General features: G+C 50.3%; 105 protein-coding genes, 1 pseudogene and 1 other annotated feature (2 of these 107 only partly in view). Of the genes and pseudogenes, 40 read left to right on the plus strand and 66 right to left on the minus strand.

Going from position 1 to position 115,343, the window contains the following annotated elements; genetic code table 11:
- From NYE54_RS32250 to NYE54_RS32270, 5 genes and pseudogenes are all read right to left on the minus strand, one after another.
- Positions 1-614, minus strand: partial view of a LytTR family DNA-binding domain-containing protein gene (locus NYE54_RS32250; RefSeq protein WP_083659734.1) — the 5' portion only. The gene continues 184 nt to the left of window position 1, outside the view; 614 of the gene's 798 nt are visible here — the first part of the coding sequence; the start codon lies at positions 612-614; its stop codon lies beyond the left edge, outside the window.
- Positions 601-2,367, minus strand: coding sequence for a LytS/YhcK type 5TM receptor domain-containing protein (locus NYE54_RS32255; protein ID WP_339268703.1), 1,767 nt, complete (start codon positions 2,365-2,367; stop codon positions 601-603). Before NYE54_RS32255 ends, NYE54_RS32250 begins: the two co-directional genes overlap by 14 nt.
- Before the next feature lie 307 nt (positions 2,368-2,674).
- Positions 2,675-3,154, minus strand: coding sequence for a threonine/serine exporter family protein (locus tag NYE54_RS32260; RefSeq protein ID WP_076323830.1), 480 nt, complete (start codon positions 3,152-3,154; stop codon positions 2,675-2,677).
- Between the two features lie 23 nt (positions 3,155-3,177).
- Positions 3,178-3,933, minus strand: coding sequence for a threonine/serine exporter family protein (locus tag NYE54_RS32265; RefSeq protein WP_339268705.1), 756 nt, complete (start codon positions 3,931-3,933; stop codon positions 3,178-3,180).
- 198 nt (positions 3,934-4,131) lie between these two features.
- Positions 4,132-4,485: pseudogene (locus NYE54_RS32270) on the minus strand (aldo/keto reductase); the annotation flags it as partial.
- Between the two features lie 167 nt (positions 4,486-4,652).
- On the opposite strand from NYE54_RS32270, the gene NYE54_RS32275 reads away from it, so the two are divergent.
- The 5 genes from NYE54_RS32275 to NYE54_RS32295 all read left to right on the plus strand — a co-directional run bounded on the left by NYE54_RS32275 (position 4,653) and on the right by NYE54_RS32295 (position 9,760).
- Positions 4,653-5,177 carry a PadR family transcriptional regulator gene (locus tag NYE54_RS32275; protein WP_339268707.1) on the plus strand — a complete coding sequence of 175 codons (525 nt, stop codon included), beginning with the start codon at positions 4,653-4,655 and terminating at the stop codon, positions 5,175-5,177.
- A gap of 86 nt (positions 5,178-5,263) precedes the next feature.
- Complete coding sequence (locus NYE54_RS32280; protein ID WP_339268709.1) at positions 5,264-5,563, plus strand: hypothetical protein; 300 nt, start codon at positions 5,264-5,266, stop codon at positions 5,561-5,563.
- Between the two features lie 330 nt (positions 5,564-5,893).
- Positions 5,894-7,195, plus strand: coding sequence for a serine--tRNA ligase (gene serS / locus NYE54_RS32285; RefSeq protein ID WP_339268711.1), 1,302 nt, complete (start codon positions 5,894-5,896; stop codon positions 7,193-7,195).
- Between the two features lie 379 nt (positions 7,196-7,574).
- A complete protein-coding gene (locus NYE54_RS32290; RefSeq protein ID WP_339268713.1) occupies positions 7,575-8,612 on the plus strand; it encodes an LLM class flavin-dependent oxidoreductase in 1,038 nt (345 codons plus the stop codon).
- A 143-nt stretch (positions 8,613-8,755) separates the two neighbouring features.
- Positions 8,756-9,760 (plus strand): serine hydrolase domain-containing protein, encoded by a 1,005-nt coding sequence (locus NYE54_RS32295; RefSeq protein ID WP_339268715.1) that lies wholly within the window; start codon positions 8,756-8,758, stop codon positions 9,758-9,760.
- A 112-nt stretch (positions 9,761-9,872) separates the two neighbouring features.
- Here the strand turns inward: NYE54_RS32295 and NYE54_RS32300 are convergent, their stop codons facing one another.
- The 8 genes from NYE54_RS32300 to NYE54_RS32335 all read right to left on the minus strand — a co-directional run bounded on the left by NYE54_RS32300 (position 9,873) and on the right by NYE54_RS32335 (position 16,498).
- Positions 9,873-10,631: an SDR family oxidoreductase gene (locus NYE54_RS32300; protein ID WP_339268717.1), complete on the minus strand. Its 759-nt coding sequence runs from the start codon at positions 10,629-10,631 to the stop codon at positions 9,873-9,875.
- Between the two features lie 104 nt (positions 10,632-10,735).
- On the minus strand, positions 10,736-11,488 hold the full coding sequence (locus NYE54_RS32305; RefSeq protein WP_339268718.1) for a glucose 1-dehydrogenase: 753 nt from the start codon (positions 11,486-11,488) through the stop codon (positions 10,736-10,738).
- Between the two features lie 19 nt (positions 11,489-11,507).
- A complete protein-coding gene (locus NYE54_RS32310) occupies positions 11,508-11,924 on the minus strand; it encodes a MarR family transcriptional regulator (protein WP_339268720.1) in 417 nt (138 codons plus the stop codon).
- Between the two features lie 268 nt (positions 11,925-12,192).
- Positions 12,193-12,405 carry a hypothetical protein gene (locus NYE54_RS32315; RefSeq protein ID WP_339268722.1) on the minus strand — a complete coding sequence of 71 codons (213 nt, stop codon included), beginning with the start codon at positions 12,403-12,405 and terminating at the stop codon, positions 12,193-12,195.
- Positions 12,406-12,483: 78 nt separating this feature from the next.
- Positions 12,484-13,125 (minus strand): nitrite reductase, encoded by a 642-nt coding sequence (locus tag NYE54_RS32320; protein WP_339268724.1) that lies wholly within the window; start codon positions 13,123-13,125, stop codon positions 12,484-12,486.
- Between the two features lie 88 nt (positions 13,126-13,213).
- A complete protein-coding gene (locus tag NYE54_RS32325) occupies positions 13,214-15,646 on the minus strand; it encodes a heavy metal translocating P-type ATPase (RefSeq protein ID WP_339268726.1) in 2,433 nt (810 codons plus the stop codon).
- 36 nt (positions 15,647-15,682) lie between these two features.
- A complete protein-coding gene (locus tag NYE54_RS32330) occupies positions 15,683-15,883 on the minus strand; it encodes a cation transporter (RefSeq protein WP_071218723.1) in 201 nt (66 codons plus the stop codon).
- Between the two features lie 291 nt (positions 15,884-16,174).
- Entirely contained in the window at positions 16,175-16,498 is a 324-nt protein-coding gene (locus tag NYE54_RS32335; protein WP_339268728.1) for a metal-sensitive transcriptional regulator, read from the minus strand.
- 211 nt (positions 16,499-16,709) lie between these two features.
- Here NYE54_RS32335 and NYE54_RS32340 point away from each other — a divergent pair, with 211 nt between their 5' ends.
- Entirely contained in the window at positions 16,710-17,408 is a 699-nt protein-coding gene (locus NYE54_RS32340; RefSeq protein ID WP_339268730.1) for a response regulator transcription factor, read from the plus strand.
- A complete protein-coding gene (locus NYE54_RS32345; protein ID WP_339268732.1) occupies positions 17,401-18,507 on the plus strand; it encodes a HAMP domain-containing sensor histidine kinase in 1,107 nt (368 codons plus the stop codon). Before NYE54_RS32340 ends, NYE54_RS32345 begins: the two co-directional genes overlap by 8 nt.
- Before the next feature lie 209 nt (positions 18,508-18,716).
- Here NYE54_RS32345 and NYE54_RS32350 read toward each other — a convergent pair whose 3' ends face one another.
- The 9 genes from NYE54_RS32350 to uxaC form a co-directional block, all read right to left on the minus strand.
- The gene (locus NYE54_RS32350; protein WP_339268734.1) at positions 18,717-19,256 is read right to left on the minus strand and encodes a hypothetical protein; all 540 of its coding nucleotides are present in this window, start codon (positions 19,254-19,256) and stop codon (positions 18,717-18,719) included.
- Between the two features lie 206 nt (positions 19,257-19,462).
- Positions 19,463-21,565 carry an alpha-glucuronidase family glycosyl hydrolase gene (locus NYE54_RS32355; protein ID WP_339268736.1) on the minus strand — a complete coding sequence of 701 codons (2,103 nt, stop codon included), beginning with the start codon at positions 21,563-21,565 and terminating at the stop codon, positions 19,463-19,465.
- A 191-nt stretch (positions 21,566-21,756) separates the two neighbouring features.
- Complete coding sequence (locus NYE54_RS32360; protein ID WP_339268738.1) at positions 21,757-22,773, minus strand: endo-1,4-beta-xylanase; 1,017 nt, start codon at positions 22,771-22,773, stop codon at positions 21,757-21,759.
- A 163-nt stretch (positions 22,774-22,936) separates the two neighbouring features.
- A complete protein-coding gene (locus tag NYE54_RS32365; RefSeq protein ID WP_339268739.1) occupies positions 22,937-23,872 on the minus strand; it encodes a carbohydrate ABC transporter permease in 936 nt (311 codons plus the stop codon).
- Between the two features lie 52 nt (positions 23,873-23,924).
- On the minus strand, positions 23,925-24,788 hold the full coding sequence (locus NYE54_RS32370) for an ABC transporter permease subunit (RefSeq protein WP_256720668.1): 864 nt from the start codon (positions 24,786-24,788) through the stop codon (positions 23,925-23,927).
- Positions 24,789-25,072: 284 nt separating this feature from the next.
- Positions 25,073-26,758: an ABC transporter substrate-binding protein gene (locus tag NYE54_RS32375; RefSeq protein WP_339268741.1), complete on the minus strand. Its 1,686-nt coding sequence runs from the start codon at positions 26,756-26,758 to the stop codon at positions 25,073-25,075.
- 235 nt (positions 26,759-26,993) lie between these two features.
- Positions 26,994-28,736, minus strand: a complete 1,743-nt coding sequence (locus tag NYE54_RS32380) for a sensor histidine kinase (protein ID WP_339268743.1) — start codon at positions 28,734-28,736, stop codon at positions 26,994-26,996.
- The gene (locus tag NYE54_RS32385) at positions 28,733-30,343 is read right to left on the minus strand and encodes a response regulator transcription factor (RefSeq protein ID WP_339268745.1); all 1,611 of its coding nucleotides are present in this window, start codon (positions 30,341-30,343) and stop codon (positions 28,733-28,735) included. The genes NYE54_RS32380 and NYE54_RS32385 overlap by 4 nt, the downstream gene beginning before the upstream one ends.
- Positions 30,344-30,456: 113 nt before the next feature.
- Positions 30,457-31,860 carry a glucuronate isomerase gene (uxaC, locus tag NYE54_RS32390; protein ID WP_339268747.1) on the minus strand — a complete coding sequence of 468 codons (1,404 nt, stop codon included), beginning with the start codon at positions 31,858-31,860 and terminating at the stop codon, positions 30,457-30,459.
- Positions 31,861-31,946: 86 nt separating this feature from the next.
- On the opposite strand from uxaC, the gene NYE54_RS32395 reads away from it, so the two are divergent.
- From NYE54_RS32395 to NYE54_RS32405, 3 genes are all read left to right on the plus strand, one after another.
- Positions 31,947-32,624, plus strand: coding sequence for a GntR family transcriptional regulator (locus NYE54_RS32395; protein WP_098749386.1), 678 nt, complete (start codon positions 31,947-31,949; stop codon positions 32,622-32,624).
- A gap of 123 nt (positions 32,625-32,747) precedes the next feature.
- Entirely contained in the window at positions 32,748-33,845 is a 1,098-nt protein-coding gene (uxuA, locus tag NYE54_RS32400; RefSeq protein WP_339268749.1) for a mannonate dehydratase, read from the plus strand.
- Positions 33,842-34,777 (plus strand): SDR family oxidoreductase, encoded by a 936-nt coding sequence (locus NYE54_RS32405; protein ID WP_339268751.1) that lies wholly within the window; start codon positions 33,842-33,844, stop codon positions 34,775-34,777. Before uxuA ends, NYE54_RS32405 begins: the two co-directional genes overlap by 4 nt.
- An 80-nt stretch (positions 34,778-34,857) precedes the next feature.
- Here NYE54_RS32405 and NYE54_RS32410 read toward each other — a convergent pair whose 3' ends face one another.
- The 6 genes from NYE54_RS32410 to NYE54_RS32435 form a co-directional block, all read right to left on the minus strand.
- Entirely contained in the window at positions 34,858-35,733 is an 876-nt protein-coding gene (locus NYE54_RS32410) for an RNA polymerase sigma-70 factor (protein WP_339268753.1), read from the minus strand.
- The gene (locus NYE54_RS32415; protein ID WP_339268754.1) at positions 35,708-37,009 is read right to left on the minus strand and encodes an FAD-dependent oxidoreductase; all 1,302 of its coding nucleotides are present in this window, start codon (positions 37,007-37,009) and stop codon (positions 35,708-35,710) included. The genes NYE54_RS32410 and NYE54_RS32415 overlap by 26 nt, the downstream gene beginning before the upstream one ends.
- A 192-nt stretch (positions 37,010-37,201) precedes the next feature.
- Positions 37,202-38,518: a 6-phospho-beta-glucosidase gene (locus NYE54_RS32420; RefSeq protein ID WP_339268756.1), complete on the minus strand. Its 1,317-nt coding sequence runs from the start codon at positions 38,516-38,518 to the stop codon at positions 37,202-37,204.
- 66 nt (positions 38,519-38,584) lie between these two features.
- A complete protein-coding gene (locus NYE54_RS32425; RefSeq protein ID WP_339268758.1) occupies positions 38,585-39,568 on the minus strand; it encodes a BadF/BadG/BcrA/BcrD ATPase family protein in 984 nt (327 codons plus the stop codon).
- A gap of 109 nt (positions 39,569-39,677) precedes the next feature.
- Positions 39,678-40,574 (minus strand): AraC family transcriptional regulator, encoded by an 897-nt coding sequence (locus tag NYE54_RS32430; protein WP_339268760.1) that lies wholly within the window; start codon positions 40,572-40,574, stop codon positions 39,678-39,680.
- A 225-nt stretch (positions 40,575-40,799) separates the two neighbouring features.
- Positions 40,800-41,876, minus strand: a complete 1,077-nt coding sequence (locus NYE54_RS32435) for a branched-chain amino acid aminotransferase (protein ID WP_076323799.1) — start codon at positions 41,874-41,876, stop codon at positions 40,800-40,802.
- Between the two features lie 122 nt (positions 41,877-41,998).
- Here NYE54_RS32435 and NYE54_RS32440 point away from each other — a divergent pair, with 122 nt between their 5' ends.
- Positions 41,999-42,889: a LysR family transcriptional regulator gene (locus NYE54_RS32440; protein ID WP_339268763.1), complete on the plus strand. Its 891-nt coding sequence runs from the start codon at positions 41,999-42,001 to the stop codon at positions 42,887-42,889.
- A 61-nt stretch (positions 42,890-42,950) separates the two neighbouring features.
- On the opposite strand, the gene NYE54_RS32445 is transcribed toward NYE54_RS32440, so the two are convergent.
- From NYE54_RS32445 to NYE54_RS32475, 7 genes are all read right to left on the minus strand, one after another.
- Positions 42,951-43,769 carry a GNAT family N-acetyltransferase gene (locus NYE54_RS32445; protein WP_339268765.1) on the minus strand — a complete coding sequence of 273 codons (819 nt, stop codon included), beginning with the start codon at positions 43,767-43,769 and terminating at the stop codon, positions 42,951-42,953.
- A gap of 379 nt (positions 43,770-44,148) precedes the next feature.
- Positions 44,149-44,685 (minus strand): GNAT family N-acetyltransferase, encoded by a 537-nt coding sequence (locus NYE54_RS32450; protein ID WP_339268767.1) that lies wholly within the window; start codon positions 44,683-44,685, stop codon positions 44,149-44,151.
- A gap of 318 nt (positions 44,686-45,003) precedes the next feature.
- On the minus strand, positions 45,004-45,945 hold the full coding sequence (gene mphI, locus NYE54_RS32455; RefSeq protein WP_339268769.1) for a macrolide 2'-phosphotransferase MphI: 942 nt from the start codon (positions 45,943-45,945) through the stop codon (positions 45,004-45,006).
- Positions 45,946-46,450: 505 nt separating this feature from the next.
- Entirely contained in the window at positions 46,451-46,741 is a 291-nt protein-coding gene (locus NYE54_RS32460; protein ID WP_100541128.1) for a DUF6509 family protein, read from the minus strand.
- Positions 46,742-46,843: 102 nt separating this feature from the next.
- Complete coding sequence (locus tag NYE54_RS32465) at positions 46,844-47,314, minus strand: DUF3052 domain-containing protein (RefSeq protein ID WP_339268772.1); 471 nt, start codon at positions 47,312-47,314, stop codon at positions 46,844-46,846.
- 149 nt (positions 47,315-47,463) lie between these two features.
- The gene (gene rlmN / locus NYE54_RS32470) at positions 47,464-48,525 is read right to left on the minus strand and encodes a 23S rRNA (adenine(2503)-C(2))-methyltransferase RlmN (protein WP_339268774.1); all 1,062 of its coding nucleotides are present in this window, start codon (positions 48,523-48,525) and stop codon (positions 47,464-47,466) included.
- Positions 48,526-48,803: 278 nt separating this feature from the next.
- Positions 48,804-49,763, minus strand: a complete 960-nt coding sequence (locus NYE54_RS32475; protein WP_339273733.1) for a metallophosphoesterase family protein — start codon at positions 49,761-49,763, stop codon at positions 48,804-48,806.
- A gap of 191 nt (positions 49,764-49,954) precedes the next feature.
- Here NYE54_RS32475 and NYE54_RS32480 point away from each other — a divergent pair, with 191 nt between their 5' ends.
- The 3 genes from NYE54_RS32480 to NYE54_RS32490 all read left to right on the plus strand — a co-directional run bounded on the left by NYE54_RS32480 (position 49,955) and on the right by NYE54_RS32490 (position 52,487).
- On the plus strand, positions 49,955-50,728 hold the full coding sequence (locus NYE54_RS32480) for a DeoR/GlpR family DNA-binding transcription regulator (protein WP_339268776.1): 774 nt from the start codon (positions 49,955-49,957) through the stop codon (positions 50,726-50,728).
- Entirely contained in the window at positions 50,728-51,579 is an 852-nt protein-coding gene (locus NYE54_RS32485) for a DMT family transporter (protein ID WP_076323788.1), read from the plus strand. The genes NYE54_RS32480 and NYE54_RS32485 overlap by 1 nt, the downstream gene beginning before the upstream one ends.
- A gap of 104 nt (positions 51,580-51,683) precedes the next feature.
- On the plus strand, positions 51,684-52,487 hold the full coding sequence (locus NYE54_RS32490) for an alkaline phosphatase family protein (RefSeq protein WP_339268778.1): 804 nt from the start codon (positions 51,684-51,686) through the stop codon (positions 52,485-52,487).
- Between the two features lie 83 nt (positions 52,488-52,570).
- Here the strand turns inward: NYE54_RS32490 and NYE54_RS32495 are convergent, their stop codons facing one another.
- The 4 genes from NYE54_RS32495 to NYE54_RS32510 form a co-directional block, all read right to left on the minus strand.
- Positions 52,571-53,101: a cysteine hydrolase family protein gene (locus NYE54_RS32495; RefSeq protein ID WP_076323786.1), complete on the minus strand. Its 531-nt coding sequence runs from the start codon at positions 53,099-53,101 to the stop codon at positions 52,571-52,573.
- Between the two features lie 200 nt (positions 53,102-53,301).
- Positions 53,302-54,255: an L-lactate dehydrogenase gene (locus NYE54_RS32500; protein ID WP_339268780.1), complete on the minus strand. Its 954-nt coding sequence runs from the start codon at positions 54,253-54,255 to the stop codon at positions 53,302-53,304.
- An 8-nt stretch (positions 54,256-54,263) separates the two neighbouring features.
- Entirely contained in the window at positions 54,264-55,817 is a 1,554-nt protein-coding gene (locus tag NYE54_RS32505) for a lactate permease LctP family transporter (RefSeq protein ID WP_339268782.1), read from the minus strand.
- A 222-nt stretch (positions 55,818-56,039) separates the two neighbouring features.
- On the minus strand, positions 56,040-56,519 hold the full coding sequence (locus NYE54_RS32510; RefSeq protein WP_076323783.1) for a MarR family transcriptional regulator: 480 nt from the start codon (positions 56,517-56,519) through the stop codon (positions 56,040-56,042).
- 355 nt (positions 56,520-56,874) lie between these two features.
- On the opposite strand from NYE54_RS32510, the gene NYE54_RS32515 reads away from it, so the two are divergent.
- From NYE54_RS32515 to NYE54_RS32535, 5 genes are all read left to right on the plus strand, one after another.
- A complete protein-coding gene (locus tag NYE54_RS32515) occupies positions 56,875-57,969 on the plus strand; it encodes a GntR family transcriptional regulator (RefSeq protein ID WP_339268784.1) in 1,095 nt (364 codons plus the stop codon).
- Positions 57,970-58,003: 34 nt separating this feature from the next.
- Entirely contained in the window at positions 58,004-60,196 is a 2,193-nt protein-coding gene (locus NYE54_RS32520; protein WP_339268786.1) for a GH92 family glycosyl hydrolase, read from the plus strand.
- A 223-nt stretch (positions 60,197-60,419) separates the two neighbouring features.
- Positions 60,420-62,087, plus strand: a complete 1,668-nt coding sequence (locus NYE54_RS32525) for a spore germination protein (protein WP_339268788.1) — start codon at positions 60,420-60,422, stop codon at positions 62,085-62,087.
- 30 nt (positions 62,088-62,117) lie between these two features.
- Positions 62,118-63,227 (plus strand): spore germination protein, encoded by a 1,110-nt coding sequence (locus tag NYE54_RS32530; RefSeq protein WP_339268790.1) that lies wholly within the window; start codon positions 62,118-62,120, stop codon positions 63,225-63,227.
- Entirely contained in the window at positions 63,224-64,429 is a 1,206-nt protein-coding gene (locus tag NYE54_RS32535) for a Ger(x)C family spore germination protein (protein WP_339268792.1), read from the plus strand. Before NYE54_RS32530 ends, NYE54_RS32535 begins: the two co-directional genes overlap by 4 nt.
- Positions 64,430-64,475: 46 nt before the next feature.
- Here NYE54_RS32535 and NYE54_RS32540 read toward each other — a convergent pair whose 3' ends face one another.
- Positions 64,476-65,891 (minus strand): hypothetical protein, encoded by a 1,416-nt coding sequence (locus NYE54_RS32540; RefSeq protein ID WP_339268793.1) that lies wholly within the window; start codon positions 65,889-65,891, stop codon positions 64,476-64,478.
- Positions 65,892-65,979: 88 nt separating this feature from the next.
- On the opposite strand from NYE54_RS32540, the gene NYE54_RS32545 reads away from it, so the two are divergent.
- The 6 genes from NYE54_RS32545 (at position 65,980) to NYE54_RS32570 (ending at position 72,376) form a co-directional block, all read left to right on the plus strand.
- Positions 65,980-66,411, plus strand: a complete 432-nt coding sequence (locus NYE54_RS32545; RefSeq protein ID WP_339268795.1) for a hypothetical protein — start codon at positions 65,980-65,982, stop codon at positions 66,409-66,411.
- A gap of 44 nt (positions 66,412-66,455) precedes the next feature.
- On the plus strand, positions 66,456-67,157 hold the full coding sequence (locus NYE54_RS32550; RefSeq protein WP_339273735.1) for a response regulator transcription factor: 702 nt from the start codon (positions 66,456-66,458) through the stop codon (positions 67,155-67,157).
- Positions 67,154-68,164 carry a sensor histidine kinase gene (locus NYE54_RS32555; protein WP_339268797.1) on the plus strand — a complete coding sequence of 337 codons (1,011 nt, stop codon included), beginning with the start codon at positions 67,154-67,156 and terminating at the stop codon, positions 68,162-68,164. Before NYE54_RS32550 ends, NYE54_RS32555 begins: the two co-directional genes overlap by 4 nt.
- Before the next feature lie 446 nt (positions 68,165-68,610).
- Positions 68,611-69,381, plus strand: a complete 771-nt coding sequence (locus NYE54_RS32560; protein ID WP_339268799.1) for an ABC transporter ATP-binding protein — start codon at positions 68,611-68,613, stop codon at positions 69,379-69,381.
- On the plus strand, positions 69,356-71,287 hold the full coding sequence (locus tag NYE54_RS32565; RefSeq protein ID WP_339268801.1) for an ABC transporter permease: 1,932 nt from the start codon (positions 69,356-69,358) through the stop codon (positions 71,285-71,287). Before NYE54_RS32560 ends, NYE54_RS32565 begins: the two co-directional genes overlap by 26 nt.
- Positions 71,288-72,376, plus strand: a complete 1,089-nt coding sequence (locus NYE54_RS32570) for a DUF418 domain-containing protein (RefSeq protein WP_339268803.1) — start codon at positions 71,288-71,290, stop codon at positions 72,374-72,376.
- Between the two features lie 68 nt (positions 72,377-72,444).
- On the opposite strand, the gene NYE54_RS32575 is transcribed toward NYE54_RS32570, so the two are convergent.
- Positions 72,445-73,797 carry a PLP-dependent aminotransferase family protein gene (locus NYE54_RS32575; RefSeq protein ID WP_339268805.1) on the minus strand — a complete coding sequence of 451 codons (1,353 nt, stop codon included), beginning with the start codon at positions 73,795-73,797 and terminating at the stop codon, positions 72,445-72,447.
- A gap of 130 nt (positions 73,798-73,927) precedes the next feature.
- Here NYE54_RS32575 and NYE54_RS32580 point away from each other — a divergent pair, with 130 nt between their 5' ends.
- Positions 73,928-75,169 (plus strand): MFS transporter, encoded by a 1,242-nt coding sequence (locus NYE54_RS32580; RefSeq protein WP_339268807.1) that lies wholly within the window; start codon positions 73,928-73,930, stop codon positions 75,167-75,169.
- A gap of 25 nt (positions 75,170-75,194) precedes the next feature.
- On the plus strand, positions 75,195-75,800 hold the full coding sequence (locus tag NYE54_RS32585) for a DJ-1/PfpI family protein (protein ID WP_339268809.1): 606 nt from the start codon (positions 75,195-75,197) through the stop codon (positions 75,798-75,800).
- An 81-nt stretch (positions 75,801-75,881) separates the two neighbouring features.
- On the opposite strand, the gene NYE54_RS32590 is transcribed toward NYE54_RS32585, so the two are convergent.
- Positions 75,882-76,688 (minus strand): aminoglycoside phosphotransferase family protein, encoded by an 807-nt coding sequence (locus NYE54_RS32590; protein WP_076323770.1) that lies wholly within the window; start codon positions 76,686-76,688, stop codon positions 75,882-75,884.
- Between the two features lie 22 nt (positions 76,689-76,710).
- Positions 76,711-77,166, minus strand: coding sequence for an SgcJ/EcaC family oxidoreductase (locus NYE54_RS32595; RefSeq protein ID WP_339268811.1), 456 nt, complete (start codon positions 77,164-77,166; stop codon positions 76,711-76,713).
- A 229-nt stretch (positions 77,167-77,395) separates the two neighbouring features.
- Here NYE54_RS32595 and NYE54_RS32600 point away from each other — a divergent pair, with 229 nt between their 5' ends.
- Complete coding sequence (locus NYE54_RS32600; protein WP_339268812.1) at positions 77,396-78,217, plus strand: MerR family transcriptional regulator; 822 nt, start codon at positions 77,396-77,398, stop codon at positions 78,215-78,217.
- Positions 78,218-78,411: 194 nt separating this feature from the next.
- Positions 78,412-79,176 (plus strand): SDR family oxidoreductase, encoded by a 765-nt coding sequence (locus NYE54_RS32605; RefSeq protein WP_339268814.1) that lies wholly within the window; start codon positions 78,412-78,414, stop codon positions 79,174-79,176.
- Positions 79,177-79,405: 229 nt separating this feature from the next.
- Here the strand turns inward: NYE54_RS32605 and NYE54_RS32610 are convergent, their stop codons facing one another.
- Positions 79,406-80,980, minus strand: coding sequence for a sigma-70 family RNA polymerase sigma factor (locus NYE54_RS32610; protein WP_339273737.1), 1,575 nt, complete (start codon positions 80,978-80,980; stop codon positions 79,406-79,408).
- Between the two features lie 276 nt (positions 80,981-81,256).
- Positions 81,257-81,534: a binding site (T-box leader), on the plus strand.
- 48 nt (positions 81,535-81,582) lie between these two features.
- Here NYE54_RS32610 and trpS point away from each other — a divergent pair.
- A complete protein-coding gene (gene trpS / locus NYE54_RS32615; protein WP_339268816.1) occupies positions 81,583-82,566 on the plus strand; it encodes a tryptophan--tRNA ligase in 984 nt (327 codons plus the stop codon).
- 208 nt (positions 82,567-82,774) lie between these two features.
- On the opposite strand, the gene NYE54_RS32620 is transcribed toward trpS, so the two are convergent.
- The 9 genes from NYE54_RS32620 to NYE54_RS32660 all read right to left on the minus strand — a co-directional run bounded on the left by NYE54_RS32620 (position 82,775) and on the right by NYE54_RS32660 (position 93,266).
- Entirely contained in the window at positions 82,775-84,256 is a 1,482-nt protein-coding gene (locus NYE54_RS32620) for a cellulase family glycosylhydrolase (RefSeq protein ID WP_339268818.1), read from the minus strand.
- A 12-nt stretch (positions 84,257-84,268) separates the two neighbouring features.
- Entirely contained in the window at positions 84,269-85,093 is an 825-nt protein-coding gene (locus NYE54_RS32625; protein ID WP_339268820.1) for a MerR family transcriptional regulator, read from the minus strand.
- Positions 85,090-86,502 carry an MFS transporter gene (locus NYE54_RS32630; RefSeq protein ID WP_339268822.1) on the minus strand — a complete coding sequence of 471 codons (1,413 nt, stop codon included), beginning with the start codon at positions 86,500-86,502 and terminating at the stop codon, positions 85,090-85,092. The genes NYE54_RS32625 and NYE54_RS32630 overlap by 4 nt, the downstream gene beginning before the upstream one ends.
- 231 nt (positions 86,503-86,733) lie before the next feature.
- Positions 86,734-87,885 carry an ABC transporter permease gene (locus NYE54_RS32635; RefSeq protein WP_339268824.1) on the minus strand — a complete coding sequence of 384 codons (1,152 nt, stop codon included), beginning with the start codon at positions 87,883-87,885 and terminating at the stop codon, positions 86,734-86,736.
- Positions 87,885-89,003 carry an ABC transporter permease gene (locus tag NYE54_RS32640; RefSeq protein WP_339268826.1) on the minus strand — a complete coding sequence of 373 codons (1,119 nt, stop codon included), beginning with the start codon at positions 89,001-89,003 and terminating at the stop codon, positions 87,885-87,887. Before NYE54_RS32640 ends, NYE54_RS32635 begins: the two co-directional genes overlap by 1 nt.
- Before the next feature lie 29 nt (positions 89,004-89,032).
- On the minus strand, positions 89,033-89,968 hold the full coding sequence (locus tag NYE54_RS32645; RefSeq protein WP_339273739.1) for an ABC transporter ATP-binding protein: 936 nt from the start codon (positions 89,966-89,968) through the stop codon (positions 89,033-89,035).
- 215 nt (positions 89,969-90,183) lie between these two features.
- On the minus strand, positions 90,184-91,308 hold the full coding sequence (locus NYE54_RS32650; RefSeq protein WP_339268827.1) for a histidine kinase: 1,125 nt from the start codon (positions 91,306-91,308) through the stop codon (positions 90,184-90,186).
- The gene (locus NYE54_RS32655; protein WP_339268829.1) at positions 91,305-91,949 is read right to left on the minus strand and encodes a response regulator transcription factor; all 645 of its coding nucleotides are present in this window, start codon (positions 91,947-91,949) and stop codon (positions 91,305-91,307) included. The genes NYE54_RS32650 and NYE54_RS32655 overlap by 4 nt, the downstream gene beginning before the upstream one ends.
- A gap of 267 nt (positions 91,950-92,216) precedes the next feature.
- A complete protein-coding gene (locus tag NYE54_RS32660; RefSeq protein ID WP_339268831.1) occupies positions 92,217-93,266 on the minus strand; it encodes an NAD(P)/FAD-dependent oxidoreductase in 1,050 nt (349 codons plus the stop codon).
- Between the two features lie 324 nt (positions 93,267-93,590).
- Between NYE54_RS32660 and NYE54_RS32665 the strand changes: the two genes are divergently transcribed.
- From NYE54_RS32665 to NYE54_RS32685, 5 genes are all read left to right on the plus strand, one after another.
- Positions 93,591-94,463, plus strand: a complete 873-nt coding sequence (locus tag NYE54_RS32665; protein WP_339273741.1) for an ABC transporter ATP-binding protein — start codon at positions 93,591-93,593, stop codon at positions 94,461-94,463.
- Positions 94,387-95,364, plus strand: coding sequence for an iron-hydroxamate ABC transporter substrate-binding protein (locus NYE54_RS32670; RefSeq protein WP_339268833.1), 978 nt, complete (start codon positions 94,387-94,389; stop codon positions 95,362-95,364). The genes NYE54_RS32665 and NYE54_RS32670 overlap by 77 nt, the downstream gene beginning before the upstream one ends.
- 69 nt (positions 95,365-95,433) lie before the next feature.
- Positions 95,434-96,444, plus strand: coding sequence for an iron ABC transporter permease (locus NYE54_RS32675; protein WP_339268835.1), 1,011 nt, complete (start codon positions 95,434-95,436; stop codon positions 96,442-96,444).
- Positions 96,441-97,451 carry an iron ABC transporter permease gene (locus tag NYE54_RS32680; RefSeq protein ID WP_339268837.1) on the plus strand — a complete coding sequence of 337 codons (1,011 nt, stop codon included), beginning with the start codon at positions 96,441-96,443 and terminating at the stop codon, positions 97,449-97,451. The genes NYE54_RS32675 and NYE54_RS32680 overlap by 4 nt, the downstream gene beginning before the upstream one ends.
- A 162-nt stretch (positions 97,452-97,613) precedes the next feature.
- Positions 97,614-98,096 carry a hypothetical protein gene (locus NYE54_RS32685; RefSeq protein ID WP_339268838.1) on the plus strand — a complete coding sequence of 161 codons (483 nt, stop codon included), beginning with the start codon at positions 97,614-97,616 and terminating at the stop codon, positions 98,094-98,096.
- Positions 98,097-98,168: 72 nt separating this feature from the next.
- On the opposite strand, the gene NYE54_RS32690 is transcribed toward NYE54_RS32685, so the two are convergent.
- Positions 98,169-99,719, minus strand: coding sequence for a BCCT family transporter (locus NYE54_RS32690; RefSeq protein ID WP_339268840.1), 1,551 nt, complete (start codon positions 99,717-99,719; stop codon positions 98,169-98,171).
- A gap of 129 nt (positions 99,720-99,848) precedes the next feature.
- On the minus strand, positions 99,849-100,187 hold the full coding sequence (locus NYE54_RS32695) for a helix-turn-helix domain-containing protein (protein WP_215161194.1): 339 nt from the start codon (positions 100,185-100,187) through the stop codon (positions 99,849-99,851).
- 127 nt (positions 100,188-100,314) lie between these two features.
- Here NYE54_RS32695 and NYE54_RS32700 point away from each other — a divergent pair, with 127 nt between their 5' ends.
- Positions 100,315-100,719: a DUF4440 domain-containing protein gene (locus NYE54_RS32700; RefSeq protein ID WP_339268842.1), complete on the plus strand. Its 405-nt coding sequence runs from the start codon at positions 100,315-100,317 to the stop codon at positions 100,717-100,719.
- Between the two features lie 86 nt (positions 100,720-100,805).
- Here the strand turns inward: NYE54_RS32700 and NYE54_RS32705 are convergent, their stop codons facing one another.
- The 5 genes from NYE54_RS32705 to NYE54_RS32725 all read right to left on the minus strand — a co-directional run bounded on the left by NYE54_RS32705 (position 100,806) and on the right by NYE54_RS32725 (position 105,626).
- Positions 100,806-101,783 carry a ring-cleaving dioxygenase gene (locus NYE54_RS32705; RefSeq protein ID WP_339268844.1) on the minus strand — a complete coding sequence of 326 codons (978 nt, stop codon included), beginning with the start codon at positions 101,781-101,783 and terminating at the stop codon, positions 100,806-100,808.
- 235 nt (positions 101,784-102,018) lie between these two features.
- Positions 102,019-102,537 carry a peptide deformylase gene (gene def, locus NYE54_RS32710; RefSeq protein ID WP_339268846.1) on the minus strand — a complete coding sequence of 173 codons (519 nt, stop codon included), beginning with the start codon at positions 102,535-102,537 and terminating at the stop codon, positions 102,019-102,021.
- Positions 102,538-102,541: 4 nt separating this feature from the next.
- Positions 102,542-102,784, minus strand: a complete 243-nt coding sequence (locus NYE54_RS32715; RefSeq protein ID WP_215161186.1) for a helix-turn-helix transcriptional regulator — start codon at positions 102,782-102,784, stop codon at positions 102,542-102,544.
- Between the two features lie 116 nt (positions 102,785-102,900).
- Positions 102,901-103,854, minus strand: a complete 954-nt coding sequence (locus NYE54_RS32720; RefSeq protein WP_339268848.1) for a DMT family transporter — start codon at positions 103,852-103,854, stop codon at positions 102,901-102,903.
- A 260-nt stretch (positions 103,855-104,114) separates the two neighbouring features.
- The gene (locus NYE54_RS32725; RefSeq protein ID WP_339268850.1) at positions 104,115-105,626 is read right to left on the minus strand and encodes a copper amine oxidase N-terminal domain-containing protein; all 1,512 of its coding nucleotides are present in this window, start codon (positions 105,624-105,626) and stop codon (positions 104,115-104,117) included.
- Between the two features lie 257 nt (positions 105,627-105,883).
- On the opposite strand from NYE54_RS32725, the gene NYE54_RS32730 reads away from it, so the two are divergent.
- The 4 genes from NYE54_RS32730 to NYE54_RS32745 all read left to right on the plus strand — a co-directional run bounded on the left by NYE54_RS32730 (position 105,884) and on the right by NYE54_RS32745 (position 110,374).
- Positions 105,884-106,573 (plus strand): response regulator transcription factor, encoded by a 690-nt coding sequence (locus NYE54_RS32730; protein ID WP_339268852.1) that lies wholly within the window; start codon positions 105,884-105,886, stop codon positions 106,571-106,573.
- The gene (locus NYE54_RS32735; RefSeq protein ID WP_339268854.1) at positions 106,570-107,574 is read left to right on the plus strand and encodes a sensor histidine kinase; all 1,005 of its coding nucleotides are present in this window, start codon (positions 106,570-106,572) and stop codon (positions 107,572-107,574) included. The genes NYE54_RS32730 and NYE54_RS32735 overlap by 4 nt, the downstream gene beginning before the upstream one ends.
- Positions 107,575-107,673: 99 nt before the next feature.
- The gene (locus tag NYE54_RS32740; protein ID WP_339268855.1) at positions 107,674-108,435 is read left to right on the plus strand and encodes an ABC transporter ATP-binding protein; all 762 of its coding nucleotides are present in this window, start codon (positions 107,674-107,676) and stop codon (positions 108,433-108,435) included.
- A complete protein-coding gene (locus NYE54_RS32745; RefSeq protein ID WP_339268857.1) occupies positions 108,425-110,374 on the plus strand; it encodes an ABC transporter permease in 1,950 nt (649 codons plus the stop codon). The genes NYE54_RS32740 and NYE54_RS32745 overlap by 11 nt, the downstream gene beginning before the upstream one ends.
- A 146-nt stretch (positions 110,375-110,520) precedes the next feature.
- Here NYE54_RS32745 and NYE54_RS32750 read toward each other — a convergent pair whose 3' ends face one another.
- The 6 genes from NYE54_RS32750 to NYE54_RS32775 all read right to left on the minus strand — a co-directional run.
- On the minus strand, positions 110,521-111,006 hold the full coding sequence (locus NYE54_RS32750) for a DinB family protein (protein ID WP_339268859.1): 486 nt from the start codon (positions 111,004-111,006) through the stop codon (positions 110,521-110,523).
- A 137-nt stretch (positions 111,007-111,143) separates the two neighbouring features.
- On the minus strand, positions 111,144-111,545 hold the full coding sequence (locus NYE54_RS32755; RefSeq protein ID WP_339268861.1) for a hypothetical protein: 402 nt from the start codon (positions 111,543-111,545) through the stop codon (positions 111,144-111,146).
- 120 nt (positions 111,546-111,665) lie between these two features.
- Positions 111,666-112,898 carry an MFS transporter gene (locus NYE54_RS32760; protein ID WP_339268862.1) on the minus strand — a complete coding sequence of 411 codons (1,233 nt, stop codon included), beginning with the start codon at positions 112,896-112,898 and terminating at the stop codon, positions 111,666-111,668.
- The gene (locus tag NYE54_RS32765) at positions 112,891-113,319 is read right to left on the minus strand and encodes a MarR family transcriptional regulator (RefSeq protein WP_076323737.1); all 429 of its coding nucleotides are present in this window, start codon (positions 113,317-113,319) and stop codon (positions 112,891-112,893) included. The genes NYE54_RS32760 and NYE54_RS32765 overlap by 8 nt, the downstream gene beginning before the upstream one ends.
- Positions 113,320-113,591: 272 nt before the next feature.
- A complete protein-coding gene (locus NYE54_RS32770) occupies positions 113,592-114,926 on the minus strand; it encodes a D-arabinono-1,4-lactone oxidase (RefSeq protein ID WP_339268864.1) in 1,335 nt (444 codons plus the stop codon).
- Positions 114,923-115,343, minus strand: partial view of an amino acid deaminase/aldolase gene (locus NYE54_RS32775; RefSeq protein WP_339268865.1) — the final stretch only. 767 nt of this gene lie beyond the right edge of the window; the window shows 421 of its 1,188 coding nt (coding positions 768-1,188); its start codon lies off the right edge, out of view; the stop codon is at positions 114,923-114,925. Before NYE54_RS32775 ends, NYE54_RS32770 begins: the two co-directional genes overlap by 4 nt.

Raw genomic sequence — 115,343 nt, forward strand, 5'->3', positions numbered from 1 at the left:
TTCTCCTCCAGCTCCTGCAGCGTGCTTTTGCTCGTAATCCGCTGGCCTTCCGCCGTCCATATGCGGATGACCCGCTCCTCGCGCACCGCGTACAGTATCGCCTCGGGATCGACGAGCACATGCTTGTCCCCATCATCGAATAGCAGCTTGCCACGCATACTGCGGGCAGCAGCCTCAGTGGATGGATACGGAGCTATCTGGGGGGCGACATCATAAGCTTCCTGCTTTGGGGAGACTTGCCCTTCATGAACCCTGCTGCGAATTCGCTGCAGGGTTTCCTTTAATCGCATATGGCTGTAAGGCTTCAGCAGATAATCAATCGCATTCAGACCAAACGCCTCGACAGCATACTCGTCATAGGCTGTCGTAAAGACAATCAAGGGCGAGATCGGGGAGGCCTTCAGCATCCGCGCAGCCTGCAATCCTTCCAGCTCCGGCATATGAACGTCGAGAAAGACGACATCCGGCTGCCGTAAGGGAACCAGCTCGAGCAGCTCCCGGCCGTTCGTGGCATAAGGAAGCAGCTCGATATCAGGCTCCTGTTCCAACAGGTAAGCCAGCTCCTCCCTTGCCAATCGTTCGTCTTCCGCTATCATCGTTTTAATTCGCTTCACGGTACCGGCTCCCTTCCGATAGACTGCAGGGGATGCTGAAGGATATGCTGCATCCGCCCTCTGCAAGATTCTCTACGATGAGTCTGGCTTCCTTGCCAAACATGCTGATTAAACGCTGGTTGATATTGTAAATGCCGTTCCCCGTACCCTCGCTGCCGATGATCGGTTGTTCGCCGAGGCTGTCCAGCACCTCAGGGGAGATACCTGCCCCGTTGTCCCGCAGCTGTACAACCGCCATATCGCCCGCCCGCTTTAGGGTCAACTGGATGATGCCCCCGCTCGCTTTATCGCGCAAGCCGTGCTTAATGCTGTTCTCCACCAGCATTTGCAGCGTTGCAGGCGGAATCATAAGCTCGCCCAGCACCGGATCCAGCTGGCATTCAAACGTGAACTGATCCTCAAACCGGATTTGAATAATGTCCAAATAGGCATTCAACAGCTCCATTTCCTCACGAATGGTCGTTCTACGGGAGGCCATGACCTTGACGTTCAAGCGCATGAACGCCCCCAGCTGCATCGTGGCATGTCTTGCCAGCAGCGGATCACTCCGGATCAACGAATGGATCGCATTGAGCGTATTGAACAGAAAATGCGGATTGATCTGCGCCTGCAGAAGCTTAAGCTCCGTCTCTTTCATTAAATGGCTCATCTTCTCGTGGGCCGTGGCCCCGAGCTGGTAAGAAATCAGCTGTCCAAGCCCTTGAGCCATGACCAGCTCAACGCGCCGAATATCCTGCGGTCGCTTGAAATAGAAATGAATGACGCCTACAATCTCGTGACCCTCGATCATCGGGACAAGAATGGCGGCGCCGAGCGCCGAATGACGGGGCTGAATATCTTCCGCATTCTCTATGATCCGAAGCTCGCCGGTCGCAATGACATTCTTGGTCAAATCGGATGTGATCTCTTCTCCGGGATCAATGGTACGGCTGGCGGCACCGGCATGGGCCAGGAACCGCTCCGTATCCGTAATGGCGACTGCCGTTGTTTTCAGCTCGCGCAGCAGCAAGGTGGCCACGGCCTGTGCCGTACGGTACGTCAAGCCCTGCTTCAGATGCGGCAGCGCCGCTTCCGCGATATGGAATGCCTTCTCCGTCTCGTAAGCGGCTGCCCGCTCTTCCTCGGTGAGCGCAACCCGCAGCATCGTCGTGAAGATCGCAATGGAAATGCTGTTGGTCAGCACCATCGGCAGACCGATCAGGTTGACCAGCTCAACCGCGCGGTCCGGCTCATCTGAACAGATCAAAATAACCCCCATGTGCAAGATCGGGGCGAACATCCCCACGAATAACGCTTTTGCCGGCGAGATAACCCGCTCCTGCGAGAAGAATCGGGCCACGCCCCCGGCCAGGGCACCCGTAAGCGGTACGGCAATAGCTCCTGCCAGCCCCGTGTAGCCCCCGATATACAGCAGATGGGCTCCCGCCAAAAGCCCGCCCCCGATGCCAACGCGGGGCCCGCCGATCAGCCCGCCAATGACAACGCCGACCAGAGCGGAATGGGCCAGGGCCTGCTCCTCCGTCAGCTGCATCAGCCAGAAGGAGGAGCTCGACTCGCCATTCTCCACCACAACGCCTGCATACACCCCGAGGATACCGAAGAGGCCAAACAGACAGGAATAGATGAACATTCGCGTGCCGGACATCTCTTTGCGGTCCAGCAATTGGCGGAACAACGGAATTCTCGTCAGTATAAACGTCAGGATGAGCAGCATGCCCATCCGTTCGAACAGATGCAGCGTCAACTCCTGCATGGACATCCCTCTTCTTTGGTAGACTAGGAATCTTCAACTGTCGTCAGTAGACGGTATCAACAGATAGGATAGATGTGAATGCGGTTTCATTTCATGCAGTAAAGATTATATAGTACAGCGAGGATTTGGACAATAAAAAGGAATAATATGAAACTTATGTAAAAATATTCACGCAGGGGATATACCCTTCAGTGCACTCAAAAAAACCGTATCCCCCGCAGTTAAGCGAAAGATACGGCCAGTAAGCAGCTGCAAGGCCAAAATATCCGAACTTGTTCCTCGTCCTGATCTGTTAGGTCGCGAGAGCTTACGAGCCGGTCGAATTGGGTTTTCCAGCTCTTCTCCGGGATATCGACCACTTCCGAATGATCTGATTGGTCACCTCCGATAGCAGCAAACCCAGCGCGATGGCGCCTGAAATCATGAAGGCCTGCGCTCCCAACTGAACAGCCTGATCAAATTGATTCTGGGCGACATGCCGAAGGGCATTGTAGGCGACTCCGCCCGGTACGAGCGGAATAATCCCCGACACGCTGAACACGATAATGGGCGTCTTGTATTTTTTGGCGAAAAAATGGCTGATGATCGTCACGCAAAAAGCCGCAAACACAGTGGCCGTCACCGGCTCAACCATCATGTTCTGCAGCATAATGTAGAGCAGCCAGCCCACCATGCCGGCAAACCCGCACTGCAGCAGTGCTTTTTTGGGTACGTTGAATATGATCCCGAAGGCCGCCGAAGCAACAAAACTCGTGATGAGCTGCTGTATATAAAAGGTTGCCACCATCTTCACCTCCACTCACACATCTCTTAGAATGACAACGTAAACGCAATTCCCGCTCCGATGGCAAAGGACGTAACAAAAGCCTCCGCGCCTTTGGACAAGCCGGATATCAGATGCCCCGCCATTAAATCGCGGATGGCATTCGTGATCAGCAAGCCCGGTACCAGCGGCATCACGGAACTGATAATGATCGTATCCAGCTGATGGCCGAATCCGTATTTGACCATCCATACGGAGGTTATGCCGATGACCAGCGCTCCCGAGAATTCGGCGAAGAATCGCACCGGTATGACCCGATGCATGAATAGAAAGCAGGAGAAGCCAAGACCGCCCGCAATGGCCGCCGGTACGAAATCCGGCCAGACGCCGCGAAACATAATGAGGAAGCAGCCGCTTGCGATCGCTGACAGGAGAATCAGCAGCCATGTCGGATATATCGCCTGCTCATGTTCGATTTTCTCAAGCGCCCTATGAGCCTCTTCAATCGTCAGCTCACCGAGGCTTATGCTCCGAGACACGCTGTTGACCTGATCGATCTTATCGAGATTGGTTGTCCGATCCGAAATACGAATAAGCCGCGTAATATGCTGAGGCTCCTCCATCGAGAAGATAATCCCGGTCGGAGTCATATAGCTGTGGCTGTTCTCCACGCCGAAAGCCGCGGCGATCCGCATCATCGTATCCTCGACCCGATAGGTCTCGGCACCGCTTTGCAACATGATTTTTCCTGCTAACAAGCAGACCTTGATAATGTCATGCTCCCGCTTCAACAAGTCATTCAAAACGACAATCCTCCTGCTGAACACATTCCGATTCAGAATCTTTGCCTATATTATAGTATCATTACCATGATTAAGCATAGGATATGCTTTAAAGCAGCACTGCAGCAGCTGCAATCGTTCTGAACAAAGTCATCCTCCTACACAAAAAGCCCCCCGAATGATCGGGAGGCTTCTTACTATTTATCCTCGGAATGCAGCCTAATAGGCACCGCGGATGTGCTCCGCTACCCGCTCCTGATAGAAGCGGGCCAGGCGTACCTTTTCCTCCATGGTGAATGAGGGCACTTCCAGCGTGCCCAGATTATCTTCAATCTGACGGACGCTGCGGAAGCCGGGAATGACAGCGCTGACCTCGGGGCAGTCCAGGATCCAGCGCATGGATGCACGAGCCATGTCGCCTCGGCCCTCGGCAATCCAAGCGAGCTCTCTGGCGAGCTCAACTCCTTTTTCGAACCGGAGGCCGGCAAAGGTCTCACCCACGTTAAACTGCTCCCCGTTCGCATTGAAATTCCGGTGATCCCCTTCGCTGAAGGTGGTGTTCTCCGTAAATTTAACGTTAAATCGCTTTCATTCAATCCATATATGACATTTACCTATTTTCCGCAGGTTGTTGACAAATCATTCCATCGTACTTATAATTACAATCATTAGATATCCAACGTTGGATATCCAGTTATGAAATTATTCTTCACCTACACATCCTAAGGAAGTGACCCAACATGACCAACCTCATCCTGCTCTCATTCCTGCGCCAGCGCCCGATGCACGGCTATGAAATTCAGCAGCTTATTCAGGCCAGCCGCATGGACCTATGGACGAATATTCTGTCCGGCTCCATCTATTATGCACTTAACAAGATGGAAAGCGACGGTCTGATTGCAGCCACCGCTGAAGAGCGGACCGGTGCGAGACTTCGCAAAATTTACAGTATTACGGATGAAGGCGAGAAATTATTCCAGAAGATGATCCGCGAAACCTTGACGCTTCCTCCCCATACCGTCAAATCCGACTTCTCTCTTGGATTGGTCTGGATCGAGAGCATTCCCAAGCAGGAAGCGGTGGAATTGCTGCAGCAAAACCTCAAGCAAGTGGAAGAATCGCTGGCACAATGGCGTTCAGGTAAACAAATCAAGGGACAGTACGGCTTATCGAAGATCGCTCTTGCTACCTTCGATAATGCGATCTCAAGCCTGGAACAAGACATCGCCTTTCTCAACAAGATCATAACACTCGTTCAAGAATAAGCCTCAGCATCAGCTGCGGCTTTCATTTCCGGTCAATATCCAATATTGGATATATAACATTGGTTAATAAGGAGCGTGAATACGAGATGATGTTACCTACTCTCATTCAAGCGAAAGGTTTAAGAAAAACCTATGGTCAGCGAACGGTCGTACATGATGTGGCTCTAGATATACGAGAAGGTGAAGTGCTTGCGATCATCGGGCCGAACGGCATGTCCATTGCCGTTTCTCCGCAAGCCGATATCTCTGGCATCTGGATGCCCCTCATGATTCTTGCGGGCTTCACGGTCCTTATCCTCGGCGCAGCCGCATGGACCTTCCGCTGGGATGCGGAGCAGCCTGCCGGATGGAAGCGGGCAGCTGCGAAGAAAGCGGCGTCGATGTAACAGCGTACAAAAATCCAATGAGCCCCTTGTATAAAAGACACCTCATGCGGTATACTGAACAACAATATTAACATCAGGCCGATGAAGAGCTTCCAACTCCGAGGCGTTCTCGTCAAGGCGATCTGATCCTATAATCGATCAGACATCTCCCTAAGTTAACCGGACCCGCCCGTTACCGCGGAATCAAAGTGGATTGAACACGGACCAACCTGTTTCGTGATTAGGTTACGGTTCAATCAATTTGGGTGGCACCGCGAGCGCATAAGCGTCCCTCGTCCCATATGGACTAGGACGCTTTTTTATTTTTTCAGAAGAAGGAGCGCGGTGATTATGCTAGATATGAAATGGATCAGAGAGAGCACAGAAAATCAGGAAGAACTGCAGCGAGTGGCTGACCAGAAAGGCATCGCCCTGTCGGTTGCCGAACTTGTCCGGCTGGATGACCAGCGCCGGACACTGCTGCTGGCCGTGGAGAGATTGCGGCAGCAGCGCAATGCCATCTCGCAGGAGATCAGCACGCTCGTGCGACAAGGTAAACAGGAAGAAGCCGAGCGGACGAAACAACAGGTCAAGGACATCAACGATCAGTTGGGCAAGCAGGAAGCGTTATACCGAGAGGTTGACGACGCCTACAACAAGCTGCTCATCCTTGTACCGAATATCGTTTCGCCGGATACGCCAGTCGGAGCTTCGGATGAGGACAATGTAGAGATCAGACGGGTTGGCGAGCCCCCCGTGTTTGATTATGAATACAGGGATCATGTCACGCTCGGCGAGCTGCACCGGATGATCGACATTCCCCGCGGCGTCAAAACCGCCGGCACACGCAGCTACTACCTGACCGGCATCGGCGCCATGCTGCATCGGGCCGTCCAGCAGCTTGCAGTGGATATGCTGGTCGCCAAGGGTTTTACCCTTATGGACGTACCGTTAACCGTTAGGACGGAGGCCATGGAGAACACAGCCTTCTTCCCGCTTGGTCAAGATCAGGCTTTTCAAATTATGGAGCAGGATAAGTGGCTCGTCGGTACGTCGGAAGTGCCGTTGGTATCGTTCTATAGCGGTGAAATCGTCGATGTGACGCAGCCGATTCGCCTGGCAGCAGCATCGCTGTGCTTCCGGAGCGAGGTCGGCTCGGGCGGCCGGGACGTCCAAGGCCTGTATCGGGTGCATCAGTTCGCGAAGGTGGAACAGGTCGTTCTTTGCGAGGCCAGCGCGGAAGCCTCGGAGCTGCTTCTACAAGAGATCACAGCCAATGCCGAGGAGCTGCTACAGAAGCTCGAACTGCCTTACCGTGTCGTTGCCGTCTGTACCGGGGATATGTCGCAGAAAACGTACAAGCAATACGACATCGAGACATGGATGCCAAGCCGCGGGGCTTATGGTGAGACTCACTCGTCGTCGAATCTGCTCGACTTTCAGGCGCGTCGCTCGAACATCCGCTATCGGGACGCAGAAGGCAAGCTGCGCTACTGCCACACCCTGAACAACACAGCCGTCGCTTCGCCGCGAATTCTCATCCCGCTGCTGGAGAACCATCAGCAGGCCGACGGTTCGATCCTCATTCCCAAGGCGCTCAGACCTTACATGAACGGGATGGAGCGGATTGAGCCTCCAAGTGAAACAAAATGAACAAAACCAACATAATCTGAACATCCCACAGCGCAGCCGTCAAGGCTGCGTTGTTTTGCTATTGTTACCTTCTTAACAAAAAGCTTGCCAAAGCTCCGTCATAAATACACCGAATGGGATTCACCGATAATTAGATCAGAATAAAAGCATATATTATATGGAGCAGTTATATAACACATGAAAAGGTTCCTCTTTATGCGGTCTGGCTTGAAGGTTCTTCGAAGTACATTTTTCTTATGGATTAAGTAGGTATATAATGTTCGTTATATAGGGATATCAACTATCGATAATAGATTTCATATTTTCCAGCATCCAGACGGATGTCTTCTCCCTATATAAAAACTTACCGTGCCGCGCACGAATAAGGAGGTCAACCCATATGACAGAACCCCATCTTGATCATACAGCGCCCAAAACGCTTCGCGATATCCCTATTTCCATCCTGGATCTCGCCCCGATTACAGCGGGCAGCACCGCTGCACAGTCGCTGCGGAATACACTCGATCTGGCCCAGCATGCCGAGAAGTGGGGGTATAACCGCTACTGGCTTGCCGAACACCACAATATGCCGGGGATCGCCAGCTCGGCCACTTCGGTCGTCATTGGCCATGTCGCCGGGGGCACGAGCAAGATCCGCGTCGGATCCGGCGGCATTATGCTGCCGAACCACGCTCCCCTGGTCATAGCCGAGCAGTTTGGGACCCTCGAATCGTTGTATCCCGGCCGGATTGATCTCGGTCTTGGCCGTGCGCCGGGATCGGATCAGCTCACATCCCGGGCACTCCGCCGCGGTCCGGGCAGCGACGGGCAGGATTTCCCGGATCGCCTCGGCGAGCTGCGGAATTACTTCCAGCCCACCTCAGGCTCGTCCATGCGTATCCGGGCGATTCCCGGTGAAGGCCTGCATGTACCGATCTGGCTGCTCGGCTCCAGCGGTTTCAGTGCGCAGCTGGCAGGCCAGCTGGGGCTTCCGTTCTCTTTTGCAAGCCACTTTGCTCCGGATTATCTGATGGCCGCGCTCGATCTGTACCGTACCAGCTTCCGCCCTTCATCCGAGCTGAGCAAGCCGTATGCCATGATCGGCGTGAACGTAATCTGTGCCGACACGGACGAGGAAGCGGAGCGTCTGGCTACCTCGCCGTATCAGCAGTTCCTGAACATCATCCGCGGCCGTACCGGCCAGCTGAGCCCGCCGGTGGACAGCATGGATGATCTGTGGAACCTGCAGGAGCAGGCCATCGTGAAGCGCCAGCTCAGCTTCTCCGCCATCGGCAGCCCTGCAACCGTACGTGCGCAGTTGGAGGAGTTCCAGCAGTCGACGAACGCAGACGAGATTATTGTCGCAGCCGCCATCTACGATCATGAGGCACGCCTGCGTTCATATGAGCTGCTGGCGGATGTCGTCGGTATCAAATAAGAGAATCCGTTATAATACTTGTTAACAAGCAAAAAAAAAGACCTATCCGCCGATGTTGGAGCAGATAGGTCTTTTTCCATATCTTGCTGAGTCCCATAATTATCCTTATGATGAAGGTATACTAACAGTGGAGGGATAAGGATTTGAGTGATATACAGGAACAGATTGATACCTATTTGAATTCACTTGCCCAAGATCGTAAATTCAGCGGTTCCGTTTTGGCTTCAAAGAAAGACTCTATTTTGTTCAAAAGCGGCTATGGCAAAGCCAATATTGAGCTCGATGTAGACAACACGCCTGAAACCGCCTTTCGAATCGGATCTATAACAAAGACCATTACCGCACTAGGCGTTGTACAGCTCATTGAACAGGGTAAGCTATCTTTTGACGATTACATAGGCAAGTATTTTCCGTGCCAAAAGGACGGGGACCGTATTACAATCCATCACCTGTTAACTCATACATCCGGCATTACCAACTATACCGAGAATGCTAATTTATTTGACTGGGCCTCATTACCATCCAATACGAAGGAATTATTGAATCGATTTTCTAACATAGATTTAAATTACGAACCCGGTGAAAAGTATCAGTATTCCAATTCCGGTTATGCCCTTCTCGGAGCTCTGATTGAACAAGCATCAGACCAAAGTTATGGCTCCTACATTGAGGATCATATATTCAACCCTCTGGGCATGGTCAATACAAGGTTAGATGACCCACAAGAAATTATCCCACTGCGAGCATCTGGCTACGAGATCGATACTAATGAAAAATTGATAAATAGCTATAACATTCACCCCTCCAATGCCTATGCTGCTGGAGGAGTCATCTCCACAGTTGAGGATTTATATCTGTGGGACCAAGCCTTGTACACCAACAAGCTGCTCCCTCAGCATCTTATTAATTATATGCTCACACCTCATAAAGGCGATCATGATTATTCATATGGCTGCGGCTGGATCATTCAGGATACTCCCTACGGAACGATGACAGGCCATACGGGAGGCATTCCGGGATTTACTTCCATTCTTATGAGATTCCCATCAACCAAGGTCACTGTCATTGTGCTCAGTAATATGTTTCAGGACGTGGCGCATGTTGGGCAGCATATTGCGGGGATCTTGCATCCAAACACCGCTGTCTAATCTGTATAGAACGTGTCAGCGCCGCTGTTGCACAGCAATATATTATGCTATACCAAAAAGACCAGCCAAACCCGGTATTCCGGTGCTTAACTGGTCTTTTTTTCTTTATATATTACAGCGTCAATCCGCCATCAATCGTAACCAGCGAACCTGTCATATAGCTGGAGCCCGGGGAAGCCAGGAAGGCAACCACGTTCGCGATTTCATCCGCCTCAGCCGGACGTCCCATCCGCATGTTGCCCACTTCCTCAGGCACGTAGCCGCCTTCCATGAAGGACTTGGCCACCGCTGCCGTAAGCGGCGTCTGAACGCCGCCCGGACAAATCGCGTTCACGCGAATGCCCTGCTTCACGTATTCCAGCGCTGCCCCCTTCGTCAAGCCCACCACCGCATGCTTGCTTGCCGAATAAGCGGCCGCGCTGTGCTCGCTGCGGATACCCGCCGTGGAAGCGGTATTAACGATATGTCCGCTGCCCTGCTCTTTCATGACTTTCAGTACATACTTCATGCCGAGGAAAGCACCCTTGACGTTCACGGACATTTGACGGTCAAATTCGTTCTCGTCGATGTCGTCCAGCATGGAGAACTTCTGCACGATGCCTGCATTGTTGAAGAAGAAATCGATTCTGCCGTAAGCTTCAACCGCCTTGTTCACATAGTTCTGAACATCCTCGGTTTTTGTTACATCCGCTTGCACGAAGATTCCCTCTCCGCCCTGTTCCTTGATCAAACGCAGCGTTTCTTCGCCGGCTTCCTTGTTGAAGTCAACGAGCACTACCTTTGCACCGTTCTCTGCCAATTTCAAGCTGCTGGCTCTGCCGATCCCGCTGGCTGCCCCTGTAATGACAGCGATCTGTTTGTTATCGGACATGAAATAACACTCCCCTTGATGATAAGATAAATTAGGTCTGACCGAGTAGTATCACGAACATTTCTGCCGTCTATTGCCTATAGACAAGCCAATGGAAGAATGACTTACTTCGCAAAATATCCGCCATCAATCGGCAGCTCAACACCTGTAATATAAGAAGACTCATCCGAAGCAAGGAACAATACGCCGCGAGCGATATCTTCCGCTTTGCCCAAGCGTGGAAGCGGAGTCTGGGATTGGAACCATTGCATCATTTGCTCATCCTTGAACAAGTCCACGGTCATTGGCGTTTCAATGTAGCCAGGGTGAACCGAATTACAGCGGATGTTATGCTTCGCAAAGTCAACGGCTGTGGCTTTAGTCAGCATGCGCACCGCGCCTTTGCTTGCCGTGTAGGGGCCAGCGCCGCTGCCGCCTGTCAGACCGGCAATGGAGGAGATGTTGACGATGGAACCGCCCCCGGCTTCGATCATGTGCGGAATGACATATTTCTGACCGAGGAATATGCTCGTAACGTTAATCGACATCGTCTTCTCCCAGCCTTCCACCGTCAAATCCATGAACGGCGTTGCATTGGAGACACCGGCATTGTTCACCAGAATGTCGACTTTGCCGAATTTTTGAACCGTCTCGTCTACAACACTAACCCAATCTTCCTCAGAAGCTACGTTGTGCTTGAATCCGATCGCTTTGCCGCCAAGCGCTTCAATCTCGGCTACGACGTCTTTGATCTTGTCTTCCTGAAGGTCCGTAATCGCAACCTTAGCTCCCTCTTGCGCAAACAAAAGAGCGTCAGCTTTACCCATACCACCTGCTGCACCCGTAATGATTGCTACTTTATTGTCTAATCTCCCCATGAGAATACCTCCTGATATATTAGTCGTTAGTTTGGCTATCTTCATTGGACTGCCCGATCTTAAGCTGCAGATGTTCAATCATCTTCTCATATGAAGCGATCAACACATCCATCTCCTGATTCGAGAAATCCGACCATAAGCCTTCATTCAAATCACGGTACTTCGCAATCATCCGGGCTTCAACTTCACGGCCCTGCTCCGTAATCTTAAGATAGACCTGACGCCTGTCCTCGATTGACGCCACCCGTTCAATATAACCCTTGCTGACCAGCTTGTTGCTCAAGTTGGTCACAGCCGACAGCGTAACATTCAAGGCATTGGCAAAATACGAGCTGGTCTGCTGCCCCTCATACGCCAAAGTCTGAAGCACGTAGTACTGGGGGCCGGTCAAATCATTGTCCAGAATCTTGGCATAGTTCGCCACAAGCGTCATCATCTGACGAGCCACCATGTTAGATAATTGTTCCCTCTTATCCAGTTTCATCACCTCGATGCACAACAAAGTACTTACAAATATATTACAAATTTAAATAGTTAAAAGCTTTTAACAATCTAAATTGTATACCCTTTCATATCGCTCGTCAACCACGATAAAATGCCCAATCTGGTTGTTTTTCCCATCGTCGCAAGTAGAGAAGACGAAATGCGCCCAAAGTGAATCTCGCTTGATCGAACCAAGCAAGGATTTTAGTGGATATCGCGTTCTAATCTATAGAAAAAAAGAGCACCCTCAGGTGCTCTTGAGAGTATATCCATCCTCGTTTCGGCGTATCCGTTACGAGAAATAGCCGGTATTCATAGTAGGCGCGAGCCGCGCTTTCTCTGCCATTCCCAGTGGCGAAGAGTGAGATCACCGCTTCGGTAAATCCGCCATTCCGATCCGACGAGACAAGGGCAGCTAATTGATGAAGTCGCACGAAATAGGAGATCCCTAATACGCGGCGTCCGCTAACAAAAAAGGCACCACCCTAAGGTGATGCCTTCCAAGCCTTTTGTTACCCTGCCGTATCCATCCGCGCATCCAGCGTGAGTTGACGCAGCTGATCGAGTGTCATGCGATCTACGAAGCGCGAGAACTTCTCTTTCTTCTTGCCGTTCTCCTGATAGACGACGATCAGCTTCAGGATGATCGGGGCCAGCTGCTCCGGCGCTAAATCCTTATGCAGTGGCTTTGCCAGAGCAGCCTTCAACCCTTTCGGCTCTCCACCTACATAGATATCATAGGTATTTCTCATCTTAATAACGGCAATATCCTTCAGCAGCGGTTCACTGGTGCCGAGCGCGCAGCCGGCGTAACCGATCTTTAGCGGATTAGGTACAGGATGATCGGCGATCGCTTCATCCAGCACCTTCGCAACATCCAGTCCCGAATCCTCCGCCCCCCGGCAGAAGTTGCAGGTGATCAGGCTCTTGGAGACAAAACCGGCAGGATGAACCTGAAGTCCGGCGGCTTCCAGCTTAGCCTTTGCTTCTTCCACCCGCTCTACGTCCATCTCCACGTAGAGCTGTTTAAAGGTAGTCATCTCAATGCGGGCATCCTCACCCACGATGGAGCCCAATACGGACAGCTGATCCGGGCGGAACAGCGTTCCGCCCACTTCAAAGCCGGGTGTCACTGCGAATTTTTGCGTTGCCAATGTCTACACCCCCATCAAGTTGCCCTAATAATCATATCCTTGTTAGGTTGCTTCATACACTATATATGAACGGTCAGTCTGCTTTTCGTTATACCTTCATTCGCTGCAGGCGAAGGGCATTCAGCACGACCGATACAGAGCTCAGTGCCATGGCGGCCCCGGCCACCCAAGGTGCCAAAAGCCCGATGGCGGCAATCGGAATGCCAAGCGAGTTATAGCCCAGCGCCCAGAACAGGTTCTGACGGATGTTGCTCATCGTCTTGCGGCTCATGTAGATGGCATCCGGAATGCTGTTCAGGTCGCCTTTCATCAGCGTCACGTCAGCAGCTTCCATCGCCACATCCGTACCTGTTCCGATAGCCATTCCAATGTCGGCAACCGCAAGTGCCGGCGCATCGTTAATGCCGTCGCCAACCATGGCGACCTTCTTACCTTGCTGCTGGAGCTTCTTCACTTCATCTGCCTTGCCTTCGGGCAGTACCTCAGCACGCACATGGTCGATGCCAACCTGCTTCGCGATGGCCTGTGCCGTGCGTTCATTGTCACCGGTAATCATGATGACCTCGATGCCCATTTCTTTCAATCTCGCTACGGCAGCACGGGACGTCTCCTTGATCGTATCCGCCACAGCCACAAGACCCGCATATTGGCCGTCTACCGCTGTCAGCATGGCAGTCTTACCCTCGGTTTCAAGCTCTGACATTCTGCCGAGGATCGAATCAATCGGTACGTTATGCTGTGCCATTAGCTTGCGTGTGCCTACCAGTACCTCATGCCCTTCCACGCTGGCACGGATACCGTAACCTGGAATGGCTTCAAAATGCTCGGCAGCCGGAAGCTGCGTACCTTTTTCCTCAATCCCGGCCACAATCGCTTCAGCAAGCGGATGCTCGGAGCTCTTCTCAGCAGATCCGACCAGACGAAGGAACAGCTCTTGATCTAAGTTATTCACTTCCACATCGGTCAACTCGGGTTTACCTTTCGTGACTGTTCCTGTTTTATCCAGAATAATCGTATTGATTTTATGGGTAGACTCCAAATGCTCCCCGCCCTTGAAAAGGACGCCCAGTTCTGCAGCACGGCCCGAACCCGCCATGATCGAGGTCGGTGTAGCCAGACCCAGCGCACACGGACAAGCAATAACCAGAATCGCAATGGCAATTTCTAACGATTGCGCGAAATTACCAGGCGCTATCCAGAAGTACCATACGAGGAAGGCAACAATCGCTATGCCGACCACGATCGGAACGAAGATGCCGGAGATGACATCAGCGACCCGCTGAATCGGAGCTTTGGAGCCTTGTGCTTCCTCAACCACCTTGATAATTTGGGCTAGAGCGGTCTCTTTACCCACTTTCGTCGCTTCAAGCGTCAAGCGCCCGTTCTTGTTTATGGTGGCGCCGATGACGGCGTCGCCCGCTTTTTTCTCAACCGGAATGCTTTCACCTGTCAGCATCGACTCATCTACCGCCGACGTGCCCTCCACGACTTTACCGTCCACCGGGATTTTCTCACCCGGCTTCACTAATACAAGATCACCCACCAGGACCTGTTCCACCGGGATGGTCATCTCCTGACCGTCACGAACGACCAGCGCTGTTTTGGCTTGAAGGCCCATCAGGGTTTTGATAGCCTCCGATGTACGGCCTTTGGCCAGGGATTCGAACAGTTTCCCCATAATGACCAGCGTGATCAGAACCGCACTCGTTTCATAGTACATTTCGGGCCCATGGTGTACATTGGCTCCGGCAGCGGCCCAATCGATCGTTAAATACAGACTGTAGAAATAGGCTGCCGAGGTACCGAGTGCGACCAGAACGTCCATATTGGCGCTTTTGTTGCGAAGAGCCTTATAGGCTCCCACATAGAACTGTTTTCCGATAAAAAACTGTACCGGCGTTGCCAGGATCAGCTGGAACCAAGGGTTCATGAACAGATCCGGCATCCAGATCCAGGAGGTGAAGGAGAAATGGCTCACCATGGCCCAGAGCAGCGGCAGCGACAGTATCGCCGACAGGAGTAGCTTCCGCTTTTGCTTGGTGATGGCCTCCTTGCGGTGACCTTCCTGATCAAGCGTCTCCTGTTTGGAAACCGCCTGATACCCGAGCTTCTCCACACGCTGTTGAATATCGCTAAGGCTTACCTCTGCGGGATTGAATTCCACCCGGGCCGTCTCCAGTGCAAAATTGACGTTGGCCTGATTAACACCTGGCATCTTGCTTACCACTTTCTCGATTTTCGAAGCACAAGCGGCGCAGTACATGCCAATCAGCTGCAGGTCCACTGTTTCCTTTGCTGTTCCGTAGCCCAGCTTTTCAATTTTCTCTTCCATCTGCTGGACGGTAACCACATTCGGATCAAATGTAACCGACGCTTTTTCCAGCGCAAAATTCACATTCGCTTCCTGGACGCCTTCCATTTTATTTAGGCCCTTCTCAATCCGATTCGCACAGGCGGCACATGTCATACCCGTTAACTGCAGCGACGTTTTCTTCTGTTCCAATGCTGTTCCTGCTCCCATCTTCTCCTCACCCCTCTTCATCCTCGTGCCGTTTGGTTAAACTACGTTATATCCTTGTTCCTCGATAATTTCTTTGATTTTATCCAAATTGACTTTGCCTGCGTCATATTTGACGGAGACCGTGCCTGCCTTCAAATCCACATGTCCCTCGATGTTCTCATTCTTTAAAGCTCCCTCAATGGAATTCACGCAATGCATGCAAGACATACCTTCTACTTTTATTGTTACCTGTTCCATGTTCAATCTCTCCTTTGGGTTATGAATTTATTTTGAGCAGCCCTTCTAAAAGCGTGCCCGGAATAAGTTTTGAACTGGTTGTTCTCGTTTCTTGATGTTAGTATACCCCCCTACCCTATATATAGTCAATGGGGTTTTCTCATTTTTTTTTAAAAAATATGTCCTCGCTATGAATTAACCGCATAACCATGCGCTATTCTTCACCCTGAATAAACAATTACTGCCACCTTTAGAAGGTGGCAGCTCCATGGAAACTCATCATAACCAGACCGTCTCCAGCCAGGAATTCCATTATTTCATTAACTTGTTCATGGTTGTTAACAGCTCGGTAATAACATCGTCGTCACCTTCCTGCAGGCGTTCCACCACACAGCTCTTCATATGATGCTCAAGCAGCAATTTGCTGACGCCGTTCAAGGCCGACTGGATCGAGGAGATCTGGTTTAATACATCATCACAGTACGTATCCTTCTCAATTAAGCCCTTTACACCGCGAATCTGTCCTTCAATCCGGTTCAACCGGCTGACGAGGTTGCTTTTCGTTTTGTCGGAATGATGGCTCTTCCGTTCACTGGTTACTGCGCATGCATCATGTACATGGTTCTCGGCTGTCATACCCATTCCCCCCTTGATCACATTACTTCATCTTATTCTAACCCTATTCTCAGTATATCATATAGCCCCCCACCCTATAAAGCCCAGCTTATGGAATAAAGATTGAAGCCATAGCCGGATGTACATCGGGATCGATTCAATTATTGAGATTTTAGAACGATTCATATAACATGGTCAAAAGGTTAATCATCATTTTACGGGAGTGAACAAAATGAGCCGTATCACCATATTAATCGCGGATGATGAGTCCGAGATTGCCGACCTGATCGAGCTGCATTTAAAAAAAGAGGGTTACCACTGCATTAAGGCACGCAATGGCCAGGATGCCATTCATGCGGTTCAAACGTATCCGATTGATCTGGCTATTTTGGATATTATGATGCCCAAGCTCGACGGCTATGAAGTAACAAGGCAAATTCGCGAAAAGTTTTTACTGCCTATTATTTTTCTCAGTGCCAAAATTTCGGACCTCGATAAAATCGAGGGATTGGTGCGAGGGGCGGATGATTATATGACCAAGCCGTTCAACCCCATGGAGTTGGTAGCTCGCGTGAACGCCCATCTCAGGCGTACCAAGCAGTTGAGTCAGTCGGCAGCAGAAGTGAATAAACCTATCGTGGAGATCGGGGGCGCCGTCATTTATCCGGATCAGCGAGTGGTCGAGCTCTACGGTAAGCCCATTGAATTGACGCCCAAAGAATTTGATATCTTGTATCTGCTCGCCAGGCATCCCAAAAAAGTCCATAGTGCCGAACATATATTTCAGCAGGTATGGGGCGAAGACTACTATGAAGGCAGAAACACGGTGATGGTACATATTCGTACACTGCGAAAAAAGCTCGGGGAAGATACCAACAAGCATAAACTGATCAAGACGGTATGGGGAGTAGGTTATACCATCCATGTCTAACATGATATTTAGCTTTCGGACTAAAATGATTCTGCTGCTCATGGCTAGTATGCTTGCATCCGGCGTTATTACCTTTGGGATCTATAAAGCTCTCCAACTGTACTATCGTTCTGAAGTTTTGTTTGAGAATCCGTTAACTCGAATTCGATATTTCATGAGGTACGAAATTGGAGATGTGAACTCGTTTTTAATTATTTTTGTACCGCTTGCCATCATGTTTTTCTTCTTGTTCACCAAGCCTTATGCTAAATACTTCAAAGAAATCTCCAAGGGGATCCATCAGCTCGCAGCCGGCAATTTCATCGATCGGGTCCATATTACGTCCAAAGATGAGTTCGGTGCGATTGGGCGAGATATAAATTTAGCCATGGATAACCTGCGGGAAGCCGTAGAACGGGGCGACTCTGCTGAGAGCAGCAAGGATCAGCTGGTTCTAAACCTGGCCCATGACTTGCGCACACCGCTGACCTCCGTTATCGGGTATCTGGATTTCATTCTTAAAGACAATCAGCTGACTCCGGAGCAATCCAGGCACTATGCCCATATCGCTTACACCAAGTCTCAACGCTTGGAGAAACTTATCGATGAGTTATTTGAAATCACCCGAATGAACTACGGCAAGGTCCAGCTTGAGAAGAACATGATCGATCTCGATGAGCTGCTTAACCAACTGAACGAAGAATTATATCCTATATTTGAAAAAAACGGCCTTACCTCCAGAATGAACATTGCGGAGCAGTTGATTATAGGCGGAGATGGAGATTTACTGGCTCGCGTATTTGAGAATCTCCTCACCAATGCGATCCGGTATGGGAATGATGGCCAATTCATAGACATTCACGCATATGTGGATGCCGATGAGGTTGTCGTTCAAATCATCAACTATGGCGATTGTATTGAACCTGAGGAGCTTCCGCATATCTTCGATATGTTTTACACCGGCGATCGGGCACGAAGCCATCAAACGGGAAGCACGGGACTCGGGCTCTTCATTACCAAAAACATCGTGGAGCAGCATGGTGGAACCATTTCCGCACAGAGCAGCATGATCCGCACACTCTTCGAGGTGCGTTTGCCCAAGGGCGATTCATTTATTTAAGAAAAATTTTAGAAATAGCCTGCTTCTTTTTTAAATATTTTTCCCTAACCTTAAGAACATAGGACTGGGGACCAAAGAATAGGAAGCAGGCTATTTAACATAACGAATTCGTTCTTTTTACTCAAACCATTTTATCCCATTGTACAAACCCGAACCTCCAGATCGGTGCGTACCGTATCTCCAGAATCCTAGCATCACCAAGTCCTGAATCATTTGCCGGAGGACGCATATTGAATATCTAGAAACAAAAGGGTGTCCGCGTGCCCATCGGAATTATACATGGATGAAAAGATAAAAATATCCGCCGATTCTGTTTTAGGCGGACTCTTCTCGAGGAACTTCCCCTTCTTATTGTCATAGAAATACTCCAGGATGTCATCGGATGGTGATGGATCGTATTCTCCATATCGTTTCTTGATCTCGCCAATTTGCATTCCTATTTCAGCACCGCGCGTTGTTTGATAATGACCTTTCGATTCTTCCTCCATCCTGATCGCAACAACGGCATCATCTCTGTAGAACACCGCGATCCCGAAATCGTAGTCAAATACACCTCTGGCATGCTCTTGTCCCGTGCCAAGCACTTTTTCAGCATCCGCACGATTCATGCCGTAGTGTACCTTTTGGCCATTATCTATGCGCACGATCCCCATGTCTTCTTTGGTAAACTTCTCCGTTGGCTCACCGCCGCCGCTACAGCCTCCTAAGACCAGGATCAATACTATCAACAAGCAGAAGTATCTAACCATGTAATCCTCCTCCTCTAGAGTTTTTTCCAAGATTTTACCATATAATGCTTTACAAAGGGCACTATTTCTACCTGGGCGTGCATCAAAAGTACATGCTCACAAAAAGGTTCGGCATTCGAAAAGTATCCAGCCATAAAAAAAGATGCCCCACCAGATCCAGCATCTGATGGGGGCACCCTAATTTCCACGTCCAGTTATAAATGATCTTAATAAATCGTCCGCCCCTGCTCATCCGGCACGCCGGATTTACGGAAGAAATATGTGTTGATTACATCCCGCCAATGCTTCGCATGCTCGGCTTGATCAGTCAGCCGGTCAGTAACCTGAGCGAAACGCTCCGGATCGACCATTCCTTCCAGCGAGGTCCATGCCTCAAGCAATCCAGCCGCTGCTTGCGCCCCGTCAAAATGCGCATCATAGATATGCTGAATCACCGATTTACCGGATTTCAACACATGTGAATACGGCACATGATGGAAGAACAGCAGCAGCTCGTCAGGACAATCCGCCAGCGAATCATATCGAGCCTTATTCGGCTCGAAATACTGTGCGGTATAACCCGTTCCCGTCGCCACCGTGCGATCGACGCCTATCCCGTCCCGATCGGCAAAATGGTACGTACCCCACCTTGAATATTCATAGCCGTCCACATCCGGGCCATAATGCGTATGCGGCGTAATCATCCAGCCCACCCCGAGCGGGGAAGTGTAGCTTTCATAGATCGGCCACGATTGCATAAGCATGTCGCATACCGTGTTGACCACCATGTCGTCATTACCGAAGGTTAACCTCGTCCATTCTTCCGCGCTCTCCTCGGAGGACAATTCCGGATCCCAGACCAGACGTCCAAAGCCATACAGATTGGCCTGTGCCAAGGTGTGCCCCGTCCAGTTCTCATCATTTCCAATGTTGGAAACGGCAGCGATTCCGCTGTATTTCATGCCGTGCAGGGAACCATTCACGATCTTCTTCACCTCGGACCCCGCCCCATTCGCATAGGTATCGAAATCCAGCACCTCTTTCCATTGCGGCACCAGATAGCATACGTGACGCTGCTGTCCGGTATATTCCTGGGCGGCCTGGAACTCGAGCACTTGATTGGTCTCTTTCAAGCTGCCAAACAGCGGCGATACCGGTTCCCGCACTTGAAAGTCCATGGGCCCGTTCTTAATCTGCAGCAGCACATTGTCCTTAAACCTGCCGTCCAGCGGGGTAAAATGATCATAGGCCGCCCGTGCGCGGTCTGTGCTGCGGTCGCGCCAATCCTGCATGCAGTTGTAGACGAAGCAGCGCCAGATGACGAGCCCGCCATGCGGCTCCAAGACTTCAGCCAGCATATTGGCGCCATCGGCATGGTCCCTGCCATAGGCAAACGGGCCGGGGCGATGCTCCGAATCCGCCTTCACCAGGAAGCCGCCAAAGTCCGGAATATGATCGTAAATCTCATTCGCCGTGTCCTTCCACCACTGCTGAACCTCTTCGTTCAGCGGATCGGAGGTCGATACGCCGCCGATATGCAGCGGAGCCGCAAAGTTAATGCTCAAGTACAATGTAATCCCATATACCCGGAAGATATCCGCAATCTTCGCAATCGTCGGCAAATATTCCGCGGTAATGAATTTTGTCTCGATCTCGTGCACATTGACGTTATTAATGGAGATGGCATTCATACCCACGGAAGCCAACAGACGAGCGTAATCTCTCACGCGATCCAGATTTTCGGCAAACCGTCCGTTTTCGTAAAAAATCGAGCTGCCCGAGTACCCGCGTTCCACCGAGCCGTCGGCATTATCCCATTGATTGATCATCCGCAGTCCGTTCGCTGGCTGCTCGGTTACGTTCAGTCCAGTTAACGGTTGGTCAGAGGCCAGCAATCTCAATAAATGAAACACCCCATATAATACGCCTTTACCGGATCCACCGATCAATACCAACTTCTCCTGCTGCCCTTGGATTGAATGCTCCAGCTGAAAACCTTCTGCGCCTAGCTGGGCTGCCATCCGGCCCCTATCTCGACCTGAGCTGTCCCCGCCTGAGCCGACCCCCTCCATTTCTCCCATGTCTGCATCAGCTGCCGCAAGAATGCGTACCTCGAGATAAGATGAAGCCGGGGCCTCGACCGTGATGACCGGTACAATCCCCAGCATGGATTGGCATGCCCGCTTCAGTTCCTCAATGGCAGCGTTCGCAACCCGCGACTGCTGCAGGTCCGCTACAATCGTGCCGAGCAGCCTGCTGTATCCGGAGGCAAGCTCCCGGTCCTTGATGGGCGCATACTGCAGCCACGCTTTATATAAAGTGCTGTTCAATGTAAACTCCCCCTTTTTGTACAAGGTCAACGTTTCTCCCCAGCATCTCACTGTTTTCAACGCCTGCTTCCTTAAGCTCGAACATGCAGACGCCGGCCACAAGGACCGGCATCATGACAAACTGATGGCGTCTTCAGCCGCCTGTATTATCGCTATTGTTATATAAAATGATAGCTTAAGCCCCAGTATCCTTACACCTTAATCGTATGCTCCACCAATCGGTGAAACGCCGGTTTCGGCTGATGCCGCTCATCAAACAGGAAGGGCCAATTCTTTCGCCCCCGTACCGGGAAATCGTCCAGCCAAGTGTAATCGTCGGCTGCGCCCCAGAAGGTAACGGACGTAATATGATCCCGGTACTCCTTCAGAATGCCGAACATTGCCTCGTACCGCTTGGCTTGAGCCTCCAGAAGCTCTTCTGGCGCTTCGGTCAGATCCTTCCGCTTGTCGTCAAACCGGAACATCGACACATCGAGCTCCGTGAGCTGAAGCTGCAGGCCGAGCGACGCATACTTCTCGATCGCGGCGCGGATATCGTCAAGACCCGGATCGTACAGATTCCAGTGTGCCTGCAATCCTATGCCATGGATCGGCGTTCCTTGATCCAGCAAAGACTTGACCAGTGTATGGATTTTGTCCCGCTTGTTCGGATGGGACTCATTGTAATCGTTATAGAACAACAGCGCCGACGGATCGGCTTCATGAGCATACTCAAATGCCTTGGAGATAAACTCCGGACCGGCAATGTCCAGCCACTTGGATGGACGAAGCAGCTCGGCGCCTTCATCGGCAATTACCTCGTTGACGACGTCCCAGGCGTAAATATCATCCTTGTACCGCTTTACGACCGTATCGGTATGCGATTTCAACCGTTCAAAAAGCGTGGCTTTATCCACCAAGTCCCCGTTTTTGTCTACGAACAGCCAGTCGGTTGTTTGGTTATGCCACACCAGCGTATGGCCGCGCATCTTCATCCCATGCTTGCGGGCGAAGGTGACGAGCTGGTCCGCATCCTTGAACGTATATCTATCCTCCGCCGGATGCACGCTGACAAACTTCATTTCATTTTCCGCTGTGATGCTGTTGAAATGATAGGATAGCAATTCCTCTTGCGTTTCGATCGTCCGCGGGCTCACGGCCGCTCCAATGAGAAAGTCATTCGCGAACCATTCCTTAAGCCTCGGTTCATTTCGCTGCGTGTTGGACACATCCAGTCCCTCCTTAAATTATAGATAATAGCAAGATTGATGGTTATGATCGTGATGCCACAGGCATCGGTTGGTCGACAGCCATCCATTCATGCCCCGGACCACGCACCGTGCGCACAGGGAGTAGTTCGCACGATGTACTTAAATTAGCGGCTCCCGGAGCTCAGCCTTTCACGCCGCCCAGAGTCATCCCTTGTACGAAGTATTTTTGCAGGAACGGATATACCAGAATGATCGGCACGCTGGCCACAATGGTCATCGTTGCCCGAATGGAGGTCGGCGTAACCTGATTCGCACCGCTCTCGGAGCTTGCAAACTGGCTTGCATAATCGTTGCCCGAATTCAGCGATGAGTTCGAATTCTGGAGTATTTTCATCAGTTCATACTGCAGGGTGCTAAGCTCACTGTATGAAGAGTTGTACAAGAATACGTCAAACCAGGAATTCCACTGGGATACCGCCGTAAACAGCGATACCGTAGCAAGCACGGGCACGCATAACGGAAGCACGATTTTCATGAAAGTCGTGAATTCGCCGGCGCCGTCGATCCGGGCCGATTCCAGAATTCCCTCTGGTAGTCCTTCAATAAAGGAACGGATGACAATCACGTTAAACACGCCGATCAGGCCTGGAATGATGTACACCGAGAAGGTGCCCAGCATGCCCAATTCGCGAATCAGCAGGAAGTTCGGAATCAAACCGCCGCTGAAATACATCGTTAAGATGAAAGCAATCGATACGAATTTACGCAGCACATATTCCGGACGGCTGATCGTATAGGCGACCATGGCACAGCAGAATACCGAGGTAATCGTTCCGATCACCGTACGCAGAACCGAGATGAAGGTAGCGTGAAATATCGTTGCTTCGTTAAATACATATTTATAATTCTCCCACGTGAAATCCCGCGGCCATAAATAAATGCCGCCTTTCACCGAATCCGTCGCATTGTTGAAGGATACCGCGAGCGTATTGATGAACGGGTATAACGTGATAATCATGAGACAGATCATAAACACCATGTTAAAGGTATCGAATAACCGGTCCGCAGGAGACTTGAACCGGGCATGAGCTCGTGGTAAATCTGACATCTTCGCCATATGAATCCTCCTGTACGTTTTCTGATAGAGAACGGTCCTCGCAAGCTTTCGCTTAGAACAATCGATCTTCGCCCAGTCTCTTCGCGATATGGTTGGCCGTGAACAAGAGTATGAAGCTGACGACCGTCTTGAACATACCGGCTGCAATCGAGAGCGAGAAGTTGCCCATCTGAATACCGTATTTCAGCACGAAAATATCCAGGTTCTCGGAATAATCCACGTTCATGCCATTGCCAAGCAAATATTGCGGTTCAAAACCGGATTCGAGCAGGTTGCCGATATTCATAATCAACAGGATGATGAATACTGGTTTCAGACCCGGCAAGGTGATGTTCCAGATCCGTTGAAAGCGTCCGGCGCCATCGATTTCCGCCGCCTCGTACTGCGAGGGATCGATCATCGTCATGGCAGCCAAATATATAATGGTGTTCCAGCCGACATTCTTCCATACTTCCGAAACACCGAGTATTCCCCAGAAATATTCCCCTTCCCCAAGCCATAGGATCGGTTCCTTAATCATCCCGAACCACATGAGGAGTTCATTGATAATCCCGCCGTCTGCGGACAGGGCCGTCGAAATAATGCTCGCAGCCACAACCCAAGAGATGAAATGGGGCAAATAACTGATCGTCTGCACGACTCGTTTGAACATCAAATTACGCAGCTCATTGAGCAGAATCGCTAACACAATTGCCGTCACAAAACCTAAGACGAGGTTGATAAAACTCATGGCAAGCGTGTTGCGCATGACCCGGAGGAAGTGTTCGTCCTGAAACAGGAAGGTAAAATGCTGCAAGCCTACCCATTGCTGATCGAAAATCTTCTTGGCCGGTTTAAAATCCTGAAACGCGATTGTCCAGCCCCATAAAGGCATGTACTTAAAGACAAACAACCATATCAAAAAAGGAATCGACATGAAGACCAGCGCCTTCTGTTGCAGCAGCTTCTGGAAAAAGCCTTTTTCGCCTGTTGGCGGTTTATTGTTTAATTCAGTATCGTTTTTCCGTTGTTTATTGAAGAAACCTTTCGATACCGCCGGCGTTTCGCGCAACGCCGTCGTCTCTGCAGGTCCAATCGGGTTCGCCTTATCCACGGTTTCTTCTCCTTCCTATCCAGCCTATCAATTATGCTGTTATAGAAGAGGAGGGACGGATACAACCATTTTGTGTGGTCCGCCCCTGATCACCTCTCCTTCATCTATTATTGTCCCTGGACATTTGCGATTTTCTTAGCTACTTCCTCGGTGATCAGATCCTCGTATCCCTTCACATCCAGCTTGCTGAACTCGCCCACGTATTCATTCCAGATGCCGTCAAACTGGGCAGGGTTTGCAAGAACCAGTTTCGGGAAGTATTTACGCTGTAAATCGCTTTTCTTCTGCGTGAAGATTTGGGCCGGTGAGCCCTGGTCAATCGGAATGCTCCAAGCCGGGTACCATGGACGGTCGTCCGGTGCGGCAAACAATTGCGAGAAGGAATCGATGTCGTATGCTTCCAGCAATTTCTTGTCCGGTTCGGAGTAGGACATTTTGGCAACCTCAGGCTGGCGTCCTGCACCCACGGAATTACCGTCAGGAAGCGTAGAACCGTTGCCGTAACGAGGCCAGTTGTATTCAAAGTACTTGAAGCCGAACGACTCGCGGAAGGCTTCCGTATTGGTCTGTGCAATCTGCTCTTCCGTACGGTAGAAGCGTCCATTCTCATCGACGGAATACGTCTCGTCCTTAATGCCCCAGTTCGACAGAATCTGGTTCTCGTCCGTAAGCAGGTTGTTGAAATACTTCACAATGCGCTCGGGATCCTTCGCGCTGACGGAGATCCCTACACCGCGGTTGTTAACAAAGGATGGTGGATCCAGATATTGATCCTTGGTATTCTCATCGTATACAATCGGCAACGCCATATATTCGAGATCGTCGTCACCCGATTTATTGGCTGTTTCGCGCAGGTTGTTCATCGCTTGGCCTACCTGCCATCTATAGTCGAAGAAGCCGAGAACCTTACCGGAAGTCAGTTTGGCAAGGTATTGATCATAGTTGTCCACGAAAGAGGATTTATCGAACAGGCCTTCCGCATTCAGTTTGTTCAGCTCCTGCAGGTAACGCTTCGTAATGTCATCGTCCGCGTAATCGTTCGCTACATGGGTTTCCATGTCAATGATGATCCCGCCATCGTTCGGATAGCCGGCCAAGTGCATTGGGGCATTGGTCAAGGCAAAAAATTTATCCTGCGTCGTCAGTGCCAGATATCCGGTCAAGCCTTCCTCCGGATGTTTCTTCACGTAGTCGCGAATCAGGCCCAGGTACTCGTCGAACGTCTTGATCTTCGGATAACCCGCTTCCTTCAGGACGCGGCGTTGAATCCAGAATGCTCCTTGCTCGATATTGGGAGCCGACGTGTACTCGCCTACAACCGCGCTTAGCGGCAGGAAGTAAATGTTGCCGTCCTCGGCCTTCATGAGGTTGTAATACGGCTCGTACACGCGCTTGATGTTGGGGCCGTACTTATCGATCAGGTCATTGAGCGGAATGAAGGCGCCAGCCCCGACCAGCTTGTCGATCGAGCTCCCCGGTACAATCACATCGGGATAATCGTTACTGGCAATGAAGGTTCCCACCTTGGTGTTCTCGTCCCCTACCAGATGTTCCATTTTAAAATTCACGCCGGTTTGGTCCTCAAAAATTTTACCGATGGTGGTCTCGTTCGTATTTTTGTCTTTACCTGCTGCTGAGTTAAAGTAGGTGAAGGTGACCTTCTCTTCTTTCTTCTCGCCTTCGCCGCCGGCTGCCGGTGTGTCATCCGCTGCCTCTTTACCGCCGCCGCAAGCTGCCAGAAGCGATACCATCATAACCACGGTCAGACAGCTCAGCCAAAATTTCTTGTTCATGCTCTTGACCTACCCCTTTCGGTCTCGTTTATTTGTAAGCACTTTCATTATAAGAGAGCTCTGGAGCGATTTTCACCCGTCAATCTTTAGGTGATACTTAGAAAACTATAGAACCGTATCTTTTGTCGTGAAAAATGGCAGATCGGTAGCCTTCTCAACTGCACCCCTGCCGATTAACGAACAAATCCTGCTTATAGTCACTCCGAACCGGAGTGCCAAGCAGGATTTGCTAACGTTATGTTTCGATGGGGATAGACAGTCTTACCCGGGTACCTTGTCCAAGCGAGCTGTCGATTTCAAACTGGAACCGGCTTCCGTAGTACAGCTTCAGCCGGTAGATCACGTTCTGAATGCCGATCCGCTCGCCCATCTCGTCCTCCGTATCCAGGTAGCGATAGATGCGTTCTACTTGCTCTGCGGACATGCCCGCCCCGTTATCCTGAATGTTGCAGATAAGAGTTTGTCCCTCGCGTGCAATATGAACCTCAATGCGCCCCCCGTGCTTGAGCGGCTCAATGCCATGAATGCTGGCATTCTCCACAAAAGTAACGATGGCCATCTTCGGTATTTGCAGGTGTCCCTCTTCGGCTGGCGCATGGACCGAATAATCGATTTTGTCGCCAAATCGGTATTTCTGGATCTCAAGGAAACAATGGATAAACTCAACTTCTTCCTTGAGCGTCACCATGTCTTTTTTCCAAACTAAAGAATTGCGGAAGATCTTGGCCATATTATGAATGATTTTTGCCGTCTCATCCTCATCCTTCATCAGGCTGCGCATGCGGATGGTCTCCAGGGCGTTAAAGAGAAAGTGCGGATTAATCTGGCTCTGAAGGGCGATCAATTGCGCGTGCCGCCGCTGCAGCTCCAAATTCTTCTTCTGGATATCCGCCACATACACGTCGTTAATCAAGCTCTTGAGCTGCAAGGTCATCCGGTTGAATTCACCCGTCAGCTGACCGATCTCGTCACGTGCCTCAGCCTCTTGGATCGTGTCGTAATGCTGGTTCTTGACCTTCTTCATATGCTTGAGTATCCGTACCAGACGTACGTTCAGAGAACGACTAATCCAGACAATCACGAGGGTCGGGAGCAGAAAATTCAGGCAGGTCAGCACAATGACGAACCGCAGGGACTGATGCACGTCGCGCAGCACCACATCCTCCGGCGTCACGGCCATGATCGTCCAAGAGTTCAGATTGTTGGTCATGAACGTATCGGTATGAAACTCCATAAAGTTGTCGCCATGCACGATGCCGCTGTACGGTACGGAACCCTGTATGACATCGACTTGCGGATCCGTGGTGTATTCAATATTTCCGTCGCTGCTCAGCAAGTACACTTTGCCCTGTACATTCAGATTGCTCATGATCTGCCGGATCGAGGGCATCCGCATATCGATCTTGAGATACTTGGCATGGTCATCCTGGGAGCTAAAATAATTCATGCTCCGGATGATGCTGAAGCTGTCCAATTGACCGTTCTTTCCCGTACGCATCGCGATCGGCTGGGTTACGTTCTTGCCCGCAATCGCCTTGTACCAAGCTTCTTCCTTCACCTGGTCATCGATATAATTAATGCCCCCGGAATACAGCAAGGTTGGATTATCCACATAAACCGTAATCTCGCTCACCGAATTGTACACAGCACTGCCTGAATTCAAAATGCGGCGGAGATAGGTATCATAGGCCTCGATATAATCAGCCGGATGATCGTATACCGTCTCCACGATCTCGTTCAATTGAATGTCCGTGTAGAAGACGGAGGATATCTCCAGCGCGTCCTCGACTTCACGACGGAACTCATTCTTCATCTGCTCAAGCGCCACCGTTATATCCTGGATCCGCTGCTCCCTCACGCTGCCGGATGTCACGTTGTAGAAGATGAGATTGGTGACCAGGATGGGCAAAAATACGGCCAGAAAATACATTAGCAGCATCTTGTCCCGCAGACGGACGTTATTGAGGCTTGGTTTCATCGATCCGTCCCTTCGGACGCAGCCTCCTTCATCAAGCGGCTCCGGTACTCGCTTGGCGTCATTCGCTCCAATTTCTCGAATTGCGTAACGAAATAGTCCGGGTTGCCGAAGCCGACCCGTTCCGCCACCTCATAGATGCGCAGATCCGTCTGGCGCAGCAATCGCTTCGCTTCGTTCACGCGCAGCTGCAGCAGGAAATCATTAAAGTACATGCCATATGCTTTTTTGAAGAGCTGTCCCAGATAAACAGGGTTCATATAGAACTTCCCTGCGATGCCTTTCAGGCTGATATTCTCATGATAATGGGTTTCGATATACGCCTTAATCTTCTGAATTCCGCCCTTGTGCTGCTCCTTGCGAAGACGAGCAATATAGTTTGCGCTCTCAATCGCAAAATCCGTAAACAGCCGCATCAGCCCCTGAAGCGACAGGTTACGGTCATGCCACTCGGTCATCGGTTCTAGGCTGGATATTTGATTCTGATCCCCATCCATACTGCTAAGCACCCGGACCACGCCTAGCACGCATTGGTTGATTGCCGTCTTCACCGCTTCGGGAGCGTACAGCTTCTCCCGGAAGGATTCGAACAGCAAACGAATCGTCACTTCCAGCTTCTCGAAGTGCAGCTCCTCGATCTGCTCCAGAAGCTGCTGATAAAGCCCCTCTTCCAGCCCGATGTAGTGAAGGGCATGCTGGGAGGCCTCCTCATGGATCACAATGCCACTCTCATCATAAATGTACTTGTACAGGAGTGATTCTTTGGCTGTTTCGTAAGCCTTCTGAATGTGGGACAGTTGCATAACCGGTTGTCCAAAGTAAACAAAGACTCGTTCGTCGCCCGAGTTGGCAAGCGATTGCTGAATGCGTCTGGCAAATCCCCGCTGACACCCTTGGAACGAGTGCAGGATGCTGCCCGGGACGATGATGCCGATTCGACTGCGGTGCTCATGCAGGTAGAAGGGCTGTTCTCCACTCGAGATCGCTAGGAGAGCCGCTTCCACCCTGTCCTTGAATTCTGCTCTGCCACCGTCATTGTCGTTCGCCCTCGAAGCCAGCGGGTGGTCATTCCGCTCGACAAAGACGTAGAACAGATGACCCTCTGGCTGGAGCTCAAGGCGTTGCTCCCATTCCTGCAGCAGCGCCTCATCGGCTTCCCCTATAATGAGTGATTCCATCAAGGCTCCGGACATCAGCCTCTCTTCTCTCATGCGGGCCTCGCGGTCTAACTCCAGCCGTTCGCTGAGCCGAACCAGCGCATGGCTGAACTCCGTCTCATCAATCGGTTTCAGAATGAAATCATGCACGCCATAGCGGACAGCCTGCTGTGCATAGTTGAAATCATCGTATCCGCTTACAATAATGAAATACGGCTTCACGATGTCCTTCATGACGACATGCCTGATCAGCTCGAGTCCATCCAGCACCGGCATGCGGATATCGGTGATGACCACATCCGGCTGTAGCCGCTCAATCAGTTCCAGCGCATCTTCCCCGTTGTCCGCCTCATCCACAATTTGGAAGCCGCAGGCCTCCCAATCAATCAGCTTCAGAAACCCTTTGCGCGTAAACACCTCGTCATCCACCAATATCGCCCGGTTCCATTGCACGGTATGTCCCCCCTCACCTGTTCATGCACATCTTCCTGTTACATATCTTCTATCCGACTAACAGCAAACGCTTTCATATAGTAAGTCCATTGTTCATGCTCCGCACGGAATTGTCAATGGATTTGAAAATAGCGCTCAGCATTGCGGTAGCAAATATCCTGGATAATGGCACCGATATATTCATAATCGGCGGGCAATTCCCCTTCCCTGATCCAGTCCCCGAACAGGCGGCACAGCACTCTGCGGAAATATTCATGCCTCGGGAACGACATAAAGCTCCTGGAATCGGTCAGCATGCCCACAAAGGTGCTGATCAGCCCCATGGAAGACAACGCGGTGAGCTGCTTCAGCATCCCTTCCTTCTGATCGTGGAACCACCAAGCGGAACCAAGCTGAAGCTTGCCCTCAACGCCAGCCGACTGGAAATTCCCGATCGTGGTGGCAATCATTTCGTAGTGAGAAGAATATAAGCTGTACACAATGGTTTTCGGCAGCTGATCGTTCCTGTCGAGCCTGCTCAGAAATCCGTTCAGGTTTTCCGCCAGATGGAAATCAAGAATCGAGTCATACCCGCTGTCCTTGCCGATCTTCGCGAACATGCGCGCATTATTGTTCCGAATCGCCCCAATGTGCAGCTGCATGGTCCAGCCCTTGGCGTGATACGTTTCCCCAAGCTTGAGCAGGGTGTAGGTGCGATATTTCCGTTCCTCAAGCGGTGTGATGCTGCCCCCACTAATCGCTTTGCTGTAAATGTCCGCAACCTCTTGTTCATCGACTTGTTCACAAGGAAACGCGCCGAAGCCGTGATCCGACAGGCGGCAGCCATGATCGTGGAAATATTGAATCCGTTCTTGCAGTGCATCCAGCAACCCTTGATAAGTATCCACAGCTAAACTGGCCGTCGTTCCTATAGTCTCGACATAGGAAGTGAAGTCGGGGTGCGTGAGATCCAGGACCCGATCCGGACGGAATGCAGGGGCAACGACGGTGGACAGCTCCCCATGATTGCGAATGGCGCGATGAAACTCCAACGAATCGACGGGATCATCTGTCGTGCAGGCCACTTTGACCTTGAATTCCTCCAGAATTCCGCCTGCCCGCAAGGCAGGGGCCTTCAACTGCTCATTGCAAGCTCCCCAGATCTCCTTGGCATTATCCGCAGTCAACCGCTCTTGAATCCCGAAATAACGAGTCAGTTCCAGATGGGTCCAGTGATAGAGCGGATTGCCCACCAATCGCGGAACACATTCCGCCCAAGCCATAAACTTCGCTTCGGCGCTTGCGCTGCCGGTAATCAGCTCTTCGTCGACGCCGAGCCAGCGCATCGCCCTCCACTTGTAATGATCCCCATCCAGCCATAGCTCCGTCAGGTTATCAAACTGCCGGTTGATGGCAATATCCTTCGGACTTAAATGGTTGTGGTAATCGAATATCGGCATCCCTTCCGCATAATCATAAAAGAGTTTCTTCGCGCTGTTGCTGTTTAGGAGCAGATTTTCCGTGTCCAAACGGCTCATGTGATCGCCTCCGATTCTTATTTCGATTTTCAGTTCCATACTACCATACAAGTATGGTAGTATGGAATACATTAGGAGGTGATGCAGTGGTAGAATCTTTGCGATTACAGCCAGGATCGGCCGGAAATATCGTGTACTCCCGGCTTAAACAGCAGATTGTCAGTCTAGAGCTGCCGCCGGGAACCGCTCTATCCGAGAAGGAGGTTTCCCTTTCCTTCGAGGTCAGCCGGACGCCAGTTCGGGAAAGCTTTGTCCGTTTGGCCCAGGAGGACCTTGTGGTTGTGCTTCCCCAGCGTGGCACACGCGTTTCGCTCATCGATTCGGAGCTGGTCGAGGAAGCGCGTTTCATGCGCGAACAGCTGGAGAAAGCCGTGGTCCGGCTTGCCTGCGAAAGCTTTCCCGAGGATAAACTCGCCGAGTTGGAGCAAAATCTGTCCGAGCAAAGCGAGAGCATCGAGAAGCATGACGGCAAGCACATGTTTGAGCTGGATGAGGCCTTTCATCGTATTTTGTTCGAAGGCTGCCGTAAGGTCGGCACATGGAACGTGCTGCAGCAGATGAACGCTCATCTAAACCGGAGCCGGATGTTATGGCTGTCCGCCGATCCGAATTGGACCAACCTGTACGAGCAGCATCGGGAGATCGCGGACGCGATTGCACGCCATGACGCCGATCATGCCGAACGAGAAATGCAGGCGCATCTGAGCCTGATCATCTCCAATCTGGCCGTGCTGAAAGAGAAGCATCCCGATTATTTTAAATAAGCCCATGCCAGTGGATAGACTTTAACCGACTCGCAGGCTTCCATCTTGGCAGTGCACTCGTAACTTGCAAAATTCCCAGCAGCTTTGCGTTAACTCCTTAAACTTGTAAAGGCGGTGAAGAAAATGCGCATGGTATTCAGGTGGTTTGGTGAGGGCAACGATACGGTCTCACTGGATCAGATTAGACAAATCCCCGGCGTGGAGGGCATCGTATGGGCACTTCACGATATTCCTGTCGGCGAGGAATGGCCGATGGAGCGGATTGAAGAAGTCGTGGGCCAGGCGAAAGCGTACGGCCTTCATATTGACGTCGTGGAAAGCGTGAATGTGCATGAAGATATCAAGCTTGGGCTCCCCTCACGGGATCAGTACATAGCCAACTACATCCGGACGATTGAGAAATTGGGCCAGGTCGGCGTCAAAGTCATCTGCTACAATTTCATGCCGGTATTTGACTGGGCTAGAACCGATCTTCATAAGCAGTCTGCCGATGGATCGACGGCTCTCTTCTTTGAGAAAGCCAAAATCCACGGCACTGATCCGATGGAGCTGGTTCAGACGATCAACCGAAACAGCACGCTTACGATGCCTGGCTGGGAGCCGGAACGTTTGGCCCATCTAACCTCCCTGTTCGAAGCATACCGCGGCGTTACCGAGGACGATCTGTGGCGCAACCTCGAATATTTCTTAAGCGCCGTTCTCCCGGCTGCCGAGAAGAACGGTATTCGAATGGCCATTCACCCGGATGATCCGCCTTGGCCGATCTTCGGTCTGCCGCGGGTCATTACCAGCCAGGACAATCTGCGGAGATTCCTCAAGCTATATGATAGCCCGGCAAACAGCTTGACCCTGTGCAGTGGATCGCTCGGCGCCAATCCTGACAATGACATCGTCTCCATGATCCATGAGTTCCACGACCGGATTCCTTTCGCACACATCCGGAATGTGCGCGTCTATGAGAATGGCGATTTCATCGAAACGTCCCACCGCACCGAAGACGGTACCGTCGATATTTCCGGCATCGTGCAGGCTTATCATGATAACGGTTTCACTGGATATGTAAGGCCCGATCACGGGCGGCATATTTGGGGTGAGCAGTGCCGTCCGGGTTACGGTCTATATGACCGCGCCTTGGGCATTATGTATCTCTGGGGGCTGTGGGACGCTTACAGCCGGGAGTGCGCAGGCAGCGCAGCTCAGCTGAAGGAGGCCGTTCAATGAGTGAGGTAAATAAGCATACAACAGATACCTCTGAATCCGGATCAAGCGGCGCTTCCTATGCATCCACGCCGCAAGTGACGCCAGCCCTTCCTATCCATCCATCATTAAACGGGAAGACGGTTGTCATTACGGGCGGCTCCGGGGTGCTGTGCCGAGCAATGGCTCTGGAGCTGGGCCGGCAAGGCGCCAAGGTCGCCGTCTTGAATCGTACGGCCGAGAAAGGGCAGCATGTAGCGGACGAAATTACGGCTGCCGGCGGTACAGCGATTGCCGTTCCCTGCGATGTAACGGACGTGGAAAGCGTCCGGCAAGCCGAGAAGGCTGTGCGCGAGTCTTTCGGACCCTGCGATATCCTTATTAACGGAGCCGGGGGCAACCGGAAAGACGCGAATACAACCAACGAGATACTCCGTCCGGAGGATGTGGGGCAGCCGGATCTGACAACCTTCTTCGGGCTAAGTGTGCCTGGCTTCCGCAGCGTATTCGATTTGAACTTCATCGGCACGCTCATACCGACGCAAATTTTTGCGGAAGGGATGCTGGGGCGTCCCGGGGCCGTCGTGCTGAATATCTCGTCCATGAGCGCACCGAGCCCGATGACCAAGGTTCCGGCGTATAGCGCAGCCAAAGCGGCCATTAACAACTTTACGCAGTGGCTGTCCGTTCATCTCGCGGAATCCGGCATTCGCGTGAACGCGATTGCGCCAGGCTTCTTCCTGACCGAGCAGAACCGCAATCTGCTGACCCATAGTGACGGTTCATTAACCGAGCGCTCTCATAAAATCATCTCCCATACCCCCATGAGACGGTTTGGCGTGCCGGAGGATCTGCTCGGCACCCTGCTCTGGCTTGTGGATGATCAGACCTCCGGGTTCATCACCGGAACGGTGATTCCCGTAGACGGCGGCTTCATGGCTTATTCCGGGGTATAACAGATTATATCCTTAACCTGATACAGCAGGCAGGGCCGGTTAAAGATCCTATGATCTTAAAACCGGCCCTGTTTTTTATATCACGGCAACTGTATATGCCTGAGTTTATCTGGATTTGCCACGGTATATATCGCTTCGATCCGATTATTTTTAAAAGCAAAAGAATAAATAAATTGGACTCCGTTATCCAACTGGATCCGCATTCCCGGCAGACCATTGACGGTAAGATAAGAGTATGCATATTTCCCTTCATACATTTTAAGCAGGTTCAAATGCAATTGGATCACTTTATGGACTCCAACCACAGGAATTTGCGCCGCTCTGACTTTACCGCCACCATCCGAGTAGAACACAACATTCTCGTTTAACAGCAACAGCAGCTTATTCGTGTTCCCCTGTAAAAGGGAGTCTACAAATTCCTTGATTTGCTCCTCCGCCACCGAGATCGATGGACTCTGATCAGGAACAAAATGAATGCTGCTCTTAGCACGGCGGAAGATTTGACGACAATTGGTGCTGCTTTTTCCCAGAATTTCAGCTATTTCATCATAGGAATAATGGAAAATCTCACGAAGAAGGAACACGGCTCTTTCCACCGCGTTGAGCTGCTGAAGGAGCAGCAGGTACGCTGTAGAGATGGACTCTTGCTGCTCTACGATATGAGATGGGTCCGTCTCTGACGCCATATTCTCGATCAGGGGTTCTGGCAGCCAAGGGCCGACGTACAGTTCACGTTTTTTGGCAGAAGAGCGCAGCAGATCCAAACAACGATTCGTTACGATTTTGTACAGAAACGCTCTCTCATTGCGAATATCCTCCGGGTGGGGCAATTGGTTATAACTGATGAAAGCCTCCTGCACGATATCTTCCGCATCCATCACACTTCCCAGCATTCGGTAAGCTAACGAGAAAAGAGCGGATCGATAGGTTTTATACAATGACTCTGTGCTTATCATTCGGGATCCTTGCCTCACTTTCAAGCGAGAGTATATGCTGTACAGCCCGTTTGGCGCTTGCGGTTGCAGCATCAACCAAGAGTTCGCCATGCGCTGCCCATTCTCCCGCTACATATAACCCGATGATTTCCGGGACCGCTGGACCCGGGTTCTCTTGGCGGTTCACATGCATAAAATCGTGGCAGACCGTGATGTTAGGAAGGTATTGTTTCTCAACGAGCTCGTTGCGCCAACCCGGCTGCACCAAGTCTAAGGTTTCTTCTAATTCCTGCAAATCCCTTCTTGCATCCTTCTCCTTGCCCTGATACTTCAGCAAGGTTATGACTTGTGCGCCATCTTCACTGAGGTAAGCCGCTCGGGATTGATTCGAGAGAAAGACGGTTTGATCGAGGCCGTACACAAACTGCTGCTTCGGTTCCGGAAGATGACGCAGGGCTACATCCAAGCAAGCCGCTGTCACTTCGACCGCCTGCTCCTTCCAAGTATGAAGGGCAGTTTCTTCTGCATGAGGCACCAGTTCGTGAGCAACAGCTGGCGGTGTGGTAAGAATAATATGGTTTGCTTCTATTTTCATGCCATCCCCGCATAGGACATGCCGTACCCTTCCCTCATGATGATCAACTGAAATCACTTTATTCTTCGTTACGATTTGAACTCCCTGCTCGAGAGCCTTTTGTTTTAATTCATCGACCATGGCTCCCCAGCCCCGATCCAGATACAGCACCCCCTTCAGCGCGTGCTTAAGCTGCTGCAGTACGGGACCGGCAGCCTGCAGGTCAGGGGCTACCACATAACTCGCTGTACGCAATAGCGAATAAAATAAATTTCGTACCATGGGATCCTGCACGTTACCTTCAATCCATTCGCGCAAACTCATGTTGTCGTACAGCTGCGTATCCAGTTTACCTAATTTCGCAAGCCAGGCACCGAGCTCCATCTTGCCCTTCCAGGTTAATAGTGGGGTAGTGAATAGGGATTTCACGCCCATGGGTAACGGACTTAGTTTCCCTTTCCATATCCCGTACCCGTCAATCGAAGGTTGACCTCCCCGCAATTGAAGCCCTAATTCGCGAAAGGTTGAAAGGGCATCTCCATGGTATAAGGCATGCCCGCCCAGATTGAAGTAGGCTCCCTTCTTCTTATGGGTCATGGCCCGACCACCTAGACGTTCCTGCTTTTCAACGAGTATCGTTTGCTTCCCGGCTCTTGCCGCATAGATTGCGGCTGTTAAACCGGCTACACCTCCACCTACAATGGCTACATCATATTTTAGCATCCGTCATCACCCTTTCGGTTTTATACGGGTATGACGGGCGAGGATACCCAGATGTGACAGGAATGAAGATCTAATCCGAAAATTTATATCAGTTCATGATTTCAGCAACTCATATCCATAAAGCCCCTCTTCAATACGAAGAGGGGCTGCATGGCTCTATATCATAACCTCACGTTTGAGATTCATTTCGGTTTACTGCACGGTCTCCGGCTTAAAAAAAGCAGGCAAGTACTTTTTGTTCGCCTCCAGCATTTCACCCAGCAGCTGCTTCGCTACACTTACGGAAGGCACCAGCGGATGGTGAACCAGCGCTTGCAGCGCAATTCCGCGATCACCGGTAATGGCCGCTTCAATCGTCAATTGTTCATATACTTTCACCGCATGCATCAGTCCTTTAACATGGGAAGGCACGTTCTGCGGTGTAAGTGGAATCGGCCCTTGGCCCGTTACCACGCAGTTGATCTCGATGCTGGCATCCGCAGGCAGGAAGTCATAGATATTGCCGTTTGCGACATTCAATGTCTGGATATCATGGCGGTCATTGTAGATGGACGTCATCAGGTTGACTGCCGCTTCGGAGTAATAAGCGCCGCCCCGCTGCTCCAACTGCTTCGGTTTCACGGCCAAATTCTCATCCTTGTAGAGCTCAAACAGCTCCTGCTCTACCCGGCTGACAACATCCGCTCGGGTTCCGTCCTTCTCCAGCGATGCCTTCATATCCGCGAACATGGTATCGGTCATGTAGAAATATTTAAGATAATATGTCGGAATCGCTCCAAGCGAACGGATAAAGTCTGCATCCCATCCGAAGGTCGGCACGTTCTTCGCCGTATACGATTTGCCGCCGTCCAGCAGCTCCGGCATCTTCTCTTCCCCGTTAACGATAGCCGACGTCACCCAGTGAAGATGGTTGATCCCGACAAACTCGGCCAGAACGTCCTTCTCCGACACACCGTACTCGGCCGCCAGGAACTTCTGAAAGTTAATTGGCGAGTTGCACAGACCAACGGATTTCACCTTACTGTGCTTTGCAACCGCCTCGGTAACAATGCCCGCCGGATTCGTGAAGTTCAGCATCCATGCATTCGGTGCCAGTTCCTCGATATCACGGCAAATGTCCAGAATCACCGGAACCGTGCGCAGCGCCTTCAGCATGCCGCCAGGACCCGTCGTCTCCTGACCGATAACGCCGTGCATAATCGGAATATGCTCATCCTGTTTACGTGCCGCAAGCAAGCCGACACGCATCTGGGTCGTCACAAAATCGGCATCTGCAATCGCTTGTCTGCGATCCAGTGTCAGGTGAACCTCTATAGGCAGGCCGGACTCTTTTACCATGCGTTTCGCTAGATTGCCTACAATCTCCAGCTTATGCTTGCCCTCTTCAATATCAACGAACCATAATTCGCGAATCGGCATTTGCTCATAATTGCGAATGAAACCTTCAACAATTTCCGGGGTATAGGAGGAACCTCCCCCGATGACCGCTATCTTCAATCCTGCTGCCACATTAATCGCCTCCAAGGTATGATATCAATCCGTATTTATCAGGTTCTATTCAAAACGATAAACTGATCAGGCTGTGGTTACCTGCTCAAACGTAAATGCTTTTAGTTTGGCCTCCGCCTGTGCATCAATGGCATGACCGTCGGCATCCATCGCGCAGAGAAGCGCGCCGGAAACCGGATCGGATGTCAGTCTTACACAGCTCGCATGTGGTGCCCGGACCGCAACAATCCGTTCGATCGCATCCGTCAGGATCGAGCAATTCGGCCTGTTCAGCACACTGCCGATATAAACAATGTCAAAGGCTTCATCCGTCATGTCCAGCCGCCGGATCAGCGTACATACCGCATTAGCCAGCTCTTCGCCTTCATTCTCAAGAATTCGGGTTGCCACCTCGTCACCTGCTTCAGCTGCCTGGAACAGGGTTTTCACGAGGCTTGGCGGAACCTTCGTCTTACCGTAGAGGACATCCTCATACATCGGTTCTACGGACGTGTATCCCATCTGCTCTAGCACGAGCGATGTCAATAAGGTTGCCGGTCCCCGCTCATCCCATGCCCGAATGACTGCCCGGAAAGCCAGCGTGGCAAATCCGGAACCGCCCGCGTATCCGTCTCCATACAAGAAGCCAAAACCTCCATACTGAAGCTCTTCTCCCGCACGATTTCGGGCCGCGCTGTTGAAGCCCGTACCGCAGATCAGTGCGGCGCCATACGGACGGCTCGTTCCAGCCCTCATCCCGATAATGGTATCGCATGCGATATCGTGCTTAGGATAACCGAGAGCCCCGATCATCGGACGCAGGATCTCGTAATCGGCTTCCCGATCTGCTCCGGCCAAGCCAAAATAAGCATAACTGATATTTTCTTTGGCAACTCCAGCCTCTTGAAGAGCCGCATTACAGGCTTCCTCAATGTTACGGGCCGCATGTTCACGGTGAATCTGGTGATTGCCGTTCCCAGACGCTCCCTTGCCAAGAATGTTCCCTTGCTCATCGCAGATCACGGCGTGTGTCTTACTACCGCCGCCATCTACACCCAGATACAAACTCATGCACTTCACTCCTACCCGCCATACAGCGGCGTCATGTGGTGGTATATATTTAAGATACCGCTTCCACTGACATCCATCTACTGTTATACGATCAAGGAGTGATACTATCTTACTGTTTCTTGGTTTTTGTAGTGGAAGGGATCACGGGACTGCCTGCATAAGCACGCTCCCGAATTTCGCTTGGCGATGCACCGACATGCTGCTTGAACAGACGATTGAAATTAGACAGATTCCGAAACCCGCAGGATTCCGCAATCTCGATAATCTTCTGGTCCGTCGTCTCTAGCAAGTGCACGGCATGCGTCAAGCGCAGCTGAATCAGATAATGGTGCGGTGAAGTGCCGACCGCCTGCTGGAACAGAGCGCTGAACCGGGAAGGGCTCAGATGCGTTAAATCCGACAGCTCCTGCAGCGTCCAGCTGTAGTCCAGATCAAGCTCCATCGTACGCAGGACTTCTTTTAACGCATGCATTCCCCTACCCTTGATCGGCCTGTTCGCTTGAATCGGAGTCGACAGATGGCGGTTCGCCAAACTCAGGAAACGAATGAGATCCGAACGAATCAGGCTCATATAAGCGGTACCTCGGGATTGATACTCTTCCATCATGCGCCCCAGCAGGTGAGCCAATTCATCGTGTACGGGAGACTGCCTGTCCATGTTTCCGAGCGAACGGAAAGGAGCCATCAGATCCGGATCGAACTTGAGGTCGATGGATAGCAGCGAAGGCTCGAACATAATGACATCCATCACCAGGTTCTCGGTCTCATACGCCCGGTGAAGATCATTGCTGTTGATGAAAATAATATCTCCCTGCTGAAACGGGAGTTTCATCCCGTTGATCAGAATAAATCCGGTCCCGCTTTGAATATAGTTGAGCTCCAAAGCATGATGCCAATGCAGGCGCTGGGCTCCGGCAAATATGCCGTGCGTGGTCGACGCGGTAAAAGGAAAGGCCGCGTTCGTAAAATCTATGGCATCAGGAACGACACTCTGCGGACGATTCACTAAAAAAGCACCTCCATGCGTTCGTACGTCAACGTGTCAACAATTTACCCTCATCGTAACATGGCGCTTATCATAAGAAAAACGTTTATCGACGTATCTTCTCAGAAGACAAACCGCATATAACGAAGAGCCCGAAGGCCAATTAAGAGTTGGATCACAGAGAGAGCTGTGATGAACAAAAAAAGGACCCTGCCTCAGTATGCCTGCGGCAGGGTCCTTAGTTCATTAAGATAACGTAAGCTCAACCGTCCAGCCGAACGGATCCTCAACCGTTCCGAGCTGGATGCCTGTGATGGCATCATATACGCGTTTAGAGAGTTCGCCCGTTGCTCCCTCACCAATCTTCAATTGCTCATCCTGCCATTCCAGGGATCCAATCGGTGAAATTACCGCTGCCGTACCGGTACCAAAAGCTTCGGTCAACAAGCCGCTGCGGTGGGCCTCCACGATTTCATCAATGGAGATGGCCCGTTCTTCTACCGGGATATTCCAATGCTGAAGCAGTTGGATGACCGAGTTCCGGGTAACGCCATCCAGGATGCTGCCATTCAGCGCCGGGGTTACGACCGTATCGCCCAGCTTGAAGAACACGTTCATGCTGCCGACTTCCTCGATATATTTGCGATGTACGCCATCGAGCCACAGCACCTGCGAGTATCCCTTAAGCGTTGCTTCATCCTGCGCCTTCAAACCTGCCGCGTAGTTGCCAGCCGTCTTGGCATTGCCCACGCCGCCGGCTACGGCACGCACGTATTTCGGCTCCACATAAATGCTGACCGGATTGATGCCTTCCGCATAATACGAACCGACCACCGACAGGATAATCATGAACTTGTATTGCAGTGATGGCGCTACGCCAAGCACGGGCTCGGTTGCGATCACAAACGGACGGATATAGAGCGATGTGCCCGGCTCTGAAGGAATCCAGTCGCGGTCCACGAGCACCAGCTGCTTGAGCGCTTCCATAACAAGTTCCTCGTCCAATGCCGGAATGCTCAGGCGCTGGTTGGACAGGTTCAGCCGCTGAATATTTTTGCTCGGGCGGAACATGAGAATTCGCTCATCTTCCGTCAAGTAAGCCTTCAGGCCTTCAAATACGGTCTGCCCGTAGTGAAATACCTTGGCGGCAGGGTCCAGTTCGATCGGCTGATACGGAACGACGCGCGGATCGTGCCAGCCTTGACTAGCATCATAATCGAGAATAAACATGTGGTCCGTAAATACCGTGCCGAAAGCCTGTTTGTAGTGGCTCGGCTTTGTCTTCGGGGTGGTCGTTAACTCCACGGGTATCGCGTAAGTCATGTGCACACATCTCCTTATTTTGTAAACGTTATTAGTTGAATCATATCAATCAATACCCTATATTAAAAATATCTGATTTATAGGGATACCATACCTTAAAGGTATGGAGAGGGGGTATGAAGATGGACATTCGACAGCTACGATATTTCCTGACGATTGCGCAGGAAGGACAGATCACGCGTGCAGCAAAACAGCTCAATATGGAGCAGCCTCCATTAAGCCGTCAGCTGAAACTGATGGAGGAAGAGCTCGGCGTTCTGCTGTTTGAACGCAGCGGCAAGCAGCTTCAGCTCACACACGCAGGCGAGCTGCTACAGAACCGAGCCGCATCCCTGCTGAACCAGTTCAATGAAACCCTAACCGAGGTGAAGGAGATCCACGCTGGAATCCGCGGCATGCTCTCCATCGGCGCCGTCGTCTCCTGTATTTCGCTCTTGCCCCAGCGCATCCAGATCTTCCGGCAGCAATATCCCGAGGTCACCTTCAAGATTCGGGAAGGCGATCACTCCCTGCTGGCGGATCAACTCGACAAGCGTAATATTGAGCTGGCAGTGACCCGGCTCCCTTTCGAATCCAGCTTCGGGCCTGAGCGTTATGCCGTTCGGCCTCTGCCCTCCGACCCGTTCGTCGCGGTCCTTCCAAGCAGCTGGGAAAGTGTATCCTCCCATTCGGAAATCTCGATGCGCGAGCTGGCGGAATATCCGTTCTTGTCCTTAAAAACCGATCTGACGATCGGGATGCATGAGCGGGTCATCCAAGAATTTAAGCGCGGCGAACTTGAACCGCATGTCATTTGCGAATGCTCCAGCGTTGCCATTATCGTTGCTCTGGTAGCTGAAGGCATCGGTGCCACCATTTTACCCGAGTCGGTGATGTCCTCATTTGCGATTCCCAACATCCGGACACTGTCCATTACGAGCGCTGATTTCCAGTCCGACGTGGGCATTGTCTGGCTGAGGGATCATGTACTATCCAATCGGGCCCGGCATTTCTTAGCTACCTTTATAGAATAACATTTGTTGATGCCCCTCGTCTTCCCCGGCTTTGTCCAAGCCGTGCCACTTTATGGATTCACTATTCATTGTTAACAAACTTGAAGTCGCGAATCGTTCCGCACCGGATAAACCCGATATTTTGGTACAATCGATTGGAGTCCGGGTTGACCTGATCGGCATACAGCATGGGTACCAAACCGTCCTGCAGCAGACGAAGTCCAAGGTCTGCAACCAGGGCGCTGGCATACCCTTTTTTCCGTTCAGCCCTCGGCGTGTATACTGCGTTTATGCGACCGTGCCTTGGCGAACGGTGTGCAAGATTAGCCATCGAGACCGCTTTGTCGCCAGATATCCATAAATACAACCCGCCCTGCTGAATGAGTCGCTGCGCTGTCTCGACTTGGCTTGCCGCATTCGCGCGGACCCCATAAGCATCCTCCGAAAATCCAACCAGAAACCGGGCCACCTGCTGCGTATCTTCTTCAGCGGCCTGCCTGATCGCGCCCTCGACAAAATGAGGAGGCTCCACAGCGGGGGCATGATAAGACTCCATCGTCATATGATGACGGTAGGTCCCTTGACGCTCCTCTACATAACAACGTGCAAACTGCTCTGCCACACCCGGCTCCCCGGTCACCCCAGGCAGGGTCACCGCTTCAAGCTCGCTTACCAGCTCTTGGAGCAGGTGCTGCCGCTTATCCCCGGAAACCTCCCGGGAAATCCATAACCACGCGTTCCCCCGGGGAGACTGCGCAAAGATCATCCGTCCATCCGGCGATTTCAGCCCCATGTTCTGCGGTGACCCAGCAAGGAGATGAATCAGATTGTATGACACCTCATCCTGAATAAAATCTTCCTGGTACAGCACCTCGTCCTGAGGCATCAATTTCGCAAGCATACGCACACTCCTCTCTTTTCCATGGTCTAAAGGAACACAAAAAAGCCCCGTCCCTTGTAGGGACGGAGCCTTGTCTCCGCGTTACCACCCTGATTCGCACCGGTCAAGCCGGTACGCACTCTCGTCATCATCCATCAATGATGCCCCATGGTAACGGCAGGGAATACCGGATACGCCTCAAGTTATAAACGATCGGCGGATCTGCTCCGAGGTGATGGCCATACATCGCCGCTGACTGCTTCGCACCACCCAGCAGTTCTCTGATTCAGCTTCCACTTGCGACCCTGGCGTCCTCATCCTAGCATTTCCGAAAAATTTAACTCAGTTTACTCCCAGCAGCATCCAGCTGTCAAGCCCGATTCCACATATGAAGAAATGCTTATTTGTTATTAAAACGGAAGACCAGCATATCCCCTTTTTCCGGATGGACGCCTTCATGCTCCGTATATCTTCCGCCCGTGTACGTGTTCAACGTCTTGCGCCAAAAAATCTGGGTACTCATATTGCGCTCGGTCGGATTCGTTTGCAGCTCCCATGCACCTTGGAACTGATCGAACACAAGCTCAGCCGCTCGTTGGGCTACACCTTGTCTTCGAAAAGTCCGAAGCACAAAAAAATCATTCAAGTAGTACTGAATATTCGGCGATGGAATGTACGGGGTGGTCGCCACCAGGGCCAACCCTGCCGCGATACCATCTACAGAGATCAGATAAGGAAAAAGAACCGATGGCTGCTCCCACCACATATCGAGCTGCTTGCTCTGTTCGCTTAAGGTCGGCACATCCTCTTTTTCAAATACACCGAACTGGTTAGGACGGACCCCCCATATCTCAGCAATGTCATGCAAGTACAGTGGATAGATGTTATGCAGAATAAATGACTGTTCCTTCGGGCATAAACGTACCTCAATATTCACGGTCAATCCCCTCCCTAAATGAATGATGTATGTTAAGTTTAGTATGTCTAGGATAACATATTTACTCTTCCAAGAGGTTTACAGGTATGTAAATTGCGTTACGAATGTAGTAAAAATCTGTTAACCTTACTTCTTATTTCACCATGATTTCATTATATGTCCTACAGCTCATCCAAAATAATGTTGAATTCTGTTAATTTATATCATGCAAAGAGCCAACCGAATGTATGCATCGGTTGGCTTGTAGTTTTCTAGAGAGCTGTATTCAGTGGGTTTGCCGTCTCACCAAACAGCATAAAATTCCTGGCCGACAATCTCCTAGTTCGAGGAGGCTTCCTCCGTCAATCCTAGGGCATTCCGCGCCATCGTCAGATACTCTTCCTGACCCGTCAGGAGAGCGAACTGGGCAATCAGCACGGGATAGGCGGCATGCTGCTCGACAATATGATCAAACATGCGCGGCCACACCTTTCCTCCGGCTTGTTCATACCGGTCCAACAGGACGCGGAGATTATGCTCGCCATAAATGGCGTAGTATAACACGAAGTCTTTGGCGGGACTTGCTACCTCCGACTCCGTCCAATCCAAGAGCCCGGTAACCTGCACGCGCTCATTAATCAGGATATGCGGGGGATGAAGATCGCCATGGATGAGGGCAGAATGCGTTGGCCAATAGGAATCCTCTTCCAGCCATTTCTGCCATCTTTCCCACAGCGCATCGGAGACGCCCAGACGGTTCTTGATGTCTTCCATATTTCGCGCCGTCTCTTCACGAACCTCTTGGGGACTCTTCACCCGCAGACCTGCGGCTCTCGCCTCATCATGATCGACGCCATGCAAGGAAACCAGCGCCTCAGCTAATGAGCGGACAAATCCGTCACTCGGATTCTCATGATCCATATTCCATGCATAGCCTTCGGAGCTGACGGAAGCGGCCGGCTCCCCACTAAGCAGCGGGTAGGCGATGAGCTCCGGCGTATAAATCCGCCAATCTGGTACATCAACCGGAAGGTAGGATGGGATCAGCTTCAGGACCCGGGCTTCGTTATCAGCCCTTTCCAGCACATCCGATCGTCTCGGTTTGCGCAGAATCCACCGTTCTCCGGTCCCTGCTTCCTCTGCGAATCCAACAAGGAAATCCATGCCGGATTCATTCATTTCAATTCCCTCCGGATTCAAATTCACCCCGTGTTTCCTGGCAATCTCCAGCATCTCTTGTATCACTTGTATATAATCATCATTTGGTTTTGCTATTGTCATAAGGAATCAATCCCCTTCCATATTTCATTGCATCCTAGCCGTCATAACAACAAAAAAAGCACAGGCATCGAGCTGCCTGTGCTGGGTAACCGGAACGGGTTCTATAGCTGTCCACCGTTCCTGGAATGCCTAATCTAAATACACATCCAAATAAAACAGGAAGGTGAAAACACCGTTATCCCACAAATGAATAGACGTGTATTTCTATAGACATATCATAAAAATGGGTTACGTAAAAAAGACGGACCCATCCCGATTACCCTGCATCTGTGCAGGTCTCTTTAGCGCTATTTCATTAGCCGCGAAAAGATCTCAATCGGGAATAATCCAACATACGTAACCCTCCGTTCATCATAAGTTGTGTTTAACTTTACCAAAACCATCAATAGTCTGCAAGACCTGTTACGGCAATATTTCCACTTTCCATGGAAGAAGCTCCGTAATGATTCAGCACAGCATGACCAAGTCAACCCGCAAGTGCTTGTTTCTCATCTTCCGGCTCTATTTACGCTTCCTGCAAATGCTCTTTGCAAAAAGTCATGAGTTCTTCCTCTTCCTCGGGCTCCATATCGAAGTCCAGGTACTGGTCCGTTGTCCGCTCATAGAAGTCGTACTTTACAATGCGCGAACGCTCCTCATCATCCAGGTAAATCACTCTCAAATAGACGCCATGCTCCGAATAAAGCTCATCGTCCTCCGGCACGTCCAAATCACATACAAACTCAAAGCGTTTGCCTGTCAGGATTCCAAAGGGATCCTTCACCAATTCAACGCTGTATTCTTTGATTGTCAGCATATTCCCATCCTTTCTATCACTCTATTCATTATACACAACAGCGCATTTTTGGGCCGGGCAGCCAATATCAATATACCCGAGCTACCGTATGCAAGCCGACCTTCATTTATCGTCCTCTTGACCCGTCCGTTCTTTCCCCTTCGCGGTTGCTGCAAACGATCTGGTCATGGACTTGATCAACTCCACTTTACGGTAGCGCATGGCCGACCAATCCTCATCGATAGCGATTTGCCGAACAGGCTCATAGCCTTCGTCAGCAAGAATGCCCGTAATGCTCTCCCGGCTGCAATCGGAGTTCCTGTAGGTCTTGGATGATTTCTTGGGATAACACAGCCACAGCAGGCCGTTGTCAGTCACGGAGCTAGCTGCGATCTGGGCTAACCGCTGCAATTCCTCATTGCTTGTCCCGAAAGCTTGCACAAAATCGTAAGGTACTTGCTCAGGCTCCTTATGGACTTCCCCTTGCAGGGAATTGATGACCTCATGATAAGCCTGTGGCGCGTTTAGCATCAGAACCGGCTGGCCGAGGTCTTTGAATTGCAGCTTTTTGACGGTTGGATGTGTCTCCAGCATGTTTAAGTTTCATTCCTCTCGATTCGATTGTAATATAAAGCACTTCGGACACCTTATTAAGAAGAGCATACCCATATGAGTGGGTACGCCCTTTCAACTGGCCAATCCATATGGCGGAAAAATCCACCTGAGATTGCACGTTATTCTTGTTACTGCGCTTTCTTAATCTGCTTGCTTCGCAGCTGCCCGCAGGCCGCATCGATGTCGGTTCCATGCTCCAGGCGAACGCTGCAGCTAATGCCTTGTTTTTTTAAGGTATCATAAAAAGAGGTGATCGATTCTTTCGTGCTGCGCTGATACTGGCTGTGCTCATCTACCGGGTTGTACGGAATGAGGTTCACATTCGCCAGATTGCGTCGCTTGCCAACAAGCTCTGCCAGCTCGAGCGCATGCTCAGGCTGATCGTTTACATCCTTCAACAGAATGTACTCCAGCGTGATGCGACGATTCGTTTTTTCCAGATAATAATCAATCGCTGCCATCAGCTTCTCGATCGGAATCGCCTTGTTAATCTTCATAATGCGGGTCCGGATCTCGTCATTCGGCGCATGCAGGGAGATGGCCAGATTTACGCCCAGATCGCTGTCCGCGAACTCGATGATTTTGTTAGCCAGTCCGCTGGTCGATACCGTAATATGACGGGGACCGATGGCAAGCCCCTTATGTTCCTTGATCACGCGAATGAAATCCGACATGTTCTCATAATTATCAAACGGCTCCCCGATCCCCATCACTACGAGATGGCTGACCCGCTCGCTTTTGCCTTTTTGATCCAAGTGAAGCTGAACCTGCATGACCTGTTCCACAATTTCCGCTGCGGATAAATCTCGGCTTTTCTTCAGCAGACCGCTGGCGCAGAAGCTGCAGCCGATGTTGCAGCCGACCTGGGTGGTCACACAGACCGATAAACCGAATTTATGCCGCATCAATACAGTCTCAATCAGGTTGCCGTCCACCAGCTTGAACAGGAACTTAACCGTTCCGTCCAGAGATTCCTGCTTGGTATGCTCCTCCAAGGTCAGAATCGTATAATGCTCCGCAAGCAGTTGCAAGCACTCCGGATGCACATCCGTCATATCGGAAAAAGCGGTGACCCGCTTCCGATACAGCCACTCCCATACCTGTGTTGCCCGAAACTTTTTATGTCCACGCTCGCCAAGCCAAGCTGTCAACTGATCTAATGTTAATCCATAAATGGATGGTTTGTTCATTGATTGGTCCTCTTTCTATTCATAGTCCACTCCTTATTGTCCCAAAATTCCGAAGCGAACACAAGGGGAGTTATAGGCAATTCACGCTTCTTGTACGTAAATAGGATTGACATATCCAATAAATACCTTTAACACAAACCAAACACACCTCCCATGAAACCACCCGGATTATTTCCGTACATTTCATAAGAGGTGTGTTTTTACTATTGGTGTGTGTTCAAAAAGGTCGATTTTCAGCACCGAAGCTTATGCTTTTTTGAACAACCTCTATTGTCGTATTAGAGGGGCGCCCCGGGTTCATGCTTCTCCTGCTCCCGTATTTGCGAGCCGTCGCTCAGCGTAATCCAAGTGTCGAACTGCCGCTGTCCTTCATGCAGGCAAATAACCCTCGCACCACGGAGCATGCCTTCCCGGCCATATGTACCATAACCGGTAGCTCTGCCGTAACAGAGACGGATGCCGTGCAATTCCCCCCAGTAATCATTGATATGATCATGTCCGGCAAACGTGCCCATCACATCGCCCCGCTCCAGCATGGCCGCGAACAGACCGGTATTCACTTCGGGACAGCACACTCTCTCGAACTTGCTCCCGTAGCACGTTTTCCGCTCCCAGACTTCATGATACTCCGGTAGAGGGATATGGAAAAAAGCCAATGCGGGCAGCGGATTTCCTTGATGCTTGGCGCTGTAAGCCAAGGACGCCATCTCATACCAGCGGATCTGATCGCGCCGAATCCAATCGTACCCCGGAACAGCAGGATGTTCAGACTCTCTCCCTGAATCGAAGAAATACAGAACGGCCGCCGTGTCTTTCCCATGACTGTCGTACAACGGAATCGTATAATTACCAACGCCGTGAACTTCTGGCGAGCCATGCTCTGCACAGTTGTAGGTGTGCTGCAGAGCTGCATTCATAAGTTCTTCACGCGTGACATCCCCCTCCGTATCATGATTCCCGAATACGAAAGCCCAGCGGATTCCGCGTGACTCCACCGTCTTGACAACATCCTTGAAGGCCTGCACCGGATCCTGGCACTTTTTCCAGCCGGGATCGGCTTCTCCGGAATAAATGAGATCGCCCGTAAATACCACCAGATCCGGCTGCTCCAGGTCCAGTACCGTTTCCATACAGCGCCGGCTCATCTGATCCTCAGGTTCCCCATTCTTCCAATGAATATCTGTGAACTGCACAATCTTGAAGGTATGATCGTCTCCGAATCGAAGAGTTGGCTTCAACATAACCGTCTCCTTTACATGGACATGTGGTTTTTTAATGAATTCTTGTGGTTTTATGTGTATTTTAGTGGAGGTAACGACGAAAAGTCAATGATTTTTCGTTGACAATCTCGTTTTACCAGCCTAATATAAGATCGAATCCACATCTTCGGTCAACATCAGTCACATACAATATTGAGGTGAATGAATTTATGTCTGTAACCTATGAGGAACGCAGGGGGAAGATCTTAAATCAATTGGAGCTTGAGGGCAAGGTGAAAGTCCACGCCCTTGCGGAGCAGCTGGAGGTATCCGCAGAAACGATCCGAAGGGATTTGGATCGGTTAGAGAAGGAAGGCCAGCTGCGCAAAGTTTACGGCGGCGCCGTCAAATCCCGTTCCGGGCATATTGAGCCTTCCTTCACGAGTCGTTCCCAAACATGCGCAGAGGAAAAGGCCGCGATTGGTAGACTCGCAGCTTCCCTAATTAAGGAAGGGGAGACCGTTCTGCTCGATAACGGAACAACCACGATTGAAGTCATGCGTTATCTTAAGGACCGGTCTGATGTCACGGTCATCACCCACTCGCTGCCAGTCCTGAATCTGGCGATGGAGATTTTCCAGGGAAAGATTATTTATATCGGCGGGGATATGGACCGGACTAAACAGGCGGCAACAGGTCCTCTGACCGAAATGCTGCTGGAACAGTTCAAGGTCAATAAAGCGTTTATCTCGGCCGGCGGCATCTCATTAACCGATGGCATTACCGATTATGATCTGGATGAAGCCTACATATCACGAAAAATGCTGGAGCGTTCCGAGGAAGGCATCGTCCTTGCCGATCATACGAAACTCGGGGTAACCACGTTCTCGAAGCTCGCCAAACTGGAGGACATCTCCATGGTTATCACGGATCCAGGCTGTTCACAGGAATGGGTGGATAACCTGTCCGCTCGCAGCATTGAAGTCCTTATCGGACATTTCTGATGGAACTGCTATCACTGCTGCTGGTGCTGTCTTCCGGTTTAACCCATGCCCTTTGGAATCTGTTCACGAAGCGAAGCATTCATAAATCGGTGTTTCTGTGGTGCATCCATTCTGTCACCTTAATCCTCCTGATGCCTTCTTTTCTCATGGAGATGTCAGGGCTGAAGCTGGAACCGCACATTTACGGACTTATGCTTCTGTCCATGACCATTCAAGGCTTCTATATCACGCTGCTCTCCAAAGCCTATACTCATGGCGATATGTCCCAGGTATACCCGTTTATGCGAGGGCTTGGCGCTATGCTGACTTCGCTGTGCAGCCTCGTGTTGTTCCATGAGCATCTAAGCGCAGCGGGTTATATGGGCCTGAGTATCATCATCTTTTCGCTGTTTGCTTTATCGGGTTTGAGATTCAAAGGCCCTTCCAGCCTGAACCCCAAAGCCTTAAGCTATGCTTGCCTGGTCGGGCTTTGCATTTCAGGGTATACCCTGACCGACAAGGCCGTTCTGGATGCGGGGGTCTCCCCTATCGCGCTAATCCAGTTATCCAATATCAGTTATTTCATCGCTCTGATCGTTCCCGTGATGCTGTCAAGAGGGCTAAAACAGGAATGGTCGGTGAACTGGCGCACGATCCTGCTGGGCTCCATCCTGGCACCGGGATCTTACCTGCTGTTCCTGTTCGCCATGCGGCTCACCCCGCTTGCACACATCGCGCCGGTCCGTGAAATGAGCACGGTATTTGGCACCATACTCGGCATCATCGTTCTGCGTGAGCAGCAAGGCTGGCGGCGAATCATTACGTCCGTGCTCATCACGCTAGGTATCGTGACCATTGCCTTATGGGGGTAGCAATCGTCATCGCAAGTTAGCAATCCTTTACACATTTTGCATAATGTCTTATTCAACTTCAATGCTTAAAGATCAAATTGTTCTTACCGAGGAGGAGTTTATCGATGGCTAAACGTGTCGTTATTCTTGGAATTGATGGAGCAGGCAGGTTCGTTCAAGAAGCGGACGCACCGCATCTTCACGCCCTGCTGCAAGCAGGAGCATACTCGTACGATGCTCAGACCGTATTTCCCAGCATCAGTGCTGAGTGTTGGGGCTCGCTGTTATATGGCGTAGGACCGGACCAACATGGTCTTGATAATGACCGGGCAATTCACCAGCAAATTCCGGAGAGTTTCCCCTATGCTTCACTATTCAAGCTGGCCCGCCAGCAATGGCCGGATGCTCCTCTGTCTGCATTCAGCTGCTGGGAACCGATCAATACAGGAATCATTGAGAATACGATCAACGTTCATATGGAATCCAAACCGGACCCCGAGCTGACGGAAGCCATCGTCGATTATATTCATCAGAAGCCCAATTTCAAACTGATGTTCATTCAGTTGGATCACCCCGACGGTGCGGGCCACAAGTACGGATTCGGTACCGATAAGCAGCTGGAGCAGATTGCCGTTACGGATAAGTACGTAGACATGATTGTCAAGGCACTGGATGATCAGCAGCTGCTGGAAGACACCTGGATCATCACGGTCACGGATCACGGCGGCGGAGGCGCTCATCCTAATGACCACGGCAGTGATCACCCGATGGATATGACCATCACCTGGGGGATTACAGGTCCGGGCATTAAACCCGGCCTTCTCGATGCACCGATCAGCATCATGGACACGGCCGCCGTCATCGGTCATGTGCTGGGGCTGCACGCACCGGATTGCTGGGAAGGAAAGGTACCTGAAGGAATATTCTAATCCGGAAATTCGAGTTAGGGGGAAGCACGTTCCAATTGATGAATCACTTTCTCTTACCTATTCAATATGAAAAAAGCCGGCGATTACACGCCGGCTTCTGTCGTTAAGACGATCTCTTCTGTTGTTTTTAGGTCCGCAAACCATTTCAGGGTAGCGTTCACATGATCTATGATCTGCTGCGCGGTTAACACCGAATTGTTCCAGGTGCTGTGAGCATCTGATACCAGCGTGACATCATAGCCCAAACTGAATGCTCTCCTGCATGTGGTATCTACACATAACTCACTCTGCATACCCGCAAGAATGACATGTTGGACACCCTTTCGTTTCAGTTCTTCCTCAAGCGTTGTGTTATAGAATGAATCCGGTCTGGTCTTCTGAATGATCGTATCCGACATCGCAGGCGCAATCTCAGGGTTAACCTTCCACGCCTCCGACCCTGCCTTCAAACTTTCGTCATTATGTTGTATGTAAAAGACAGGAATGCCGCCGCTTCTAGCTATTGCGATCAGCTGCTTGAGATTGTGGAGCAATCGATCTCCTTCAAACACCGGATCATTCACTTGAAACATCTCATTCTGCACATCAATGACCAATAGCGCACTCTTCTTCAACTATAACACCCTCCTGTACGATCCATTTACTCCTCGACTTTATTATAGAACGAACGTTCCTGCTATGTATATGAGCATTTTGCAGTAACCTGAGTCCTTGATACACAAGGAGTTCCAAGCATAAAAAAGGACTTCACCCTAACTTAGAATAGAGGAAGTCACCGTGAAGCAGGACGGGGCCATCGTGGATAAAGAAATGCTCATTTATTAAGTCCATGGATAGTTTCTCTCATAACAGCTGCTGATTTTTCAAGCATCTGTCTTTCGGTTTCATTCAAATCAATTTCAATAACTTCCTTAATTCCAGTACGATTTACTACAGCAGGTGTACTTAAATACAAATCGCTTTGCCCATATTGTCCTTCCATCAAACATGACACCGGAAGAATACTATTTTCATCTGCGAATATTGCTTTAGTGATCCGTACCAAACACATACCAATGCCATAATAGGTAGCACCTTTTCGATCAATGATGTGGTACGCGGCATCTCGTGTATTTTCGAAAATACTCAGTAATGCAGCTTTATCTCCTGAGTTGTTACGTCTAGCCAATACTTTCTCTAAACCTTCAATCCCAATAGCTGCTTGAGACCAAACCGGAACTTCGCTATCTCCATGCTCCCCAATAATTGCAGCATGAACATTACGTGGATCGACTCCAAGATATTCACCCAACATGAAACGAAAGCGAGCACTATCCAAAGTCGTTCCTGATCCGATTACACGCTCTTTTGATAAACCACTCTCTTTCCAAGCAACATAAGTCATAATATCAACAGGGTTACTTGCAACTAAGATGATACCATTAAATCCGCTCGCCATAATATCTCTGGTAATACTTCGAATAATCTTCGCATTCTTACCAACCAACTCAAGACGTGTTTCATTTTTGTCCTTTTGGGGAGCACCTGCGGTAATAACCACGAGATCGGCTTTCTCGCAGGCGGCATACGTACCAGAAGTTACACGAGTAGTGGTTGAAGCAAATGCCATACCGTGTTGTAAATCCATTGCTTCACCTTCTGCTCGCTTTTCATTAATGTCAATTAGTGTTAACTCTTCAACAACACCTTGATTGATCAAGGCGTAGGCATAACTACAACCTACCGCTCCTGTACCCACTAATACCACTCGGCTAATTTTGTTCTTCATAAATCCTCCTAGTATAGTAATAGGTTTATTATCCCAATGGCAACAAGGAATATTAGACTTATTTTGATTGTAAATTTAAACAATAGATTTTCCTGTCCACTTAAACCTACTGATGCTGCCGCTACGGCTATCGATTGTGGGCTGATCATTTTAGCCATGTCGCCACCAATCACGTTGGCTGCAACCATTGACCCGGGATCAATTCCGATTTGGCTAGACGTTACGGCTTGAAGTGGTGCAAATAATGACCCACTGTTGACCACTGATCCAGTTAGGAATACACCTATCCAACCCAACACTGGAGAGAATAATGGAAATAACCCTCCAGTCGAAGCGAATGCTAACCCTAACGTAGACGACATTCCGGAATAATTACAAATATAAGCAAAGGCTAAAACACTGCATATCGTTATGATGGGGAATAGCAGTTCTTTAAAAGTATCTTTTATCGAACTTTTTACTGTTGACCATTTAATACGGTAAATCAAAATAGTCAACAATCCTGCTAGTACGATCGCGGTAACGGTTGAAGATAACAGATCCACGTTGAAAATCGCCGCATACGGACTAGGTTCGGTTGTTATTGGTGGATGCTTGATAATTTCGTTATGAACACCTTGGATTGGTATCTTTAACATGAGATCGTCAAATGTGACTTGTGAAAACAAAATTACAAATACGGTGAGCATGATGAATGGTAGCCATGCGACTGTAACTTGTCTAAAATCACTTTTGTATTTGGTTTTTTCACGCCACAAAGTAAATATCGTGAGAGCGATCAAACTCAAACTTGCAGCCAAAATATCAACGAGAACTGCACCAATCGTATTGAGTACTGCAAATTGTACTAAGGCGAAGGCTCCTCCACAAACAACGATCGATAACCAAGTCTCACGAATGCCTTTCATTCCATCAACCAGAAATACAACTAAGAATGCAACAATGAAGCTGACAATCGGAATAATATAAGATGTATAGCTTGCCACATCTAATGGAGATAAATCGGTCAATTGGGCCGGAGTAGTTACTGGTATGCCCATTGCACCGTATGACCCTCCTGCAATATTAGCAACTAAGCATATACCGGCGGCATTGATTGGTTTGAAACCCAATCCAACGAGGATTATCGCTGTTATTGCGACCGGGGCTCCAAACCCGGCAGCACCTTCTAAAAATGCCCCAAAGCAATAGGCAATCAGTAACACTTGGATGCGTTTGTCCGGAGTTATTGAGGTTATACTTTCTTTGATGATTTCAAATTTTCCGGTTTTAACCGTTAACTTATAAAGAAATATTGCAGCTAATACAATTGCTGCCACTGGCCAAACTCCTGTTAATGCCCCGTATATTCCAGTTCCCAATACTTTAGAAAAAGGCATTCCGTAAGCAACCATTGCAGTCAACGCCGCAATAACAACACTCCAAACTCCTGCTATGTAGCCTTTAACTTTGAATACTGACAAAACGATAACAAAAAATAATATGGGTATTGTAGCAACAATTGCCGATAACCAGATATTATTTAATGGGTCATAATGTTGGTTCCATTCCACTAAACACACCTCACCATATAGAAGCCGTACCCAAAGATTGAGTACGGCATTAGTATGATGGAGTCATATAGTTTTTATTCATCGGATGTCTACGGTCGTAGGCCTCCTGTAAAACTCTAAAAATTTACGTCCACCCACGCAAACAAAGGAATCCCTCTCTTAGGACTCCTTTTTCCTCTTCTTCAGCTCCCCATCGTAAAGCCGATAAAAAGCAGCCAAGGCAACTTTTAGCTACTCCTCCTCGACGATAACCCCCGGGGTTGCCGACTTTTTCTTTACATTATACTGATGAAGCTTCCTCATGGTCTTGTAAAGCTGCTGCAACTCCTGTTCATCCAGAATGTCGAACATAGAAGTTTGGAAATCTGACAGCAGCGGGATAATCTCTTCTAGTAGGGCCTGTCCCTTATCCGTTAGCGAGATATACTTTACCTTCCAATCCTGCTTGCGGACAATCAGGCCCAGCTTCTCCAGTCGTTTCACCATATGCGAAACACCGCCGCCGCTAATGGAAAGATATTCGGCCAGCTCCTGCTGTGATAAAGGTTGGTGTGCAAAGACCTGAATCAAAACGTCGAATTGGGCAACCGTGATGCAAAACGGCTGTAAGAACTCATTCGAGAGGTGGTTGCCAATCTGTTGAAAACGGGTAATCCGAATCCAAGACAGCATGGCTAATCGGTTCTCCTGATGAAATCCCAATTGTTTCATTGACTCCTACACCTCCCCTCCCTTAATCACAGTCAATTTATCACTCAAGTGAAAAACTGTCAAATCAACGCCCGCCGCCTCTTGAATATTTGATATATCAACTAGTAGTATTATTCGTTTATTATATATACCAATTAATTCTCTCCAATTTATCGGTGCTGAGAGCGCCTAATCTTGAAATATAAACGCGGAAACGATATTATGGACATAGAATCTTTGAACTACATGCACAATGAGCAGTGTATTCATTTAGTACATTCAAACATAACAACTGTAACTTTTTATCAAAAGTATCAATTAGACTTTGACATAAACGCCATAAAATGATATATCAAATTTAGGGAGGAGATCCGCTTTGGAACAAATTCCACTATACCAACATATCGTAAATGCTCTAACAGCCCAGATTGAATCCGGGGAGCTCCAGGCTGGAGATCAGCTACCGACCGAAGCTGAGATTTCGAAAGAATACAACGTCAGCCGGATCACCTCGAAGAGGGCACTGACCGAGCTGGAGAATGCCAAGCTGATCTACCGGATCCAAGGTAAGGGAAGTTTCGTGAGCACAGACAGGGCCCCACACAGGCCCCTGGGCAAGACGAACAAGGAGATTCTGCTGATTCTACCGTTCACTCATAACCCGGGGCTTGGAGATTATGAAAAAGGCATCAACGAATTTCTCGCAACGACCGACTATACCCTGAACATTCAGTCCAATACGATTGTCGGACAGCGGAAGCTGCTGGAGGCCGCGCTACAAAGCGCCAATTCGGGATTGATTCTCTACCCGATAAGCAGCATCTCGGATCTTGGCATTCTGTATCAGTATCACCTGGCAAAGTACCCGCTTGTGACGATGGATAAATGCATTGAAGGCATTCCATTTCAGTCCGTTGTCTCCGACAACTTCGACGGCGGATACCTGGCCTCCAAACATCTGATCGAGAATAATCATAAGAAAATCGCCTTTATCTCCTCCTTGAAGGTAGAGAACTCTTCCTCGATCCGAGAGCGGTATTTCGGTTATTTGAAGGCTCTGTATGATTACAGCCTGATCGATTACAGCGTCAGTGACTTGACCGACCGGTACTTGACCCACGACAACGACAACGGCAGAGAATACTATATTCAGTTTATCCAATCCGTTGTGACACAGGGAATTACGGGGATTGTTGCCGAGAATGACCTGATTGCGATCGAGATCATTCAGATTGCCAAAGAGCTGGGTCTGTCGGTACCGGAAGATTTCTCCATCGTGGGCTTTGACAACATTCATCTCGCAAGCTTCATTGAACCCAAGCTGACCACCATATTCCAGGACTTTGGACAGATGGGATATCAAGCTGCACAAAGCCTTATCACCCTGATCGAGAATTCCCTGGATCAACCGAATGAGAATGTCGTAGTTCCCGTTCGTCTCATTGAACGTCAGACCGTAAAGAAGCTGTAACACGCCTATTTCTAAAATCAAAGGAGACTTTTACATGCTAAACTATATCGATACAAGGCAAGGCACCAACAATCAGTACACTTATTCCAACGGGAATGCGCTCCCTTATACGGGTGTACCTTTCGGTATGAACCACTTTGTTGTCCAAACCAAAAATGAAGGAAGCTGGTTCTTCAACCCCAATGACCGCGTCTTCCAAGGCATACGCCTGACGCACCAGCCAAGTCCATGGATGGGCGACTTCGCCCACTTCCTGATGACGCCGATTGCGGACGACAAAATCAGAGGGTCCGTCTTCACCTGTCAAAGTTCCTACCGGCCCGAAGAAGCGATATTCAAGCCCCACTATCTCAAAGTGAAGCAGCAGCGTTATAACATCACCACGGAGCTGGTTCCCAGCACCTACGGTGCGGCAATGCGCATGAAATACAATTCCGGGCAGCAGGCAGGCTTTGTCCTAAACGTTAATAACATAAGCGAATTCCGACTGGATGCAGCCCAGCGCAGACTAACGGGCTATGTCAGCAACTTCGCAGGCTGTCACGATGACGGGTTCCGTATGTACGTAGCCATGAGCTTTAGCAAGGACATAGATCTCGCAACAACAGGTTATTACAAAGAGGAAGGCCAGTTCTTCCCTGAGATTGCTTTTGGCGGTGTCGACCAGCATGCCGTCATTCGTTTCAAAGACTGTGAAAGGGACGTGCTGGAGGTTAAACTGGCAACGTCGTTTATTAGCCTGGAGCAAGCAGAGCTTAACCTTGCGCGCGAGCTGAACACATCCCTGGATGAGCGGAAGGAATTGGCTGCGCAAGCTTGGAATCATTACCTGAACAAAATCCGGGTCACTCACCCGAACGAAGAATATATGCGGACCTTCTATACTTGTCTTTACCGCATGTTCCTGTTCCCGCAGAAGTTCTATGAGCTGGATGCCAACATGGAGCCGGTACATTACGATACAACGGCCCGATCCGTCAAGAAAGGGATTCTCTATACCAACAACGGCTTCTGGGATACTTACAGAACCGTATATCCGCTCTATTCCATCATCGCACCGAAAGAATATGAAGAAATGCTGGAAGGTTTCCTGAATTCCTACCGCGAAACCGGCTTCCTGCCGAAATGGCTGTCTCCCGATGAGCGCGGACTGATGCCAGGTACGCTTATTGATGCCGTCATTGCGGATGCCGCGGCTAAAGGATTGGCTCCGCACCTGATGCCGGAGCTGCTGGAAGCCATGCTGACTGCCGCTACCACGCAGAGCGGAAAGGACTGTTATGGACGTCAGGGAACGATGGACTACATACAGTACGGTTACGTGCCAAACACCTATCACGAGAGCGTGAACCACACGCTGGATTACGCATACAGCGACTACTGCATCAGCCGCGTGGCCGATGTCTTGGGCCGATCAGATGTAGCGGATCAATATAGACAGAGCGCGCTCAACTACAAAAATATCTTCGATACGGAAACCGGGTTCATGCGGGCAAAGGATCCGAACGGCCAGTTCCGACCGGATTTCAGTGATACGAGCTGGGGGCTCGATTATGCCGAAGGAAGCGCCTGGCAGACCAGCTTTGCAGTGTTCCAGGATTTCCAGGGTTTGATTGAGGAATACGGTTCGAAGGAACGATTTTTCGACAAAATCACCGAATTGTGTAACAAAGCACCGGACTTCGACGTGCGGGGCTACGGCTTTGAAATTCATGAGATGAGTGAGATGGCTGCCATCGACTATGGCCAGCTGGCCATTTCCAACCAGCCAAGCTTCCATATTCCTTATCTCTTCAACTATGTAGGGCAGCCGGCTTCTTCCCAGGTTGTCATTAAGCAGCTGATGTCGAACCTGTTCAACAGCGGCTTTAACGGCTTCCCGGGTGATGAGGACAATGGAAGCATGTCCGGATGGTATGTATTCAGCTCCATGGGCTTCTACCCGGTATGTCCAGGCAGCAATGAATACGTCCTCGGTATCCCGTTATTCGACAGCGTGAGCATTGAGCTGCCAAACGGGAAACAGATGTTGATTCATACAGACAACAATAATCCGCAGTCCAATTTCGTTGCGAACGTTCAATTAGAGGGACAGGATTACACCAAGCTGTACATTACGCATGAGGATATACTGGCAGGCAAGTCCCTCAATTTCCGTCTCGGACTGGCTCCAAGCTACCGTTCTTACAGCTCCGATGAGCTGCCGTTCTCGATATCGAAGAAGTAACTGTTACAGCTTTGCTCATATAAGTAAGGGGCATCCCATCAGGACAGCGGCCTGGGGATGCCCCTTTTTGTTATCCCGTTTTTCAGCAATTGATTATATAAGTTCAACGGGCAGGGTCTTCTTCCTGATATTGAAATAACAGGAATTTTCAAGATCACCTCGGGTAACAATACACTTGATTCACATTATGATCTATTGCTAAGAAATTGCGGGGTGATTTTCATTGTGGTCAGTCATTGTATCCTATATTCCGAAGTGGACGATTTGGGTTCAAGCTTTACTACTCGTACTGGTACCCATCCTCATGCTGGCATTAACCAATTGGTTTCGGAAATCTATTAATTCGAGTTACTCCCTCAAACCGAACAAGCCCTCTCCCCCCGAGAGGGAGGACAGTGTTTCGCCGCAGGCTCTCATGACAGGGCTTTACGATGCGGATTTAACATCCGTCCGTAAAGCAATCGGTAACAATGGGGACGTGGAATTCAGAGAATTTACGATCCGGGGAACGGGAACGCGGGCAGCCATCGTTTTTGTCGACGGATTGATGGACAACGATCTTATGGACACTCATCTCATAAGGCCCCTCATGTTGGTGGGAATTCCGGAAGCGGAGCAGGAACACTTCAATCGTTCAAGCGATACGATCAAAGCCTATATCAGCAGCCAGATGCTTCCTGTAAGCGAAATTAAACATACCGATAGATTATTGGAACTCGTACAATCTGTTCTTGCGGGCACAACCAGTTTATTGGTAGATGGAATGCAAGGCGCCTTCCTGGTTGGTTCTGCCAAGGGGAAGAGCCGAAATATAGAAGAACCTTTATCCGAAGCACTTCTTCGGGGCCCGCGTGTCGGGTTTACTGAGAGATTGGCAGACAATACAGGATTGCTGCGGCTTCACGGAAAAAACGAAAGCCTCCTGCTCACCAGATTTGAAGTTGGGAACCGTGTGAAAAAAGATCTGGTCATCGCCTATATGAAAGATATTGCCGACCCGAAGCTGGTCGATGAGGTCGTTACGCGAATTCAGAAAATCGAAATCGATGACCCTCTTGAATCGGGATACATCGAGCAGTTGATTGAGGAAAATGTCATGAGTCCTTTTCAGCAAGTGCAAAACACGGAAAGACCCGATAGGGTGATCGGGGCTTTACTCGAAGGGCGGGTAGCTATCCTGCTTGACGGCACACCGTATGCTCTAATCGTGCCTGTCACGTTCAGTATGCTGCTGCAGTCGCCGGAGGATTATTACGAGAGATGGATCTCGGGATCCTTTGTCCGCTTATTGCGTGTTCTCTCCGCCCTGCTGGCACTTCTGGCTCCGGCACTGTACATTTCGTTTATTTCGTTTCACCCCGGTCTAATTCCGACCAAGCTAGCGTTAACAATTATTGAATCCAGGCAAGGTGTGCCTTTTCCCTCGCTTATTGAAGCGCTCATCATGGAAGTTGCCATAGAAATATTACGGGAGGCCGGTATTAGATTACCTAAACCAATCGGACCTGCCATGGGTATCGTAGGCGGTCTGATTATTGGCGATGCTGCCGTAAATGCCGGAATTGTCAGTCCGTTTCTCGTTATTGTCGTGGCCGTGACCGCCATCTCTTCCTTCACGATCCCGGTCTACAGTGCCGGCATTACACTGCGCGTTCTCCGGTTTACCGCGATGTTCTTTGCCGCCGTACTTGGACTGTTTGGAGTCGTTATGTTTTTTCTGCTTCTCTGCAGTCATTTGGTCATACTGAAGAGCTTCGGCGTACCTTATGCAAGTCCAATGGTGCCTTACGGCATCAGTGACTTGAAGGACTTCCTCATTCGGTTCCCGCTGAAAGTGATGAAGAAAAGACCTCAAATGTTAAACCCGAAGGACCCTGACCGCAGAAATTAATCATCCTATGCACGAAATGAGGCTAAGACCATGAGCAGCACAAATAACAGCACCCATGACCAGATTACCACATCTCAAGCTGCCGTCATGATCATTAACTACATGCTGGGTGCCGGTATCCTGACGCTCCCCAGAACGACGGTGGAGGCCGCCAAAACGCCGGATGTGTGGATCTCGATTCTCATCTCCGGGTTGATCATCCTGTTGTCAGGAATGATCGTCGTGTCGTTATGCCGAAGATTTCAAGGGAAAACGTGGTTTCAATTTGTACCTGAGATCACCGGGAAATGGCTGGCTTTTGTTTTAAGTCTGCTGTTTATTGGTTATTTCATTACCATTTCCGCTTTTGAGATCCGGATAATGGCGGAGGTAACGGGGTTATATCTGTTGGAAGGCACGCCCGTTTGGGCCATCGTGATGACCTTTATGTGGATCGGTCTGTATTTGACCACCGGGGGGATCAACAGTATCGCCAGAATCTGCGAGATCATTCTGCCGATTACGCTGGTTTTTTTCCTCGTAGCGATCCTATTGAGCAGCAATATTTTTGATATCAAAAATTTAAGGCCGGTACTCGGCTCAGGGTTTATGCCTGTGATTCGGGGGTTAAAACCATCTTTGCTATCTTTAACGGGTTACGAGATCATGTTCGTTGCCATGGCGTTTATGAAGTCTCCCAAAAAAGGCACCAAAGCCATGCTCGTTGGCATTACGGTTCCCCTGGTCATCTATTTAATCACCGTCATTATGGTTATTGGCGGGCTCTCCATAAACGGAGTTGAGACAAGAACATGGCCAACACTGGACTTAATGCGGAGTTTTGAAATGCAGGGACTGATATTCGAGCGTTTTGAGTCCCTACTGCTTGTCATCTGGATCATGCAAATATTCTCGACCTTTACGATTACGCATTACGCAGCTTCTCTCGGCTGGTCCCAACTGCTTAAGAAGAACATACGCCCCTTTCTCTTTATTCTGCTTCCTGTCATCTTCCTCATCGCGATGATTCCGAAGGACGTATCGGAAACATTCAAGCTGGGAGATACGGTTGGCAACATGTCAATCTATTTATTCGGTGGGCTTCCGCTCATTCTATTACTGATCAGCATCGCCCGCAAGAAAGGTGTGAAGCCTAAATGAACAGATACATAAGATATGCGTCCGTATTGTCGGCAAGTTTGCTGCTTTTTCTGACTACCGGCTGCTGGAGCAGCAACGAGATCGAGGATGTCAGCGTCATTGTAGGTTTGGGACTGGATATAGCGAATGAGTCCAGGTTTGAACGGGACATTAATCAACAGGGAGCATCCTACCCCAAAAAGAAAGTGTTGACGGCAACGGTTCAGATTGTACCCCCGATTACAGGAAAAAATGAGAAAAAAAGCGGGGGCAGTTCGTCATCGCCAAGCAAGGCCTACCTGAATGAACAATTAACGGGAGATTCCGTCTTCCAAATCTTCCGTCAATTTTCTTTACGCAGAGACCGTCCGCTTGTTGCCCACCATCTGAAGGTCATCGTGGTTTCAAGCGAATTAGCCAGAAGGTATAGCTTGGAACAGATATTTGACTTTATTCTCCGCGATAACGATATCCGCCCCAGCTGCCTGGTGGTGGTAAGCCACCGCAGTGCACTTGAAGCGTTGAGCTCCAATGAACCCGGTGAGATCCCCGCTCTCTACTTAATGGGACTCGTGGATAACCGCTATCGTTCCAACAAAATCATCCCTCCCATGAGCCTTATTAAACTCGACAGCACCATGCAATCGGGGGAAAGCTTCCTGTTACAGAATGTCGTTACCGCCCAAGGCGAGCATAAATTTTCGGGAGCTGCCATTTTTAAAGGCAGCACCAAGAAATGGATCGGAGAGTTAAGCCAATATGACCTGGAAGGCTTGTTATGGGTCATGGAAGATGTGAAGGGAGGGTCACTGAAGACATATGCGCCAAAAACCGGGCATACCGTAACCTACGAACCCAAGAATTCCCATAGCACCATCATTCCTAAAGTTCAAGGAGACGAGATTTCATTTCATATCAAGATCGAATCAGAAGGCAGATTAATTGAAGACTGGAGTTTCCCGGAAATCCCCTCATCCGGGCAATACATCAACGAGTTGGAGCAACAGTTTGAAGAAGAAGCACGCAAACAGATCGAGCAGGTGCTGAACAAAATGCAGCATGTCTATCATGTGGACGTTGGGGGCTTTGGTGATCAGGTCCGCATCAAACATCCAAAATTGTGGAAGAAGGTGAAGGAGAATTGGGATGAAACCTTTAGCCATGCCCCTATTACGTATGAAGTCAAGATGAACATAACAGACTTCGGTTCCTCAACAGACTAAACGAGCGCTGACGAATACTGTCAGCGCTATTTATGTTTGCCATGGCTTACACCAGAAACATCGCCACGACGGTAGTCACGGTCAGACCTAGCAGCACCGGCTTCAAATTTCGTCTGGCAAGCTCGAACGGGCTGACTCCGCAGATGGCTGCAGCCGGGATCAACGCCCAGGGAATGAGCGTACCGCCACCTACCCAGATTGCGGCAACCTGCCCAAGCGCCGTCAGGGTAGCCGCGCCCGAGCCAATGGCCGTAGCGAACAGCTGCGCGATCGAGCCGGCAAGCGATATACCCGAGAAGCCCGAACCGTCAAGCCCTGTAATCGCGCCGGTGATCGTCAATGTTACCGAACCCACCGCACCGTTCAGCGGCACCGCATTCGCGAGGGCAACCCCCAGATCGTTCACGATCCCATGAGATGCTTCCGGGAGCACTTTACCGAACAATTCGGTAAATGCTGCATCCCCCAGATAGAAGAACGCCGCAATAGGAATGACGGGACCGAATACTTTGAATCCAAACATGAATCCCTCGATCAAATACGAGGTGACCTTCTCTAATCCCCGGTTGCGGTGAGCCAGCAAGGCAATGACACTGAGGATAAGGACGGCTGTGCCGCCGACCAAGGCCGTTGCATCTCCGCCCTGCAGCTTTAGGATGAACATGGTGACAACGTCTGCCGCGAACAACAGCAGAATGATGATAGCCAACCATTTTTTCATAACCGGCGATATCGCCGAAACAGCATCATCCTCTTCGGTACGCGTGGTAAGCGCGTCTCCCGTGCTTTTAATGGTTACCAGTCCATCTCTCCAGCTGCCGTTCCGCTGATCTCTGCGCATCATCCAGAATGCCGTTACGGTTGTCACAAGTCCCATGACGATCACGAGCGGCACACTGGCAGCCATAACGCTGGATACAGGCAAACCGGCTGCATCCGCGGTTAATTTAGGCGCACCCTGGATAATATAATCTCCCGATAGCGCAATGCCGTGACCGAACAGATTCATCGCCACCGCCGCACCGAGGGCCGGCAAACCCACACGGATGGCCACAGGCAGCAGGACCGCACCAATTAACGCAACTGCCGGTGACGGCCAGAAGAAGAAGGACGTGACCATCATAATGATTCCGATGCCCCAGTAAGCCATCGCGGGAGTACGTAGAAACCGGGTTAGCGGGGCCACCATCGTCTCGTTGATCCCCGTCTTGATCAAGACTCGGCTCATCGCCACGATGATGGATATAATCATGATGGTGCCCATCAGCTCTTTGGTCGCATAGATGAATGAATGAAAAACGCCGGAGACCGAGCCGCTTAGCGTTTCCGTAGCCAGAAGGCCAAGCGCAAATATTCCGGTAATACAAATAAGCGACGTATCGCGCCGCCGAATCAACAGCGTCATGATCAAGACGATAAACGCCAGGTACACCCAGTGAATCGCGGTTAAATAGATCCCCATATGAAGTCACGCCCTTTCTCAGGCAGCAGGTTTGATGTGACTACATCTTATGCATGGGCCTGGGCAAAGGTTAATTCGGGATCGCGCCATGATTCACAACTCGATTGGGCAGTCTCAAGGGGCCTACATTCTATTATCTCTCGTTATATTTCTCCTGTTCATTGCCGCTTCGTTAGGGGCATGGGCACAAAAGACATGGGGATGGTCGGCAACAGTGGGACTATATGTTACATTCATATTTTCCATCTTCATGTCAACAGGTGTTGCCATGCGAGTGTCCGACATTGATATCAACGCGCAATTCTTTTGGAAACCTATACTCTTGATTATCATCTCTATTGCTGCGTTATGGTTTTGGTTTCGAGCGGCCATCCGCAGCAGATTCCATCTACAGCTGAAAGCGATACTGCTTACTTTGGTTGCCAGCATCGGGTTCATTCTCCTCGCAGTTCTCATAGATTACCTCCAATTCAGAATCATGGACCACTGGATTTCCAACGTCATCTCCAATTCGGTATAGTAGTACATGATGTAGTTTGGAGTTAAAAGGAGTTGGAAGGATCAGTGTATACCATCCTGATTGTGGAAGACGATGAACGAATCGCGGATAAATTAAGATCGGCTATTTCCAAATATGATTTTAACGTACGGATCACCGAAGACTTCAGCCGCGTCATGGACATTTTTACGGATACGAAGCCGGATCTGGTTCTGCTGGACGTCAATCTGCCGAAATTCGACGGTTTCTATTGGTGCAGGCAAATCCGTACCCAATCGCACTGCCCGATCATCTTCATCTCGGCGCGCGACAGCGGCATGGATCAGATTATGGCACTGGAAAACGGGGCGGATGATTATATAACGAAGCCGTTTGACATGGAGCTTGTTCTGGCGAAGATCCGCAGCCACCTGCGCCGTGCAGTCGGTGCCTATGCCTCCGGTCAGGAGGATGAGCATACCGTCGAAAGCGCCGGTCTCATCATCTATCCGGAGCGATTCGTCGTGACTTATGGAGATGAGTCAGCTGAGCTTACCCAGAAGGAAGCCGCCCTGCTTACGATGCTGATGGAAAAAGACGGCCGTGTGGTCAGCCGTGAGCGGCTGCTGGACCTGATGTGGGAAGATCAGCATTTCATTGATGACAACACGTTAAATGTTTATATTACAAGGGTTCGCCGCAAGCTTCGTGAGCTGGGCGCCGGAGATCTTATCGAAACAGTCCGGGGAGCAGGCTACCGGTTCATGACAGGCAGGGAGCCTCAATGAGACTCTTCCTGCGGGAGCATCTCCCGCTCATATTGTTTTTTACCGTTCAAATGCTGCTCATCCCCCTGCTGTACTGGCTTACCGGTGAAGGCAGACCTTTTACTGTCGTGCTATATGGGGTGCTGTTGAGCAGTGTCGTGCTGCTCCTCTATCTTGCATACCGGTATCTTTCCCATCGCACAATGTATCAAGAGCTTTCTTCCGAGGAGCTTTCGGAGAAGGAATTCTTAAGCCCTCCCCTGGGTGAAGCGCCTCTGCCGGAAGCGATACACGAGCGGATCAGCCATTATGAACGCTTATACCGCGAACAGCTGCATCGACATCAGAGTCAAACCGACCAACATCTGGCTTTCGTCAACCGCTGGGTACATCAGATGAAGACCCCGCTGTCGGTGATTCAGCTAACGCTCGATGAAGTCGAAGAAGCACCCGCCGAACATATTCGGGAAGAGCTTGAGCGCATTCGCAAAGGCCTCGAAATGGTGCTGTATACCGCACGCCTGGACCGGTTCGAGCAGGATTTCGCGGTAGAAGCCATCGGCCTTCGTGCCGCGGTAAGCGAATCCGTCGTCGAGAACCGGAAGCTGTTCATTCGTAAGGGCATTACGCCGGTGTTCCAAATCGATGATCAGATCTCCGTCTATACGGATGCCAAGTGGTTTCGATTTATGCTGGGTCAGATTCTGACGAACGCTGTGAACTACTCCGGCAGCCCCGGCAAGAAGATTCAATTAACCGCAGAAGAAGCGGGGAAACACATCAAACTTCATATACGCGATGAGGGTATCGGCATTGCGCCCGAGGACATCAATCGGGTGTTCCATCCCTACTTCACCGGAGAGCGCGGTCGGCAATATCATGAATCCACCGGTATGGGCCTGTATCTTGTCCGTGAAATTGCCCATAAGCTGAATCACACCGTCCAACTGGAATCCACGCTGGGTGAAGGAACCACCGTTACCTTGACGCTGCAGAAAGCAGTAAAAGAAGACACATCTCATTCTTAGGTGGGTCTTCTTTGCATTGGACAGAGGCTAATTTCATATCGATCATCTCAGAATACGAACAAAAAATACGAACATAACCTTATGGGAGATGTAAGCTCCGTTTCACCTAAATCCATAGCAGGGTCAGGTCAGTATACGATAGAGTTAGGTTACACTAAGAGGTTGTTCAAAAAGTCGTCTTTTGATCACGAAGGGAGTCAAGAAGTAACTCGGCATCGAATCTTGAATTCAGCTGGGCCTAGGTAGAAGCTTCCGAAGCATGTTTCCTGCGGAAACATTCAGGTGCTCACGTACCCAAAACGTACGCTCCGCTCCTCACTCCCTAGCTTCATCTAACCTAAAGCGTTTTGAAAAAACGCACTTCGGAAGCATAAGCTTCGGTGCTGAAAATCCGACTTTTTGAACTCGCACACTAATGAGGTATACAGAAAGGAGCTTCTGGGTTTATGGATATTCTTGAAGTAAAAGCATTAAACAAAGAATATGCGGGCAAAGTGGCGACACAAGCTCTTACCGATATTCATCTCACCATCCAAGAAGGGGAATTCGTCGGCATCATGGGCCCTTCTGGCAGCGGCAAAACCACCCTGCTGAACATGGTGTCCACCATCGATCGTCCAAGCTCGGGCGAGGTCAAGATCGGGGGCAAAAATCCTTATACTATGAAAAAAAGTGAACTTGCCCACTTCCGTCGCAAACAGCTCGGCTTTGTGTTTCAAGATTTCAATCTGCTTGATACGTTAACGGTTGCCGAGAATATCGTGCTTCCGCTTACGCTGGACCGTCGTCCGCTCAAGGACATGGAGTCGCTGCTGCAGCAAACCGCTTCACGGCTTGGCATCCGCGAAATTCTGAATAAACGCGTGTACGAAATTTCGGGAGGGCAACGACAGCGCACCGCGATTGCCAGGGCTATCATCGGCGCACCTCTGTTATTGCTTGCGGATGAGCCTACAGGAGCGCTCGATTCCAACTCCTCACGCATCGTGATGGAGTCGTTAGCTGAAATTAACGAGCGGGATCGTACCACATTGATGCTAGTTACGCATGATCCTTTGGCCGCAAGCTATTGCAACCGCATCGTCTTTATTAAAGACGGCAAGCTTGCCGCCGAAATTCACCGCGGAGAGAACCGGCAGGCCTTTTTCCAAAAAATCATCGATACGCTATCGTTCTGGGGAGGGAATACAAGTGAGCTTTCCTCAATTCGCGTTTAACAACGTCCGGCGTAACGGGCGTCAGTATTTCGCTTACCTGCTTAGCAGCTCGTTCATGGTCATGATCTTCTTTACGTATGCGGTATTCATCTATCATCCGGCTATCGAGAATTCGCCTATGGGTACCATGACACGTACGGGAATGACGATTGCCACGGTCATCGTCTACGTGTTTGCGTTCTTATTCGTGCTATATTCGATCAGCGTCTTCCTGAAGTCGCGGAACCGGGAGTTCGGCATTCTTACGATCCTCGGAGCCGAAGCCAAACAGATCAATTGGCTGATCTTCCTGGAGAACATTCTGATCGGTGCCATTGCCATCGTAACGGGCATCGCCAGCGGAATGCTGTTATCCAAGGTATTCCTGCTCATCAGCACCAAAGTAATTGATATGGACGAGCTGCCGTTCTATTGGCCGGTCAAAGCGATGCTGCTGACCGCCGGTGCGTTCGCCGCGCTGTTTCTCGTCATTTCGCTCTTTACCTTGTTATTTATCCGGAAGAATCAGGTCCTGGAGCTTCTCAAAGGCACCAGCAAACCGAAAACCGAACCAAAAGCCAATCTGTTCCTGGCCCTCTTGGGCGTGGTGCTGCTTACCATCGGCTTTACGGTCCTTCGCGTCAAAGAGTTAGATCCTACGGGATTGATGATCGCCGCGGTAACCGGCATTATGGGCACGTATTTCTTCTACTCCCAATTATCTGTATGGGTTGTCCGCATGCTGCAGCGAAATCGCGCGACTACCTGGAAAGGTACAAACCTGCTGTGGATTTCCGAAATGAGTTACAAGATTAAGGATAATGCCCGCATGCTGTTTCTGGTCACGGTTGTGGTTGCGCTGGCTTCCATGAGCACCGGTTTCGTACTGGCCATGCAGCAATCGATCAAATCAGTGTATTTGGATAACCCGTACGCGCTTAGCTACACCTACTATAGCGATGCCGACGAGACTAAGGTGCAGGATGAGCTGGCCCTGATTGAAAAGCGACTCCAGTCAGAAGGGCTTGAGTATAAACGGGCGGAGGTCGAGACCATCTACTATCGCTTGTCAGCGAATGGAGAGGACTCCTTGCACATCATGCCGCAATCCCAATACGACCGTTTGGCTGCCATGATGAATACCAAGCCGGCTGGGACACTCGGCGAGAATGAAGCCTTATTGACGGAAACCCCGAATGCAGCGAAGAAGAGTAAGGGGAAACTAACGGAAGCGGATATCGATTTATCCGGTCAGCCCTACTCTTTCAGCTTGGAGAACCGGACAGACCGGATTGCGGCTGTGGTATATAGCGGCAGATTGCTGGTCGTTACGGACACCATGTTTGAAGAGCTAAGGGGAGAGAACAAAGCAGATGGAATCAGTGTGAGTCATACGTATCCGTATATTCTTCCCGATTCCCAAGGGCTCCCTCAAAAGGATGACCCTGAAACCAAGCTCGGCCTTGAGCTGTCGGAATGGAACCGGGATGCCATTCATGAAGGGTATGTTCAATCCAGGGCGGAGAACTATTACACCAATAAACAAGGATTTTCGTTATTCAGCTTTATCGGGGTGTTTGTTGCCTTGATATTCTCAATCTCATCGGCAAGTTTCTTGTATTTCAAACTGCATACGGAGCTTTCAGCTGATCAAGCGATGTATCGTTCTCTGTCCAAGATTGGACTCAGTGCGCGGGAGATGAACATCTCCGCAACGATTCAGATTGCCGTACTATTCTTTATCCCCATCCTGGTTGCAGCCCTGCAGTCCCTGGTTGTGCTCGGTCCGATTCTCGGATATCTGGATGTTCCGTATGTAAGCGGTCCTGTGTTGGTTGCCTCATCGGCATTCCTGGTCGCCCAAACGATCTATTTCTTGATCGCCAGAGCCCGTTATATTAAATCCGTGAATGGAATGATGGTGTGAATGCATATAGAACAAAAAGACACAGTGACTCAGCATCGGCCTGCTACCGGAAAGGGGCGATTACATTTTTTAGACCAGTTCAGGGGGTTTGCCCTCCTTGGTCTGCCGTTTGTTAACGTATTGGCACTCTGGCTCATCGCCACGCCGGAAACCTCAGCGGATTTTTGGCTGCAGCGAGGGCTTAACTTTTTCGTAGAAGCCCGATTCTACACCATCTTCACGTTCCTGTTCGGACTTGGGTTCTACATGTTTCTATCCCGAAGCGCTTCATCGGGAGGTAAGCCGAGACTCCGGCTGTATATTCGCCGGTTAGCGATTCTGGTGCTGATCGGGTTCATACATCAGCAGTATCAATCCGGGGAGGCCTTGTTTCATTATGCGATTGTCGGTCTGCTTGCGGTTCCACTCTATTGGGCACCGCGGAGGGTTAATCTTGGCATTGGCTTGGCGGGGTTTACATTTGCGGCGATCATGGGTATCAAACTGCTGACCATCCCGTTCCTGATCCTGTTAGGTCTGGCCGCAGGCCAATATCGATTAATGGACATCATCAGCGAGGGATTACGGTTAAGCAAGCTGCGCATGGTTTGGCTGCTGTCGTTATTTGGAACCGTCATTGCCATCGGGGCTATGTGGTGGGCAGCACCTCCCGAATCGATGTCACCGTTTCTATTCAAGATAGAAGGCGAATCACCATCTCCAACCATGGAAGCGGCCTTCACTTTGGCACATATCGGGATAGCGACGGGCCCTCTCGTGTCCGTATTTTATCTAAGCTCACTCTTAATGCTTCAGCGTGCCCGCATAGGTGCGAAGATGCTGTATCCGTTGCAAGCATATGGGCGAATGGCGCTTACCAACTACATTGGACAGACCGTCTTTCTGGTAGGGATTCAGCGTTTGATCCTAGACGCCTCGCCCACCACGTATGTTGTATCGACACTCGTTTCCCTAGGGATTGTGGCCTTCCAGATCATAGCCAGCAATCTGTGGATGCGTTGGTTCCAATTCGGACCTCTCGAATGGTTGTGGCGATGTGGTACCTATGGGTCCATCGTGCCAATTCGCAAAAAAACAGGAGCCCTATAGGTTCCTGTTTTTTTGGGTTTGTTATTGCCGAGTGGCCAGATAAACTCCCCATATCAGTGTCCCTCCCGCTATCTCATCCTCCGCTCCAGGCGCCTGATCTCCTGCTCGATGACCGTCAATCCCGCCTCAATCCGGGGTTTCTCCACCCCGATTATACATAACCGAATCCGGTCATTTTGCTGATTCTCAGGCAGCAGGTGCAAATCCACGTTCGTAACCGAAACCCCTCTTTGCATCAGGCGCTCCTGCAGTACAGATGCCTTTACGTATTTCGGGAGGCGGAGGGTGATGAACACGCCGGAGGAAGGGCAAGTATAGGAAATGCCGCTGCCGAAGACACGGGCACACACCTCGGTGGCATATCGCATCTTCTCCCGGTAATGCGCCCGAATTCTGGCGGCATGGCGCCTGTACATTCCACTCTTGATATAAATTTCAAGGGCGCCTTGAGAGAGAATCGGAGATGAAACGTCCGCAGCGTTCTTATACGTTATGAACAAATCCAGCAAGAGCTCGGGAAGAATAACGGCACCCATTCGAATGCCCGGCAGAATCGTTTTCGAGAAGCTTTTGACATAGATGACATGGTTTGACTGATCCAGTGCGTACAAGGGGTCTGCCTTCGCATCCTCCTCCAGATCCGCCAGATAATCGTCTTCCACGATATAGACATCATACTGCCGGGCAAGCTCTGCGATACGCAGCTTCTGCTCCAGCGAATACGAGGTGCCTAGCGGGTTAAGGAATCTCGGTACCGTATAGAAGAATTTGATCTGTCCACTGCGAAAATGAGACTCCAACACCTCCATGTCGATACCCCGCTCATCGCGCTGGATTCCGATCACCGGACATCCTGCAACGCGCGCTGCCGCAAAGAAACCGAAATACGTCGGCTGTTCTACCAGCACCGCCTGCCCCTCACCCGGAAAAGGCAAACGCGTCAGGATCGAGAAGGCTTGCTGCGCTCCAGTGACCACAGCGATGTGATCGGGTTTCGCAAAGATCTGCTGCCCATAGAAGTACCTGCTCAGCTCGTTCCTTAAAGAGAAGATCCCCTGCGGATCGGTGTAACCGAACAGCTCCTCCTTATACACGGAAATCGCCTTCCGTAAGCAGTGCTCCATCTCCTGGAACGGCAAAAAATCGCCCCGGGGTGTCGTTGAGGCGAAATCAATCGGCTCGCTTTCCGTTCGCGCCGAGGTGCGGTTCTTCCCTTCTACAAGGTAGTATCCGCTCTTGGCTACCGGGTAGATGACATCATCGCGCTCCAAGGTCTGATATGCACGAACGACCGTGTTGGGACTACAGGAGAACATTTTGGCCACGGCCCGGACCGAAGGCAGCTTATGGCCTGACCGGATATGCCCCCCTTCCACTTCCCGGATCATATACGCAACAATTTGCTCGTGCTTCGTGTCCATCCCAATCATCCCCCTGTATTGATACAGTTGATCTAAATTGTCCTGTTCATTTTCTGCTCCATGATTAGAATTAGCTTATTCCATGACATAGCGGAAGTAAAGACATAGGAAAGGAGCTGACGGGTCAGCGATGAAAAAAGATCGGGGTTATGCGTGGATCATACTACTGTATCTATGGACACTTGGTTTTGCAGCGGCAATCAGCCGGTTTGTTATGTCTTATTACCAGCACGAAATGGCACGGGATTTGGACGTGGACCTGACCTTTATTAGCTTCACATGGTCCTTCAACATTGCCGTCGCCGCTATCTGTTCTCCCCTCGGCGGATGGTTAACCGATAAATACGGCCCAAAAAAAATGATGCTCCTGAACGCCCTGTTTGGTGTACTGTCCATGCTGACCGTGCTTACGCTTCATCATCCGGCGGGATTTTTCATAGGACTCGGACTGCTCTCCGGCCTCTCCGGCATGGCCGCGAGTACAGGATATGTCGTGGTTACAAGCTGGTTCAGCCGGCATAAGGCGAAAGCGCTCATGATCATGACCAGCGCAAGCTCCCTCGGCCTGGCCATACTGACGCCTCTATTTGTCAGCAATCGGGATTGGCTTGACTGGACAACGGCATTCACCATCACCTTGTGGATTACGCTCATTTCCATACCGCTCACTTTCCTTATCATGAAGGAACGCCAACCGGGTCAGCACAGAGAGAAACCCGCTGTTTCGGATTCACCCCCATCAACGGGACGACTGCCGTCCCTCTCGATCGCCAGGGAGATGGTAACCAACCGGACGGTACTCCTGGTGGTCTTTGCCTTGTTCACTTGCGGCTTCAGCATGGGAACGGTTGAAATGCACCTTATGGCCATCCACCGGCATGATCATGTCGGCTCGGTAATGTTCACATCCTCACTGAGCATTCTCGGTCTGCTTGAGTTGGCAGGCGGGCTGCTGTTTGCCTTGCTCCTGGATCGGATGTCCAGAAGTTTGGCACTGTCCTTCCTGTATGCATTCCGAATTCTGGCCTTTACGATGCTGTTTCTGCACTTCAGCATTTCTCCGATCGTCTTCTCGGTCATCTTCGGAGCCAGTTATTTAGGGGCCATCCCCGGTGGCATATTGGTGGCTAGCGAAGCTATGGGCAATCGCTCTGTTGGATTGCAGACAGGAACGCTGCTTATTTTCCATCAAGCGGGAGCTGTTCTCGGTTCTTTTTCCGGCGGATTCCTGTTTGACCTCACGAACAGCTACCAATGGTTGATCGGCCTCAACCTGATGTTCAGCGCCTTGTCGGCTATGGGCTACTATCATCTTCATCGTACGTCGAATCGAAGACGTTCCGTCCCGGGTCAGTCGTCGGCCGAGGCTTAATAAACCCTATAGGCAGGTGTTCTTAATGAAAATGGCTTTTATTCTGTTCCATGGGATGACATCCCTGGACCTTATCGGCTTCACCGAAGTGATGACCAGGCTCTCCCGCATCCGTCCCGACTCGGAAATCTCCTGGGATTACTGCGCGATGAGCCAGCAAATTACGGATGATCGCGGACTGGAGTATGTCATATCCAAGGTAAGACCGAATCTGTCGAAATATGACCTGGTCTTCGTGCCTGGCGGCTTTACTACGCGGGAGTTGAGGTTCGACCCCGATGTACTGAATTGGCTGCGGACAGCCCGGGAAGCACAACATCTCGTATCCGTGTGCACCGGATCGCTGCTGCTTGGCGCGGCCGGGTTGCTGGAGGGCAAGCGGGCTACCTCCAATGGTTCGGCTTACGAGCTTTTGGCACCCTACTGCAAGGAGGTCGTTCATGCACGCATTGTACAGGATAACCGCCTCTTTACGGGCAGCGGGGTTTCTTCATCCATCGATCTTGGCCTGTACGTGCTGGAGAGGTTAACCGATGCAGCCACCGCGGAACGGGTGAAATCGGATATGAGCTACCCGTATTACCAGACGGGAAACTCATCCTCGGTCTATCATGCCAAGACAGGCGTATAAATTCCGAAAAAGGCTCCCCGAAATGGGCCCACTTTTCCCCATTCCGAGAAGCCTGGCGGGTTCATAGAAGCCTAATCTCCATTAAGCATAAACACGCAGCCGATCATCAATTAGACCCAGCAGCCATGCTCTTTCTCCAGGGACATCCTCTCTCAGCCTGGCTGCCGCTACCGGCAGCATCCAGCGGTCGATCTCCTCCATCTTTGCATGAGATAATCGACGATATTCATTCAGGTATATTTTATTCCACAGGATTCGGGCCATCCGAAGCGGAATCACCATAAGGCTCGACTGTTCGAGCGGATGAAAAGGAGATTGAAACATCAGGGATGTCCTGGCAATGTCGCATAGAGGGTCACCAATCGTGGCGTTATTCCAATCGATCGCCCGGTATCCGCTCTCCGCCACGATCACATTGTCCGGGTGGAAGTCGCCATGACAGATGGAGTCCCCCTCAGGAAAAGAGTCCAGTACCTTGCATATGGCCTGCGCCTTTCCCTGCAGGATGCCGCTTGCATCAAGAATTGCATGCTCCAGCCTTTCTTTTTGAGGCGGCAGCAAGGTTGTCGTGCAGCCATGCATCGCATGTTGGAGCCGTGCCATCTCACGGGCGCACTTCATGAGCTTGCGCGGTGACGATTGAACCTGATGCAGCATCGACGGTCCTGTCACCCGTTCATACACCAGCCCCGTTCGTCCCTCGATATCCACCATGTCAAAGACGGCAGGGGCAGGCACGCCCGCTTCCGCAACGATGCGGCCCATCTCCGCCTCATATGTCACCCATTCCGGGGGGTACCCTTCATAATACAGCTTTAAAGCCTGAGACTCTCCCCATTCATACACCTCTGCGCTCCTGCCTCTTCCAATCTGTGTACCCTTCTTCAAAGCATTTCCTCCGCTTCCTACGTCAGCTGGATTTTGATTTCAAACGCATCATCAACCGCTGAATCCAGCCTGGCTTCTGAATCCGGCAGTTGTGAAATGCGGATATCTTCCATTCCCCGTTCTGTTTGATGAGCACGTTGGTATTAATCGAGAATCGGCTGGTGGGCGGCTTCTTATGAAATCTTAGCTGTACCGCTCCTGTTGCGTGGGCTATCGCAAGCTCCGGGGTCAGGAAACGCAGTTCAGTTGGGGTGGGTCCCGCCACCAGCTTGGAATCTCGCAGAACCCCGTTCCACAACTCCTGATGGACCTCATCAATCGCCCTGCGCCCCTTCAAGTGCTGTCCGTTAAATGTCACGTAGTCCGCTTCTTCTGTAAAGCATTCCGCATAAGCTCGGCCGCTACCTTCTCCCCATGCCTTGGACAGCGAAGCCAATAATGTTTGGATCGCTTGGCGATCCTCCTGGATACCGATCATCAGCCCTATCTCCTTTCTTGCTCTTAAGCGGGATCGCTGAATCTTCTTTGAACCCATTGTATGATAATCCGGCCGGTTTTGAATTCCCACTCCAGGATGAAAACCGACTCGGTCTTAGGACCGAGTTGTTCCTTCAGAACCGGCGAGCTAAGTTCTTTACGTACGCAGGAGCGCGAGATATGATATCGTTATCCACGCAGACCGAATCGTAAAGGAGGTTGCCATCGGCATGATGAAGATCAGCGCTTTTGCCAAGGTCAGCGGCATTTCCATCAAGACATTGCGATATTATGATGAGCTGGGCCTATTGAAGCCGGCCCATGTTGATGAACAAAGCGGATACCGTTACTATTCCGAGGAGCAGCTTCTGACCGTCAAGCGAATTGCCTCTTACAAGGAACAGGGGTTTACATTGGAACAGCTCATGCCTTTTTTTGAAGAGGATCTAGAAACCGATGTCGTAAAGCACAAACTTGCGGATAAAATGACGGAGCTTCAGCATGCGATGCAGACCCTCCAGCAGCAGCTGGAGGGAGTGAACAGCAGGATGTCGCGCTTGGAACCATCCGAAGCCGGTGATCCGGCAGGCTCCATCCGTATCCGGGAAGTCCCATCCCAGCTCGCCGCTTCCATTCGCGACCAAGTCCCCCGTAGCCAGCTATGTCTCTTGCTTGATGAGATTACGAAATACGCTATCTTATATGGAGAAGAGGAAGCTAGCCAACTAACCATCCTTTGGCATAATCACGACAGCGAGAATGCCGACATCGAAGTCGCAGTCCCCATAACTAGGGACATACCTGCTAATGGTCGGGTGCGTGTAGACTTCCTACCGGAGTTGCAATCTGCCGCATCTCTTGTCCATCGTTGTGATCCGTACGGCTATAGCTGTCTCGCCTTACCCGAGCTCAAGGCATGGATTTCGTCCCAAGGCTTCGTTCAATCGGACCGGGAGCCGATCCGCGAGATCTATCTCACCTCGGATAAAGATATCTACGGCAAGAAGCGTCCTGCGGAATTGCTTATCCCCTTACAAGGTAACATGGAGTAACCCTTCCTTTGCACTAATAGGCTACCGAAAACGAACCTCGACCCATCCTAAATCCGTACTAACAGCAGCAGTAATCTGGCATGACTTTTATGTTCATGAAAAAACTCTAGAAAAATTCTAAACCACCCTCTTGACTCTCCCCTTAACAGGAGAGTGTACAGTAACGTTAAATCGAACAAGAGGAGTGGGGTTTCATGAAACGATTGGAAGGCAAAATTGCATTGGTTACAGGCGGAAGCCGAGGAATCGGCAAAGGAATCGCGCTTCGGCTGGCGGAAGAAGGCGCGCTGGTCGCTGTTCATTACGGAACTCGCCGAGATGCGGCGGATGAGGTTGTTCAGACTATTCAAAAACAGGGTGGGCGAGCTATCGCCCTGGGTGCCAAACTGGAATCGGTAGCCGGAGCAACAAGGCTTATTCATTCATTGGAGGAGGAACTTCTTCGCATAACGGAGGACAACCGTTTCGATATTCTGGTGAATAACGCAGGTATCGGAACCTCCAACACCTTTGAAGAGACGACCGAGGAAAGCTTCGATGAGCTGCTTGCCGTCAATGTAAAAGCACTGTTCTTCCTGGTCCAACAGGCGCTGCCGCTCCTTCGTGACGGCGGACGCATCGTCAACATCTCCTCCGGTGTTACGCGTATCGCCTATCCGCATATTATGGCTTACAACATAACCAAGGGAGCCATCAACACGTTCACCTTGCATCTCGCCAAGCTGCTGGGTCCACGTGGGATCACGGTGAATGCGGTTCTACCAGGCATCGTGGATACGGATGTGAATGCTGCATGGCTGCATACACCGGAAGGGCAGTTGCATGCCGCGGAGATGTCCGCGCTTGGCCGAATCGGCCAGCCGTCCGATATTGCAGATGTCGTCGCGTTTCTCGCATCCAGCGACGGACGCTGGGTAACAGGACAAATGGTTGACGCAACCGGCGGTTCACATCTGTAACTATGATAACAACGTCTATCGACGCACTCTCAAAGAAGACAGACCGCGTTTAGCGGTAGTTTTTCTTGCGATATCAGGCAGCAGCCCCTCCGAAGTTTATACTTTCTGATATCTTAAAAAGAGCTATCCTTGCTTGGCATTAACGCTAAGCAAGGATAGCTCTTATACTATATTCTGCTGGTAATCGGATCCGCAATCTACTCAAGATCGCTTTTTCCTGTACCTGTTGTTAATCAGATTCGCCCATCCGCACAATCGACTTCCGCTCCGGGTTCCAGCGCCATATCGGAGCCTTACCCCTTACCTGCAAGCCTCCTACCCATTTATCGATCGTTCCGGTGCAGGCATAGTCGGTCTTACCCGCTAGCACCTCATGCCCCAGACTCGTCACTTGCAGCACCCGATCTTGGAAATGGGGTACAGCTAGTTTAAAGTCGGGAAAAGGTGCTGTACCATCGATAACGAGCAAGGAATCCGGTCCCTCTGTCAGCTTCGCCAGGTAATACCAGAACTCCAGATCTCCCATTCCCAGTGTATGGAGCTGGTCACCTACCTTTCGGAATAACTCATGAGGCTTATGGATTCCGCCCGCTACAGCCTCTAACGTGGTCTGCTCAATGATCCCAAGTCCATTAATCACGGAGGGCAGCCGTGCCAGATGGGCCGCAAATGCAGCCCTAGCAAAAGGCAGTGCCGAGGAATCAACCTCCAGCATGCGCTGATGTTTCTCCGGCAGATCCGAAGTATAGGCTTCCCACAACATACTGCCCAGCATGAGCTCTTGTTCTCCAATCGTGTGCCATGTGCCCGATAAAGTCTCGAGCTGCTCCGTGCTGAGCTGCCCCAACCCACGAAAAAGCTCGATGCCCGGGTATGCGCCAATGCACAGCAGACTCAGCTTCGTATTTCCCAGTGACTGCTCCTTAAACCAATGCAGCAAATAAGACAGCATCGTCTGGTCAAACAGATCATGCTCAAACCAGAGCACGATTTCATCATATTGCTGAAAATCCTGAAGCTTCCTCTCCTGCGCCTCGCAGGTCCCGATATATTCCTTCTGCGGAATCCCCAGCGTTTGCTCCAGATACTGAGCTCTGGTTCTCCGATGATTCGGCACGTCCATCTTCGTGAAGACCGGACCAAAAGAATAAAGCTCTCGCCACACCAGAATGTCCCCTTGAATGTTCCCTTGCTTCAGCTTATCTCCTACCGAATCTCCATTAACGATGTGCAGCATACGTTTTCCTCCCTCATACAGATCGGTGAACACCGATACAAAGTCGGCTACGTGCAGCGTGTTCTTCAGCTTCCGCCGGGCATCAAAGAGTCGCTTCTTCAAAGCCGGCAGGGATATATCCAAATATTGCGAGATCTCCCGCAGGCTGTAGCCTTGAAAATAATAGAGCTGGACCGCAATCCGCATGCCGGGTGGCAAATCTGCGATCGTGGCATGCAGCTGACCGACCAGCTCTCTCTTTTCCACAACCGACTCCAAGCTTCGCTGATCTCCTACCGGCAATTCCATCTCATGCAGCGGTAACGTCTGAAACTGCTTGCGGCGAAAGTCCCTGTAACACTGCCGCTCAACGATCACTTTGAACCATCCGGGAAAACGCTGGGGATCCTGCAGCTTATGCAGATTCGCAAAAGCCTCCGTAAATGCCTCCTGCACGGCATCTTCCGCTAAATGTTGATCCTGCAATTTATCGTAGTTCACGGCCAGCGCCATGCCGGTAAAATGCTGAACCAAGCTTTCCTGGGCCTCCGCACTGCCCCGCCGGGCTGCCTCAATCCACTGGAACACGTTCACTTAAACCTCCCTTCCCGGTGTCTCTAACACTTAAGTGCCGATTCGTATAAAAAAGGTTACCTCACATTAAAATATTTTCAGTTCTTGTATGAAGAAAAACTGATCGTGGAAGCTCTTCATTGCCTTCCCCAACGCCGCGTGGTGGCCGTTTATCCGACGATAATCCCTCTTGACATTCACCTAACACCTGTGTAATGATTCTCATCATATTCATCTTGCTCTCTTTTCTTATCCGAAAGAGCAGCGCTGATGAATTTAAGAACAACATACCACACGGCTATGAGAAGAAATAGTAGCTTATCTCTCGAGGTCCAAGCGAACCGGCGAATGGTGCGAGGCCCGGTACCCCGAAATAAGTGAATGGATCTTCTCGCTTCAACCCGAACCTCCGATCTGTGCCGGAGCAGTAGGCCTTGACGGCTCTCCACCGTTATTTTGGGAGATATGACAGGCATAATGGTGCATTTTCCCCATTTCCACGTCATGCTTAAGAGCGACCGTACAGTCGAATTTGGGTGGTACCGCGAAAGTTACACTTCGTCCCATGGAGGGATGAGGTGTTTTTGTGTTGTTCGCAAACAATCAGGAGGTGTGTTATGAAACGATTATTGTCAGGAATTAAGCCGAGTGGAGATTTGAATATTGGCGGATACGGGGGTGCTCTCCGTCAGTATGTGAAGCTGCAGCATGAGTATGAGTCCTATTTCTTCGTGCCGGATCTGCATGCGATCACGGTCTATCAGGATCCCATGGAGCTGCACCAGCGCACGCGGGACATTGCCGCGCTGTACATTGCGTCGGGCATTGACCCCGATAAAGCGACGATCTTTCTGCAATCGCAGGTCCCCGCACATGTAGAGCTCGGGTGGTTGCTGGAGACGCAGGCGCATTTTGGTGAATTAAAGCGCATGACCCAATTCAAGGAGAAATCGGACGGAAAAGATACCGTGAGCTCCGCGTTGTTTACGTATCCGGTCCTGATGGCTGCCGATGTACTGCTCTACCAGGCAACGCATGTGCCTGTCGGTGACGATCAGAAGCAGCATCTGGAGCTGACCCGTGATGTAGCCGAGCGCTTCAATAACCGGTATAAACACACATTTACGCTTCCCGAGCCGATCATTCAGGATATTGGCTCCCGCATCATGGGCCTTGACGATCCGTCCAAAAAGATGAGCAAGAGCAATCCGAATAAAAATAGCTGCGTCCACATGATGGATACGCCGGAGGATATCCGCAAGAAATTCTCCAAAGCCGTTACCGACTCCGATGGCCAGGTCCGGCATGACTGGGAGCAAAAACCGGCGGTCAGCAATCTGATCGAGATTTACTCCGTATTCTCCGAGGAAGCCATCTCCGTCATCGAGAAACGGTATGAGGGCCAAGGATACGGCACGTTCAAGAAAGAATTGGCCGAGGTGGTCATCGAGAAACTTCAGCCGATCCAGGAGAAGTTCCATCAAATCGTGAATTCCTCCGAGCTTGATCGCATTTTGATGGACGGAGCGAAGCGGGCTTCCGAAACCGCAGGCCCAACACTGCTTGCCGCCAAGAAAGCGGTGGGATTGGTCACGTTCTGAAAGAACCGAGGGCGTCCCCTTGATGACTGTTTCCTTATCGGGAATCAGAACAAGGGACGCCCTGCTTATTTTGTTGGCATGCCTTTTTACATTGTACACAAGTATCTACGCCGCTTTAGTCTGTCCCGCCTCGCTTTAACCCCATGGTTCTTCTTATTCTCGCCTTATTTATTGAAATGCCTGCTATGTCGTTCCAGCCCCCTTGACATCATCTCCCTATCGTAACCGTAATCTTGTTCCCTTCATCAAGAACAGTGATCGCCAAGATGCCACTCTTCGAATCCAGGAAAGGGCGCAGCTCGAGTTGATAGGCGTCCGTACCGGCAACCGCCACGTCGCTCCTGGATATCGATTCCAGATGGGGATGGTAAATCAACGTCTCTCCAACGGATGAAACGAAATCTATACTTAAACTGCCGTTATCATGATCATAACGGTATGCTGAGAGCACGCCGGCTGTCGCTTGCGGATACGCGCGATTCAACGCTTTGACATATGGGGCTTCCTTGAAGCCGTCACACCAACACCAGTATGTGTTACTCCAAAGATACCGCTCAAATATCGCAATGATCTGCTTGGAAAGCTGAAAGGTTGCCGGATGTTGGGAGAAGGCCCCCCATTCCCCGACCAGGACCGGCACGTTCAATCGTTCCTGCACCTTGCGATGGGTAGCAAAAATCAGCTGGACGCGATCCTGATTGTAAATGTCATAATGCTCCGTATCGACCACCAGATCATAGCCGTGCGGTGCAAACACCTGATGGTGTAAGGTTTGACCGGCCGGATCCTGCACAAGCTGCAAGCCGGACTCGATCCCCATGTTCGAGAAATAGCTCGTTTCCAGCATCAAAAATCCGTCCGGGGAAACGGAGCGAATTGCTGCCGCTGTCTTGTTGAAAAAGGGCGCGAGAACTTCCCGTTCGAAGATTTGCGAGACTTCTCTGGCGCTGTCGACGAGTATGCGGTACGTATCCATCTCCGCCATCCCGGCAAGAACCTCTAGCCTCTTTTCCTCGTCAAACCAGAGTCCGGCAAGCTGTTCCATGTTCGGGTCGGCTATTCCCATCACATGCCCCGCATATGCGGCAATGATGGTGCCAAGCACCTCCTGTCCGCTTGTTCCGGGGTACGGCTCGTTCATCATGTCATAACCGATGATATTCGGACAATCAGCCATAAACTGTGCCGCATGCTTCCACATCGCTGCATAGTGATCCTGCAGGCCGATCCCGTCGGAAGCGGACGTATTCCGCCAGAAGTGATCCAGAGCGCGGTTCACAGCCGGACTTTCCAGGTAGGCGTCACTCCAAATATGTCCGGTAACATGAGGAAGATCATCGGAGAGGGTGGCCCATGCGGGAGCCCCGTCGCCGTAGAGCAAGCTGTACAAATCCTGATGCATATCCAGAAAAACATAGAGATCATTCTGCTCAGCCCATACAACTTGCTGCTTGATTCTGCTCAGATACGCATCGTCGTAGACCCCAGGCTCCGGCTCGACGCCATCCCATATTAAACCTAGACGGACAACGTTAAATCCTTGTTCGCGGAACCAGGCGAACAGAGCTGCATCACAGGGCTCAACATATCCTTTTGCCTTGTCCTTGCATACGAGATTGATGCCGTTCAGGATCACTTGAGCGCCGTCTTCATTCAAGAATCGTTGTCCGTCGATCACTAATTTTTTCATGTCCGCTTCCCCCTATCGTTCTTCTACCGGAATGTAAATTTCAATGTAATGATTGTCGTACTGGTTATAGAGATTGACTTCGAGAGAATGACCCGCGATCTTTAGTCCGCGATTGCGAATGAAAGCTTTCATCTGATCGTAGTGATCGTCCATCTTGGCATAGTCGTCCCTGCCGATAACCACGCATTTTCTGGCACAGTAGCGAGGCTCAAGTTTCTGAAAGACGGAAGAGTCACCCTCCATCGGGAAGGTGGACAGAATGCCATTGTACAGGTAATTGTGATAACGGCCTGCGTTAAGGTTATCTTGCGACACAATCGATATGGTATGGCAGAATGCAAGCCATTCTCTGGCATGGATTCTTCGTACCTGTTGCTGCACTTTGCTCCCGAGTCCATGATCTCCGCTCTCCATGATGGAATCGGTAAGCAGCACCCAGCTCGGGTGGCTTAGTACAAGCTCAATGACCTCCGTATTATCGAACCGTTGAAGCTGAACATCCAACACGTCCAGCTTGTGAGACAAATGTTTCAAATAAGTCCGCTGGCGGTCAATGTCTTGCCGCTTGTCAGAGAGCAGCATGCGAATAGCGTCTAGGCTGTTGTCCCGAAGCAGTGCTTGGATTCGCTCGATCGACACATCCATGGCCCGCAGCATTCGAATCGTGATGAGTGAATCGAACTGCTCAAGATCATAATAGCGGTACTTGTTCGCGTCCCGAGTGCGGGAATGAAGCAGTCCGATCTTATCGTAATAACGCAAGGTATCGATCGGGATATCCAGAATTTTGGACACTTCGCCAATCGTAAAATTCAAATTTAACGCCGATTCCTTCACATCTTCACCCCCCCTCTTCTGGCGCTATTGCTGAACGCGGAGATGTCATCCTCTTTTTTCTTATCAAAAGGGTACAACGCCAGCGGAATTAATCCGAGGAGAAAAGCAGCCAGCGGAATCAAGCCGGTTGCTACCCGAATGCCGAGCATGGCGGACTCGGACTGTTCCGCAGTAAGACCGTCATATCCGTATGCCCCGATGACATTAATGAAGATAACCGTTTGCAGGCTGGAGAAGGCGACCGTGAATAACGAGAACAATCCGTTAAACAGCCCGGTTTTCCGCACGCCGGTCGTGCGCTCATTCTCGTCGATGAGCAGCGCCGAGGCCGGAGATATTGCCGTTCGAAGATAGTTCACAGCAAAGACGATCAGAACGTAGGATGCCGCCGCGGTCCATATGCCGTCAGCAAGAAAGATCCCCCCGTATCCGAGCACCACAAAGATTGTCCCCAGGTATACACTCTTCTTCGTTCCGTTTTTCTTGACGATAGATCCCATGACCGGCAAGAATAGGAGCGCGATCACATGCGTACTCACATCGATGACGGTAGCTTCGATACCCGTTGACTGCACGACGCTGTCCATGTAGTAAAGAAACGGCGTAAAGTAGAAGAACACGGGGCCAGTGACGATGGTAAATATAATAAAGGTGAGGAAAGGCTTTGATTTGATGATCTGCCAGGCTTCTTTGTAAACCTCTTTTGTATCGATATGCTGCTTATCCAGTGATTCGTACATTTGCGCATCTTCTCTCAGTCCCCTCAGGGCCCAAGTGAAGAATATCGCTTCTGCCACGATTACGGCAGAGAAGATCGGGATGATAACCTCCTGTTTTCCGTCCCCAACGAGCAGCAGCGTCGGAATCAAGGTGATCAGAAATGACATCGCTTGGGATAAGTAGTTCTGGATCACACCAACATCGATGCGTTCCTCCTTGGTTGGAGCTGCGATCAGCATAAACGATTGATAGGCTATACTGTAAGCGGTTGCAGCTGTGTCGTAAATAAATAACAACCCGGTATACAGCAGAAAGATCAACCACTGATCCCATGCCGGATTAGACAGCATCATGAGGAAGGAGGAAACGATCATGAACGGCACCGTCACTCTCATGATATAGACGTATTTCCCACGCTGCACGCGATGCCTCATTCTGTCGATCCATACGCCAAGCACCGGGTCGTTAATCGCGTTCCAGATGTTATAGATAATGTACACCCAAGCGACATACTTCGGACTGAGACCGATGATATCCGTGTAATACTTCAAGAACACATTGTGGATGAGCACTCCTCCGACTGACAGGATCGGACCAGGAAGAGCCAGACGCCATTTCTCCCCTAGAGTCAGTCCGGTAGCAGTGAAGCGAAAGGCTTGCCGCAAGGCACTTCGCGCTTTACTCAACATTTACCATCCCCCGATCGTTCAACGTTTCAACCAGATCCTGTATCCTGAACTCATTGTAAACCATGGAGTAACTCCAGATGAAATAGCTTTGTTCATTTTTTTCCAATAGATTTTTCGCCGGAAGAACGGGTTTTAGACTAATGAAAAAGGGAGCTGTGCTGGTTAAGCAAGCCCCTAATCGCTTATAGTCGGTCATCCTATGTGCAGTACAAGGTGACCCCACCATTAAATTTAAATATAGCTCTGTGTATCTCTATTTCTCCCAAACTTGTAGGTAGCAATCAGCGATAAGGCCAAGGCAAAAGCCAGCAGAATCGCCACATTTAGCATGATGTCATTCAGCTTGCTTCCTTGCTGAAGCTTGCCAAACGTATCGAGCAGCCAATACTGCGGCAGGAAATCGGCGATTCGCTGAATCGCTTCCGGCATCACGGAGAGCGGGAATACGCACCCTGCCAGCAGCGAAGTCGGCATGATCACCATCGTCTGGATTCCGTTAGCCATCATGGTGCTGTCAGAGAACGCGACAATGACCTGCGATAAACTGACCGCGACCAGAGCGAACAGCGACAGAATCAGGAACATCTGCCATAACGGAATGCCTGGCTCGATGTGAAAGAATCGGGTCATAACAAACAAGGTGGCGGCAATCTGGATCATCATCAGAACGATGTTCACGATAGCATTCGAGAAGACGTAACTGCGGGCAGTAATAGGCGACGATAAGAGTCTATAGTACGTACGGTTCTCACGATCCCGGATTGTCAATGCCGATAGATTCACGGCAGAGAATAACATGAACACAACCAAGTAACCGATCGTCCGGTTGGTCATATCATGATTAGCCGATTGATCCGCAACCGTAGTCGTGGACAATTGAAACGTTGAACTCCGATAACCGCTGTATAATTCGTTAAACGCAGCGGCATCGCCATCCGCTATAACCCCCATGGATGAAATATTCTGGACGTACGCGTTCAGATACGATTTGACATAACCGGTAACCTGAGCTCCCTTAATCGATTCGATCCGGACCGGCTCGGGTGTCCCCTGAATTACGCCTTTCGCAAACCCCTCGGGGAAGATCAGCACCGCATCCAGCTCACCCGACACAACCAAGTCATCCGCTTCCGATTCCCTAATGACCGATGCCTCGGTATGCTCCAATTGAGCAACAAAATCGATCGTATCTTGCGTGACTTTCTGTTCGATATCGTGATTCACGATGCCAATGGTAACGGAAGTCTCTCCGGCACCCTTGTAGATTAAGGTGGATAGCAGAATACCGACAATGGGAAGCGCAATAACGAGTAGCAGATTTTTATAATCCTTCAACGAGGTCAATACCGTCTTTCGAATGAGCCAGAGCATATCCTTCAACATTATAGTCCCTCCCTTCTTCGCATCGAACTCATGGCTACGGCCAGCAGCAGGATGGAAAACCCAATATTCAGCATCATCGCATGCATGGCTGCCGACCCGCTGCCTGAATAAATCAGCTGCAGCAGAGCTTCATTGGACCAATGCAGGGGAGAATACGTTGCGGCCTCCCTCATGAATCCCGTTGTGCTTGCAACCGGCGTATACCCTCCCCCAAAGAACGCAGCCAGTTGAATAATGACCATGATGACAGCTCCGGCTGCATTACCCTTCAGCACGTAACTGATGCCGAGCCCGAGGCTGAGCGCAAACAGGATCTCGGTGAACAATACCAGGAACACCATGATGGGGTTCTCCCCCCAATAGGCATTGAACATATATTTGCTGATCAGCACAACGATGATGACAAATACGGCATTGATCGCGAGCGTGCCCGTTATTTTTCCGGCAAAAATCTCGGCTTTCGTCACCGGTGAGGCCAATAGGCGCTGCGCGGTATTTCGCTTTCGCTCACTATCGATTAATCCGCCTGCCGTCAAGGCGCTATACAGAATGATCATCGTAGTCACCGCAATCGCAAAATAATCAAGTGAACCCGGCTGCCTCGCCCCCTGAATGGAAGACTCAACCACATAGCTCTCTCCATCATTAACAAGCAGCTTGTTCTCATATTCCGGATCGATCTTCGAGGCTTCGGCTGACAGCCGGTACCGGTCGGTAAATGCGGACAGCATCCCCTGCACAATCCCGTTCTCCATACTGTTGCGGCTGTTTCCATCATATCGGATCCCTTGGCCGTCTATTTCCACGTAACCGGTGTACCGGTTGTTTCTCACTTCCTGCTGTCCATTCATGCCTTCCTTGGCCTGCTCAAAGAGCATGCCCGATGAACGCTCCGCCTCCTGCATAAATGCCTGCCATTGCTCCGTAAGCGCGGGTTCCGTTCCGCTGTCATGGTATAACACCCGGATGTCTCCAATCGCAGTACTGCCGTTAAAAGCGCTCGACAGCGCCGTCCCTAGGATCAGAATGAGCAGCACGGGCGTTGCCAGCATGAATACCAGCATCCGCGGCTCCCGGACGATCTTCATCTCCTTCAGCGCGATTCTTAGTACGTTCATGTACTTCCACCTCCCTCTTCCTAGGTCCGCTAATCCCGAAGGCTCCGGCCGGTCAACGTCAGGAACACCGTTTCCAAATTCGGCTCGGAGGCTTGAATGGAACGAATCTCGATGCCTTGCGTCGTGAATTGTTGAATGATTTTATTCAAGTTATTGACCTCTGCATCGGAGCTGATATGCACGATATTTTCCTTCACTTCAACCGCTTTGACGCCTGCAATCTCCTCCAACTTGCTCACTTCGAGATGGGCGGCCGATTGTACTTCAATTCCGATATCCTTCTGATCCGTGATGATGGCCTTCAGCTGTGCCTTCGTGCCCTCCGCTATGATCTTGCCGTGGTCGATAATGGCAATCCGGGTGCAGAGCTCCTCCACTTCCTCCATATAATGGCTCGTGTACAGGATCGTGCTGCCCATCTCGTTCAGCTTCCTGACCGAATTCAGGATATAATTCCTCGATTGGGGATCGATGCCGACGGTCGGCTCATCCATGATGATCAGCTTTGGTCTGTGAGCAATGGCGCAGGCGATATTCAGTCGTCTCTTCATGCCCCCCGAGAAACTCTTCGGGTATATCTTATGTTTGTCGCTAAGTCCGACGAAGGCGAGGGCCTCCTCTGCCCTGCTCTTCAGCTCCGATCCTCTCAATCCATACAATCCGGCAAAAAAATGAACATTCTCATAGGCGGTCAGATCCTCATAAATCGCAACCTCTTGCGGAACCATGCCGATCTGCTGCTTCGCGAACTTTCGATGCCTCACCAGATTCTTGCCCAGGATATGAACCTCTCCCTTGGTCATGGGCATGAGCGACGATATGATGTTGATGGTTGTGCTCTTGCCAGCTCCGTTCGCGCCCAGGAAGCCGAAGATCTCGCCTTCCCGTATGTTCAACGACAACTGATCTACCGCTATGAAATCCCCAAACTTTTTCGTGAGCCCTTTGATCTCCAGCACGTTCATACGCGTTTCGCCTCCATATTCCATCCACGCATCAACCGGTGGACTTGATCTGTATGTATCGTACGAAAAAAGGATGCCCTTGCGATAGTGCACAAGTTCATCCTTACCCATGAGAATCTTCATGTTGTTGACGATCCAAATCTTCACCCTTGTGGGGGAAGGGAAATGCCCTCGTCCCCGATGCTCCTCATCCGTCAAATCGCGCTTACCGGGTTTTAGCTATAAGGAATCAAGGTGGTCACCGAGAAGCCATTGGAGCCATCCACGATCACGGTTCCATTCACGACCGCGGCGCGCTCCTCCATGCCTACGATCCCAAGACCCTTGATGACCTTCTGCATACCCTTGCCATTGTCGCTGACCTTGGCCTTGATCATGGTGCCCAGAACCTCAATATGTAACGAGACTGCCGTTGCGTTGGCATACTTCATCGTGTTGGTTAACGCTTCCTGGGTGTTATCCTGAATAATTTTCCATTGCAGCGGCGTGATCCGGTCCACATTGCCCTCATGCGTCAATACGGTCTTGATTGGATGCTGAGCCGAGAACTCCTCCAGAAATAAACGCATCCGGTTGATGCCGAGCTGTTCCGTAGGCGGCTTCACATTCTTCAGAACCAGTCTGATGCTCTCAATGCCTTCTTTGGAGATCGAGATGGCATTCTGCAGCAGCTCGGCGGACTTGTCCGGATTCGCTGCCATCAAGCGCTTGGCCGCTTCCATCTGAATCAATGCACCCGTCATGGAATGCCCGATTTTATCATGAATCTCCTGAGACAGCCGGTTTCGCTCTTCCAGCTTGAACATGTATTCAAACTGCCGGATGTACTCATTATTTTCGCTCAGCCGCTCGGTCAGCCGATCCAGTTCAAGATGCATGTGCTCATTCTGCTCCTGATAGGATGCGACTCGGCTTACAAAAGTTCTTAGCATCGTGAGATAGATATAGGATAGAACGGATATAAAAACATAGGTAATGACAAGTTCGTGAGGCACCATAAGCGCTGGAACCAACAGGGGGACCAGGATCATCCAGCTCCTGCGAAGGCATAAAGACAGCAGCTCGTACAAGTTCGCGGGAAGCAGCATGAACAACAGCGGATGGATGTAGAATGAGGAAGCCGCGACAACAAGAACAGCCAGTACCATGAAGAACGGCTGTACATTCCGGCTCTTGAAAATATAGACGGATACATTCACGGACAGGTAGAGCAGAATGACAAGGATATACCACGGTGTTATCGCAAGATCAGAGGCATAAGATTGGCCGATCACATACAGGAATAGAATCGTTTTAAAGCCGATGATCCACGATTCGGCATAATTTCGGCGTTCGCTCACTTATTCACTTCCCCCGTCAGATAAAAAATCGCAATCTGGGTTCGATGCTCAAGACCTGTCTTGCTGAGAATCGAAGTGATGTGATTGGCAATGGTGCCTTCGGAAATAAACAGCTTCTTCGAGATTTCCTTGTTGGCCAGCCCTTTGGCGATAAGCGCCATAATATCCAGTTCCCGTTCGGTGAACAGACTCCGGTCGAACTTGGTACCGCTGTCTTCCTTGTCCGGCTTCAGCCCGGATTTGATTTTATCCAACACGACGTCCTGCAGCACATGATGGCCGTGGTACACGGTTTTGATCGCATCGCGAATCCGTTCCGGGTCGTTATTCTTTAGCAGATAACCCTTGGCGCCGTTCAGCATCGCGTCGGTAATATATTCATCGTCGTCGAAGGTCGTCAAGATCAGCGTCCTGGTTTTGGTGCGCTCCGTAAGCTGTTTCGTGGCCTCAACCCCATTCAGATTCGGCATCCGGACGTCCATCAGTGCCACATCCACTTCATGCGCTTCGCAATAGGCGACCGCTTCCTGGCCGTCTTCAACCGTCGCTACCACGTCGAACTCATCAAACGTAGCCAGAATGATTTTCATGCCTTCCCTAATAAAAGAGTTATCGTCCGCTATGATCACTTTAATCTTCAACTTACGCTCACACTCCCTTATTCAGGATTATACAGGCTGCCATCTTGAAGAACGATAGTATTTTATTCACCTGAATAAAGGTTGATCGTTACGATGCTAAACACTTTTGCCATGATCACCCGACCGATATAGACCAACCTGCTTAAGCAAAGTAAAAAAGCAGCGCGGGTACACACCCCACACTGCCCATTCGCCAGCCTATTCTATTAAGAAGCGGTCATCGACTTTCTTTTGTCGGAAAGGCTCCCCTTCTCCAGCACCGAGGTTCTAATTGATCAATTGCTTCACTAATTCGCGATTGCGCTCCTTGAACATCTCGTTGTGCGAAGAGACCATCGCGAATTTTTTGGCATCCGGCTCAATGAACTGCTTCGCGCTGTTCACCGCGTTCGCGGCATCCTGGAAGGCACCGGCAATGAGGTGCAGCTTCCCGTCAAAATGCAGGATGTCGCCGGCAGCATACAGCCCCGGAATGGAAGAGTTACAGCTTGCGTTGCCCGCGATATAGTAATCATCCACCCGATGAATATCGAGCTTGCTGTTCTCCAGCAGCGACATATCCCGTTCATAGCCATGGTTAATAATAACTTCATCTACCGCCAGATAGGAAACTTCTCCCGTCGCATTGTTGGTCAATTCTACCCGTTCAATCACCTCATGATTATCTGAAGCAATGAGCTTCGTAATCGATGTATTGAGATGGCAAGTGGCCCTGCTGTTCATCAACTGCTCGACCTGCGCTTCATGGCCTGACAATTCGTCCTTGCGGTAGGCCAAGTACACCTTCTTCGCTACAGGCTCCAGCTCATTCGCCCAATCCACGGCTGAATTCCCTCCACCGGACACAATGACGGTTTTGCCTTTAAAATGCTGCAGGGACTTCACCGTATAGTTCAGATTCGAAACCTCAAACCGCTCGGCTCCTTCAATCTCCAGCTTCTGCGGATTCAGGATGCCTCCTCCGACCGCCACGATAACCGTTTTAGACAAATGCACGCCGGAGTTCGCCGTATGTAATTCGAACAGCCCTTCCTCATTGCGGGCGATCGATTCAACTTTCTCGTTCAACAGCACTTCGGGATTAAACGTCAAGCCTTGCTGAACCATCTGTTCGATCAGCTTCGCGCCCGGAACGGGCGTCAGTCCGCCGACATCCCATATCATTTTCTCCGGATAGACGTGAACCTTCCCGCCAAGCATGGGTTGATATTCTATAATCTTGGTCTTCATGCCGCGCAGTCCACTATAAAAAGCAGAATATAATCCTGCTGGTCCTCCACCAATAACCGTTACATCAAATATCTCTTTCCCACTCATGCATTTCACTCCCGGTCTATAGATTAAAAGGCTGTTTGTGATCACCTTGTAACGTAAATGATTATCATTATCAATTAGTATACGTTGCCTTTCACCGTTTTACAATCAATCATTTAGAAAAAATTCATATTGTCACAATTTCGCCTATATATAGGTATGTAACACCCTGCCAATCTATATATGGATATTATTCAGATGAAACATGAATATTATTTAAAATTTCCATTAAGATATTTATTGACAACGACGCGGCCCCACATTATATTTATGGATGAAATTGAGAATCATTATCGTTTGTTAGCTAACTATTCTGGAGGTGAAATGATGATTCGCCTAAGTACAGATCGAATAAGCGTCGGTTACGGCGAGAATCTGATATTGAATCGTCTTAATGTAGATATTCCCGATAAAAGAATCACAACCATTATTGGGCCTAACGGCTGCGGCAAATCCACTCTTTTGAAGGCTGTTACCCGCATTATTCCTTACCAGTCCGGCGCTGCCATTCTGGATGGAGAAGAAATCGCTAAGATGAACACCAAGCTGCTGGCGAAAAAGCTGGCCATTCTGCCCCAAACGCCGGAAGGACCCGGCGGTTTGACGGTTGGCGAGCTTGTCTCCTATGGCCGATATCCTCATCAACGCGGTTTTGGCCGCTTGACCAAGCAGGATATGGAAGTGATTGACTGGGCGCTGGAGGTTACCGGAACCCAGGATTACAAATATCGCTCGGTGGATGCTCTGTCCGGCGGACAAAGGCAGCGGGTGTGGATTGCGATGGCACTTGCTCAGGAGACCGAAATGATCTTCCTCGACGAACCAACCACGTACCTGGACATGGCGCATCAGCTTGAGATCCTGGAACTGCTGGAGAAGCTTAATATCGAGCAGGAGCGTACCATTGTTATGGTTCTGCATGATTTAAACCAAGCCGCCAGATTCGCGGATTACATTATCGCGATGAAGGATGGAGATATCATTCAGGCCGGAGATCCGGAAGCCGTCATCTCACATGACGTATTAAAGAAAGTATTCCATATCGATGCAGAGATCGGCCGCGATCCACGCACGGCAAAACCGATCTGTATCACATACAATCTTTTAAAAGGGGAAAAAGAGGATGTACTCAAAACACAGCAAAACGACACCTACGAAGAAACTACTCATCCCGTTTATAGCGCTGCTGCTCATTCTTAGTGCTTGCAGCAGCAAGCCTGCGGAGACAAGCAGCAACCATACAGGAACGGCCGAAACACCTAAAACGGAACAAAGCGAAGCCCCATCCGGGACCATTACATACGGGTCCGAGAACGGACCCGTTGAGGTGCCTGCCAATCCGCAGCGCGTCATTGTGTTGTCCTCCTACGTAGGCGACCTGCTTGCACTCGGCGTCAACATGGTGGGCGTGGATTCCTGGTCCAAGGCCAATCCCGCATTTGCGGACAAAATCAAGGATGCCGAAGAAGTGACGGATGAAAGCCTGGAAAAAATCATCGAACTGGATCCCGACCTCATCATCGGCCTGTCCAATATCAAGAACGTGGATAAGCTGAAAGAGATTGCCCCAACCGTTACCTTCACCTACGGTAAAGTTGATTATCTGACGCAGCATCTTGAAATCGGCAAGCTGGTGAACAAAGAAAAAGAAGCCCAGGCCTGGATCGACGATTTCAAGCAGCGGGCGCAAAAAGCCGGCGATGAAATTCGCGCGAAGATCGGCGAAGACGCAACCGTGTCCGTGATCGAGAGCTTTGATAAGCAGCTTTATGTATATGGCGATAATTGGGGCCGCGGTACCGAAATCCTGTATCAGGAAATGAAGCTGAAAATGCCGGAAAAAGTGAAAGAAATGGCATTAAAGGACGGCTATTATGCTATTTCCGCAGAAGTGCTGCCGGAGTATGCCGGTGACTATGTTATTCTGAGCAAATTTGCCGATGCCGAAACGTCCTTCCAGCAAACCGAGACGTATAAGCAAATCCCGGCGGTGAAGAATGGCCACGTATTCGAAGCGGACGGAAACCGGATTTATTTTAATGATGCCACCACGCTGGAGTACCAGCTGGAGTTCATTACGGAACATTTTCTGGGCAAATAGGATATAGGCTGCCCTTGCTCAGACTTATTTAGATTGAATATTCCAACTTTAAGATGAAAAGATGATTCCATGACAAAGCCTACGAAACGGTCCATTCCTTTTTCAATCCAATTGATGGCGGGTTTCATCGTATTTATCGGCACGTTTGTCGTTGCGATGGTGTTCGGCGCAGCTGAAACCAGCATCAAGGATGTATGGTTTGCCCTCACCACCTCGATGGAGGGCGAGAAATTATCCCTCCTTCGCGAAATTCGGCTGCCCCGTGAGGTTGCCGCCATTCTGGTCGGAGCCGCGCTGGCGGTCTCCGGTGCCATCATGCAGGGCATTACCCGCAATCCGCTGGCGGATCCCGGCCTGCTCGGCCTTACCAGCGGGGCGAATGCGGCGCTGGCCTTCACACTGGCTTTCCTGCCGTCTGCCAATTATTTTGGCATTATGGTGGCCTGCTTCATCGGAGCAGCAGTCGGTGCCGTGATGGTCTTCGGCATTGGAGCCATGCGAAAAGGCGGCTTCTCTCCCTTACAGATGGTGCTGGCTGGATCAGCCGTATCCGCATTCCTGTATGCCATCGCTGAAGGAATCGGGATTTATTTCAAAATCTCCAAGGATGTGTCCATGTGGACGGCAGGCGGCGTGATCGGTACATCATGGGGGCAGCTGCAGACGATATTTCCGTTTATTCTCATTGGAATTATGATTGCCATCGTGCTATCAAGACTGCTGACCATCCTTAGCCTGAGTGAAGAAGTCGCCGTCGGTTTGGGACAAAACATTGCTGTTATCAAAGGCGTCCTGTTTGTCGTGATTGTCCTCCTGGCAGGAACCTCTGTGGCATTGGTGGGGAATTTGGCCTTCCTCGGCCTGATGATTCCCCATATCGTCCGCGGGATCGTCGGAACCGACTACCGCCATGTCATCCCGATGTCTGCCCTGGTGGGAGCTATCTTCATGCTGTTTGCCGACACAGTCGGACGAACGCTGCATGCTCCTTACGAAACACCCGTAGCGGCTCTGATCGCCATCATGGGATTGCCCTTCTTCCTGTTTATCGTACGCAAAGGAGGGCGGGGAATGTCATGATTCATCCATCGTTATTAAGAAAACAAAGAATTACGTTTCTAGTATTGTTGATCCTTACAGTGGTTACTGTCCTCGTTGGTTTGGGTCTCGGTTATTCGTCCGTTAGCTATGACCGGATTATTCCAACCCTGCTGGGCCAAGGCAGCTTCAAAGAGAAATTCATTATATTCGATGTACGCCTGCCGCGCATGCTCATTACTTTGCTGGCCGGAATGGCGCTCGCCTTATCGGGTGCCATTCTGCAGAGCATCACCCGAAATGATCTCGCGGATCCAGGCATTATCGGAATAAACTCGGGGGCCGGGGTCGGCGTGGCCGTATTTTTCCTGTTCTTCCCGATCGAAGCCGGCTCCTTTATCTACATGCTGCCCTTGGCGGCATTTATCGGGGCTGTGCTAACGGCCGTGGGCATCTACCTGTTCTCATTCCGGAAAGGCGAAGGTCTGCAGCCCGTTAAATTGGTGCTTACCGGTGTCGGGTTCTCCATGGCACTCTCGGGCGTCATGATTGTGCTCACGTCGTCTGCCGAGCGGACCAAGGTCGATTTTATCGCCAAGTGGCTGGCGGGCGGGATATGGGGCACCGATTGGCCCTTCATTGTGGCGCTGCTGCCCTGGCTGATCATCCTGATTCCGTTCACCCTGTACAAAGCGCAGCGCATGAATCTGCTGGGATTAAGCGATCCTGTAGGGATCGGTGTCGGCGTCTCGATTGAGAAGGAACGCATTGTGCTGCTTCTGGCCGCCGTCGCGCTTGCAGCATCCGCGGTGTCGGTTACGGGCGGCATTACGTTCATCGGACTCATGGGCCCTCATATTGCCAAAGCGCTGGTTGGCCCGCGGAATCAGATGTACATTCCGATTGCTATATTGATCGGGGGCTGGCTGCTGCTGCTCGCAGATACGATCGGACGCAACATTGTGGATCCCGACGGTATCGCTGCAGGCATTATGGTTGCTATCATCGGCGCGCCGTATTTTGTGTATTTGCTGCTTAAGAAAAAATAATGGTTATTCTCTTTTCAACTGAACACCTAATAGCCCCTATTGCACTCTTTCAGAGGTGTAATAAGGGCTATTTTGTATGCGGTGAATCGCTTCATTCATACATAGAGTTCATAAATAAGGTAATATAAGGATAATTATCTCGGTAAACAAAAAGGAGGTATTATGGCAAAATCAAAGGAAGCGGTCGATTCAGCTGCAAAGCGACGGATGTCAACATTTCCTCTATGGATCATCGTGACGATCAGTTCACTATGCATGTTCTGGATATTTGACCTCTTGATGAACCTCGGGCTGCCTCGACAGGATGCAAGCTGGATCAACATCGCTATCGTTGGAATGTACCTCACAGGTTATTTTGTCGGTGAGCTGTATGTCTATCTGGATCGAACGTATGTAGATAGAAAGCAATCCTATACCCCGGGTGACGACATGAAGTCCGGATCCTTCAAGAAACGAATCCTCCTTCAGTTCCCCGTATACCTCTTTGTGATCCTAAACATCCTATGTTTTAATTGGATTCATGGATTATTTCGATCCCTTGGGCTGTCTTCCTGGTATGCCTACTACTTACACATGTCATTACTATGCTTGTATTGGTTTGGCTATGGTAGCCGTCATTTCCGAGCTTATCTCCTCACAAAATAAAGAGGGGCCCCGCATGGATGCCCTCTTTATCGCGCAGGTAATATAAAACCTCGTTCCGCCAAACATTTGCCTTTACTTCTTCCCCCGGTTGGCCGCCTCCTCCAGACGGCGGAACCGTTTCAGATCAGCCTTCCGAATTGGAATCGGCTCGCGGCGCAGCAGCTTCACCACGGCAATGATCAACAACAACAGCAGCACCGTGAACGGCAATGCCGCAATCAATGAAGCCGTCTGCAAGGCTTCCAGTCCGCCCGCATACAGCAGGACGCCGGCAATGGCTGCCATGAGCGTGCCCCACACGATTTTTGCCATTTGAGGAGGGTTCAGGCTGCCGTAGGTGGTCATACTGGCCAATATATAGGTTGCTGAGTCGGCTGATGTCACCAGGAACGTCAGAATGAGTAAAATCGCCAGCACATTCATGACCATGGAGAGAGGCAATTGGTTAAAGAGCTGAAACAGGGCCGATGTCACATCCGCATTAACGGCTGCGGCAATCCCGGTGCTCTCGTGCAGATCAAACCAGATCGCCGTCCCGCCGAATACCGCGATCCACAGACAGGCAATGACCGGCGGCACGACCATCACACCCACAATGAATTCACGAATCGTTCTTCCCTTGGACACCCTAGCCACGAAAGCTCCGACATACGGGGACCAAGCAATCGCCCAAGCCCAGTAAAAGATCGTCCATTCCCGTACCCACGTGCCCTCTGCGTAGGGTTGAAGCCGCAGGCTGTACGATACGAAATTCGTAATATAATCTCCCAGCGCCAAGGTAAAGGTCTCCAAGATGAACACCGTGGGACCACTAACAAACACAAACAATAAAAAAATGAGCGCCAACGCGAGGTTCAGGTTGCTTAGGTATTTAATCCCTTTATCCAATCCCGTTGTGGACGAGATCATATAAGCGACAAAAATAAGCCCCAACATCATTAGCTGCAACCCGACACCATTGTTCACTCCCATAATCGTGTTCAAACCACCGCTCATCTGCAGAACGCCAAGTCCAATGGAAGTCGCGATGCCCATGACCGTTGCAATCACCGCGAGGATATCAATCGTATTCTTCACACCACGCTTTGAGCCGGTGACAGGCTCCAGCGCTGTAGATACCAGCCCATCCTTCTGCTTACGGTACTGAAGAAACGCGATCACAAGTCCGACAAGAGCAAACACGGACCATTGGCTAACCCCCCAATGAAAAAAAGAATAGCCCATAGCCACACGTGCCGCGTCTACACCTTGTGCTTCAACACCGCCGAAGGGTGTCTTAAAAAAATGGCTCATGGGTTCAGCCACACCCCAAAACACCAGCCCTACACCAAATCCCGCAGAGAACAGCATTCCGATCCAGGTGAAGAACGGATACTCGGGCTTCTCCTTATCTCCACCAAGACGAATCGTGCCGTATTTACTGGTTGCCACCCAGATCAGAAATATAATAATTACAAAGATCGAGAGCAGATAGAACCAGCCGAACGTATTCGTCGTAAATCTGTACAAATACCCTGCCACTTCCCCGAAAGCTCCAGGCATGGCAGCCCCGAGAATAGCAAGAATAGCAATGATGACGGCCGAAACCGTAAACACGATGTTCTTGAATAAACTCCCTTTCATATGCTCCACCTCAGGCTATTAAGTCATCCATTCCTATACAGTATTTGTATTTAAACCAGAATTGATGTACTTAATCGGTGAATGTGTGCATCAAAGGATATTTCTTCTGATCGAGGCTATCTTGAAGTGCTATTCGTTAGGGACCTCTTGAGAATCGATATACAATTGACCCAAAATAACCATCTGCTCAAGCAACGCTTCAAATTTCCGGCCAAATTCCGTTACCGAGTACTCCACCTTGGGAGGCACCTCTTGATACACCGTCCGTTTCACGATTCCGCTCTCCTCTAACTCCCGCAATTGCACGGTAAGCACATGCCTTGATACTTCAGGTATTCTCCGATGCAGCTCACCAAAACGCAGGGTTTCCTGAAACAGCTCATACAGGACTCGGGGCTTCCACTTCCCACTAATCATGTGCAAGCCCACTTCAGCCGGGCACCCATATTTCTCATCCTGATATGGCATATGTATTACTGAGCCCCCTTGGTCATTGGTCATAAATAGATGACTATGTCATAAAATTGTGCGTACTTATCACAGCTTTCATTTTCAGATAGGCTATTGCTATCATCATACAGAAAGAGGAGATTCAATGAAACCATTTACTCCCGCAAGCCGAGTTTGGAAGCCCGAGGATATGAATGCTGCATTTGCTGACGCGTATAACTCAGGGGATATCGATCAGGTGCTGGCATTGTATGAACCGAACAGTATTCATGTCCACCGCAATGGAAGCTTGGAGATCGGAATTCATTCTTTCCACCATACGCTGGAGGAACTGCTGCTGCTTCAAGGCAAGATGGTCTCCACCAATCTATACTGCATTCCATTTGAAAATATTGCTATGCTGCGTGCCCATTTTACCTTGCGTACCTCGGACCGGGATGGCCAACCTCTTCTGCTTCAAGGTTATACCTCCGAAATCGTGAGACAGCAACCTGACGGAAGCTGGCTGTACATCGTGGACCATCCGTTTGGTTCGGATGAAGTGGAATGAATAGTAAGATCCATTATTTCAGCGATACAAAAAAAGCAATCCGCCCTTGTCGTAAATAAGCGGATTGCTTCTTAAGATTCATTACATTATTCCTTTACGAATTCCTTCGTGCTGCGCACCGTATCGATTGGACGAACCATACCCTCGATCTGCTCGCGCTTTGGCTCCAGGAATGGAGGCAGGGACAACTTCTCGCCCAGCGTTTCATATGGCTCATCGCCCATGAAGCCTGGACCGTCGGTTGCGAACTCAAACAGAATTTGCGGTGCAACACGCGCATACAGGGACTGGAAGAAATAGCGGTCTACAAAGCCCGATGTATGGAACTGGAAGTCGTCCAGACGCTTGATCCAATGTTCCAGCACTGAGCGGTCCTCGACCCGGAAGGCCGCGTGGTGTACGGTGCCGAAGCCTTGCTGAGCTCTTGGAAGCACGGCGTTGTACTCAACAACCACCTGTGCGCCATTACCGCCTTCACCAACCTCAAACAGATGAAGTGAACCTTCCTTGTCGATTTCCTTGAATTGGAGCACTTTCTCCATCATTTCCTTGAAATTATCGAAGTTGGATACCCGTACAAACACCGGGCCGAGTCCTGTAATCGCATGCTCCAGCGGAATTGGTCCCTTCTGCCAAGGAGTTCCTGAAGCCACACCCTCGTTGTTCTCATCGGAGATGAGCTGATACTGCTGATCGTCAAAATCAACAAAGGCGAGTGTCTTTTTGCCAAACAACTCTTGAATGCCTTGATGCTTCACATCCATTCGGTTAAATCGCTTGACCCAATATTCGAGCGCTGCATCGTTAGGGACACGGAACGAGGTTTTGTAAATCTCGTCTGTACCATGTCTGCCCTGCGGGATCCCCGGAAAATCGAAGAAGGTCATATCTGTGCCGGCACTGCCCTTGTCATCTGCAAAGAACAGGTGGTATGTCTGAATATCGTCCTGATTAACCGTCTTCTTCACGAGCCGCATGCCGAGCACATAGGTGAAGAACTCGTAGTTCTTCTCGGCACTGCTCGTAATGGCTGTTACATGGTGAATTCCTTTTAATCCGTTCATGATTAAATTCCTCCGTCTCTTATATTTAGAAAGTGTTTGCCCAACCTTCATAAATTATTATTTCGATTTAAAACATCTTTAATTTAAGATAATAATATCACGAGAATTCTGTTCCGTCAACCTTCTACACTCAAAATCTTATTTTAGCCGTGCATGATATACAAAAAACGGCCGGATATAAGAACATCCAGCCGTTCTATTTCTTTCCTCATAAGAGAGAGACTCTCCATGTCCGTTATGCGCCTGTATTGGATAACCCAATGACAGGAAATAGCTCGATGCGTTGATGGGTCTCCTCGTGATACAACCATCCATCCCGAACATGGTCCACAAACAATATGCCGTTCAGGTGGTCAATCTCATGCTGCATACATCTGGCCAGATAATCTTCGCCATCCAGAATTACCGTCTCGCCTTGGCGATTCAATGTCTTTACCTTAACTTTATTGGCTCTCTTCACATATCCGTAATACCCTGGATAAGAGAGACACGCTTCAGGGCCCATCTGTTCCCCGTCCCTCTCTACGATTTCTGGATTAATCAGCTCGATCAATCCTTCTCCGCAGTCCATGACAATAAGTCTTCGTAATATACCGATTTGTGGTGCGGCAAGACCAGCGCGCCCTTCGCTGTCATACAGCGTCTCTGCCATATCATCCAGAATCTTCAATGCTCTGGCATTTACGGTATCAACTGGCCGGGCGATCTTTCGCAAGATCGGATCACCGAATGGCACAATAGCTTTAACCGTCATTCACTTAAGCCCCCTTAGTTCTAGAAGGAGGTTTATGCACCCATAAGTCACCTGGAGTACACTCTAAGGTTGTGCAAAGGGCATCTAACGTCTCTGCCTTCATCTGCCTGGGCTGGTTCGTCAGCAAGGCACTAATGGAAGCAGCTGACAGGCTGTAATTCGCCTTCTCTTTCATCAGCCGCGCCAAAGCCGCTCCCGACCATATCCCTCTCTCCGCCATCACATTACGTAGCATCCATTCGAGCAAAGGGTCCCCCTCCCGTTCCATTCAAATATTAGCTCACACCTTATTTTATTAGGTGCTACCTAATATCTCAAGCCTTTTTTAGGGATCTAACCGAAAGTTCTCAACTACAAACTTAATTAAGCATGTTTGGATTCGTTCCGCCTACGCGGTTTCCTCTTAGAACTCGCAGACCTCCCTGCAATGCTGGTCCCGATCACGCCGATAATGACGAGCGCTGCCCCGATAACATGATAATAAGCCAGCTCTTCATTCAAGAAGGCGACACCTCCAAAGATCGTGACCACAGTGGCCAGATTGTTAAAGATGCCCATTCGGGATGCCTCCATCTGGGATAATGCATAATTTGACAGTAGCGATGTTCCAAGGGAGGACAAAACGCCAAGATACAGAACGGCCCATACGAAGGACGGATGCAGAAACGGGTCAAAATAATGTACGAGCGTCCCCTGCGCAGCATGTTGAGCGGCCGACATCAGGTTAAACAGCACGAATCCGATCATCGACATGATGAACGTTATATCCAGTACCGACTGCTTCTGCGTCAATTTGCGTGCCATCACGCTGTATATCGCGTTGGAAAGCGCCGACAGCAGAATTAATACAATCCCGAGCGTACTTGATGTCTCGAAGGAAACGCCCTTCAGCACGAATATAGAGATAATCCCTGACACTGACAACACGGTAAATAGCTTTTGTGCCCAGCTGGAGCGTTCCTTCAAAAACAGTGACGCCAAGAGCAACGTAAAGATCGGTACGGTAGCGTGTATGATCCCGGCCTCGGCCGAAGAGGTGTAGACCAAACCGAAGGTTTGCAGCGTAAAGAACAGGAATGGATAGAATATGGCCAGCGGCACGATGGTCAGCAGCCGTTTCAGATCCAGCTTGACCTTTCTACGGGCCATGAGGAGCGCAAGCGATGCGACAATGAACGAAATGGTGAACCGGTGTGCCAACGTATCCAGCGGGTTAGCAACGATCAGCGCCAGCTTCACAAACATAAACGAAAAACCAATGATGACCGTATATCCTAACGCAGCGGCATAGGCACGGCTTGTATTCGGTGTATTCATAATAAGTATATCTCCTTCATCTTCTCTATTTGAGTCCAACCAGGAAGTTGGTGCATTTGCTACTTATCTTACGGCATGAAGGACTTCGTTTCGATTTGAAATAACGCCAACTGTACCGGTACAGTTGGCGCGATAAAGGAAGTAATGACAAAAAGGCTGCTTCCCATCATCCCAAGATGATAGGAAACAGCCCCGCTATACTTTAAATCCTAACGTTTCATAACAGGCATACCCAGGCCCGTTATCAATAACAATCAGCGTTAATCACGTTTAATCGAAATCCAACCGTCGCCCTCCTGATGTAACGTTGCGCCGAGCGCTTCGGCCATAAACCGAAGCGGAACATAGGTTGAACCATTGCTATGCACGAATGGAGCTTCCTGCAGCGTCACGTTTTCACCGCCGACGCTGGCTGTTTTGGAGCCTACGGTCAATACGATTTCTTCCCCTGTCAGATCATTGATGACTTTAATTTTCTTCGAGCCTTTGGTCCACTTCACTTCAGCATCCAACTGGTCTGTCAGGTAACGAAGCGGAACGAAGCTTTGGTTGTTTTTCTTGATGACACCATATCCATAATCATCGCTCGAGGGGCTGAGGAACATCATTTTTTGCGTAATCTTCAGGTCATCCTTCAACACGTTATAGATGATGGAATCCTTCTCGAAGTTCCGCAGCACTTGGCCTGGCGTCACGGTCCCGTTCAGGACGTCGAGAACGCCTTTGGTCGTGTCTACCTGATTGGCTTTGACCGCGCCACCGATGTTCCATACTTCACTCTCGGAATAAACCTTAAAGGACTTCAGCGGCAGTTCCTCAGAAGCCGGAAGTGCGATGTTTAGTTCCAACGCACTCTTGCGTGTATTCAGCTGCTCATCGAAGAAATAATCCAGCTTGAGTGTTGTATCCTTGCCGAAGACCGTTTCGGATCCAGGAACCTCCTCTAATAACTGTTTCTTCTGTTCATCGTAATTTACCATCAGCTCGCTCAAACCGCCATGAACCATTTCGTAAAGCGAAGCGACGGCTTCTTCCTTGGACTCTTGCGGCAGAAGCTCCACATCTTCGCCGTAGGTCTCACCAATGCTGGTCATCATCGGATAAATAGCATCGTAAGCATCGCCTATCAACTGCTTCAAACCGGCTTCGTCCTTAAGCAAACTCTCTGCGAATGGTTTGAACATATTCAGAATTTCCTCACCCGTCAACTCCATATGGAGATGCGTCAGGTTCAAGCTTTCCCCGTTCACCTTCTCCTGAGCGGACTTCACCGCTATTGTCGATGGATTCGGGAAATGCTTCAGCACAAGCCCTGCCGCCTTCTTCACGACATCTTGAATCGCCTGCTCATACTGACTGGTATCAGGCAATCCGGGAACGGTTGTATCCATCGATAGATAGAACGGCTGCTTGGCGCCTTCCAATTGAATCGCCATTCCTTTGGAATCCATGGATATATGAAGCGGAATTTTCTTGTCCGAATATTGGACACTGCCCTGAATGGACACCGTTTTGCTATCCTGCACGATGGCATGGTCCATATTGAAGGATAACGAATTAATGAGATCAATCGCTTGTTTATCTTCAGTCGATAGGGCCTTGTCTGATGGCACCACCTCGAATCGAATACTTGCCTTGGATTCGCTGGATTTAACATCGAGACTGGTAAGCAACGCCTTGTTGATATCCAGTCCCCCGACAGCCTGACATCCTGTCATAACGACCAGCACAGCTGCAACGAGTACAGTCAACCATTTGAACTTCTTATACATAACGATAGTTTTCCCCTCCCAAGTCATAGGCTCATTTCTATTATGGGAAGTGAGGAAATGTTTGTAAATAGGTATTTAAGCCTCGTCACATGCGCACACGCAGAATGGCTGCCCACAGATAGCACATATCGACATTTTGCTATACACTGGGAATGAAATATGGATAGTAAAGTGCAAGTTCAACAGTCAACTTTTTTTAGCACCGGGAAGGTTTGCAAAGGGGCTTTTGAACAACCCTATAAAGCGTGGTGAATCTCTTGTTTAAAATTATGTTAATCGAAGACGACGTGACCCTATTCCATGAAGTGCAGGAGCGCCTTTCGCAATGGTCGTATGATGTTTATGGCATCCGCGATTTCAGCGCCGTACTTCAGGAATTTACAGCGGTTCAGCCCGATCTGGTCATTATCGACATCCAGCTGCCGAAGTTTGACGGGTTCCATTGGTGCCGAATGATTCGCTCCCACTCGAACGTGCCGATTATCTTCTTGTCTTCCCGCGATCATCCGACCGATATGGTAATGTCCATGCAGCTTGGAGCCGACGATTTCATTCAGAAGCCGTTCCACTTTGATGTCCTGATTGCCAAGATCCAGGCCACCCTGCGCCGGGTATACAATTACAACACCGAACGGACAGAGCTGAGAACATGGCGTGGAGCCACCGTCGAATTCGGTAAAAATACGATTAGCTGCCCTCAGGGGACCGCTGAACTGACTAAGAATGAAATGTTCATTCTGAAAATCCTTATGGAGCGAAAGAATCAAATCGTCAGCCGGGAAGATCTAATCAAGAGCTTATGGGACAACGAGCATTTTGTCAGCGATAATACCTTAACCGTCAACGTCAATCGGCTGCGCAAGAAGCTGGAGCCCCTCGGTCTTGATCCTTACATCGAAACGAAGGTGGGACAAGGTTATATCGCCACGGAAGAGGCCCATGCATGATGATGGCCTATATCCGGGAACGACTAAGCTGGATTCTGTTCTTCCTGTTTCTGCAGCTGCTGTTTCTGTTCATAGCCGCCGTGGACTCCCAGATCCCGTTCTTGCCCATCCTTTATATCGTGTTTCTGTCGACGCTGTTCTTCCTGGTGTTTCTGTTTGTGAGGTACAATCGGGAAACCAAGTTCTACAAAAGCCTCCAGGCGTGGGATGACACCTACGATTTAGCCGCCATCAGCGAGCCGGAGCACCCCTTTGAAGCGATTGCCATGGACATCCTCTCCCTCCAGACCGAGCGCTTCAAGAAGGAATCCTCCATGCGTCTAATGGAGATGCAAGGGGAAAGGGACGAGCTGTTATCCTGGATTCACGAAGTGAAAACGCCGCTCACCACCATGCAGCTGATGATCGAGCGCATGGAAAATGAGACGTTAAAAGCTCAGCTCCAGTATGAGTGGCTCCGCATCCACCTGCTACTTGACCAGCAGCTGCACCAGAAGCGCATCCCCTTTATCCAGAATGATCTGCTGATCGAGGTATCCGTGCTTGAGCCGATCATCTTCCAAGAAATACGTGCGCTCAAGTCCTGGTGCATGCAGAAAGGCATCGGATTTGACGTTTCCCTTGAGGTAACGGAAGTGCTCAGTGATGCGAAATGGCTGGGCTTTATTATCCGCCAGCTGTTAACCAACGCGGTCAAATACAGCAGCGCTTCGGACATTATCGTCGAGAGCGAGCTCACGGATGATCATGTCAGACTCACCATCCGGGATTCCGGACGCGGCATTGATCCGAAGGACATGCCCCGGATTTTCGACAAAGGCTTCACCTCAACCACCTCGCATCAGGACAGTGCCGCAACAGGCATGGGGCTCTATCTGACTCAAAAAGTAGCCGATGCCCTGTTGATCCGCATTCAGGTGGAATCGAAGCCGGGCATCGGCACCACCTTCACCTTAATCTTTCCGAAACGGAATGATTTTGTGAGCATGACCGGCATGTGACAACAATGTCACATGCTTTTGCGCTTTGTTCGGCGAATCGAAGGAAAAGGCGCTCCGACTCCTTTATGATAAGGACAGATAACGAAGGAGTGAGTGAAATTGGCAATTCTTGAAGCTAACCAAATTCATAAAAGCTACGGCAACAAATTCAATAAACAGGAAGTGCTGAAGGGCATCGATATCCGCGTGGATAAAGGCGAGTTCGTCAGCATCATGGGCGCATCGGGCTCAGGAAAAACCACGCTGCTGAACGTGCTCTCCTCGATCGATAAAGTAAGCCTCGGCAGCATAAAAATCGAGGGCAAAGAGTTTACGGGTCTCAAGGAGAAGGAGCTGGCGGAGTTCCGGAAGCACCATCTGGGATTTATTTTTCAGGAGTACAATCTGCTGGATACCTTGACCGTCAAAGAAAACGTGCTGCTGCCGCTCTCCATCAAGAAGGTATCCAAAAAGGAAGCCGATCAGAAGTTCCAAACAATCGCGACCGAGCTTGGCATCTACGAACTCAAGGATAAATATCCGAACCAAATCTCCGGAGGACAGAAGCAGCGAACCTCTGCCGCCCGGGCGTTCATCCATGATCCGAGCATTATTTTTGCCGATGAGCCGACAGGGGCGCTGGACTCGAAGTCCGCTTCCGATCTGTTGAACAAGCTAAGCGAATTAAATCAGAAGATCGACTCCACGATCATCATGGTTACCCATGATCCCGTGGCCGCCAGCTATTGCACCCGGGTGGTCTTCATTAAGGACGGACAGATCTACACCCAGCTGAATAAAGGCGAGCAATCCCAGCAGGCCTTCTTCAATGACATCATTAAGACTCAGGGCGTGCTAGGCGGTGTTCAGAATGAACATTAATTATCTGATCTACCGGAATTTGAAGAAGAATATCAAAAATTATTATCTGTATGTATTTGCGCTCATCTTCAGCGTGGGCCTGTACTTCGCGTTTGTTACGCTGCAATATGATCCGGCAATGGATGAAGCGAAAGGCTCCGTTAAGGGGGCGGCTGCGCTTGGCGCGGCTTCCGTGCTGTTAGTAGCCATCGTGGCGATATTTCTGCTGTATGCCAACACGATCTTTATTAAACGGCGCAGCAAAGAGATCGGGCTGTTTCAACTCATCGGACTGACCAAGGGTAAGATATTCCGAATCCTCAGCGCGGAGAATCTGATTCTGTATTTCGGCTCGATGGTCATCGGCATTTTTGCCGGATTTGCGGGTTCGCGCTTGATCTTAATGATTCTGTTCAAGATCACCGGCGTTGATACCAAGGCGGCTCTAACCTTCTCCACCGAAGCCATGATCCAGACCGTGATTGTGTTTGCCGTCATATACGTGTTGATCATGATCATGAATTATACGTTCATCAAAAGACAGAGCATTCTGTCCCTCTTCCACGCGGTATCCACAACCGAAAACCGGGTGAAGAAGATGTCCTTCTTGGAAATGCTGTTCGGTCTGTTTGGAATCGGGCTCATCGTGCTCGGTTACTATGTATCCACCAAGCTGTTCAGCGGGGATTTCACCACCATGAACGAACTGTTCATGGCCATGATCCTGATCTTGGGATCGGTTATCATCGGGACCTATCTATTCTATAAAGGGTCGGTCAGCTTTCTATTCAATGCCATCCGTAAGAGCAAGGGCGGTTACTTGTCCCTGAATGAGGTGCTGTCCCTCTCCTCCATCATGTTCCGCATGAAATCGAATGCGCTGCTGCTGACCATCATTACGACCGTATCCGCACTCGCGATCGGACTATTGTCTCTCAGTTATATCTCATACTATTCTGCAGAGAAATCAGCCGAGCAGAGCGTGCCCAATCACTTTGCGGTTGCGGACCAGAAGGATTTTTCCGCCTTTATCCAGGCACTTACGGATGAAGATATCGAATTTAAGCAGACCGAACGCGACGTAATCCAGGTAAATGCGGACCTATCCGACATTATCGGGGCCAGCCTGGAGATATCTGGGCAAGTGGATTCCAGTTCCATGATCATCCCGGTCATCAGTGATGCCAGCGTGAAGGGCAAGGATGTTTCCCCCGGAGAGACGCTGTTCACGGGATACAGTGACGCGATCCAGCAATTTATGGCGATTCAGACCACAGGAGAAATTGAACTCATAAGCCCTAAACAAAGCTTTAAGCAGAAGCTTATCGGCTTGGACAAGGAAGCCTACGTATCCTATTTTTATGCAAGCGGCGGGCTGCCGACAGCGATTGTGGATCAGACCGTATTTGATAAGCTGGCTCAGGATTTGGATCCGAAGATCCAGAAGAAGACCAATGTCTATCTCGGCATTGATATTGTGGATCCAAACGCTGTAGATCAGGCCAATCAGATCTTTAAGAGCCTCGGCATTAGCGAGGAAACAGGGAACCTCTCTCAGACGGAAATGGCCTTCAACCAGAAAAGCAATATGGGCTTGATGATGTTCATCGTGGGATTCCTGGGACTTACCTTCCTGATTACTTCAGGATGCATCCTGTACTTCAAGCAGATGGATGAAGCTGAAGAGGAGAAACCGAATTATACCATTCTTCGGAAACTGGGCTTTACTCAAGGAAACCTGCTGAAGGGAATTCAGATCAAGCAGCTGTTTAATTTCGGCATTCCGCTGGTCGTCGGGTTGTCCCACAGTTACTTTGCCGTTAAATCCGGCTGGTTCTTCTTCGGAACCGAGTTGTGGCTGCCTATGGTCATGGTTATGCTGTTATATACGGCGCTGTATTCCATATTCGGGTTGTTATCCGTAATGTTCTATAAACGGGTAATTAAAGAAGCGTTGTAAACGAGGTGCATGGTTGGGCCCAGGAATGATTCGGGTTCCATCCATGCATTTTTTCTTTTTTTAGTAGGGAGATCTCTAGAGACCCGGGAGAAAGCAACTTCGAAACATTCCAATCGTGGACACCTTAAGGTGTGAAAAACCGCGGATTACCATTCCAGCGCTCTGCAGCTCTTCTGCAGCTTCCGAATATACACAATCTGGCCGATATGATAGGCATTGTGCAGGGTGGCATTGCTTATGATCTCCCACCACTTAGCCGGCCCCGGAAATCCGTTCACTTCCTGCTCAAGCTTGGTCTCTGACAGCAGTTCCTGCCACTGCAATAAGACCGCTATCAATCGGTCTCTCAACTCTGCAAAGGTCGCGTGATCCGGAATGATGAAGCTTAAATGATTGCCCCCAATAGAGGGCACGGCATCTATCCGCGATTCACGGTACCTGGACTGCCACGTTTCATTCCAATACAGCAGGTGCTGTATGATCTCAACAATGCTGTGACTCTCGTTGGCAGGTGTCCAGAACGCTTCATCCTCGGTCAAATGTTCCACAGATTGCTGGAACGGGATATGCCAGCTGGGATCATTCACATTCGCTAACATTTGATTCATTAGAACATCATTTGCATGCGCCATGGGTCATTCACTCCTTCATGCGCCCGGTAATGAGCAGCATCACAAATCATGACTAATTTTACTATAGGATGAAGTCCTGTGATTCGCAGAAAATGATTAAAATTATTCTTTCTCGGCTAGTCACGCACGCATAGAATCTACCTCACATGGAACAAGTCCAAATAATACTGCGCCGTTGGCGTATCATTCTTGAAACGCAGCTCGATTTTCTCCCCGCTTCCCTTGCACAGGCCCACCGTAATCTCAAAATAGCTTGCCCCGTGCATCGCATCAACAGGACTTGCATGATGGTCTTCCTCCGTCATCGTTGACCGCTCGTTGATCGATAGAATCTGTTCGCAGCCAAAAGAAGGATAGGTCTCATGGTATATATCCTGAAGTGACGATCGGATAACCGGGTATAGCTGCTGCAGCATGGCCTTCTCGAGCTGCTGCTCTCTTGACTTCTCTTGTGGCCGTGCGTAGGCTGCGCTTCCTACCGGGCCGAAAATGAGGAGGCCGCTTAGAAGCAGCAGACAGAAGGTTAATTTGGGCTTCACGTGCATTCACCTTTTTCGTTTTTCTGCTTAGGATTTCCTATTGGAAGCTTATATAGTCCTCCTTGCATTTTCGTTCATGCATGCCAAAAAAGACTGCCTCAGCGGCAGTCTTACATGACTTTAAATCTTTGATGTATGCACGACAGCATGCCCGTCGTTCCCGTCTTTTTCTTTTTTCCCAACTAAGAAGTGATACAGCACAATACCCGCAGCGAGCAGGACTGCCATCGCGATGTACATGCCCCGGAAGCCGACAAGCGGTGTCAGGAAACCAAGTATAAAGGGCCCGAACCCGATGCCCACGTCCACAAATATATAAAAGGTCGACGTCGCAAGTCCAATCCGGTGAGCCGGTGAACGCTTGATGGCAAGGGCCTGGGAGCTGGACTGCGTCGTACCGTAGCCCAGACCGACAAATACGGCCGAGAGCAGCAAGGTCAGACCGTGGTGGGCTTGACTGAGCAGCACCATGCCGATCGCAAATGAAAGTATCGCGGGATACATCACCACGTTGGCCCCTCTTTGGTCAAACCACCGGCCCGTGAACGGTCTCGACAGAATGACCACAATAGCGTAGACAATAAAGAAATAACTGGCTATTTCGGTCAAACTGATCTGTCCGGCAAAGATCATGAGGTACGTTAAAACGCTGGAATATCCGAAACCCATGACGAAGCTAACCAGTGAAATCGGTAATGCTTTCGGTTCAATAAAATTGGATAGTTTCAATCCTTGCAGATCCTTCTCTTGCTCAGCGGTCAGCACCAGCCTCGGTATGTTCATAAAGAATGCGGACAACAAAGAGAGAACACCCAGTACCGCGCACAGCGTGAAGTTGGCCATCATCGAAGCATGTTCGTTAATCATCAGACCAATAAAAGGGCCAATGGCCGAAGCGATAATGATACTCACGCCATAATAACCCGTACCTTCACCCCTTCTGGAGTTCGGAATCAGGCTGGCTGCAATCGTGCCTGTTGCCGTTGAAGCGAGTGCGAAGGCTATGCCGTGGAAGAACCGGACAATGAGCAGCACGCTCAGGCTGTTCACGATGAAATATAACCCGATAAGAACGCTAAAGGCGATCAGACCGGTAAAAAGAAGTTTTTTGCGCCCGATCCTCTCAATGATGCTGCCTCCAATCAACCGTCCAATCAAAGCGCCCACGACAAAAATGCTGGAAGCCAAGCCAGCCATTCCTGTCGATGCATGAAATTCATTCTTCGCATATGAGGACATAATGACCACTAATAAATAAAAACATAAAAAGAGCAGGAAATTGACGCCAAACACAATCAAAAAATCCTTGCTCCACAATCGATCTCGCGAGTCTGCTTGCTCCAAGTTAATCACCTTTTCTAATAATGTTGTCTCTGACCGTCTCCATCACACGAATAACCGTGGCCTGTTCCTCAGCAGAGACACCTTCCATAATCTCCTGTTCATATTGGTCGAACACCTTACGGACTTGCTGGACAACGCCAACTCCCGTCTTGGATAGCTGAATGCGCTTCTCCCGTTTATCACGTACCGGAATTTGCTCCACGTAGTCGAGCTTAATCAGCGCGTTCACGGTTCGGGTTACCGTGGGCTTCTCCACGTAAAGCATTTTGGATAGCTCCACCAAGGTCATCGACTCATAAACATCCAGATAGTACATAATGGACCACTGGGCATAATACAGGTTATAGTCTTCAAGCTTACGGTTCAGCTCATTGACGAAAGGGCGATGCAGCGTAAAATATTTATGGAAAAAATGTCTGTGGGCGTCCATTTGATACCTCCATTCAAAATGGTTACCTTGGGTAACTATTTATTGATTATAAAGAAGATCCTTTGCATTGTCCATCCCAATTGATTTCCAATTACAAACGCTAGCCGCTTTCCAATCAGCATAACGACGCTTATTCTCCCTGTTTTGAAATGATCTATTCGCTTCTTGCCCCTTCCGTGAGCGAACATCGGGCAACAAAAAAACCGCCCTTGGGCGATGGAAGATAAGACAACCATCTAAGGGCGATTTTATTTGAGATGTTTGATCGTGGTCTAGCCAATATCACTGATCGAATCGGAGATGGGCCCAGATACATCGAACAGCCTGCCCATATAATCACTCAGCAGGATGCCATCCGGGTCCAGCTCTTCCCGAACCGCACGGAATGCTTCCCACATCGGATAGAGCTCCTTCAATTGAGCAGCCTCAAGATTATGCATTTTTCCCCAATGCGGCCGGCCGCCATACCGGAGGAAAATTCGCTCCATTGCATGGAAGTAATCTTCATACGGCATGCCTTTATACATATGAATCGCAATATAAGCGGAATCCCGGCCATAAGCGGGGCTTAACCATATATCATCGCCCTTGGCATAGCGGCATTCCACAGGGAAATGCACATGATACTTACTACGGGACAGCTCTGCCCGCATGTCTTCAATAACCCCATTCATCGACTCTACCGGAATGTTATACTCCATTTCGTTGAAACGTACGAGCCGCTGGGTCGCAAACAGACGATGGCTGTAATTCACTTTACGACCCAGAGGAACCTGTGACGCCGAGAAACGGCTGACATACGGACTTGCCTTCGGCACCTTCCGGCACAGCTCCGAGATTAGACCGAAAAGGGTATTCTCCACCAACACTTCACTGATATAATCCCTGATCCGATGTTCCTTCACTTCTTGATCCGTCTTATTCATCAGCTTGATCTGGCACAGTTCCGCATAAGGGAACCAATAAAATTCGAAATGGCGGTTCTCTTCCGCTAATCGAGCCTGCTGCTTCAAGCATTCTTCGAGAGTTACTCTCCGGCTCTCATATTCGATTTTGTACGCCGGCTCCAGCCTCAACGTCACTTGCACGATAATGCCGAGTGTACCCAAGGAAACCTGCAGCGCCTTGAACTCATCGGGATGCGACTCCCTGCTGCACTCCAGCACCTCGCCTGTGCCGGTGACCACCGTCAATCCGACAACCTGCGTGGATATATTCCCGAATTCCCGGCCCGTACCATGCGTCCCCGTACTGATGGCGCCAGCAATGGACTGCACATCAATATCCCCCAGGTTCTCCTGAGCCAGCCCATGCTGAAACAGCAGCTCCCCGAGCAGCTTCAACTTCGTCCCCGCCCACACGGTGGCTGTTCTGGCTTCAGCGTCGACATGGACCAGTCCCTGCATGGCGTCCAGGGAGACCAGGCAGTCCTCGGATGCAGCAATGGGAGTAAAAGAATGTCCTGAGCCGACCACCCGCAGCCGCCTGCCCTCCTGCCGGCACATCTGCACCATCTTCACCACTTCCGGAATGGATGCAGGATACAGCACCGTTCTTGGATTGGCTCGCACCGCCCCCGACCAATTGGACCATTGGACCTGCTTCATAGAAAACACTCCCCCATTCCACGGTAGGTGGCATATTCGCCCACGATACGGCCTTGCGAGACCGCATACAGCACCTTGAATCGTTCGCACAGCTCCCCGGCCTTCGCATGACGGAAGAACACCGGATCTCCCAGGCCTAGCTTCACATGGGCAGGCAAGCGCAGCGGCGTTTGAACCTCACCGGCACCCTCCAGCGAGAACAGCTCCAGTCCTTCAGGCAAATAGGGCTTCGCCAGCTTATCCTTATCCGCTGTTCCCGATGCTGTGTATCCCCCGCCCATACAGGTCACGATCCCTGCCTTCGGTATCCGCACCACCTCTATGGCATAAGCTGCTGCCGGCTTATAACGGAATGACGCAAAATGGTCGAACAGCCCCGGCGCATAGAAGCCCGATCCGGCGGTGATCTCGGTTACC

It is taken from the genome of Paenibacillus sp. FSL K6-1330 (assembly GCF_037976825.1).
Taxonomy (GTDB): domain Bacteria; phylum Bacillota; class Bacilli; order Paenibacillales; family Paenibacillaceae; genus Paenibacillus_AQ.

What these genes read in the sequence shown, in the direction of transcription:
- NYE54_RS32440 (WP_339268763.1), top strand. Translation starts at nt 41,999, where the DNA reads ATGGACATTCGACAGCTACGATATTTCCTGACGATTGCGCAGGAAGGA.
- uxaC (WP_339268747.1), bottom strand. Translation starts at nt 31,860, where the DNA reads ATGAGCCGTTTGGACACGGAAAATCTGCTCCTAAACAGCAACAGCGCG.
- NYE54_RS32605 (WP_339268814.1), top strand. Translation starts at nt 78,412, where the DNA reads ATGAAACGATTGGAAGGCAAAATTGCATTGGTTACAGGCGGAAGCCGA.
- NYE54_RS32410 (WP_339268753.1), bottom strand. Translation starts at nt 35,733, where the DNA reads ATGATAAGCACAGAGTCATTGTATAAAACCTATCGATCCGCTCTTTTC.
- NYE54_RS32595 (WP_339268811.1), bottom strand. Translation starts at nt 77,166, where the DNA reads ATGATCGGTATCCAGGAGGATCGCCAAGCGATCCAAACATTATTGGCT.
- NYE54_RS32765 (WP_076323737.1), bottom strand. Translation starts at nt 113,319, where the DNA reads ATGGACGCCCACAGACATTTTTTCCATAAATATTTTACGCTGCATCGC.
- NYE54_RS32720 (WP_339268848.1), bottom strand. Translation starts at nt 103,854, where the DNA reads ATGAATACACCGAATACAAGCCGTGCCTATGCCGCTGCGTTAGGATAT.
- NYE54_RS32375 (WP_339268741.1), bottom strand. Translation starts at nt 26,758, where the DNA reads ATGAACAAGAAATTTTGGCTGAGCTGTCTGACCGTGGTTATGATGGTA.
- NYE54_RS32575 (WP_339268805.1), bottom strand. Translation starts at nt 73,797, where the DNA reads ATGGACACGAAGCACGAGCAAATTGTTGCGTATATGATCCGGGAAGTG.
- NYE54_RS32435 (WP_076323799.1), bottom strand. Translation starts at nt 41,876, where the DNA reads ATGACTTACGCGATACCCGTGGAGTTAACGACCACCCCGAAGACAAAG.
- NYE54_RS32580 (WP_339268807.1), top strand. Translation starts at nt 73,928, where the DNA reads ATGAAAAAAGATCGGGGTTATGCGTGGATCATACTACTGTATCTATGG.
- NYE54_RS32665 (WP_339273741.1), top strand. Translation starts at nt 93,591, where the DNA reads ATGATTCGCCTAAGTACAGATCGAATAAGCGTCGGTTACGGCGAGAAT.
- NYE54_RS32770 (WP_339268864.1), bottom strand. Translation starts at nt 114,926, where the DNA reads ATGAAGCAGGTCCAATGGTCCAATTGGTCGGGGGCGGTGCGAGCCAAT.
- NYE54_RS32460 (WP_100541128.1), bottom strand. Translation starts at nt 46,741, where the DNA reads ATGCTGACAATCAAAGAATACAGCGTTGAATTGGTGAAGGATCCCTTT.
- NYE54_RS32300 (WP_339268717.1), bottom strand. Translation starts at nt 10,631, where the DNA reads ATGTCCGATAACAAACAGATCGCTGTCATTACAGGGGCAGCCAGCGGG.
- NYE54_RS32370 (WP_256720668.1), bottom strand. Translation starts at nt 24,788, where the DNA reads ATGTCGATTCCTTTTTTGATATGGTTGTTTGTCTTTAAGTACATGCCT.
- NYE54_RS32700 (WP_339268842.1), top strand. Translation starts at nt 100,315, where the DNA reads ATGAAACCATTTACTCCCGCAAGCCGAGTTTGGAAGCCCGAGGATATG.
- NYE54_RS32445 (WP_339268765.1), bottom strand. Translation starts at nt 43,769, where the DNA reads ATGCTTGCGAAATTGATGCCTCAGGACGAGGTGCTGTACCAGGAAGAT.
- NYE54_RS32275 (WP_339268707.1), top strand. Translation starts at nt 4,653, where the DNA reads ATGACCAACCTCATCCTGCTCTCATTCCTGCGCCAGCGCCCGATGCAC.
- NYE54_RS32405 (WP_339268751.1), top strand. Translation starts at nt 33,842, where the DNA reads ATGAGTGAGGTAAATAAGCATACAACAGATACCTCTGAATCCGGATCA.
- NYE54_RS32425 (WP_339268758.1), bottom strand. Translation starts at nt 39,568, where the DNA reads ATGAGTTTGTATCTGGGTGTAGATGGCGGCGGTAGTAAGACACACGCC.
- NYE54_RS32520 (WP_339268786.1), top strand. Translation starts at nt 58,004, where the DNA reads ATGCTAAACTATATCGATACAAGGCAAGGCACCAACAATCAGTACACT.
- NYE54_RS32675 (WP_339268835.1), top strand. Translation starts at nt 95,434, where the DNA reads ATGACAAAGCCTACGAAACGGTCCATTCCTTTTTCAATCCAATTGATG.
- NYE54_RS32260 (WP_076323830.1), bottom strand. Translation starts at nt 3,154, where the DNA reads ATGGTGGCAACCTTTTATATACAGCAGCTCATCACGAGTTTTGTTGCT.
- NYE54_RS32535 (WP_339268792.1), top strand. Translation starts at nt 63,224, where the DNA reads ATGAACAGATACATAAGATATGCGTCCGTATTGTCGGCAAGTTTGCTG.
- NYE54_RS32325 (WP_339268726.1), bottom strand. Translation starts at nt 15,646, where the DNA reads ATGGGAGCAGGAACAGCATTGGAACAGAAGAAAACGTCGCTGCAGTTA.
- NYE54_RS32480 (WP_339268776.1), top strand. Translation starts at nt 49,955, where the DNA reads ATGTCTGTAACCTATGAGGAACGCAGGGGGAAGATCTTAAATCAATTG.
- NYE54_RS32330 (WP_071218723.1), bottom strand. Translation starts at nt 15,883, where the DNA reads ATGGAACAGGTAACAATAAAAGTAGAAGGTATGTCTTGCATGCATTGC.
- NYE54_RS32585 (WP_339268809.1), top strand. Translation starts at nt 75,195, where the DNA reads ATGAAAATGGCTTTTATTCTGTTCCATGGGATGACATCCCTGGACCTT.
- trpS (WP_339268816.1), top strand. Translation starts at nt 81,583, where the DNA reads ATGAAACGATTATTGTCAGGAATTAAGCCGAGTGGAGATTTGAATATT.
- NYE54_RS32695 (WP_215161194.1), bottom strand. Translation starts at nt 100,187, where the DNA reads ATGCCATATCAGGATGAGAAATATGGGTGCCCGGCTGAAGTGGGCTTG.
- NYE54_RS32490 (WP_339268778.1), top strand. Translation starts at nt 51,684, where the DNA reads ATGGCTAAACGTGTCGTTATTCTTGGAATTGATGGAGCAGGCAGGTTC.
- NYE54_RS32365 (WP_339268739.1), bottom strand. Translation starts at nt 23,872, where the DNA reads ATGGCGAAGATGTCAGATTTACCACGAGCTCATGCCCGGTTCAAGTCT.
- NYE54_RS32350 (WP_339268734.1), bottom strand. Translation starts at nt 19,256, where the DNA reads ATGGTTAGATACTTCTGCTTGTTGATAGTATTGATCCTGGTCTTAGGA.
- NYE54_RS32570 (WP_339268803.1), top strand. Translation starts at nt 71,288, where the DNA reads ATGCATATAGAACAAAAAGACACAGTGACTCAGCATCGGCCTGCTACC.
- NYE54_RS32635 (WP_339268824.1), bottom strand. Translation starts at nt 87,885, where the DNA reads ATGTTGAAGGATATGCTCTGGCTCATTCGAAAGACGGTATTGACCTCG.
- NYE54_RS32560 (WP_339268799.1), top strand. Translation starts at nt 68,611, where the DNA reads ATGGATATTCTTGAAGTAAAAGCATTAAACAAAGAATATGCGGGCAAA.
- NYE54_RS32310 (WP_339268720.1), bottom strand. Translation starts at nt 11,924, where the DNA reads ATGATGACGCTTGTGGCGAACTATGCCAAGATTCTGGACAATGATTTG.
- NYE54_RS32680 (WP_339268837.1), top strand. Translation starts at nt 96,441, where the DNA reads ATGATTCATCCATCGTTATTAAGAAAACAAAGAATTACGTTTCTAGTA.
- NYE54_RS32725 (WP_339268850.1), bottom strand. Translation starts at nt 105,626, where the DNA reads ATGTATAAGAAGTTCAAATGGTTGACTGTACTCGTTGCAGCTGTGCTG.
- NYE54_RS32510 (WP_076323783.1), bottom strand. Translation starts at nt 56,519, where the DNA reads ATGAAACAATTGGGATTTCATCAGGAGAACCGATTAGCCATGCTGTCT.
- NYE54_RS32555 (WP_339268797.1), top strand. Translation starts at nt 67,154, where the DNA reads ATGAGACTCTTCCTGCGGGAGCATCTCCCGCTCATATTGTTTTTTACC.
- NYE54_RS32290 (WP_339268713.1), top strand. Translation starts at nt 7,575, where the DNA reads ATGACAGAACCCCATCTTGATCATACAGCGCCCAAAACGCTTCGCGAT.
- NYE54_RS32670 (WP_339268833.1), top strand. Translation starts at nt 94,387, where the DNA reads ATGTACTCAAAACACAGCAAAACGACACCTACGAAGAAACTACTCATC.
- NYE54_RS32340 (WP_339268730.1), top strand. Translation starts at nt 16,710, where the DNA reads ATGAGCCGTATCACCATATTAATCGCGGATGATGAGTCCGAGATTGCC.
- NYE54_RS32345 (WP_339268732.1), top strand. Translation starts at nt 17,401, where the DNA reads ATGTCTAACATGATATTTAGCTTTCGGACTAAAATGATTCTGCTGCTC.
- mphI (WP_339268769.1), bottom strand. Translation starts at nt 45,945, where the DNA reads ATGACAATAGCAAAACCAAATGATGATTATATACAAGTGATACAAGAG.
- NYE54_RS32705 (WP_339268844.1), bottom strand. Translation starts at nt 101,783, where the DNA reads ATGAACGGATTAAAAGGAATTCACCATGTAACAGCCATTACGAGCAGT.
- NYE54_RS32630 (WP_339268822.1), bottom strand. Translation starts at nt 86,502, where the DNA reads ATGTTGAGTAAAGCGCGAAGTGCCTTGCGGCAAGCCTTTCGCTTCACT.
- NYE54_RS32745 (WP_339268857.1), top strand. Translation starts at nt 108,425, where the DNA reads ATGAACATTAATTATCTGATCTACCGGAATTTGAAGAAGAATATCAAA.
- NYE54_RS32640 (WP_339268826.1), bottom strand. Translation starts at nt 89,003, where the DNA reads ATGAACGTACTAAGAATCGCGCTGAAGGAGATGAAGATCGTCCGGGAG.
- NYE54_RS32540 (WP_339268793.1), bottom strand. Translation starts at nt 65,891, where the DNA reads ATGGGGATCTATTTAACCGCGATTCACTGGGTGTACCTGGCGTTTATC.
- NYE54_RS32335 (WP_339268728.1), bottom strand. Translation starts at nt 16,498, where the DNA reads ATGACAGCCGAGAACCATGTACATGATGCATGCGCAGTAACCAGTGAA.
- NYE54_RS32600 (WP_339268812.1), top strand. Translation starts at nt 77,396, where the DNA reads ATGATGAAGATCAGCGCTTTTGCCAAGGTCAGCGGCATTTCCATCAAG.
- def (WP_339268846.1), bottom strand. Translation starts at nt 102,537, where the DNA reads ATGACGGTTAAAGCTATTGTGCCATTCGGTGATCCGATCTTGCGAAAG.
- rlmN (WP_339268774.1), bottom strand. Translation starts at nt 48,525, where the DNA reads ATGAACAAACCATCCATTTATGGATTAACATTAGATCAGTTGACAGCT.
- NYE54_RS32485 (WP_076323788.1), top strand. Translation starts at nt 50,728, where the DNA reads ATGGAACTGCTATCACTGCTGCTGGTGCTGTCTTCCGGTTTAACCCAT.
- NYE54_RS32750 (WP_339268859.1), bottom strand. Translation starts at nt 111,006, where the DNA reads ATGGCGCATGCAAATGATGTTCTAATGAATCAAATGTTAGCGAATGTG.
- NYE54_RS32530 (WP_339268790.1), top strand. Translation starts at nt 62,118, where the DNA reads ATGAGCAGCACAAATAACAGCACCCATGACCAGATTACCACATCTCAA.
- NYE54_RS32255 (WP_339268703.1), bottom strand. Translation starts at nt 2,367, where the DNA reads ATGCAGGAGTTGACGCTGCATCTGTTCGAACGGATGGGCATGCTGCTC.
- NYE54_RS32545 (WP_339268795.1), top strand. Translation starts at nt 65,980, where the DNA reads ATGATTCACAACTCGATTGGGCAGTCTCAAGGGGCCTACATTCTATTA.
- NYE54_RS32690 (WP_339268840.1), bottom strand. Translation starts at nt 99,719, where the DNA reads ATGAAAGGGAGTTTATTCAAGAACATCGTGTTTACGGTTTCGGCCGTC.
- NYE54_RS32500 (WP_339268780.1), bottom strand. Translation starts at nt 54,255, where the DNA reads ATGAAGAACAAAATTAGCCGAGTGGTATTAGTGGGTACAGGAGCGGTA.
- NYE54_RS32380 (WP_339268743.1), bottom strand. Translation starts at nt 28,736, where the DNA reads ATGAAACCAAGCCTCAATAACGTCCGTCTGCGGGACAAGATGCTGCTA.
- NYE54_RS32685 (WP_339268838.1), top strand. Translation starts at nt 97,614, where the DNA reads ATGGCAAAATCAAAGGAAGCGGTCGATTCAGCTGCAAAGCGACGGATG.
- NYE54_RS32645 (WP_339273739.1), bottom strand. Translation starts at nt 89,968, where the DNA reads ATGAACGTGCTGGAGATCAAAGGGCTCACGAAAAAGTTTGGGGATTTC.
- NYE54_RS32280 (WP_339268709.1), top strand. Translation starts at nt 5,264, where the DNA reads ATGATGTTACCTACTCTCATTCAAGCGAAAGGTTTAAGAAAAACCTAT.
- NYE54_RS32735 (WP_339268854.1), top strand. Translation starts at nt 106,570, where the DNA reads ATGATGATGGCCTATATCCGGGAACGACTAAGCTGGATTCTGTTCTTC.
- NYE54_RS32660 (WP_339268831.1), bottom strand. Translation starts at nt 93,266, where the DNA reads ATGAGTGGGAAAGAGATATTTGATGTAACGGTTATTGGTGGAGGACCA.
- NYE54_RS32465 (WP_339268772.1), bottom strand. Translation starts at nt 47,314, where the DNA reads ATGCTGGAGACACATCCAACCGTCAAAAAGCTGCAATTCAAAGACCTC.
- uxuA (WP_339268749.1), top strand. Translation starts at nt 32,748, where the DNA reads ATGCGCATGGTATTCAGGTGGTTTGGTGAGGGCAACGATACGGTCTCA.
- serS (WP_339268711.1), top strand. Translation starts at nt 5,894, where the DNA reads ATGCTAGATATGAAATGGATCAGAGAGAGCACAGAAAATCAGGAAGAA.
- NYE54_RS32305 (WP_339268718.1), bottom strand. Translation starts at nt 11,488, where the DNA reads ATGGGGAGATTAGACAATAAAGTAGCAATCATTACGGGTGCAGCAGGT.
- NYE54_RS32620 (WP_339268818.1), bottom strand. Translation starts at nt 84,256, where the DNA reads ATGAAAAAATTAGTGATCGACGGACAACGATTCTTGAATGAAGACGGC.
- NYE54_RS32415 (WP_339268754.1), bottom strand. Translation starts at nt 37,009, where the DNA reads ATGCTAAAATATGATGTAGCCATTGTAGGTGGAGGTGTAGCCGGTTTA.